Annotated in this window: 105 protein-coding genes, 1 tRNA gene, 2 pseudogenes and 1 other annotated feature (1 of these 109 running past the window's edge); of the genes and pseudogenes, 82 read left to right on the top strand and 26 right to left on the bottom strand. The window is 34.2% G+C overall.

The genetic code is table 11. From position 1 onward, the window contains the following. Nucleotides 1-504 precede the first annotated feature (504 nt). On the top strand, nt 505-1,266 hold the full coding sequence (locus G7082_RS07840; protein ID WP_166034558.1) for a sortase domain-containing protein: 762 nt from the start codon (nt 505-507) through the stop codon (nt 1,264-1,266). A 66-nt stretch (nt 1,267-1,332) separates the two neighbouring features. On the opposite strand, the gene G7082_RS07845 is transcribed toward G7082_RS07840, so the two are convergent. After that, a complete protein-coding gene (locus G7082_RS07845; RefSeq protein ID WP_166034559.1) occupies nt 1,333-1,668 on the bottom strand; it encodes a DUF1292 domain-containing protein in 336 nt (111 codons plus the stop codon). A gap of 103 nt (nt 1,669-1,771) precedes the next feature. Further along, complete coding sequence (gene rnhC, locus G7082_RS07850; RefSeq protein WP_166034560.1) at nt 1,772-2,689, bottom strand: ribonuclease HIII; 918 nt, start codon at nt 2,687-2,689, stop codon at nt 1,772-1,774. 176 nt (nt 2,690-2,865) lie between these two features. Here rnhC and G7082_RS07855 point away from each other — a divergent pair, with 176 nt between their 5' ends. From G7082_RS07855 to G7082_RS07920, 14 genes and pseudogenes are all read left to right on the top strand, one after another. Then, nucleotides 2,866-3,333, top strand: coding sequence for a cell division protein ZapA (locus G7082_RS07855; protein WP_166034561.1), 468 nt, complete (start codon nt 2,866-2,868; stop codon nt 3,331-3,333). A 22-nt stretch (nt 3,334-3,355) separates the two neighbouring features. Next, complete coding sequence (locus tag G7082_RS07860) at nt 3,356-3,904, top strand: CvpA family protein (protein WP_166034562.1); 549 nt, start codon at nt 3,356-3,358, stop codon at nt 3,902-3,904. A gap of 103 nt (nt 3,905-4,007) precedes the next feature. Then, nucleotides 4,008-6,377 carry an endonuclease MutS2 gene (locus tag G7082_RS07865; RefSeq protein ID WP_166034563.1) on the top strand — a complete coding sequence of 790 codons (2,370 nt, stop codon included), beginning with the start codon at nt 4,008-4,010 and terminating at the stop codon, nt 6,375-6,377. Between the two features lie 82 nt (nt 6,378-6,459). Continuing rightward, nucleotides 6,460-6,771, top strand: a complete 312-nt coding sequence (trxA, locus tag G7082_RS07870; protein WP_166034564.1) for a thioredoxin — start codon at nt 6,460-6,462, stop codon at nt 6,769-6,771. Between the two features lie 327 nt (nt 6,772-7,098). Further along, nucleotides 7,099-8,879: pseudogene (gene uvrC, locus G7082_RS07875) on the top strand (excinuclease ABC subunit UvrC). A 71-nt stretch (nt 8,880-8,950) separates the two neighbouring features. Next, nucleotides 8,951-9,247, top strand: a complete 297-nt coding sequence (locus G7082_RS07880; RefSeq protein ID WP_166034565.1) for a hypothetical protein — start codon at nt 8,951-8,953, stop codon at nt 9,245-9,247. A gap of 105 nt (nt 9,248-9,352) precedes the next feature. Further along, a complete protein-coding gene (locus tag G7082_RS07885; protein ID WP_166034566.1) occupies nt 9,353-10,558 on the top strand; it encodes an NAD(P)/FAD-dependent oxidoreductase in 1,206 nt (401 codons plus the stop codon). Nucleotides 10,559-10,840: 282 nt separating this feature from the next. Beyond that, on the top strand, nt 10,841-11,140 hold the full coding sequence (locus tag G7082_RS07890; RefSeq protein ID WP_166034567.1) for a DUF3899 domain-containing protein: 300 nt from the start codon (nt 10,841-10,843) through the stop codon (nt 11,138-11,140). A 161-nt stretch (nt 11,141-11,301) separates the two neighbouring features. Then, entirely contained in the window at nt 11,302-11,619 is a 318-nt protein-coding gene (locus tag G7082_RS07895; protein ID WP_166034568.1) for a PadR family transcriptional regulator, read from the top strand. Continuing rightward, nucleotides 11,619-12,302, top strand: a complete 684-nt coding sequence (locus G7082_RS07900) for a DUF2812 domain-containing protein (protein WP_166034569.1) — start codon at nt 11,619-11,621, stop codon at nt 12,300-12,302. The genes G7082_RS07895 and G7082_RS07900 overlap by 1 nt, the downstream gene beginning before the upstream one ends. 19 nt (nt 12,303-12,321) lie before the next feature. Next, nucleotides 12,322-13,224, top strand: a complete 903-nt coding sequence (locus tag G7082_RS07905; RefSeq protein WP_166034570.1) for an ABC transporter ATP-binding protein — start codon at nt 12,322-12,324, stop codon at nt 13,222-13,224. Continuing rightward, complete coding sequence (locus G7082_RS07910) at nt 13,217-14,461, top strand: ABC transporter permease (protein ID WP_166034571.1); 1,245 nt, start codon at nt 13,217-13,219, stop codon at nt 14,459-14,461. Before G7082_RS07905 ends, G7082_RS07910 begins: the two co-directional genes overlap by 8 nt. A gap of 351 nt (nt 14,462-14,812) precedes the next feature. Beyond that, nucleotides 14,813-15,307: a cadmium resistance transporter gene (locus tag G7082_RS07915; RefSeq protein WP_166034572.1), complete on the top strand. Its 495-nt coding sequence runs from the start codon at nt 14,813-14,815 to the stop codon at nt 15,305-15,307. A gap of 233 nt (nt 15,308-15,540) precedes the next feature. Next, nucleotides 15,541-16,317: a (S)-acetoin forming diacetyl reductase gene (locus tag G7082_RS07920; RefSeq protein WP_166034573.1), complete on the top strand. Its 777-nt coding sequence runs from the start codon at nt 15,541-15,543 to the stop codon at nt 16,315-16,317. A 225-nt stretch (nt 16,318-16,542) separates the two neighbouring features. Here G7082_RS07920 and rpsD read toward each other — a convergent pair whose 3' ends face one another. Then, a complete protein-coding gene (gene rpsD / locus G7082_RS07925; RefSeq protein ID WP_166034574.1) occupies nt 16,543-17,154 on the bottom strand; it encodes a 30S ribosomal protein S4 in 612 nt (203 codons plus the stop codon). Nucleotides 17,155-17,514: 360 nt separating this feature from the next. Between rpsD and G7082_RS07930 the strand changes: the two genes are divergently transcribed. From G7082_RS07930 to G7082_RS07965, 8 genes are all read left to right on the top strand, one after another. Beyond that, entirely contained in the window at nt 17,515-18,306 is a 792-nt protein-coding gene (locus tag G7082_RS07930) for a formate/nitrite transporter family protein (protein ID WP_166034575.1), read from the top strand. Nucleotides 18,307-19,053: 747 nt separating this feature from the next. Continuing rightward, nucleotides 19,054-19,899, top strand: coding sequence for a signal peptidase I (locus G7082_RS07935; protein WP_238842626.1), 846 nt, complete (start codon nt 19,054-19,056; stop codon nt 19,897-19,899). A gap of 56 nt (nt 19,900-19,955) precedes the next feature. After that, nucleotides 19,956-21,038, top strand: coding sequence for a BsaA family SipW-dependent biofilm matrix protein (locus G7082_RS07940; RefSeq protein WP_166034576.1), 1,083 nt, complete (start codon nt 19,956-19,958; stop codon nt 21,036-21,038). 115 nt (nt 21,039-21,153) lie between these two features. Continuing rightward, on the top strand, nt 21,154-21,870 hold the full coding sequence (locus G7082_RS07945) for an LPXTG cell wall anchor domain-containing protein (protein ID WP_166034577.1): 717 nt from the start codon (nt 21,154-21,156) through the stop codon (nt 21,868-21,870). Nucleotides 21,871-21,873: 3 nt separating this feature from the next. Beyond that, complete coding sequence (locus G7082_RS07950) at nt 21,874-22,743, top strand: BsaA family SipW-dependent biofilm matrix protein (protein ID WP_166034578.1); 870 nt, start codon at nt 21,874-21,876, stop codon at nt 22,741-22,743. A gap of 12 nt (nt 22,744-22,755) precedes the next feature. After that, nucleotides 22,756-23,412 (top strand): hypothetical protein, encoded by a 657-nt coding sequence (locus G7082_RS07955; RefSeq protein WP_166034579.1) that lies wholly within the window; start codon nt 22,756-22,758, stop codon nt 23,410-23,412. A gap of 1 nt (nt 23,413) precedes the next feature. After that, complete coding sequence (locus tag G7082_RS07960) at nt 23,414-29,653, top strand: InlB B-repeat-containing protein (protein ID WP_166034580.1); 6,240 nt, start codon at nt 23,414-23,416, stop codon at nt 29,651-29,653. Nucleotides 29,654-29,728: 75 nt separating this feature from the next. Beyond that, nucleotides 29,729-30,508 (top strand): HAD family hydrolase, encoded by a 780-nt coding sequence (locus G7082_RS07965; RefSeq protein ID WP_166034581.1) that lies wholly within the window; start codon nt 29,729-29,731, stop codon nt 30,506-30,508. A 27-nt stretch (nt 30,509-30,535) separates the two neighbouring features. On the opposite strand, the gene def is transcribed toward G7082_RS07965, so the two are convergent. Continuing rightward, a complete protein-coding gene (gene def, locus G7082_RS07970) occupies nt 30,536-31,099 on the bottom strand; it encodes a peptide deformylase (protein ID WP_166034582.1) in 564 nt (187 codons plus the stop codon). Nucleotides 31,100-31,350: 251 nt separating this feature from the next. Here def and rpsO point away from each other — a divergent pair, with 251 nt between their 5' ends. After that, a complete protein-coding gene (gene rpsO, locus G7082_RS07975) occupies nt 31,351-31,620 on the top strand; it encodes a 30S ribosomal protein S15 (RefSeq protein ID WP_166034583.1) in 270 nt (89 codons plus the stop codon). 171 nt (nt 31,621-31,791) lie between these two features. After that, nucleotides 31,792-33,924: a polyribonucleotide nucleotidyltransferase gene (gene pnp, locus G7082_RS07980; RefSeq protein WP_166034584.1), complete on the top strand. Its 2,133-nt coding sequence runs from the start codon at nt 31,792-31,794 to the stop codon at nt 33,922-33,924. A 292-nt stretch (nt 33,925-34,216) separates the two neighbouring features. On the opposite strand, the gene G7082_RS07985 is transcribed toward pnp, so the two are convergent. Then, nucleotides 34,217-34,789 (bottom strand): hypothetical protein, encoded by a 573-nt coding sequence (locus tag G7082_RS07985; RefSeq protein ID WP_166034585.1) that lies wholly within the window; start codon nt 34,787-34,789, stop codon nt 34,217-34,219. A 268-nt stretch (nt 34,790-35,057) separates the two neighbouring features. Here G7082_RS07985 and G7082_RS07990 point away from each other — a divergent pair, with 268 nt between their 5' ends. Together G7082_RS07990 and G7082_RS07995 are read left to right on the top strand one after the other, a co-directional pair. Then, complete coding sequence (locus tag G7082_RS07990) at nt 35,058-35,531, top strand: Rrf2 family transcriptional regulator (RefSeq protein WP_166034586.1); 474 nt, start codon at nt 35,058-35,060, stop codon at nt 35,529-35,531. A gap of 14 nt (nt 35,532-35,545) precedes the next feature. After that, on the top strand, nt 35,546-38,272 hold the full coding sequence (locus G7082_RS07995) for a YhgE/Pip domain-containing protein (protein ID WP_166034587.1): 2,727 nt from the start codon (nt 35,546-35,548) through the stop codon (nt 38,270-38,272). A gap of 34 nt (nt 38,273-38,306) precedes the next feature. On the opposite strand, the gene dhaS is transcribed toward G7082_RS07995, so the two are convergent. Next, nucleotides 38,307-38,831, bottom strand: a complete 525-nt coding sequence (dhaS, locus tag G7082_RS08000) for a dihydroxyacetone kinase transcriptional activator DhaS (protein WP_166034588.1) — start codon at nt 38,829-38,831, stop codon at nt 38,307-38,309. 169 nt (nt 38,832-39,000) lie between these two features. On the opposite strand from dhaS, the gene dhaK reads away from it, so the two are divergent. From dhaK to G7082_RS08020, 4 genes are read left to right on the top strand one after another with little or no spacing between them, the layout of a single operon-like run. Beyond that, the gene (dhaK, locus tag G7082_RS08005) at nt 39,001-39,987 is read left to right on the top strand and encodes a dihydroxyacetone kinase subunit DhaK (protein ID WP_166034589.1); all 987 of its coding nucleotides are present in this window, start codon (nt 39,001-39,003) and stop codon (nt 39,985-39,987) included. A 14-nt stretch (nt 39,988-40,001) separates the two neighbouring features. Further along, nucleotides 40,002-40,580 carry a dihydroxyacetone kinase subunit DhaL gene (dhaL, locus tag G7082_RS08010; protein ID WP_166034590.1) on the top strand — a complete coding sequence of 193 codons (579 nt, stop codon included), beginning with the start codon at nt 40,002-40,004 and terminating at the stop codon, nt 40,578-40,580. Nucleotides 40,581-40,582: 2 nt separating this feature from the next. Then, nucleotides 40,583-40,951 (top strand): dihydroxyacetone kinase phosphoryl donor subunit DhaM, encoded by a 369-nt coding sequence (dhaM, locus tag G7082_RS08015; RefSeq protein ID WP_166034591.1) that lies wholly within the window; start codon nt 40,583-40,585, stop codon nt 40,949-40,951. Between the two features lie 33 nt (nt 40,952-40,984). Beyond that, nucleotides 40,985-42,112 (top strand): glycerol dehydrogenase, encoded by a 1,128-nt coding sequence (locus G7082_RS08020; RefSeq protein ID WP_166034592.1) that lies wholly within the window; start codon nt 40,985-40,987, stop codon nt 42,110-42,112. Nucleotides 42,113-42,182: 70 nt separating this feature from the next. On the opposite strand, the pseudogene G7082_RS15225 reads toward G7082_RS08020, so the two are convergent. Beyond that, nucleotides 42,183-42,281: pseudogene (locus tag G7082_RS15225) on the bottom strand (DUF3788 family protein); the annotation flags it as partial. Nucleotides 42,282-42,367: 86 nt separating this feature from the next. Between G7082_RS15225 and dhaQ the strand changes: the two are divergent. Then, the gene (dhaQ, locus tag G7082_RS08025; RefSeq protein WP_166034593.1) at nt 42,368-43,357 is read left to right on the top strand and encodes a DhaKLM operon coactivator DhaQ; all 990 of its coding nucleotides are present in this window, start codon (nt 42,368-42,370) and stop codon (nt 43,355-43,357) included. Nucleotides 43,358-43,580: 223 nt separating this feature from the next. Continuing rightward, entirely contained in the window at nt 43,581-46,685 is a 3,105-nt protein-coding gene (locus G7082_RS08030; protein ID WP_166034594.1) for a bifunctional metallophosphatase/5'-nucleotidase, read from the top strand. 58 nt (nt 46,686-46,743) lie between these two features. On the opposite strand, the gene G7082_RS08035 is transcribed toward G7082_RS08030, so the two are convergent. Then, on the bottom strand, nt 46,744-47,538 hold the full coding sequence (locus G7082_RS08035; protein ID WP_166034595.1) for a hypothetical protein: 795 nt from the start codon (nt 47,536-47,538) through the stop codon (nt 46,744-46,746). 162 nt (nt 47,539-47,700) lie between these two features. On the opposite strand from G7082_RS08035, the gene G7082_RS08040 reads away from it, so the two are divergent. From G7082_RS08040 to G7082_RS08050, 3 genes are read left to right on the top strand one after another with little or no spacing between them, the layout of a single operon-like run. After that, nucleotides 47,701-47,892, top strand: coding sequence for a helix-turn-helix transcriptional regulator (locus G7082_RS08040; RefSeq protein ID WP_166034596.1), 192 nt, complete (start codon nt 47,701-47,703; stop codon nt 47,890-47,892). Beyond that, complete coding sequence (locus G7082_RS08045) at nt 47,892-48,380, top strand: DUF3278 domain-containing protein (RefSeq protein WP_166034597.1); 489 nt, start codon at nt 47,892-47,894, stop codon at nt 48,378-48,380. Before G7082_RS08040 ends, G7082_RS08045 begins: the two co-directional genes overlap by 1 nt. 16 nt (nt 48,381-48,396) lie before the next feature. Then, complete coding sequence (locus tag G7082_RS08050) at nt 48,397-48,909, top strand: DUF3278 domain-containing protein (protein ID WP_166034598.1); 513 nt, start codon at nt 48,397-48,399, stop codon at nt 48,907-48,909. 20 nt (nt 48,910-48,929) lie between these two features. Here the strand turns inward: G7082_RS08050 and G7082_RS08055 are convergent, their stop codons facing one another. Next, nucleotides 48,930-49,574: a pentapeptide repeat-containing protein gene (locus G7082_RS08055; RefSeq protein WP_166034599.1), complete on the bottom strand. Its 645-nt coding sequence runs from the start codon at nt 49,572-49,574 to the stop codon at nt 48,930-48,932. 116 nt (nt 49,575-49,690) lie between these two features. Further along, nucleotides 49,691-49,833 (top strand) — a sequence feature (ribosomal protein L20 leader region). A gap of 22 nt (nt 49,834-49,855) precedes the next feature. Between G7082_RS08055 and infC the strand changes: the two genes are divergently transcribed. The 12 genes from infC to nrdG all read left to right on the top strand — a co-directional run bounded on the left by infC (nt 49,856) and on the right by nrdG (nt 59,959). Beyond that, on the top strand, nt 49,856-50,377 hold the full coding sequence (gene infC / locus G7082_RS08060; RefSeq protein ID WP_166034600.1) for a translation initiation factor IF-3: 522 nt from the start codon (nt 49,856-49,858) through the stop codon (nt 50,375-50,377). A 24-nt stretch (nt 50,378-50,401) separates the two neighbouring features. Then, a complete protein-coding gene (rpmI, locus tag G7082_RS08065; protein WP_086951715.1) occupies nt 50,402-50,602 on the top strand; it encodes a 50S ribosomal protein L35 in 201 nt (66 codons plus the stop codon). A 63-nt stretch (nt 50,603-50,665) separates the two neighbouring features. Beyond that, a complete protein-coding gene (gene rplT / locus G7082_RS08070; RefSeq protein ID WP_086951716.1) occupies nt 50,666-51,025 on the top strand; it encodes a 50S ribosomal protein L20 in 360 nt (119 codons plus the stop codon). A gap of 177 nt (nt 51,026-51,202) precedes the next feature. Next, nucleotides 51,203-51,595 carry a tautomerase family protein gene (locus G7082_RS08075; RefSeq protein WP_166034601.1) on the top strand — a complete coding sequence of 131 codons (393 nt, stop codon included), beginning with the start codon at nt 51,203-51,205 and terminating at the stop codon, nt 51,593-51,595. Nucleotides 51,596-51,708: 113 nt separating this feature from the next. Then, the gene (locus G7082_RS08080; protein ID WP_166034602.1) at nt 51,709-52,626 is read left to right on the top strand and encodes an AEC family transporter; all 918 of its coding nucleotides are present in this window, start codon (nt 51,709-51,711) and stop codon (nt 52,624-52,626) included. 125 nt (nt 52,627-52,751) lie between these two features. Then, entirely contained in the window at nt 52,752-53,192 is a 441-nt protein-coding gene (locus tag G7082_RS08085) for a hypothetical protein (protein ID WP_166034603.1), read from the top strand. A 229-nt stretch (nt 53,193-53,421) separates the two neighbouring features. After that, nucleotides 53,422-54,453, top strand: a complete 1,032-nt coding sequence (locus tag G7082_RS08090) for a lipoate--protein ligase (RefSeq protein ID WP_238842627.1) — start codon at nt 53,422-53,424, stop codon at nt 54,451-54,453. Next, nucleotides 54,446-55,168 (top strand): ATP-binding cassette domain-containing protein, encoded by a 723-nt coding sequence (locus tag G7082_RS08095; RefSeq protein WP_166034605.1) that lies wholly within the window; start codon nt 54,446-54,448, stop codon nt 55,166-55,168. The genes G7082_RS08090 and G7082_RS08095 overlap by 8 nt, the downstream gene beginning before the upstream one ends. After that, complete coding sequence (locus tag G7082_RS08100; RefSeq protein WP_420825030.1) at nt 55,156-55,836, top strand: methionine ABC transporter permease; 681 nt, start codon at nt 55,156-55,158, stop codon at nt 55,834-55,836. Before G7082_RS08095 ends, G7082_RS08100 begins: the two co-directional genes overlap by 13 nt. Then, nucleotides 55,833-56,669: a MetQ/NlpA family ABC transporter substrate-binding protein gene (locus G7082_RS08105; RefSeq protein ID WP_166034607.1), complete on the top strand. Its 837-nt coding sequence runs from the start codon at nt 55,833-55,835 to the stop codon at nt 56,667-56,669. Before G7082_RS08100 ends, G7082_RS08105 begins: the two co-directional genes overlap by 4 nt. 325 nt (nt 56,670-56,994) lie before the next feature. Next, complete coding sequence (gene nrdD, locus G7082_RS08110) at nt 56,995-59,178, top strand: anaerobic ribonucleoside-triphosphate reductase (RefSeq protein ID WP_166034608.1); 2,184 nt, start codon at nt 56,995-56,997, stop codon at nt 59,176-59,178. A gap of 199 nt (nt 59,179-59,377) precedes the next feature. Beyond that, nucleotides 59,378-59,959, top strand: a complete 582-nt coding sequence (gene nrdG, locus G7082_RS08115; RefSeq protein WP_166034609.1) for an anaerobic ribonucleoside-triphosphate reductase activating protein — start codon at nt 59,378-59,380, stop codon at nt 59,957-59,959. A 47-nt stretch (nt 59,960-60,006) separates the two neighbouring features. Here the strand turns inward: nrdG and G7082_RS08120 are convergent, their stop codons facing one another. Then, complete coding sequence (locus G7082_RS08120; RefSeq protein ID WP_166034610.1) at nt 60,007-60,780, bottom strand: hypothetical protein; 774 nt, start codon at nt 60,778-60,780, stop codon at nt 60,007-60,009. Nucleotides 60,781-60,908: 128 nt separating this feature from the next. Between G7082_RS08120 and G7082_RS08125 the strand changes: the two genes are divergently transcribed. Beyond that, nucleotides 60,909-61,235 carry a DMT family transporter gene (locus G7082_RS08125; protein WP_166034611.1) on the top strand — a complete coding sequence of 109 codons (327 nt, stop codon included), beginning with the start codon at nt 60,909-60,911 and terminating at the stop codon, nt 61,233-61,235. A gap of 223 nt (nt 61,236-61,458) precedes the next feature. On the opposite strand, the gene G7082_RS08130 is transcribed toward G7082_RS08125, so the two are convergent. Beyond that, nucleotides 61,459-62,346, bottom strand: coding sequence for a sensor histidine kinase (locus G7082_RS08130; protein ID WP_238842628.1), 888 nt, complete (start codon nt 62,344-62,346; stop codon nt 61,459-61,461). Between the two features lie 159 nt (nt 62,347-62,505). Further along, nucleotides 62,506-63,180 (bottom strand): response regulator transcription factor, encoded by a 675-nt coding sequence (locus tag G7082_RS08135; protein WP_166034613.1) that lies wholly within the window; start codon nt 63,178-63,180, stop codon nt 62,506-62,508. Nucleotides 63,181-63,406: 226 nt separating this feature from the next. Between G7082_RS08135 and G7082_RS08140 the strand changes: the two genes are divergently transcribed. From G7082_RS08140 to G7082_RS08150, 3 genes are all read left to right on the top strand, one after another. Further along, nucleotides 63,407-63,913 (top strand): hypothetical protein, encoded by a 507-nt coding sequence (locus G7082_RS08140; RefSeq protein WP_166034614.1) that lies wholly within the window; start codon nt 63,407-63,409, stop codon nt 63,911-63,913. A gap of 576 nt (nt 63,914-64,489) precedes the next feature. Beyond that, the gene (locus tag G7082_RS08145) at nt 64,490-65,257 is read left to right on the top strand and encodes an ABC transporter ATP-binding protein (protein ID WP_166034615.1); all 768 of its coding nucleotides are present in this window, start codon (nt 64,490-64,492) and stop codon (nt 65,255-65,257) included. Further along, complete coding sequence (locus tag G7082_RS08150) at nt 65,244-67,310, top strand: ABC transporter permease (RefSeq protein WP_166034616.1); 2,067 nt, start codon at nt 65,244-65,246, stop codon at nt 67,308-67,310. The genes G7082_RS08145 and G7082_RS08150 overlap by 14 nt, the downstream gene beginning before the upstream one ends. Nucleotides 67,311-67,419: 109 nt before the next feature. Here the strand turns inward: G7082_RS08150 and G7082_RS08155 are convergent, their stop codons facing one another. Beyond that, entirely contained in the window at nt 67,420-68,292 is an 873-nt protein-coding gene (locus G7082_RS08155; protein WP_166034617.1) for a LysR family transcriptional regulator, read from the bottom strand. A gap of 142 nt (nt 68,293-68,434) precedes the next feature. On the opposite strand from G7082_RS08155, the gene G7082_RS08160 reads away from it, so the two are divergent. From G7082_RS08160 to G7082_RS08170, 3 genes are all read left to right on the top strand, one after another. Continuing rightward, nucleotides 68,435-69,106 carry an NAD(P)H-dependent oxidoreductase gene (locus G7082_RS08160; protein WP_166034618.1) on the top strand — a complete coding sequence of 224 codons (672 nt, stop codon included), beginning with the start codon at nt 68,435-68,437 and terminating at the stop codon, nt 69,104-69,106. A gap of 182 nt (nt 69,107-69,288) precedes the next feature. Beyond that, a complete protein-coding gene (locus tag G7082_RS08165; protein ID WP_166034619.1) occupies nt 69,289-71,862 on the top strand; it encodes a YfhO family protein in 2,574 nt (857 codons plus the stop codon). Between the two features lie 41 nt (nt 71,863-71,903). Continuing rightward, on the top strand, nt 71,904-72,989 hold the full coding sequence (locus G7082_RS08170) for a M42 family metallopeptidase (protein ID WP_166034620.1): 1,086 nt from the start codon (nt 71,904-71,906) through the stop codon (nt 72,987-72,989). Between the two features lie 323 nt (nt 72,990-73,312). Here G7082_RS08170 and G7082_RS08175 read toward each other — a convergent pair whose 3' ends face one another. The 6 genes from G7082_RS08175 to G7082_RS08200 all read right to left on the bottom strand — a co-directional run bounded on the left by G7082_RS08175 (nt 73,313) and on the right by G7082_RS08200 (nt 78,470). Beyond that, entirely contained in the window at nt 73,313-74,299 is a 987-nt protein-coding gene (locus G7082_RS08175; protein ID WP_166034621.1) for an ABC transporter ATP-binding protein, read from the bottom strand. Further along, nucleotides 74,280-75,071, bottom strand: a complete 792-nt coding sequence (locus G7082_RS08180; protein WP_166034622.1) for an ABC transporter permease — start codon at nt 75,069-75,071, stop codon at nt 74,280-74,282. Before G7082_RS08180 ends, G7082_RS08175 begins: the two co-directional genes overlap by 20 nt. A gap of 3 nt (nt 75,072-75,074) precedes the next feature. Then, nucleotides 75,075-75,878: an ABC transporter permease gene (locus G7082_RS08185; protein WP_166034623.1), complete on the bottom strand. Its 804-nt coding sequence runs from the start codon at nt 75,876-75,878 to the stop codon at nt 75,075-75,077. A 155-nt stretch (nt 75,879-76,033) separates the two neighbouring features. Then, nucleotides 76,034-76,630 carry a TetR/AcrR family transcriptional regulator gene (locus tag G7082_RS08190; RefSeq protein WP_166034624.1) on the bottom strand — a complete coding sequence of 199 codons (597 nt, stop codon included), beginning with the start codon at nt 76,628-76,630 and terminating at the stop codon, nt 76,034-76,036. A gap of 78 nt (nt 76,631-76,708) precedes the next feature. Next, nucleotides 76,709-77,389 carry an ABC transporter ATP-binding protein gene (locus tag G7082_RS08195; RefSeq protein WP_166034625.1) on the bottom strand — a complete coding sequence of 227 codons (681 nt, stop codon included), beginning with the start codon at nt 77,387-77,389 and terminating at the stop codon, nt 76,709-76,711. 4 nt (nt 77,390-77,393) lie between these two features. Continuing rightward, complete coding sequence (locus G7082_RS08200) at nt 77,394-78,470, bottom strand: ABC transporter permease (RefSeq protein ID WP_166034626.1); 1,077 nt, start codon at nt 78,468-78,470, stop codon at nt 77,394-77,396. Nucleotides 78,471-78,739: 269 nt separating this feature from the next. Here G7082_RS08200 and G7082_RS08205 point away from each other — a divergent pair, with 269 nt between their 5' ends. Next, entirely contained in the window at nt 78,740-79,477 is a 738-nt protein-coding gene (locus G7082_RS08205; protein ID WP_166034627.1) for an MBL fold metallo-hydrolase, read from the top strand. 11 nt (nt 79,478-79,488) lie between these two features. Further along, nucleotides 79,489-80,496 carry a lipoate--protein ligase gene (locus G7082_RS08210; protein ID WP_166034628.1) on the top strand — a complete coding sequence of 336 codons (1,008 nt, stop codon included), beginning with the start codon at nt 79,489-79,491 and terminating at the stop codon, nt 80,494-80,496. 302 nt (nt 80,497-80,798) lie between these two features. Here the strand turns inward: G7082_RS08210 and G7082_RS08215 are convergent, their stop codons facing one another. Together G7082_RS08215 and trpS are read right to left on the bottom strand one after the other, a co-directional pair. Next, nucleotides 80,799-81,368 (bottom strand): ATP-dependent Clp protease proteolytic subunit, encoded by a 570-nt coding sequence (locus G7082_RS08215; RefSeq protein WP_166034629.1) that lies wholly within the window; start codon nt 81,366-81,368, stop codon nt 80,799-80,801. A 64-nt stretch (nt 81,369-81,432) separates the two neighbouring features. After that, a complete protein-coding gene (gene trpS, locus G7082_RS08220; protein ID WP_166034630.1) occupies nt 81,433-82,446 on the bottom strand; it encodes a tryptophan--tRNA ligase in 1,014 nt (337 codons plus the stop codon). Nucleotides 82,447-82,805: 359 nt separating this feature from the next. Between trpS and spxA the strand changes: the two genes are divergently transcribed. The 3 genes from spxA to G7082_RS08235 all read left to right on the top strand — a co-directional run bounded on the left by spxA (nt 82,806) and on the right by G7082_RS08235 (nt 84,677). Beyond that, the gene (gene spxA, locus G7082_RS08225) at nt 82,806-83,204 is read left to right on the top strand and encodes a transcriptional regulator SpxA (RefSeq protein ID WP_086951745.1); all 399 of its coding nucleotides are present in this window, start codon (nt 82,806-82,808) and stop codon (nt 83,202-83,204) included. Nucleotides 83,205-83,399: 195 nt separating this feature from the next. Then, complete coding sequence (locus G7082_RS08230) at nt 83,400-84,080, top strand: adaptor protein MecA (RefSeq protein ID WP_166034631.1); 681 nt, start codon at nt 83,400-83,402, stop codon at nt 84,078-84,080. An 81-nt stretch (nt 84,081-84,161) separates the two neighbouring features. Further along, on the top strand, nt 84,162-84,677 hold the full coding sequence (locus G7082_RS08235; protein WP_166034632.1) for a GtrA family protein: 516 nt from the start codon (nt 84,162-84,164) through the stop codon (nt 84,675-84,677). Nucleotides 84,678-84,994: 317 nt separating this feature from the next. Here the strand turns inward: G7082_RS08235 and nrdF are convergent, their stop codons facing one another. Genes nrdF through nrdH form a run of 4 tightly spaced genes read right to left on the bottom strand, consistent with a single transcriptional unit; the run spans nt 84,995 to nt 88,736 of the window. Next, complete coding sequence (gene nrdF / locus G7082_RS08240) at nt 84,995-85,957, bottom strand: class 1b ribonucleoside-diphosphate reductase subunit beta (RefSeq protein WP_166034633.1); 963 nt, start codon at nt 85,955-85,957, stop codon at nt 84,995-84,997. 14 nt (nt 85,958-85,971) lie between these two features. Further along, nucleotides 85,972-88,134: a class 1b ribonucleoside-diphosphate reductase subunit alpha gene (gene nrdE, locus G7082_RS08245; RefSeq protein WP_166034634.1), complete on the bottom strand. Its 2,163-nt coding sequence runs from the start codon at nt 88,132-88,134 to the stop codon at nt 85,972-85,974. Beyond that, complete coding sequence (nrdI, locus tag G7082_RS08250; protein WP_166034635.1) at nt 88,115-88,501, bottom strand: class Ib ribonucleoside-diphosphate reductase assembly flavoprotein NrdI; 387 nt, start codon at nt 88,499-88,501, stop codon at nt 88,115-88,117. The genes nrdE and nrdI overlap by 20 nt, the downstream gene beginning before the upstream one ends. A 1-nt stretch (nt 88,502) precedes the next feature. Beyond that, on the bottom strand, nt 88,503-88,736 hold the full coding sequence (gene nrdH / locus G7082_RS08255; protein ID WP_086951751.1) for a glutaredoxin-like protein NrdH: 234 nt from the start codon (nt 88,734-88,736) through the stop codon (nt 88,503-88,505). A gap of 349 nt (nt 88,737-89,085) precedes the next feature. Here nrdH and G7082_RS08260 point away from each other — a divergent pair, with 349 nt between their 5' ends. The 16 genes from G7082_RS08260 to G7082_RS08335 all read left to right on the top strand — a co-directional run bounded on the left by G7082_RS08260 (nt 89,086) and on the right by G7082_RS08335 (nt 105,750). Continuing rightward, nucleotides 89,086-89,562, top strand: a complete 477-nt coding sequence (locus G7082_RS08260; protein WP_166034636.1) for a FeoA family protein — start codon at nt 89,086-89,088, stop codon at nt 89,560-89,562. Between the two features lie 2 nt (nt 89,563-89,564). Then, on the top strand, nt 89,565-91,712 hold the full coding sequence (gene feoB, locus G7082_RS08265; RefSeq protein ID WP_166036047.1) for a ferrous iron transport protein B: 2,148 nt from the start codon (nt 89,565-89,567) through the stop codon (nt 91,710-91,712). Between the two features lie 9 nt (nt 91,713-91,721). After that, nucleotides 91,722-91,847 carry a FeoB-associated Cys-rich membrane protein gene (locus G7082_RS08270; protein WP_166034637.1) on the top strand — a complete coding sequence of 42 codons (126 nt, stop codon included), beginning with the start codon at nt 91,722-91,724 and terminating at the stop codon, nt 91,845-91,847. Between the two features lie 399 nt (nt 91,848-92,246). Beyond that, nucleotides 92,247-92,786 (top strand): hypothetical protein, encoded by a 540-nt coding sequence (locus G7082_RS08275; protein WP_166034638.1) that lies wholly within the window; start codon nt 92,247-92,249, stop codon nt 92,784-92,786. A gap of 95 nt (nt 92,787-92,881) precedes the next feature. After that, nucleotides 92,882-92,954: transfer RNA gene (locus G7082_RS08280), tRNA-Lys, on the top strand. A 166-nt stretch (nt 92,955-93,120) separates the two neighbouring features. Beyond that, a complete protein-coding gene (locus G7082_RS08285; protein WP_166034639.1) occupies nt 93,121-93,723 on the top strand; it encodes a hypothetical protein in 603 nt (200 codons plus the stop codon). After that, nucleotides 93,695-94,135, top strand: a complete 441-nt coding sequence (locus G7082_RS08290) for a hypothetical protein (protein WP_166034640.1) — start codon at nt 93,695-93,697, stop codon at nt 94,133-94,135. Before G7082_RS08285 ends, G7082_RS08290 begins: the two co-directional genes overlap by 29 nt. Nucleotides 94,136-94,143: 8 nt before the next feature. Beyond that, nucleotides 94,144-94,410 carry a hypothetical protein gene (locus G7082_RS08295; RefSeq protein WP_166034641.1) on the top strand — a complete coding sequence of 89 codons (267 nt, stop codon included), beginning with the start codon at nt 94,144-94,146 and terminating at the stop codon, nt 94,408-94,410. A 147-nt stretch (nt 94,411-94,557) separates the two neighbouring features. Next, complete coding sequence (locus tag G7082_RS08300; protein ID WP_166034642.1) at nt 94,558-94,818, top strand: AbrB/MazE/SpoVT family DNA-binding domain-containing protein; 261 nt, start codon at nt 94,558-94,560, stop codon at nt 94,816-94,818. Between the two features lie 101 nt (nt 94,819-94,919). Further along, nucleotides 94,920-95,273, top strand: a complete 354-nt coding sequence (locus G7082_RS08305; RefSeq protein ID WP_166034643.1) for a type II toxin-antitoxin system PemK/MazF family toxin — start codon at nt 94,920-94,922, stop codon at nt 95,271-95,273. Between the two features lie 267 nt (nt 95,274-95,540). Next, the gene (locus G7082_RS15120; protein ID WP_166034644.1) at nt 95,541-99,803 is read left to right on the top strand and encodes a bacterial Ig-like domain-containing protein; all 4,263 of its coding nucleotides are present in this window, start codon (nt 95,541-95,543) and stop codon (nt 99,801-99,803) included. A gap of 428 nt (nt 99,804-100,231) precedes the next feature. Further along, nucleotides 100,232-100,936 carry a response regulator YycF gene (gene yycF / locus G7082_RS08315; protein ID WP_166034645.1) on the top strand — a complete coding sequence of 235 codons (705 nt, stop codon included), beginning with the start codon at nt 100,232-100,234 and terminating at the stop codon, nt 100,934-100,936. Between the two features lie 13 nt (nt 100,937-100,949). Next, complete coding sequence (gene walK / locus G7082_RS08320; RefSeq protein ID WP_166034646.1) at nt 100,950-102,776, top strand: cell wall metabolism sensor histidine kinase WalK; 1,827 nt, start codon at nt 100,950-100,952, stop codon at nt 102,774-102,776. Then, a complete protein-coding gene (locus G7082_RS08325) occupies nt 102,776-104,059 on the top strand; it encodes a YycH family regulatory protein (RefSeq protein ID WP_166034647.1) in 1,284 nt (427 codons plus the stop codon). The genes walK and G7082_RS08325 overlap by 1 nt, the downstream gene beginning before the upstream one ends. After that, a complete protein-coding gene (locus tag G7082_RS08330; RefSeq protein WP_166034648.1) occupies nt 104,059-104,883 on the top strand; it encodes a two-component system regulatory protein YycI in 825 nt (274 codons plus the stop codon). The genes G7082_RS08325 and G7082_RS08330 overlap by 1 nt, the downstream gene beginning before the upstream one ends. A 63-nt stretch (nt 104,884-104,946) precedes the next feature. Continuing rightward, on the top strand, nt 104,947-105,750 hold the full coding sequence (locus G7082_RS08335) for an MBL fold metallo-hydrolase (protein WP_166034649.1): 804 nt from the start codon (nt 104,947-104,949) through the stop codon (nt 105,748-105,750). A 420-nt stretch (nt 105,751-106,170) separates the two neighbouring features. On the opposite strand, the gene G7082_RS08340 is transcribed toward G7082_RS08335, so the two are convergent. Next, nucleotides 106,171-107,538 carry a S1C family serine protease gene (locus G7082_RS08340; RefSeq protein ID WP_166034650.1) on the bottom strand — a complete coding sequence of 456 codons (1,368 nt, stop codon included), beginning with the start codon at nt 107,536-107,538 and terminating at the stop codon, nt 106,171-106,173. A gap of 320 nt (nt 107,539-107,858) precedes the next feature. On the opposite strand from G7082_RS08340, the gene rlmH reads away from it, so the two are divergent. The 6 genes from rlmH to G7082_RS08370 form a co-directional block, all read left to right on the top strand. Further along, nucleotides 107,859-108,338 carry a 23S rRNA (pseudouridine(1915)-N(3))-methyltransferase RlmH gene (gene rlmH, locus G7082_RS08345; RefSeq protein ID WP_166034651.1) on the top strand — a complete coding sequence of 160 codons (480 nt, stop codon included), beginning with the start codon at nt 107,859-107,861 and terminating at the stop codon, nt 108,336-108,338. Nucleotides 108,339-108,368: 30 nt separating this feature from the next. Further along, nucleotides 108,369-109,394, top strand: a complete 1,026-nt coding sequence (locus G7082_RS08350) for a hypothetical protein (RefSeq protein ID WP_166034652.1) — start codon at nt 108,369-108,371, stop codon at nt 109,392-109,394. Then, entirely contained in the window at nt 109,366-109,545 is a 180-nt protein-coding gene (locus G7082_RS08355) for a hypothetical protein (protein ID WP_166034653.1), read from the top strand. The genes G7082_RS08350 and G7082_RS08355 overlap by 29 nt, the downstream gene beginning before the upstream one ends. A 604-nt stretch (nt 109,546-110,149) precedes the next feature. Next, nucleotides 110,150-111,427: a group II intron reverse transcriptase/maturase gene (gene ltrA, locus G7082_RS08360; protein WP_166033354.1), complete on the top strand. Its 1,278-nt coding sequence runs from the start codon at nt 110,150-110,152 to the stop codon at nt 111,425-111,427. Nucleotides 111,428-111,879: 452 nt separating this feature from the next. Then, a complete protein-coding gene (locus G7082_RS08365; RefSeq protein WP_166034654.1) occupies nt 111,880-115,137 on the top strand; it encodes a helicase-related protein in 3,258 nt (1,085 codons plus the stop codon). A 100-nt stretch (nt 115,138-115,237) separates the two neighbouring features. Next, nucleotides 115,238-115,343 carry the 5' portion of a DUF4391 domain-containing protein gene (locus G7082_RS08370; protein ID WP_238842630.1) on the top strand. It continues 518 nt past the right edge of the window, so 106 of the gene's 624 nt are visible here — the first part of the coding sequence; its start codon is at nt 115,238-115,240; its stop codon lies off the right edge, out of view.

Genomic DNA, 115,343 nt, shown 5'->3' on the forward strand with positions numbered 1-115,343 from the left:
TTATTCTGTCTATTACTATGATTTCATTAGAGCTGAATAAAAAAATTCAAATAATTGAGCAAAAAATTATCTTAGTTTCGTAAAACGAAGTATATTTGAAATTCTGAAGGGAAGGAGTGAAAGAAAAAGGTAATGAAGATTTCAGTATTTATTGAAGGGAGTGTTGGTAGGCTGTTTATTATTGGGTAAGATAACAATTATATTTTTGAGTTGATGGTATAGTCACTTTTGTTTTTGAGTTTGTAGGAAGCAACACGTCAAATAGAAACTAAATGTCAAAGTCAAATGTCCTTAGAAGAGAATACTAAAGGAAATTAGGATTTATGTGGTTGATATTAAGATGAAAATTAGAATAAAAAGTCTATTACCAAAAGAAACGATACTTAAGAAAACAAAAAAATCAACTAACATCTTAATTAGTAGATCAGAGTATTCTTTATGTGAGACGCTTTTTTTAGCTTTAAAAATGTGTCGAAAAATAAAAAATATGAGGAGTAGATTGTTATGTTTTTAAAAAAAATTAAATGGGTTATGATTCCTCTGTCGTTGTTTGTCGCAGTAAGAGAAGGTTATCACAGTTACGTAGAAGTCAAAGACGTAGAAGATAAAATCGTTATGAAAGAAGATGCGCCAGAAGCAGAAATTTTACTGGTAGATCAAGAGCCAACACAAAGTAGCGAAAAAATTCATTTAGAACCTTTAGAGGAAACAACAGACGTAATAGAAGAGGAAACAAGCAATTCATCAGAAGTTTTTGAAGAGGAAGTTCCTAATTCAGATAGACAAACAACAGCTACAAATAATGAAGAAAAAAAGATAGAGATAGAAGATAAAGTAGAAAAAATAAAGCAGCTAATGCCTATGACGATGTATATAGAAAATCAAGCGATAACTTACCAAAACGGGGGAACCACTTATGGTCAATCAATTATAGATGTCGATCGTAATATGGTTTCGACATGGGGTGGTGCTGCCGTTCAAAGTGGAGATGATGGCTTATCAACTCACTTTATCGGGCATAATCCAGGTGTTTTTTCGATTCTTTTTTCAGTAACAATCGGGGCAGAAATTGTAGTAACGGATGCATCAGGTCGACCCACAAGCTATACTGTAACAATGAGTTGGGAAGTTGATAATAGTGCGATTAACCTTAGAACGGGTGAAGACATGTGGGACATCATCACAGGATCTAGTAATGGGGAAGCTATCGTATTACAAACGTGCATTGATGATTATTCTAATTTAATCTTATTTGCCGTGAAGTAATGCTTAAGTAAAAAGTTCAAAAAACGAGTGTATGATAATTGAAAAGTCATACACTCGTTTTATTTATTATTTATCTAATTCTTCTGCTTCAAATGTATTGAAAACTTCTTCAATCATTTCCCATTCAGCTTCAGTTTCGATTTCAGTTAAACGGCCTTCGCTATCGCCATCTTTTTGTTCGTAAGCATAAGCTAATAATTCAACTTCTTCATTTTCAGGAGTGCTTGCGTCATATAGTAACACGTAATCTTTACCATATTCTTCTTGTCCGTCGATTGTTAAATGAATACGGAATAAAACTTCATTTCCCTCATCATCAATTAAAGTAATTAAATCTTCTGCATCATGAATATGATCATGGTCATGGTTACAATTTTCATCGTGTACATGTTTATCTGTCATTTTTCATTCCTCGTTTCTTCAGTTTGAATTCACTTCACATTATACCTAAAAAAAAGTAAAAAGGCTATCAAATAGCAAATTTATGAGAGTTCTCTTTTACTCGCTATCTAAAAGCGATTTTTTTAGCTTTTTCTGTATTAGCAAAATGAAGTTTGGCGTAATCATTGAGTAAAGAGATACCGCCTTTTTTCAAGATTTTGGCTGCCGCTTGATCTGATTTAACCCCAGCGCCAGATGGCACAAGAAAACCTAGTTCTTTACTTGCTTTATCTAGTTCATCTAAAAAGGTTGCTCGGCAGATAATTGACGCGGCAGCAACCGATAAATGATATTGCTCCCCTTTTGTTTTGAAATAAAGATTATTTGTGACAGGATTAGGCTCTCTCTTCAAGTAATTACGGTAACTTTTTTCAGTTGTAAATTGATCAATCAAAATGCCTTGAGGTTTCTCAGGGGCGATATCTTGTAAAAGTAAATGTAATGCTTGATTATGTAAAGCGACTTTCATTCGGTTGACGTTGTAGTCAGGTTGAATGGCATTGTATTTATTCGGTGTCACAATCAATTGACGGAAAGGCACAACATGGACCAAATCCTTTGCAATTTTTCTAATCATTGGGTCGGTTAGCATTTTTGAATCTTTCACCCCAAGTTCTTTTAAAAGGGGCAGGGTTTCAGTTTTGGCATAGGTGGCACAGACAACAACAGGACCTAAGTAGCTTCCGTTTCCTACTTCGTCACTTCCGACGACTGACCAATTAGCAAAATCTGTAGGTAAATCACTGGTTGTCACACTACTTGGTTTCTTTTGAGTGGCAACGCCTTCCCAATTACTTGATTCATGTTCAGCAGTGACTCCTTGAAAGAGAACTTTTCCTGATTGATAGGCTGTAATAGTAACTTTAGGCAATTTAGCAGAAAAGATAGCGTAAGGTGGTGTTTTGATTAATTTATCTTGGTAAGTTGCTTTCATTTTTTTGATTGTTTCTAAGCTTGCTTTTATAGTGACTGATTGACTCATAATAGTTACCATCCATTCTTGTTGATTTCATGAATAAGTATAACAACAATCAAGAAATAAAGAAATGATGAATAAACTTAAAAGAAAGGCTTGATAAAATTGTCATTTGCAGGAAAATTCTATATAATTAGGCTATGATAAGATAGGTGGTTCCTATAAATTGAGGAGGATAAGTTGTGACGCAAGATGAAAAGAAAAGATATAAGGCTAAAATTGCAGGAGATGCGTATACCATCATTGGCAATGAAAGTCACTACCACATGGATATAGTTAATGACTTAGCGAATGAACAACTCGAGCTTATCATGGGACACTCCCCAAGCTTAACTAGAGAACAAGCTGCGATACTTTTAGCTATTAATACATTATCTGTCCAAGTGAAGCAACAAGAAGTGATTATTGATCAACGAAACGAAATCAATAATTTAGAACAAGAAGTATACAAAGTAATGGAATTAGAAGAACGACTTGATAAAATTGCCGAGCGTGAAAAAGAAGCGAGGCAAGCTGTGATTAATGAAAACAGAAAACTAACAGAAGATGAGATGATGAATCACATAGAAGTTCAAAAAGTTCTCAATCAACAAGTTAAAGAAAAAATTCAACGCAACAATCACCAAAAAAAAGGTGAAGAAGTAAAATAATCAATGAGTAAGGTTTGAAATTATGTTAACAATTTTAATTATATTTTTTTTAGCAACAAGTTTTTATGCCGGCTTTCGTCGTGGTTTTCTGTTACAAATTGTTTATGGACTTGGTTATACAGTCTCATTCATTGTAGCTAGAAACATGTACAAAGGACTAGGTAAAAAATTAGAACTTTTAGTGCCTTATCCTGCCCCAACAGCTAAAACAAAATTAGTCCTATTTGATAAGAGTTTGGTGTTTGATTTAGATAAGGCTTTCTACGCGGGATTTGCTTTTGTTTTGATTCTATTTATTGGTTGGTTACTGACGCGTTTTATTGGGATGATAGCGTATCGTTTAACCTTTATCCCTGTGATCAAGCAAGGCAACGAACTAGCAGGCGCGTTACTAAACACATTACTGACTTTAATAGGCTTAACAATCTTTTTAACATTACTAGCCATGGTGCCGGTTGATTTTATTCAAAACTTGTTTAAGAAAAGCTCCCTAGCTCGTATGTTAGTCGAATCAACACCCATTGTTTCTAATTGGTTAAAAGATTGGTGGATTACGAAGATTATTCTATAAAGAGATAAATTTAAATGGTCACTTTAGAAGACTCGAACAATCTAAAACTAGGTTGTTCGTTTTTTTCTTATGGAAGTAAGTGACGAAATATAAGGAGTACAAAATGAATAAAAAAATAATACAAACCTTAGAGTTTGATAAAGTGAAACAAATGTTAACTCAGCATATTGTGACTAAGTTAGGTGAGGAACACATTTTACAATTAACACCCCTTAATGATTTTGAGAAAATAGAAGAACATTTAACGGAAACAAGTGATGCTTTTAACATATTAAGATTACGAGGTGGCATTCCGATTCCTGTGTTAGAAAACATAAAACCACACATGAAACGAATTGAGATTGGTGCGACTTTAAACGGTCTTGAACTGGCACAAGTGGGGCGTGTTCTTAGAACTGTCACAGAACTTCAACGCTTTTTTGAAGATTTAAGAGAGATTGAGATTGAGTTAGAACGCTTGTATGAGTGGAACGACAAGATGATTGCTTTACCAGAAATCTCAAAAGAAATCAGAATAGCTATTGATGAAGATGGTCGCGTGACAGATGAAGCCTCTCCTGAGTTAAAAGGGATTCGTCAAAGTATTAAACGCAGCGAACAAGGTGTGAAAGAACAACTTGATAGTATCTTGCGCGGCGGTAGTAGTAAATATTTAAGTGATAACATTGTGACCATGAGAAATGATCGTTACGTGATTCCTGTTAAAAGTGAATACCGAGGTCAATTTGGTGGTGTGGTTCATGATCAAAGTGCCTCAGGTCAAACCGTTTTTGTGGAACCTAGACAAGTTGTTGAGTTGAACAATAAATTAAGACAACATCAAATTGCAGAACGCCAAGAAATTGAACGTATTTTAGCTGTTCTTTCCAATGAACTAGATCCATACCGTCAAGAAATCTTACAAAATGCGTTTGTTTTAGGAAAACTTGATTTTATTAATGCCAAGGCTTTATTTGGAAAAAGTATCAAAGGAATTGTTCCAGAATTAAGTCAGGAGAAGGAAGTCTCGTTAAAACAAGCCAGACATCCCTTAATTTCTTCTGAAAAAGTAGTAGCTAATGACATTATCATTGGGAAAGACTACCAAGCAATCGTCATTACGGGACCTAACACGGGTGGTAAAACGATTACCCTAAAAACTCTAGGACTACTTCAATTAATGGGGCAAGCTGGATTACCAATTCCAGCTCATGAAGACAGTACAATTGGTGTCTTTTCAGAAGTGTATGCAGATATCGGTGATGAACAATCTATCGAACAAAATCTAAGTACCTTCTCATCTCACATGACCAACATTGTGGATATCTTAAAACATTTAGATGAAAACAGCTTGGTTCTCTTTGATGAGTTAGGTGCCGGAACAGACCCACAAGAAGGAGCGGCTTTAGCGATTTCGATTTTAGATCAAGTGGGTCAAACGGGATCATACGTTATGGCAACCACCCATTATCCTGAGTTAAAAGTTTACGGTTATAACCGTTCAGGAACGATTAATGCCAGTATGGAATTTGATGTGGACACACTTAGCCCAACGTATCGATTATTAATCGGGATTCCTGGACGAAGTAATGCCTTTGAAATTTCGAAGCGTTTAGGTTTATCTAGTTTAATTATTGATCAAGCCAAACAAATTATTGACGGTGAGAGCCAAGATTTAAATGAGATGATTTCTGATTTAGAAAATCAACGTAAGATGACCGAAACGGAGTATTTAGAAATGCGCCGTCATGTGGATGAGTCTGAACATTTACATCATGACTTAAAAGAAGCTTATGAATCATTCTTTGAAGAGCGTGAAAAAGAATTAAATAAAGCTAAAGTCAAAGCCAATGAAATTGTTGAAGAAGCTGAGAAAAAGGCTGAAGGTTTAATTCAAGATATCAGACAAATGCAACTTAGAAGTCATTCTTCAAGTAATGTGAAAGAACACGAATTTATTGATGTGAAATCACAATTGTCAGGCTTGAAACATGACGAAGAACATTTAACTAAAAATAAAGTCTTAAAAAAAGCCAAAGAGAAGAAAATTTTCAAAGTAGGCGATGATGTCTTAGTTGAAACGTTTGGTCAAAGAGGAACATTGATCAGTAAGACAGGCAACAAAGAGTGGCAAGTTCAATTAGGCATCTTGAAGATGAAAATTTCTGAAGATAATATGACCCTTTTAGCTCCTGAAAAAGAACCGGTGATGCGCATGACCATAAAAAGTGATGGCGGTGGCAGTCGTAGTTCAGTGAAAACACAACTTGATTTACGTGGAAAACGTTATGAAGAAGCAATGGCAGAAGTCGATCAATACATCGATGCCGCATTGATGGCTGGTTATCCTCAAGTAACGATTGTTCATGGTCGCGGAACAGGTGCCATTAAAAATGGAGTCCAAGAGTATTTAAGAAGTCATTCACGTGTGAAAGCATTCGAATATGCGCCGGCTAATCAAGGTGGCGACGGGGCAACAATTGTTAGTTTTTAATCACAAGCAAATAATTAGCGGTCAATTACCCCCTTTGGTATAATTTGGGTGTATTCAAGTAGAGAAGGAGAGTGTCGTAAATATGTTATTACCAATTACAGATCAAGAATTTACAGAAGAAACAGCTGAAGGTTTAGTTATGGCTCAGTTTTGGGCACCTTGGTGTGGACCATGTCGTATGCAAAGTCCAATTCTAGAACAAGTTTCAGAAAATTATGTGGACCAAATTAAATTTGTTAAAATCAACGTGGATGAAAATCCAGAAACAAGCCAAAAATACGGTATCATGAGCATTCCAAACATGATTCTTTTAAAAGACGGCGAATTAGTTGAAAACATCGTTGGTTTACATCAAAAAGAACAATTAAAAATGATTTTAGATAAACATTTGTAAAAACAGAGTGATGAAAAAGGCGCTTAGCTCCAAGCAACTGGAGGAAATAAAAAATAATTCACGGTTTTGGAATTAATTTTTATTTTTGAAGTTGCCGCAGGAGCTGCCTTTTGAATCCAGACTAACCAGAGTGATGAAAAAGGCGTTTAGCTCCAAGCAATTGGAGGAAAATAAAAATAATTCATGGGTTTGGAATTAATTTTAATTTTTGAAGTGGCCATTTTCATCACTCTTATAAAGCATTCACAGTTTAAGTAACTGTTGAATGCTTTTTTTTTATGCTCTTGGTATACTAGTAAGTGGTAAAATTAGTTAGGAGTGACGGCAGTGAACGAACAAATAAAAAATAAATTAGCTCTTTTACCAGATCAGCCTGGGTGCTATTTGATGAAAGATAAAAATAAAACGATTATTTATGTAGGAAAAGCTAAAATCTTAAAAAATCGTGTCCGTTCTTACTTTACAGGAAGTCACGATACGAAAACAGTACGCTTGGTTAGTGAAATTGTGGATTTTGAGTACATTGTGACAGAATCCAATACAGAAGCACTCCTCCTTGAAATTAATTTAATTCAAAAAAATATGCCTAAATACAATATTATGTTAAAGGATGATAAATCGTATCCCTTTATCAAAATTACGAATGAAAAAGCACCACGATTACTGATTACGAGGAAAGTTCTGAAAGACAATGCCAATTACTTTGGACCTTATCCAGATGTGCGAGCGGCTAATGAAACTAAAAAAATGCTGGATCGAATGTATCCGTTAAGAAAATGTAAAAATCTACCCAATGAAGTGTGTCTGTATTATCATATGGGGCAATGTTTAGGACCTTGTGTGAATGAAGTTGTGGAAGAGCAGTATAAACAAATGGTAGAAGAAATTAAGCATTTTTTAAATGGTGGTGGCTATGTCGCTGTTCAAAAAGAGTTAGAAGAAAAAATGGAAACTGCCGCTCTTAACATGGAATTTGAGCGAGCAGCTGAGTTTAGGGATCAAATTAATGCGATTCAAGCGATTATGACCAAACAAAAAATGACTAATGCCGATTTTATCGACCGAGATGTTTTTGGATATGCCGTGGATAAGGGCTGGATGGTGGTTCAAGTTTTCTTTGTCAGACAAGGTAAATTAATTGAGCGCCGTGTCTTTGATTTTCCATTCTACAATGAAGCGGAAGAAGATTTCTTAACATTCATTGGTCAATTTTATCAAGAAAATCAGCATTTTATTCCGAAAGAGATTCTGATTCCAAAAGACATTTCAAAAGAAGATGTAGCAGCAATCGTTGATACAAAAGTCTTTCAACCTGTCCGAGGAGAAAAGAAAAAATTAGTGGAGTTGGCGAGTAAAAATGCCAAAATTTATTTAAGCGAGCAGTTCAGTTTGATTGAGCGAAAAGAAGAGCGAACAGTAGGGGCTACTGAGAAATTAAGTGATGCTATGGGAATTCCTTCAGCAGGACGAATCGAAGCTTTTGATAACTCGAACATCATGGGAACTGATCCCGTTTCTGCCATGGTTGTATATGTGGACGGAAAACCTTCTAAAAAAGATTACCGAAAATTCAAAATAAAGACGGTAAAAGGACCTGATGATTATGCTTCAATGAAGGAAGTTATTTACAGACGCTATTCACGCGTTTTAAAAGAAGATTTACCTTTACCAGATTTAATTCTGATAGATGGGGGAAAGGACAAGTTCACGCAGCCCAAGAAGTGTTAGATAATCAGTTAGGGCTAGACATTCCGATTGCAGGTCTGGCAAAAAACGACAAGCATAAAACCAGTGAGTTATTATTTGGACCAGAGTTAGACGTGATTCCTTTAAAACGGAATTCACCAGAGTTTTTCTTATTACAGCGAATTCAAGATGAAGTCCACAGATTTGCGATTACGTTCCACAGAACCACAAGAAGTAAAAATAGCTTTGCTTCTAAACTAGATGGTATCGAAGGCTTGGGTCCAAAACGTAAAAAAGAACTCTTAAAGGCGTTTAAATCAGTTAAGAATATTCAAGAAGCCAGTGTAGATGACATCATCGCTAAAGGCATACCAAAAAATGTGGCGAAGAATATCGTGGCGCATTTCAAAGAATCGAAATAATAGAAAGTTTTTTCAAAAAATGGTACAATTAAAAAGCTTTTTTTATACTTTAATACTAAAGGAGAAATATCGTGTCATTAATAATTAATATTTCATCAATCGTTATTATTTTTATCTCAATGTTTTACTATTACCGAAAAATTGTGGTTTATAAAAACAACAGCTTAGGTCAAAAAGTTCTATCAAATACGAGTCAATTAACAATGAGTGCCTACCTTTTAGGGTTAGCAGTGATTTTAATTGAGTTAAATGCATTTGGCTTATCACGCAGTAAATTTGTGGATCACTTGTTAATGTATGGAGCCTTTGTCAGTCTTGTAAATAGTTTAAGTTTATGGTATTTTTCACGAACTTTAAAAGAAGATTAGTCTGTACCAAAGCAAAAAAATAACTGTCATAGTCTCAATCAATTGACATTTATGTAGAAAAATCCTATAGTTGGATAGAAGTAAACCTTGGAGGGATTTGTAGAAATGAGTAAACCTAAAATAGTTGTACTAGGAGCCGGTTATGCGGGCCTAAAAACAGTCAAACAATTACAAAAGAAAAACATCAACGCTGAGATCATCTTAGTGAATAAAAATGACTATCATTATGAGTCAACACAATTACATGAAGTAGCTGCCGGAACAGAACCAGCGAGCAAAATTTCATTTGCCATCACTAGCGTGTTAGACAGCAATAAAGTAACTTTTATTCAAGACACAGTAACTTTAATCAAAAAAGACGAAAAGAAAGTTATTCTTGAAAAACAAGGTGAAATAACTTATGACTACTTAGTTATCGCATTAGGCTTTGAATCAGAAACATTTGGTATTCCAGGTGTTAACGAATTCTCAAAACCATTAGTTAATATTGTGACAGCTGAAGCATGTCGCAAATATTTAGATGATAACTTAGCAAACTACGCTAAGTCAAAAGACGAAGCCGACTTATCAATCGTTGTATGTGGTGCAGGTTTTACTAGTATCGAGTATTTAGGTGAAATTACAAATCGCTTACCAAAGTTAGCAGACAAATTAAACTTTCCAAAAGATAAATTAAAAATTACGTGTATCGAAGCAATGCCAACATTATTACCAATGTTCTCAGAAAAATTAGGAACTTACGGAATCGATGTTCTTAAAAAACGTGGCGTTGAATTCAAAGTGGGTACACCCATTAAAGAATTAAAAGAAAACACGGTTTGTTATGAAGAAAACGGTGAATTAAAAGAAGTTAAAGCTAACACAATCATCTGGACAACAGGGGTTAAAGGTAGCTCAATCGTTGGTGAATCAGGATTTGCTGAACGTCGTGGACGTGTAATGGTAGAACCAGATTTAACAGTAGCAGATTATCCAGAAATCTTTATGATTGGTGACGTTAGTGCGGTGATGGATACAGAATCAAACCGTCCATTCCCAACAACAGCTCAAATCGCTTTAAAACAAGGTGAATCAGTAGCTGATAACTTAGCAGCTAAAGTTAACAACCAAGCAACAACACCATTTACATTCAAACCATTAGGAACGGTTGCCTCAATTGGTAACAACGTTGGTATTGGTAATGTCATGGGTAAAGAAGTTAAAGGTTATATCGGATCTATCATGAAGAAAAATGTTATTAATAAATCATTACTTGCAGTAGGAAATACTAAGACGTTACTTAAAAAAGGTCGTTTTGATTACTACCGTTAAGCTATCAAGAGGAGAACATGAGTCAATCATGTTCTTCTTTTTTTTGTATAAATAAGAGGGTCGTTATTTACTTATTATAAAAAACCATCGAATAAAATAACGAATAAGTCTCTCTATTCTTGTTATATAAAAAGAACGATTGTTACACTGCTTATTTTTAAAGTTATTAGTTAAAAAAGTTTGATTTTGTGCTATAATTATTTAACAAGAATTTTTATAGGACAATCAAAAACAAATTTAGATTGACTAAGAACAATGATGAATAGGAAAAGTGAGTAGAGTATGGTTAATTTACAGTTAGTGTCATTAATAATTTTGATAATTGGACTTATTCTTTTAAGTGTGTCTCTAGTTTTCTTTACACTACACCTTCTAAAAAAAAGACAAATTGAAAACGTAAAAGCGGTAGAGGTTAGAAATAAAGAAGAACGACATAAGCAGAGAAAAGAATTAAAAGCATTGACAAAGAGCAGTAAGAAACTTTTGATGATAGGATTATTATGTTTAGTCCTCTCAGTGAGTGCAGGTGGTGGAGTAGCTTATTTATCCCACTATGAATCAAGTATAGCAGCCGCAAAATAAGAGTTTAAGACTATTTTTTTACGAAATGTAAAAAATAGTCTTTTTATTTTATTCAAAAGAGATTGACTTTCTAAATAAATTTGATATTATATCATTAAGTGATATATCACTTAACGATATATCATTAAGTGATACAAAAATGGTTTGTGGGAGGGAAAGCTATGGATGAACCATTAACAGACTCAAACTATTTAATTTTACTGGCTTTACTAGAACCAAAACACGGTTATGCCATTATGAAAGAAATATCTGAGATTACAGAAGAACGAGTTAGCATTGGACCGGCGAGTATGTACACCATTCTAAAAAAGTTAGTCAAGAGTGAGTATATTACCTTGGAACAAGATGATGACCGAAAAAAGATTTATTTGATTACTGAGTTAGGTATTAAGAAGTTAGAAGAAGAAGTTGAGAGACGGAAGTTGTTTTACCAAGCAGGAGAAAGACTACTACTAGAGAAAGCGAGGGAAGAGTTATGATGTTAGGTAAGAAAAAGTATCTCTATTCTAAAGGATTAGCCTTCTACGCTGAATTAGAAAGTCAACGTTTAGAACAAGAGTTAGCGGATGGTTGGTTAATTGAGAGTATTAGTTTTTTTGGCTTTTATCGTTTGAAGAAAGTTGAAAAAGAAGAAGCGCATATGGTGATTGATTTTTATTCGGGGAAAAAGAAAGAATTAGATGACTATTTGGAACTGTATCAAGCTTCTGGTTGGAGTGAAGTGACTAGTTACCGGAATCGGTATTTTATCTTTAAAGCACCCGTTGATACAGAGAGTGTCTATACAGATGAGGAAAGTTTAGCGACCAGAATTAGGAAAGAAAGTATTTGGTTTCTGAAAAATTCGATGATTGTGACGCTGTTTGGGATTCTTTGGCTGTATGTAGTAAGAAATCAAGAATTGGGTATTAAAGTAGAACAACATAGTTTTTCATATGGTTTTTTACATGGTATCGGGATAGCATTTTTATTTTTCCCGCTGATTACAATTTTGCTAATGCTTTACTACAAAGTGATGTATTTAAAAAGAAGTAGCTACTTCAAGCAACCAGAGAATTATGCCAAGAAACAGCGCTTTGTTAGAGATATTTTTGTAACAATGATTTTGGGTGCCATATTTGGTGGTGTTTTAGGTTTTTTATTTGGGATAAACGGATTATAGATTGACGAGGAGGATTTGTATGTTAAAAGTTGAAGGTTTAACAAAAACATTTGGAGAGATGACAGCACTTGATGATGTCACATTTGAAATTCCAGATGGAAAAATATTAGGGTTAATTGGGCAAAATGGAGCTGGAAAATCAACAACTTTCCGCTTAATTTTAAACTTTTTAGATCAAGATAAGGGAACGATCACTTGGGATGGTCAGCCGATTAAAGAGGAAGATTATAACATTATCGGCTACTTACCAGAGGAGCGAGGACTTTATCCAAAATCAACGATTGAAGATCAGCTGGTCTACTTTGGTCGCTTGCGTGGTAAAACTAAAAAGGAAATTGTGCCATTGATTGATCATTGGATGGATAAATTTGAAGTCAAAGGTAAAAAGACTGATAAAGTAAAAACCTTATCAAAAGGGAATCAACAAAAAGTTCAGTTGATCGCGACATTGATTCATGAACCTAAATTGGTCATTTTAGATGAGCCTTTTAGTGGTTTGGACCCAGTGAATGCGGAACTGTTAAAACAAGGTATTATTGAGTTAAAAGCGAAAGGATCATGTGTTATTTTCTCAAGTCATAACATGGAAAATGTGGAACAAATCTGTGATCATTTGGTCATGCTTCGCAATGGTCAAATGGTGCTGGACGGCGTGGTGCAAGATATCCGTGAGCAGTTCGGTAGAACCCATCTTGAAATCGAAACAGCTTTAACGAAAGAAAACTTATTAGAGATACCGGGTGTTGTTGAGGTGACTGAAAAACGTCATAATATGTATTCGATTCATTTAACAGAACCAGAAGTTGGTAAAGTTATCTTTGAAGAAGCCATGAAATTAACAGATTACTTACCAATCTTCAATCAACAGCCACCAACCTTGGAGGAAATATTTAAATTAAAAGTAGGTGAAAAAGATGAATAAGTTTTGGGTTGTTGCCTTAGAAACGTATAAGAAACATGTGAAGTCAGTTAGTTTTATTATGATGATTATTGCGCCTTTATTTTTCATGGGAATATTCGCAGGTACTACTTACATGGGTCAAAAATTTAATCATTCAAAAGAAGTCGCAATTGTCAGTGAAGTAGAAGGTTTAGGGAAAACTTTTACTGAGCAAACAAAAGAAGAGTTTGATATTAATAAAAAAATAACCACAGAAGATGCAGCAAAAAAAGCATTAGAAAAAGAAGAAATTGATGGTTACATTGTTATTCATGAGAATCAAGAAAAATTAGAAGGTCAATATGTTGGAGTGAAATCACTTGGTACAGATAACTTACAGGTGATTCAGCAAAGTTTAAACCAAATACAATTAGGAATGAATGCGGATAAATTGTCCTTATCTCAAGAAGAAGTTGGTAAAATATTATCACCAGCAATATTCACTGAGAAACAAGTAAAAGTGTCGGATGGTAAAATTGAAGAAAATAAAGATAATAAAATAGTAATGATGATAGTTGGAATGATTGTTGTCTTTATGATGTATTTTATTGTGATGCTCTATTCAACGATAACAGCTCAAGAGGTTGCTTCAGAAAAAGGAACACGAATCATGGAAGTGATTCTATCAAGCACTACAGCATCTAAACATTTTTATGGTAAAATTACAGGAATTTCTTTAGTGATTTTAACTCAAGTTGGTGTTTATCTTCTATCAGGAATTATTGGTTTTATGTTTGTTAAAGATATGGATGTTGTTAAATCTTTCTTTGAGGAAGTTCCGGCAGGAGATTTATTGAGAGGGTTACTAGGTTACAACTTACTTTATTTGTTATTTGGTGTGTTGATCTACACTATCTTAGCAGCCTTTTTAGGATCTTTAGTTAATAAAGTTGAAGACTCAGCTAAAGCAGTAGCACCACTAACTTACTTAATCATGATTGGATTTATTGGTAGCTTTTCTGTAGGAATGGCAAATCCACAAAGTATTATTGTTAAAGTGATGTCATTTATCCCGTTTCTTTCTTCATTTGGTATGCCAGTTAGGATTGCCAACAATGATGTGACAACGATGGAGGTTATGATTTCTCTAGGATTACTTGTGATTAGTATCGTTGTCTTATTGAAATTATCAGCTAAAGCCTATAAATCAACTGTGTTAATCTACAGTGATAAGAGTATGATGAATGTCTTTAAGGATGCAATGAAGTTAACGAAATAGGTAGTGAAAAAGCGTTAGAACGGGGGATGTTCTAACGCTTCTTTTATTTTTTTCTAATTATCACCTGTCATAGGATTAAGGCTGAAATTCGCCTTTACGTGGACGGTAGGAGTCGAACCTACACCTTACATATAGGAAAAAACTTTCAGCTATACAAGTATAACACCAAGTTCATCCACTGATTTATTATATAACTACTATAATTCAAAGAGTTTAAGAAAAGTTAAAGTAAGTATGAAGAAATCGGTAACAATTTAGGTTAAAATAAGAAGGAAAACAAAAAGTAGGTGACCTAAAATTTTAACGAACATCATAACCTTTACCGCAACGAATATAGATGATTTACTTATTTTGACATTATTCTTTGGTCAAAACGCTCACTTCGGAAATCGAACGAACATTGTCGTTGGGCAGTTTTTAGGAATGGGATTTTTAGTGGGTATCAGTGTATTTCTATCCCTAACACTTCAAAAATTTGAGCAATTTAATCTGAATTATCTTGGTATTGTTCCGATAATTCTAGGGATAAAACTATTAATGGAAAAAGAAAAACAAGAAGAGGTAGTCAGTGAAAGTGATAACAGTTTGATCATTCAAATTTTCCTAATAACCATTATGAATGGTATGGACAACATTGGTGCTTATACGCCATTATTTAGTACTTTTACTTTAGCTGAGTTAATTCAGTGTGTGTTGACGTTTTTTGTGATGACAGCTTTATGGTGCGGGCTAGGAATTGTGATTACTAGGATTACCTGGGTGAAAGAGAAAATCGAGGGAGTTCCTAAATGGTTCTTGCCCCTTGTATTAATGTACGTTGGACTGGGAATACTTTTTGATTGGTAAACTAAATAAGCAATAAAAATACATGATTGTGTTTTTATTGCTTATTTTTATTTGCCTATGTCATCAATAAAACTAAAAACCTCTAATTTATCAGTAATTCCATTGTTCTATTATAAAAAACACTATTTATAAAATAGGTAGCAATAGTAACACAAATAGTTATCTTAGATATGCTGTGGAGATACAAGAGTATAATAAAAAGTGTTATAAAATTAATTAATGGAGATGGTAAAATGTCAAACGAACAAGTAGCATTTGTCACAGGTGGCGCACAAGGGATTGGAGCAGCAATCGCTAGAAGATTAGCTAAAGATGGTTTTGCAGTCGGTGTTGCTGATTTGAATTATGATTTAGCCAGTGAAGTAGCGAAAGAAATCAACGCAGATCAAGGAAAAGCGTATGCTGTAAAAGTGGACGTTAGTGATCGCGACGATGTATTCAAAGCAGTGACTGAAGTAGCAGATCATTTTGGTGGCTTTGATGTCATTATTAACAACGCTGGCTTAGGCCCAACGACACCAATTGAAACAATCACGCCTGAAATGTTTGATAAAGTTTATCATATTAATGTAGGTGGCGTTATTTGGGGAACGCAAGCAGCGATTGAGCAATTTGAAAAATTCGGACATGGTGGAAAAATTATCAATGCCACTTCTCAAGCAGGGGTTGTTGGTAATCCAAACCTTTCTTTATATTCTAGTACAAAATTTGCAGTACGTGGCTTAACTCAAGTAACAGCCAGAGATTTAGCTGAAAGAGGAATTACGGTGAATGCATTTGCTCCTGGTATCGTTAAAACACCAATGATGATGGATATTGCTCATAATGTAGGTAAAAATGCAGGCAAAGATGATGAATGGGGCATGGAACAATTTGCTAAAGACATCGCCATGAAACGTTTATCAGAACCAGAAGAAGTGGCATCAGCAGTCGCCTTCCTAGCAGGACCAGATTCAAATTATATGACAGGCCAAACCCTAATCGTAGATGGCGGCATCCAATTTCAATAAAAGGGTAGTTCTAAATGCGCCTAGCTCCGAGCGACTGGAAGAAACCTATACAAATAGAAGAGAGGAGAATGACGGATTGTTGTCATTCTCCTCTTTAATTATGAGCAAACGGTGTCACGGAAGTAGCTTCGGCGGAAATAAGCTGAACACTTCCATGACAACCTCTTAATTTCCCCCAAAATAAAAAACCAAAACTTGAAATAAGTTTTGGTTTTTTTGAATATCTTATAGTAATTTGTTGTAGAATTCTACTACGAATGCTTCGTCGATATCTTGTGATAACTCTTCACGTTCTGGTAAACGAGTTAAGCTACCTGATAAAGTTTCAGCGTCAAAGCTTACGAATGCTGGGCGTCCTAATGTAGACTCAACAGCTTCTTTGATGAAAGTAACATCTTTAGATTTTTCGCGAACTGAGATTACTTGTCCTGGTTGTACGCGGTATGATGGAATATCAACGCGTTTACCATCAACAGTAATGTGACCGTGGTTTACAAACTGACGTGCTTGACGACGAGTTGTTGCTAAACCTAAACGGAATACTACGTTGTCTAAACGTTGCTCAAGTAAGATCATGAAGTTAACACCGTGTTTACCTTCAGTGATGTTACCAGCTGCTACGAATAAATTACGGAATTGACGTTCTGTTAAGCCGTAAGTAAGACGTAATTTTTGCTTTTCAGCTAATTGTAAGCCGTACTCAGATTTGTTTTTTCTTTGGTTAGGTCCGTGTTGACCTGGTGCATAAGGACGACGAGCTAATTCTTTACCAGTTCCTGATAATGAAATGCCTAAGCGTCTAGAGATTTTCCAACTTGGTCCAGTATAACGTGACATGAATAATTCCTCCAATAAATTTCTTTAGTTTTGGAGTAAAATAATTTCTTAAAAATATTAACATCCGCTTAGTTTATTTTTCAATCTTCACCCTTGCAGCCGTGGCTACGCAATTGAACCTATGAATAGGCAAACAAACTAATAACGAGCTGCTTATTTTTTAGCTGCATTATTTTACACAAAATCTATTATACACTGTTTTAGTCGTTTGCGTCAATCGAAAAACGAGATTATTTCAACTAGCAAATTTTTGACGTATTTTTTTTCATTTTTTAATATAATATTAGTGATATTTGTGATAAATTATTCATTGTACTTATTTTAAAATTATTAGGAAAAGTGAGAGAGGATTTTAAGAAAATGGCGCATAGTTCAGAGTTAATGGCAAAAATCGATGCTTCAATCGAGAAAAAGAATGAACTCATCGATAAAAAATTCAGTAAATACGCAGTAAGATCAATTTTAGCAACATTGTATTTGGCGTTAGGTTCAGCAATTGCCTTAGGATTAGGGCTTAAATTTGATGGTTCAGTTGGAAAAATGTTATACGCCTTCACATTTGGTTTAGGTTTAGCATTAATCATCTTTTTAAACGCAGAACTAGGAACGTCAAATATGATGTACATGACTGTCGCAACCTACCGAAAGAAATTAAAACCATCAAAAGCATTTAAAATTTTAATGGTATGTGTATTGTTCAATTTAATCGGTGCAATCGTGGTAGCTTATCTATTATCTGTCACAGGATTTTTTAAAGGATTACCCGCAGATAACTTCCTAACACATATAGTAGAAGGAAAGTTCCAAAAAGGAATCCCACAAACAGTGGTGGAAGGAATGTTTGCTAACATTATTGTTAACTTAGCGATTCTTATGTCAATGAAGGCAAAAGATGATGCAGCAAGATTTATGTCGATTTTATGTGTCATTTTTATTTTCACGTTTTTAGGATTTGAGCATGTGATCGCCAACTTTATTTATTTCCCATTAGCATTCTTCTCATCAGGAGGAGCAGTTGTGGGTATGACAGTTGGCGCCCTAGCAACAAACATCATCTTCACATTTATCGGAAACTTTATCGGTGGTGGGTTAGTTATTGGTTTAACTTACGCTTGGTTGAATAATGATGAGTCGTTGAAGTATTTGGATTAGAGATAATAATTAAATAGTAGAAAAAAGCATCGTTCAATTTGAATGATGCTTTTTTTGCACTAAAAAATAACGAAAAGAATTATTTTATAAAGAAGTGTAGCTTAATTGAGAAAACATTAATAAATAACTGTTGTCTGTTACTGGTTTAATAGGAAAAGAACATAAACTAACTGAGAATCACGGATATTGTATATACCTTTAGCTGTTTTTTATTTGTGCTATTTCACTAAATGTAAAAAATATAAGTCTTTTTGTAAAATATACCAAGCATGTTATCGTTCTAAAAATATTAAATCGTATAATTAGAGTGTTTTAATTCTGTATAAGCGATATTAAGTAAGTTAAACCGTACAATAAACGTTCTATTAGTATGTTAAATAAACAAAAATATAGAAAAAAATAAATAATTATGTTAGTATTTAAATATACAAAAAACTTTTTTATATAAATTTAAACGATATTTTTAAGTGTTCGATTACAAAATCAAAGTATTTAGTTTTATGTCTTTAAGTTTTTAAAACGTGTTTTTGTAAAGAGTTAAGTGTTTTTTTATTATTTAGTTTTATTTTAATTAGTTTTATCTCATTTTTCTCTTATTTAAAATTATTTGTTTTTTTAACATATGATTTATATTGTTTAATTTATCATCTTTTAATAATCGTTTTTTATGTTATTATAATAATTGTATGTGAATGTAATAACTGTTAAATGTATATTTTATTAAAAGTGTAAAAGGGGACAGTGAATGTGAAGAAGAAAAAAGAATCTAATAAGAAGAAAAAGCACGACACTCGAGATAAACGACATAAAGGTAATGATAAAAAAACAGGCCCAAGTAAAAAGAGTAAAAGAATAGCGGCGTTTCTTAATTTAATATTTTATTTAGTTATGCTGAGTATTTTTATCGGTGCTGGTTTAATGGCGATTATGCAAAAACAGGACAAGTCGCTAAATGGTTACCGAATGTTTGGGGTTTTAACCGATTCAATGGTTTCTCCTGGAAACAAGATTAAAGAAGGCGGTTTCAGATCAGGAGATATTATCATTATTAAAGAGGTAAAGGCCAAAGATTTGAAAAAAGGTGATGTTATTACGTATCGTCCTTCAACAAATCCAGATAATAAAAATAATAACTACTTAACGCATAGGGTTGTAAAAGTCCAAAATGATTACAAAGGTCGTGAAGGATATTATTTTACAACACGTGGTGACGCGAATAAGACGGATGATATGCCGATGAGTGAAAAAGCGTTAGTAGGTAAAGTGGTTGGTAGAATTCCTAAAGTTGGAGGTATTCTAGCTTTTATAAAAGAGAATTTTGTGCTATCACTTATTTTTATTCTATCAGTGGTTGGATTCTTTTGGGTAATTAGAATGTATATTTTAGCAAGTGATGACGATGAGGAAGAAGAAAAAAAACCTCGTAAAGAAGTGAAAGAAGTTTCAAAGAAAAAGTCATCAAAATCATCTAAATCTAAGAAATCTAGTAAACATTCAAAGGAAAAAACTCACAGTAGTAAGAGCAGCAAGTCGAAGAGTCACTCACACAAATCTAAGAGTGGTAAATCGAAAAAGAGCAAGACTAAAAAGTAGGTATTTACTCATTTTATGAGTTGATATAAAAATAATATAAATTGGAGGAATTATTCATGAAAAGCAAAAACAAGAAAAAATGGCTAGCAACTGCAGCAGCCTTAGCCGCTGTAGCTGCAATGGCGGGTACATTTGCCTGGTTCCAAAGTAAAGACGAAGTAAAGAATGAGTTCGAAGGTTCGATTGCTGGTAACGACATCGAGATTGTCGAAGATTTCGAAAAACCAACTACTTGGGAACCTAATGTAGAAACGAAAAAAGATGTAGCGGTTAAAAATAGTGGGAAATATAATGCGTTCATTCGTGTTAATTTGGCAGAAGAAATCACTAAATTGAAATCAGAAAATCTTGATGGTAAATATACATCCAACGGTGCTGATATTGCTGCTGCTGACTATGTTATGCCATTAAGCATGAAAAAAGCAGATATTGAATCTAAGTATCCTACTGTTAGTACGTTAGAAGGTACAGCACCAAAAATTACTATTAAAGGTAAAGAGTACACTCTTGTTGTAAGAGAAAAATCAGAAACAGTTGATAAAGGTACTAGATATCAATATCTTTCTTATTGGGATAATGGTACAGAAGGCGAAGAATTATACGCTAGAACAGGCGGATTTGTTCGTAAAAATGATAAATTAACGCCAAAAAATACGCCACAAGTGAAATACATTAAGATTGAATACCAAGCACCAGTTAAAAAAGATTGGACAAACCCAGTTTATACACCAGTTACAGCTGGAACACCTGGTGGACCAATCAAAGGTGACGGTTCTGCAAGCATTGTTCTTAAAGGTGCTGCAGATGATAAAATTGAAATTAAATTTGTTAACGTGTCTGAAAAACCAGTAACAGGTAAATGGAACTACAACCTTAAAGATGGAAGTTTCTACTATATTGGCGTTGTTCCTGCACAAGAACAAACAGCTCAACTTATTGAATCTGTAAAATTATCAGGTGCTGCTGGAAATGAATATAGTAAAGTTAAATACAATTTAGATGTTAAAGCTAAAGGTATTCAAGCTCACGCAGAAGCGGTTGATTCAGCAGATTGGTTGGGTGAAAAAGGACCAAATAATATTAATGGCGATATCTCAAAAGCTCTTAAAGAATTGCCAGAAACTAATAAAACTAAATAATCATTAATGTTAATGCTACAAAAAATTTAATCAAATGAGAACACGAGCCGGTTGATAAGATGATTAGTCATCATTCTATTGACCGGCTATTCTCAAAAAGGTGGGAAGTAAGCTAATGAAAAGAAAATTTCTATTACTTCTGATACTTTTACCTAGTTTATTATTATTTGTTCAACCAATGAAAACTGTTGCTCAGGACTTACCCCCAGGAATGGTGGTAGGGGATGAGAAAGGGATCAAAGCGAGCAAAGATGGCGAGTATTTTGTTAAGGTAGATAATGCGATGCCAGGTATGTCTTGGCACAAAAATATTTCTCTGCTAAATATGGAAAAAGATGTCCCATATCACTTAACAATGCTCATCTCTCCACCCAAGGTATCTGGGAGTTTAGATTTGTCAAAAGCCATCCAGATGAAATTAACCTATGAAGGCAAAGTTGTCTATGAAGGGCCAGCTTCTGGATTAAGTGAAAAAAACAATCTTCAATCTAAACCACTAGATTTGGGAACTTTTAAAGCAGGAGACAGTCGTTCTTTAGAAGTTGATTATTCTCTTTCGGGAGAGTACACCAATAAAGATTTTGAAACTAAAAATAAAATGGAGAACGTTTGGACCTTTTATGCGGTCAAAACAAAAGAGCCTGTTGTTCCCAAGAAAGATAAAGATTCGAAAATATCAATCAAATCTATCGGAAGACTTCCAATGACAGGTGAAACTGTCAAACAAATGATGATTATCTTCTGTATGGGAATGTTGATTGTGTTAATCTTCCTGTTAATTTGGAAAAAGAAACATAAAGATCGTGCCAATATAAGCAAAGGAGGGGAGTAACGTATGAGTTCTAAATCTCGAAAAAGAAAGAAAAAGAAGTTGATGCGAAAAATCAAAAAGATTCAAAAGCATCATCGGAAAATTTCTTTAGTTGTCACGTTACTCGCTATCATTAGCTTCTTTTCATTTGTCGGTACGTTTGCATGGTTCACTTCTGAGGATGACGTCTCCAATAAATTTGAAGGTGGAAAGTTAGCCGCAGAAATTACAGAAGTCTTTATCCCAAACAATGAATGGGAACCGGGAGAAAAAACAACCAAAGAAGTTAAAATTGCTAATACGGGAACTGTTCCAGCGTTTGTCAGAGTTTCTTTATACGAGTTCATCCTTAATTTTAAAGTGGACGTGACAGACCAAACAGGAAACGGTAACTTAGCAACAGCGAGTGAAGCAAAAAAACCAGGAGTCGATCGTGACGATACAGGCACATGGCAACCTGCCGCTGACGGAGATGGCACGTTTAAGCAAGGAAACAAGTTTTACATTGCTGACAAATCGTGGGTTTCTGATCCAGAAGCAAGAACAGGCATGTATGAGTATCAGAAAGAAAGAAAGACGGCACCACAAAAATTTATCTCGTTGAACTTTCCAGATCATATAAAAACAGCAGTTGATCCAAACGCAACAGGCGATTATTGGTTGTATTCAAATGGTTATTTTTATTATTCAAGACCATTAAAACCAGGTGAAAAAAGTAATGAAGTGTTATCTTCACTTACTTTATCAGATGCAATTCCTAATAAATACAAAGGTTCATTATACAAATTGAAAGTCTATATGGACGCTCATGATGCAACCGAACCTATTTTTAGCGAATGGCGCTTGAACCAAAACGATCCAGCCTATCAATTATTAAAACCACAACTAAAATAGGAGGTGCGGTAAGTGAAACGCAAGATTCGAAAATTTAAGAAATTAAAATTAAGTAAAAAAATAATTCTTACCGCGTCTGCTTTAGTTATGACCGTTGTAATGATTATGGGAATGAAAGCAGTTTATGCTGCGATGAAAGATAGCGACAAGGAAACAAATGATTTTCAAATTGCTAATTTAAGAGGTGACATCACAGAAAAATTCACACCACCGACTAAAGATAATCCAATTGAACCTGGACAAAAATATCAAAAAGAAGTGAAAGTGAAAAATTCTGAAAATGCACCATTCTTTGTAAGGGTATTGGTTGTACCAGAAATTGAAGACTCTGATGGAACCTTGTTACCAAGCGAGATTGGTAAAGAGGTTCTTGTTGACGTTCATCCAGATTGGGTATTAGGAGAAGATGGTTTCTACTATTATATGAAGAAAGTTCCAGCTGGAAAAGAAACGACTGAATTATTTAAGACAGTGACTTTAGATGAAAAATTAGCATCTAATAAAGATTATTCTTATAAAGATGCTAAGATGACGATTTCTCTGAAAAGTGAAACAGTCATATCAGCCGGAGATAACTACCGAAAAGCATGGTGGTTAGGTAAAGTACCAACAGAGAAGAATTTGAAAACAGTAGATGCAGAGTTACAGAAGATAAAGGGGGGGAAGTAAAGTGAAAAAGAATAATTTAATGAAAAGGTTGCTTGCTTTCACCGCCTTTATTTTGACTTTAGTGAGTATGACTTTTGGTATGAGTGGGAAAGTATTTGCGGAAGACGAACCTTCTAATTTGCCACCAAATGATAAGACGTTAGAATTATTTGATTGGGGTAAGAATTGGCAAAAGAATGGGTCAATTACATATAAAGCGACGCACAATCCATATAAAAAAAGAGTAGATGATAACCTAAGAAAACCTATGGAATTTTGGGGTGAGTATGAAGTTAGTGGGGAGCCAGGTGATACATATTCTTCATATACTTTAGGTACTTATCAACCCACCACTGTGAGAAAAAAGGGTACATCTGAAAAAGCAAATTGGTTTAATTTTCCTAGTTATGGTGAGTGGACTATCTCAGATTCTAAAAGATGGCAAAATCTACCTGTGGAGGCTTCAGGATATACAGAAAAAAAAGATTCTGGCTTTTTTGTTAATACATACACAGCGAAATACAATTTACCAGTAGTAACTTATGAAGCTGAGGGATGGCCAGCTCCTGATAAGTCAGCTAACGGGGCTGGTATTTCCAATATACCAGCGATAAAACCTGGCGAAAATTTTAATGATAAATCTGTCAGGTACGAGTTTAATGAGGGACAAAAAGGACCGGCAAAGGCCAAGTGGTACATGACTGGGGAGTACGATAACAGTAAAGTCATATTTCCAGATGATGGAGAAGCTTTTCGGCAAGGTGTTAATCATATTATACTGGTTCCTCAACTCATTAAAGTAACTTATCGAGATGTAGATACGTTAGAAGAGGTTAAGGGCCTGTCTCCCCAGGTTTTAGGTAAAAAGGGATCTTGGAAAGATGTAGTAAATGTTACTGGTTTAGATGCAACAGTTCCTGGTTATCACAATTTAGGATTTCAAGAGGTTTCTGGTGCAGTTATAAATAGTAGTTATGTTCGTCAAAATAAAGATGGTGTTTGGTCTACAGGTAAACAAAGTAAGGTTGGTACTTTAGAGAAAGGTAGTTCTAAAAAAGTTGTTCAGGACTATGAACAAAAAGGGATTGTTGTTTGGTTAGAAAAAGAAAAAGCCAACGCAGTTACTTCTAAAAAAGTGTCTAAATCTGAAGTGCCAATGGAAGTATTCACAAAAGAAGGCGAAAAAGAAAACAACGATCACAGAAAAGTTGATTATTCGGTTCGTGTAACTAATAGAAGTAACCCTAATGAGGTAGTTTCAACCTTAGATGATTTTACTTTAGTGGATGAACTTCCTGAAGGGGTATCCTTAGTAGAGCCTTTTAAAATGGAACACATCGTCACAACAACAAGACGAGATGAAGTTCCAGAAAAAAGTAAATCTGGTGGTAAAAGACCTTATTATGAACTTAGTAAGAAAACTGGTAGCGATGGTAAGGTGAGACAAGTTATTACTATCTATGGATCACGGATTCAAGTTGGACAGTATGATGAGTTTTATTATACAGCTCAGGTTGATCAAGGTAAGCACGATGAAGTGAAAACTAATACGGCAACTGTGACAGCGCCTAATACTAATAAGTCTACAGTAAAGGCTTCTTTTAAAATTTCAGATAAACCAAAACTATCGACAGTTAAAAGAGTGAAAAACTTATCGACTGCTGGAAGTGATTATGCTGAAAAAGTAGCAGGTAAGAAGCAAGATAAGTTACAGTACCGTGTGCAAATTGCGAATACTCAATATGGGACACCTCCTGCTACAGGAATCTTAAATGAAGCTAAACTTGTAGATAAAATTCCAGAAGGGTTATCAGCTCCTACTAATATCCAAGAGTATATTAACGGAGGTAAGCGAAATATTCCTGAAAAGAGTAGGGCGACAGCTTCAGACAAAGTGTATTATGAATGGAATTCCAACACACGTGAATTAACAATAGTTGAAAAATCACCGTTAAAAGTTGGGCTTGCTCATTGGATTTATTATGATACAACTATTGAGACTTATAGTAGTAGCAAGGTTAACAAAGCAGTTGCCACTAGTCCGGGAATCGATCCAAGTGAGGGTAAAGCAACTGTGACGATGTTTGCTGACTCTAATCCTTATATTGAAAAACATGCTTTTAAATGGAAGGAAGACGGGACTAGAGGAAACAAAATTAAAGAAATTGGTGTAGGAGAGTCGTTTAGTTATTTCCTTTATTTTGCTAATGAGAAAACAAGTCCTGAGAAGCCTGGGACAGATTTGATGAGGGATATTGTCGTAAAAGATATCTTACCAGAAGGACTGGAAGCACCTAAAAATGTTCTCTTTGATTCAGGTAAAAAAGATAATCCAGATGCAGTTATTCCGCTAAAAACAAGTGATGACCAAAAAGGTAAATATTACGAATGGGATGAAAAGACTAGAGAATTAAAAGTAACTTTAGGCTCTGCCTATGGTATAGCTCCTAATGGTTCAGCTTGGTCTATTACTTTCGATACAAAATCAATTGCTAATAAACCAGGTGATGTTCTAGTTAATAAAGCTGAACTTTATTCTGATAGTGAAAAAGTACCAAAAGCAACTTATGACGTGAAAGTTGGTAAAGATGTCAAAGTAACCTTCCACACAGGTGATGATGTTATCACACGGACTATGCCTAATCCAAATCCACAGTACCCTGGATATGGAAATAAGGCGAAAAGACCAAAACAAAATCCGCTTGGCTATAAATATCATCAATATAGTATAGACAGTGGAAAAGGTAAGTATGATGCTAATGATCCTAAACAAGGTGATGCGAATAGGGAGCTTGACGGTAGGTATCCTGATAATAAATTTGTAGACTGGTACTTGGATAAAGAATTTAAGATTCCTTATAATTTTGATACTCCAGTAACAAAAGATGTTGATTTATACGCTAAATGGATACCTAATCCAATACCTGGGATGTTGAAAAAAGCTTTCAATAGAAATACATTAGAAAGTGAAAATGATCAAGGTCCATATAAATCTCCAGGGAATCAACTTACTGAAGTGAATGTGGGGGACAAGTTTTCATATATGGCGATTGCTCGTAATGGAGATCCTACTAGGGAAAATATAAGTATTCGAGATTGGAGAGATATATTACCAGAGGAAGTTGCATTACCAACAAAAGTTGAATTGTTTACAGTTGATAGCAAGAAAGAGCCTAGTGATAGATTACCGACCGCTATTCCTGGTACAGTGAAAGTCTATGAGATTTTCGAAAAATCAAAAGTAGCTTCAACTGAACGTGATGAGTACTATGAAATTGTGACAGGTGAGAATGGTAAGAGAGAAATTTACTTTAGAAACTTGAAATCAAATGAAATTATAGGGAAAGAATTGCGTGGCTTTATTTTGGAAACGAAGTTAGAAAAACGACCACCTCTCAATAATAAAAAGTATATAGTTAGAAATTCTGCTTCTTTTATAACTGATAGATCATACGGTTACATACCTCTTGAAGATGGTAGTTTTAAAGGATCTCTATTAACGCTGTATGCCCATTCAGAGGTTGATGTTCCATGGAAAGTCGAATTCGAACCTAATGGCGGAAAACCTAAACCTAAGGATCAGTTTGTTAGAAATGAAAAATTAGCAACTGAACCAAAAGATGACCAAGTTCCGAAAAAATCTGGTCATTCATTTGAAGGTTGGTATGAAGACAAAGAATTAACGAAGAAATATAATTTTGGAACTCCTGTTACAAAAGACATGATTCTTTATGCTAAATGGAATAAAGACCCAGATGTTAAAGTAACCTTCCATACAGGTGATGATGTCATCAAACGGACTAAACCTGACCCAAATCCGCAGTATCCTGGATATGGGAATAAGGCGACTAGACCAAAACAAGAACCGCTTGGTAAAGAGTACCACAATAACTATAAAGGTAATAATCCTAAACCTTACTATGATGCAGATAACAAAGACGAAGGTAAGGATGATCGATCAACAGATGTTAGGATTCCAGATAATGTCTTTGTTGATTGGTACATAGACAAAGAGTTTACTCAAAAGTATGATTTCAATACACCGGTAACAGAGGATATTGATTTATACGCCAAATGGAAACCTAATCCAGGTTCTGGTCACTTTAAAAAGGCATTTGACCGAAGCACACTAGATACTATGCAGGACAAAGGACCTTATAAAGCACCAGGGAATCAATTGACAGATATTCGTGTGGGTGATAATTTCTCTTATATGGCAATTGCCAGAAATCGTGACCCAGAACCAAAAAGAGATGATTTGATTCGTGAAGAATTGGAAGATTACTTACCATCTGAAGTAGCGCTTCCGTCAAAAGTTGAACTATTTACAGTAGATGGTGAGTTGTTGCCAGGTTCTGGAACCCAAACAGCTGTCCTTGGTACGATGAAACGTCATGAAATATTTGAAAAATCTAAAGTTAATTCACCGGACACAGATGAATATTATGAGATTGAGACACATACAGATGGTACAAGAATTATTCACTTTAAAAACTTGAAAGAAAAAGAAATTAAAGGAAATAATTTTGCAGGCTTTATCATGGATACAAAACTAGAAAGACGTCCATTAATTAATAATCAAAAAGAATACACGTTTACCAATATGGCACAGTATATTCAGGCTAATCAAAAAAGTTATGTACCTAATAAAGATGGAACTTTTGGAGAATCTGTATACAGAATGTTAGCTTTTGCAACTGTCCATGTTCCGTGGAAAGTCGAATTCGAACCTAACGGAGGTGCACCTAAGCCTAAGGATCAGTTTGTTAGAAATGAAAAACTATCGACTGAACCAACTGGTAATGACGTTCCTAAAAAGGCAGGTTATGTCTTTGAAGGTTGGTATGAAGACAAAGCATTAACGAAGAAATTTGATTTCAAAACACCGATTACTAGAGACTGGATACTCTATGCGAAGTGGCGGAAAGATATTGAACCTACAATAGATAAGAGTGTTAATAAACCAGAATTTTATGTTGGTGAAACAGCATCTTACGAAATAAAAATGCGTAATACAACGAATTATGATTTAGAAGATGCCTATTTAAAAGATATTTTAGCTGAAGGAATGGAAAAACCTAAAAACATTAAGTTGGACGGAAAAGAAGTTCCAGAAGGTAAAAATAATGCGACGAGTGATGGCGAGTATTACACTTGGACTCAATCTGAAAGAAAATTAGAAGTGTACTACAAACTACTAGCAGCTAATAAGCAAAAAACACTAACATATGATTCTAAAATATTAGAAGGTAAAGAGGGCGAAATCAAAATAAATAATGTCGAATTGACAGGATCCAATACAGAATTTGTAGCTAAAAGTAAAGCTGAATTTAAAATTTTAGCTAACAAAGGAATTCTTCATGTGAAACAAGAAGTTATTGGTAAACACGAAGATGTAGTGGTTCCAACGACAGGTTATATGAGTTTTGATAATGTGAAACCAAATAATCCTTCTGATAAGAAAAATCAATTGTCGGCGTTAGTGCCTTCTTATGAAGCAGACACAAACAAACCATATAAAGATATCAAACTAAAATGGTTTGAAGGTTACACAGGTTACCAAACCACTGCTAAAATTCCAGAGTTTTATGAATACGATGGCTATCAATTAACAACGGATAATGGCAACCATGCTTCTAAAAACAAAAAGAATGAAGCTATTTCACTTATTGATATGGCAAAAGGCAAAGAGTATTGGTTGACTGTTTATGTGAAACCTAAAGTTGGCGAAGATGGACCACCATTTTATAATTGGGATTATAAGACCAATGATTTTGGTAAAGTTTATATTCAAAAACCGAAAAATGTGCGTTTCAAGTTTTATTATTTAGACTCATCTAAGAATAGAAAAACGGTCAATTTGGTTAATTTTGAAACATACGCTGAGGGTATTTTACCAAAATACTTCGATAATTTATCAGACTATTACTACAAAATGACAATCCCAGGAGCAATTGAAAATAAAAAGTATTCATCTAGTGGAGAAATGAAAGATATTGTTGTTGAGGGTGACGCTGTAGATATGACTAAATTACCGATGGAACTACCAATTAAAATTTATTATACTGATAAAAATGGTAAGGAAATCGAATCTGTGAGTGATTTTGGTGGAAATGGAATAAATAACCCTAAAGTGGCTGATGGAACAAGTGGTTTTGGAGACATCAAATTGTTAGACAAAGAAATTAAAGATGATCCTAACGCTGATGAAATAGTCGTAAGCTATCGTTACACTTATACAACGTATATTAACGATTTTTAATAAGAGATTTAGCCAGGAGATTTATTTTCCTGGCTTTTTTGTTATACTGAATCTAATAACTCTAGGAGGATTCACATGAATAAAAAATTAATCGCCTTTGATATCGACGGAACCCTAATTAATGACGAACACGCTATCTTACCAGAAACACTTGCAGCAATAACTCAACTTCAAAATGAAGGACATATGGTGATGTGTGCCACTGGACGCAGCTTACCCCTAGCAGAAGAGGTTTTGAATGAATCTGGAATAGAACACGCTGTATTGAGTAACGGAGCTGTGGCCTTCTCTAAGGGGGAGCAAATCTATAGTAATCCTTTAAACCGTGAAGCCATGCTTAAGTTAGTTAAAGTAAGTGCTGAGCGCAAGATTGATTTAGTGTTTAACGGTTTAAAAGAAACGAAATTAAATAATCCTAACTATAACCCTGAAACTAAAATTGCCATGGAAAGTTTTGGGCAAGCTTTACCAGAGATTGACGAAACATTCCACGAAAGAGCAGAAGTTTATCAAATTGTCGCTTTACTTGATGAGAGTAAAATGGATGCTTATGTAGGGAAATTCCCAGAATTTCGTTTTGTGCGTTGGCATGAGCATGGAATCGATGTTTTACCACACAATGGCTCAAAAGCAGAAACACTGAAATTTGTGGCAGATAAGTTTGGCTTTGCCCAAGCAGATATAATGGCTTTTGGCGATGGGAATAACGACATGGAGATGCTAGCGTATGCTGGTGTGGGTGTGGCCATGGGAAATGGTAAGGAAGATTTAAAAGCAGTCAGTGATTTTGTGACCCTTTCAAATAATGAAGGTGGTATTGTTCACGCGCTGAAAGAATATAATTTAATCCAATAAAAAAAACGATTCCTAAGAATCGTTTTTTTATTGGATTAATAACACATCGTCAGCTGCGTAATTTGGATTTTCTGGGTTGATATGATCGTAAAACATAATACCGTTTAAGTGATCAAGCTCATGTTGAATCACAATCGCTGGATAATCTTTTAGGCGTAATTTATGTTTTTCTCCATCTTGATCCATATAAGAAATCGTAATTTTAGCATTTCTTACCACAAGACCAGGAACATGACGATCGACTGATAGACAACCTTCACCTTCTTCAATTGCAGCTTGTTGTACCGAATGGCTTAACACTTTCGGGTTGTACATGACAGTGCTTAAAAAAGGCTCGCCACCTTCTTCTTCCATATTAGGTATTTCAATCGCTGTGATTCTCTTAGAAATATTAAGTTGGGGAGCCGCTAAACCGACACCACCACGAAGTTGGTATTTTTCAGCCAACTCAGGGTCTTGACTATTCTTTAAGAATTCGCTCATTTTAATGCCTAATTCTCTATCTTCTTCAGATAAAGGAAATGAAACCTCATCTGCTACTTTACGAAGTGTTGGATGGCCTTCACGAATAATATCGTTCATTGTAATCATTTGTGTGACACTTCCTTTCTATATAATTTATTCTATCATAAGCTTACTCAAATCATTGTAATATTTGTTTCCTTAAAAAGAAAGACTAATATGGAGAAAAATTGCAAAAAAGCACAAGAATTTCTTGCTTTTAGTGTAAAAATCGGGTAAAGTACCATTGTGTGATGTTAAACGTCACAACCTATTTCTAGGTTATTCGAATCACCAACGAATTACTCAGTTGTAGGAAAAAAATATAAGAGGTGAAAGAAATGGCAATTACAAAAGAACGCAAGAATGAAATCATCAACGAATACGCACGTCATGAAGGAGATACTGGTTCTCCAGAAGTACAAATCGCAGTTTTAACAGCTGAGATCAACGCTTTAAATGAGCATGCTCAACTTCATAAAAAAGATCACCATTCATACCGTGGATTAATGAAAAAAATTGGACACCGTCGTAACTTATTAGCTTACTTACGTAACAACGATGTTCAAAGCTACCGCGAATTAATCCAAAAATTAGGTTTACGTCGTTAATTTTTAAAGAATTTAGAAAAAGTGAGGTCTGGTTTGGATCTCGCTTTTCTTTTAAAAAAGAAGAGCACGGTGAAGGTGAAACTACTATGCAAATGTGAGGATTTGTAGTCAACAATTTTGACATTTGTTTAGTAGAACTTATCATCAGTGCGATATAAGGAGATTATTAAAATGTTGAATTCTGAAAAAAGAGTATTCGAAACAACTTGGGGCGGACGTACGTTATCTGTTGAACTAGGACAATTAGCCAAACAAGCAAATGGTTCAGTTTTAGTAAGATACGGAGACACAGTGGTGTTATCTGCGGCAGTAGCTTCCAAAAAAGCAAAAGATGTGGATTTCTTCCCATTAACAGTTAACTACGATGAAAAAATGTATGCAGTTGGTAAAATTCCTGGAGGATTCATTAAACGTGAAGCTCGTCCTAGTGAAACAGCAACCTTAACAGCTCGTTTAATCGATCGTCCAATTCGCCCAATGTTTGCGGAAGGTTTCAGAAATGAAGTTCAAATTACTAACGTTGTCATGAGTGTGGAACAAGATTGTAACCCTCAAATGGCTGCTATGTTAGGTTCATCATTAGCATTATGTGTTTCAGATATTCCTTTCAATGGCCCAATTGCTGGTGTTGAAGTAGGTCGTGTGAACGGTGAGTATGTGATTAACCCAACAGTTGAGCAAATGGCAGTTTCAGATATCGAATTAACAGTCGCTGGAACAAAAGATGCCATCAACATGGTGGAAAGTGGCGCGAAAGAAGTATCTGAAGAAGATATGTTAGGTGCTCTTTTATTCGGTCATGCTGAAATCAAACGTTTAGTAGAATTCCAAGAAGAAATTGCTAAAGAAATTGGCAAAGCTAAAATGGAAATCACTTTGTTACAAATTGATGCAGATTTAGAAAAAGAAATTAATGATGCTTTCCAAACTCGTATGGTTGAAGCGATTCAAACAGAAGAGAAATTAGCTCGTGAAGACAACATTGACGCATTAAAAGAAGAAGTTACAGCTTTATATGAAGAAAAATTTGCTGAAGATGCAGAGTCAGCTAAAGTAATGAAAGAAGTTCGTCAAATCTTAGAAGACATGGAAAAAAATGAAGTCCGCCGTTTAATCACTATCGAAAAAGTCCGTCCTGATGGTCGTAAAATTGATGAGATTAGACCACTTGCTTCTGAAACGGGTATTTTACCACGTGTTCATGGTTCTGGACTGTTCACTCGTGGACAAACACAAGCTTTAACAACATGTACCTTAGCACCTCTTGGAGAACATCAAATTATTGACGGCTTAGGTGTGGAAGATAGTAAAAGATTTATCCATCACTATAACTTCCCACAATTTTCAGTTGGTTCAACTGGACCATCACGTGGACCAGGTCGTCGTGAAATTGGACATGGTGCTTTAGGCGAGAGAGCCTTAGCTCAAGTTATTCCAAGTGAAGAAGAATTCCCATACATGATTCGTTTAGTTTCTGAAGTCTTAGAATCAAACGGTTCATCATCACAAGCAAGTATTTGTGGTGGAACATTAGCACTTATGCACGCTGGTGTGCCAATCAAATCACCAGTAGCAGGTATTGCCATGGGACTTGTTATGGATGACGATAACTACACTGTTTTAACAGATATCCAAGGCTTAGAAGATCACTTAGGAGACATGGACTTTAAAGTGGCTGGTACAAAAGATGGTATCACAGCCCTACAAATGGACATTAAAATCCAAGGAATCACTGAACAAATCCTAAAAGAAGCTTTAGCACAAGCGAAAAAAGCTCGTATGGAAATCTTAGCTAACTTAACAGCAACAATTGCTGAACCAAGTAAAGAGTTAAGCAAATACGCACCTAAGATTGAAATGATCCAAATTAAAGCAGATAAAATCAAAACAGTTATCGGTAAAGGTGGGGAAACCATCAACAAAATTATCGATGAAACTGAAGTTAAAATTGATATTGATCAAGAAGGTAATGTCAGCATTGCTCATTCAGATCAAGACAAGATTAACCGCGCCATTGAAATTATCAGAGAATTAGTTAGAGAAGTTGAACTTGGCGAAGTTTACTTAGCTAAAGTTGTTCGTATCGAAAAATTCGGTGCCTTCGTTAACTTATTCGGAAATAAAGATGCTTTAGTGCATATCTCACAATTAGCTCACGAGAGAGTTAATAAAGTAGAAGACGTTCTTAAGATGAATGACGAAATTTTAGTTAAAATCACTGAAATCGACAAACAAGGTCGTGTCAACGCATCAAGAAAAGCAATGATCGAAAAACCAAAAGAAGAAAAAACAGAAGAGAAATAAGCGTGGTAAAAACGGCGTTTAGCTCCAAGCAACTGGAGAAAATCAAAAATAATCCGCTTTTTGGATTAATTTTGATTTTTGAAGTTGTCGTAGGAGCTGCCGTTTGAACCCGGACTAAAGCGTGAATAAAAAATCGTTTTGCTCAGAGTAACTGGAAGAAAACTCAAACAATCCGCTCTTTGGATTGATTGAGTTTTCTGAAGTTACCGAAGGAGCAGATTTTTTATTCCGGACTAAGGCGTGGTGAAAAAGACGTTTAGCTCCGAGTAACAAAAAAGAAAGTTAAAGCATATCATCGCTTTAACTTTCTTTTTTGTTTGGATTTTTTTGTTTTATAGAAATAAAGGTCGGAACCAGATGAATACGTACTAAAAATAAACCAAAGAAGAATAATAAGCCAATTAAACTCTTGAGTGAAAAGAAACGTAACGGAAACTAAAATAATCATCAATAGAACGGCTTCAGATAAAAATAAAATGAGATTGGAAGCGTTTGGTAGTTTGGTTCTGATCCAATTAAAAAGTCTGTCATTTTGCGGTTTGTTCTTTCTTCCGTAAGCAATAATAAGAGTGAATAGTCCAGAAAAGAAGAGTGAGAAAATGCCTGTTAATAAGTAACTAGTCCAATCTACCATTGAAGCAGGATCGCTAAAGCTCATCGACACAAACCAAGTCAGAAATAATATAAGAAAAATGCTCCAGTTAGGAAAATTTGATTTGTACTCAAAAAAACTAACAAATAAAATTGGTAAGAAAATCTGTAAATCTCCTAAAATATTAAACTCAGGATTAGTAAAAAATTGAAACAAAATCACTATAAGCAATAGAATTGAAAAAAACAAACCATCACAATATTCTTTTTTCATGAGAAACCTCCTTTTAGATGTGTTCATAAAGTTGTTGTTTTGTGTAAAAATAAACTTTACATTCAATCTATACCAAAAACTTCTGTTTTCAAACAAAGTATATATAATAAAAGTATATCATGTGTTTTATAGCAATACCAATTTGACGGAAAATCTTTTTTCAAACTTCTGTTTTTAAACAAGTCATTTTTTCAAGTTAAATCAATTGCTTTGTGGATAAAAAAAGTCTATAATAGCTATTTGAAGTAGAGAAAGGAATGAAACTTTCATGAAACTAACAAATGCAACTGAACAAGCATTAGCAATCATGGCCATCTTAGCAACACAAGATGAAGATGTTCCGGCTTCTTCCCAAGCAATTTATCAAAAGCTATCGGTTTCTCAGTCTTATGTCAAAAAATTATTAAGAAAATTAGTCGTTTCTAAATTGATAGAAGGCGTTTCAGGAAACAACGGTGGTTTTTATATAGAAAGAGACTTGAACGAGATTTCTTTATTAGATATTGTTGAAGCGATTGAAGGCCCTCTTCATTCATTTCCACATATTGGTGTTTTAGAGCGAGCGTTCTTTGATTTTAATGAGATTGCTCAAAACGGAAATGAAAAAATCACCCAAGTTTTTACGCAGGCAGATAGTGCTTGGAATGAAGAGCTGAGACAAGTTACAATTCAAGCAGTACTAACAGATGTTTTCGAACATTATGGAGAAATTCCTAGAAAAGATTGGAATCAAAACGTGTAAGGTGGGATAAAATAATGAAAAGAAGAATAAAGAATGTATTAGAGTTATATCGTTTAGATTGGACAAGAATCTATAAGAACAAGTTAACCTTTGTATTAATCATTGCGTTAATGTTTATCCCGTCACTGTATGCGTGGTTTAATATTGCCGCACTGTGGGATCCGTATTCAAATACGAGCGACATCAAAATAGCAATTTATTCAGATGATAAAACTGCTGAAGTTATGGGAGAAAAAGTCAATATTGGTGACAAAATTGTGGATAACCTAAAAGATAACAAAAATATGGGTTGGCAATTTGTGAAATCCAAAGAAGAGTTAGATAAAGGTGTGGAAAGTGGTAAGTATTATGCAGGAATTTATTTACCTAAGAATTTTTCCGAAAACTTAGTCAGTTTTGTCAGCGGGGATATTAAGCACCCTGAAATTGATTACAGTGTGAACCAAAAGATTAATGCCATTGCGCCTAAGATCTCAGATAAAGGTGCTGGAACCATTAAAGATACGATTTCCGATGAATTTGTTACAACGGTGAGTAAAACCTTAATGGAGATTTTAAATGAAATTGGTTTTGACTTAGATAGTAATCTTCCTTCTATTAGAAAGATGACGACGAAGATTTTAGAAATTGACGACCACTTAGATGAGATTGATGGTTACGCTCAAGAAGTTGTCGATTTAAATAAAAAAATGCCTGAATTAAAAGGTAAATTAAATCAAGCCAACGAATTTGTTGGGTTGATTCCAGAATTTAATGAAATGACCAAAAAAGTTATTACATTAAATGAAAAAATGCCAGAGATTGAAAAATATGGTGGCATGGTGTATCAAGCTCAAGATAAAATTCCCCAAATAAAAGACGCTGGTCGTCAAATTAATCAAGTCGATCAAGATTTTGATCAAGTGGTTCAAATGATGGATGATGCGATTAATGAAGCCAAAAAAGGCTTAGGAATTATTTCAGACGCTCAAAAAGTTCTACCAGAAGTAGGCGAGCTTGCTAAAACAGCAAACACAATGATTCCTGAAGTTAAAAATAGTTTAACGAAAGTTCAAGAGGCGCTACCTAATATCGCAAGTGGTGTGAATTCAGGGATTACCATTGTTCAAGTCGTATCTAGTGAGACAATCGTGATTACAGATGGTTTAATAAAAATCATTGGCGATAACGAACTCTCAGCAAATGAAAAAGCACAGTTAAAAGCAGATTTAGAGTCTTTATCTAGCCGCTTAGGTGGACAAAGCGAAATGATTCAAGGCATTATCGAGTTACTTCAAAACCTACAAGGATTAACAGGTTCTAATAACTTAGATGGTGTAATTGCTAAGTTACAATCAGCTAAAACAGCAGTAGATGGCGCTAAAAACAGAGTGGACAATGTGATTGCTAATTTCGATACTTTAGCAGAAAGTCCAGCACAATTAAAACAAGCCTTAAATGATATTAGAAATGAAGCAGTGAATATTAATAATATTGTAAGTAGTATTGATGTGAACGCGATTCAAGCTGATGTGAATGCTTTAATCAAAGACGCGCAAGATGTTTTAACTAAAGCGGGTAACATTACCAATTCAGTGATTTCAGATGACTTAATTAATCGTTTAGATGGCTTAATGACAAGTACATCAAAAACAATTACGCAAGCGATTGGTTTCCTAGAATCTTATCAAAAAGAATTACCAGCGATTAAAGAAGAAATCCATGCAGCAAATGAACTCTTAAATGGTAATATGGATCTAATTGTTGGAGGAATCAATGACGGGGCAGCTTTCTTTAAAAATGATTTCCCTGTTCTTAAAAATAAATTAAATAAAGCATCAGACTTCATCCAGAAAGATTTACCTGGTATTGAATCAGATGTCCAAAAAACCATGAAGATGGTGAATGAAAAAGCACCGAAATTAGAAAGTGCTTTGGCTTCAGGTGTTGATTTGATTAACAACGACTGGCCGAAAATTAAAGACAGCATTGGTAAAGCAAGTAAACTAATTCGTGAAGGTCAAAAAGATGTGAACCTTGAAGAAGTGATTAAGTATCTTAAAAACGACGCGAATAAAGAAAGTAGCTTTATCTCAAGTCCAGTGAAACTAAAACAAACAGATGTGTATCCTGTTCCTAATTACGGATCAGCAAGTACACCATTCTATACAGCTCTTTGTTTATGGGTCGGTGCCGTTCTGTTTTCAAGTATTGCTTCTACTAAATTCCATTTAGATGAAGAACAAAAGAAAAAATATACAAAACGTGAGCAATTCTTAGGTCGAATGATGACTTACTTAACCGTTGGTTTATTCCAAGCATTCATCGTAGTGTTAGGAAATCAGTGGTTACTAGGTGCGTATACAAAACATCCAGTTTGGAACATGTTGTTTGCCTTACTCATTGATTTTGCTTTCATGATGATGGTCTATGTGCTCGTCGCCTTGTTTGATAATCTCGGTAAAGGGATTGCGATTATCATCTTGGTGCTTTCCATTTCAGCTGGTGGGGGTAACTTCCCAATTGAGATGTCAGGACCGTTCTTTAGAGCGATACATCCTTATATTCCATTTACTCATGCGGTGAATCTACTCCGTGAATCAGTGGGTGGTATCTACTGGCCATCTGCAGCCAAAGCTATTTCGATATTAGTGGGAGTAACAATCGGCTTCTTTATCGCAGGTTACCTACTTTATCCAAAAGCAGATCGTTTATTTAGAAAAGTGAATGAGAACTTAGCTAAAGGACGGATATTACATTAAAAAAATGAGTTGAACGCCATAAATGGTGTTCAACTCATTTTTTTTCGCCTTCTAAAAGGGATAATATCATCTTATTAAGAGAAACAGCAAGTTCAGCTTCATCTTGAATACAGTCTGTCATCAGCCATTCTTTAATATAACCTGATACACCAAAGGAAAGAAATTTAATTGTATCAGTTGGCGTATGTTCTTCAATATTGTTTAAGATTAATTCGATTTGACTAACAAAGTAAGCTTCAAAATGAATTGGTTCTGAGAGCAATAAGATTTTTTGATAAAACAATTTATTTTTCTTTAGATAAGCTAAAAGGCGTAGGATGATTTTCTGCCAATGCTCGTATTGTAAAAGATGTTCAGTGACTTCTTTGATATCTTGTTGATAGCACCATTCTAAAAGCTCGTATTTATCTAAAAAATGGTCATAAAAAGTCTGCCTACGGTAATCAGCATGACTCATAATCTCTTTAATCGAAATTTTTTGAAAGTCTTTAGTCTTCATTAAATCTTTAAAAGAATAGGCAATGACTTTTTTGGTGATTAACGACCCATTTGATACCATACATTCACATCCTTTTACTATTCCTACATAGAATAACAAGGAAAATGATAAATGACAAACAAAAAAATAAAGCGGACACATTTTAAAATCTGTCCATTACATAGAAAGGGGTTTCATCTTATACTATAAATATAGATGAGAACGTTACCAAAGAAAGGAAGAACCAATAATGAAAAAAATAATTAACCAACCAGAAGAGATTTTAAATCAAATGCTTGAAGGCTTAACTTATGCGTATAGTGATTTAGTTGAACGCGTTAATGAAACCGATGTCATTGTGAAAAAAGATAAAGAAGCAGGTAAAGTTGGTTTAGTCAGTGGTGGTGGTAGTGGACACGAACCTTCTCATGCAGGATTTGTTGGTCGCGGGATGTTAAGTGCAGCTGTTTGTGGTGAAGTCTTCACTTCTCCAACTCCTGATCAAGTGCTTGAAGGAATTAAAGCAGCAGATACTGGTAGTGGCGTTTTATTAATCATTAAAAATTACTCTGGTGACGTGATGAACTTTGAAATGGCAAAAGACATGGCTGAGATGGAAGATATTGAAGTTGAAACAATTATCGTAGATGATGATATTGCTGTTGAAGATAGCACGTATACAGCTGGTCGTCGCGGTGTTGCTGGAACAGTTTTGGTTCACAAAATTTTAGGTGCTTACGCTGAACAAGGTAAATCATTAGCAGAAATCAAAGAAATTGCCGATAAATTAGTCCCAAACATTAAAACAATTGGTTTAGCTTTAACAGGCGCAACAGTTCCAGCTGTTGGAAAACCTGGCTTTGTTTTAGAAGATGATGAAATTGAATATGGTGTGGGAATTCACGGCGAACCTGGTTATCGTAAAGAAAAATTACAACCTTCAAAAGGCTTAGCTAAAGAATTAGTCGCTAAATTAAAAGCTGAATTCAACTGGAATACAGGCGACAAATTCGGTGTCTTAGTAAATGGCTTAGGTAGCACCCCATTAATGGAACAATTTGTTTTCATCAATGATGTGAAAGAGTTGTTAGCTGAAGAAGGCTTAACCATTGAATTCAAAAAAGTGGGCGACTTAATGACAGCGATTGATATGTCAGGTCTTTCATTAACAATGATTAAATTAGAAGACGAATGGACAGAGCAATTAAACTTCCCAGTTACAACGATTGCTTGGTAAGAGGAGGAAATATAATGACAAACGAACAATTAAAACAGTGGTTACAACTGTTTACAGATAAAGTGGTTGAAAACAAACAATATTTAAGTGATTTAGATACGCCAATTGGTGACGGAGATCACGGAGCAAACATGGCTCGTGGAACAACTGAGATGATGAAAGCTATCGAAGAAAAAAATCCAGAGACAGTCACAGATACATTGAAATTATCAGCCATGACTTTAATTAGTAAAGTCGGCGGGGCATCAGGTCCACTATATGGTTCTGCTTTTATGGGTATGACAAAAGCTTCAATGAAAACTGAAGATTTGGTAGAGATTTTAGAAGCTGGTTTAGCTGATATCCAAAAACGTGGTAAAGCCGAAATTGGTGAAAAAACAATGGTAGATACGTGGGCACCAACAATTGAAGGGCTAAAAAATAATGAATTAACAATTGAAAAAGTTCAAAGCTTTTCAGAAGCAACGAAAGATATTAAAGCATCAAAAGGTCGCGCTTCTTACTTAGGTGAGCGTTCACTTGGTCATATTGATCCAGGTTCAATGTCTAGTGCTTACCTATTTGAAACAATGATTAAAGCAGGGGTGAAATAATAATGACTTTAGGAATAGTAATGGTTTCCCACGTATCTGATGTAGTCATCGGAGTGAAACGTCTGATTAATGAAGTAGCAAAAGATGTTTCAGTAACAGTTGCTGGTGGAACGGAAGATAACGGCGTTGGAACAAGTTTTGAAAAAATCCTCGCAGCCTTTGAAGAAAATGAGGCAGATCAAATCATGGCATTTTACGATTTAGGTAGTGCCAAAATGAATCTAGAAATGGCAATGGAGATGACAGATAAGGAAGTGATGTTATACGATACAGCCCTTTTAGAAAGCAGTTATACTGCCGCCGCATTAATCCAAGCCGGAGCTGATTTATCAGCTATTGAAGAACAATTATCCCCATTAAAAATCAAATAAAAATAGATTAAAGAAACTAGGAGAGTGTCAGTCATGAGAAAAGCATTTATTTGTCCAACTAAATACGTACAAGGTGAAGATGAAATTTTAAACTTAGGTTATTTTGTTAAAACATTTGGTAAATCAGCTCTTTTAATTGCTCACCAAGATGATATTAACCGTGTGCAAAAACAATTAGATGAAACAGCTGAAAAATTTGGTATTGAAATTGTCGCAAGTCACTTTAACGGTGAATGTTCTCGCCAAGAAGTAGCAAGACTTCAAGCAGTAGCTAAAGAAAAACAAACAGACTGCGTGATTGGTCTTGGTGGTGGTAAAGCCATCGATACATCTAAATGTGTGGCAGAAGGTGAAGCTTTAATCATCGTACCGACAATTGCTGCAACAGATGCACCAACATCACATTCAGCGGTTCTTTACACTGAAGACGGAGAGTTTGACGATTATGCTTACTTCAAACAAAGCCCAAGCGTGGTTATGGTTGATACAAAAATCATTGCCAATGCCCCAACTCGTTTCTTAGTAGCTGGTATGGGAGATGCGTTATCAACATTATTTGAAGCTCGCGCTACATCTCGTTCTTTCTCAAATGTTAATGCAGGTCTTCCGAATGGCTATCAAACAAAAGAAACATTGCCAGCTAAAAATACTATTGCAGCTTATACATTAGCAAAAGTTTGTTATGAAACATTACTAGAAAATGGTTATAATGCTAAGATCGCTTGTGATAACAATGTGGTAACACCAGCGTTAGAAAACATTGTTGAAACAAACATTTTACTATCAGGTTTAGGATTTGAAAGTAGTGGTTTAGCAGCGATCCATGCCATTCATGACGGATTAACAGCTTTAGAAGGAACTCACCATTATTTCCACGGTGAAAAAGTAGCCTTCAGTGTGATTTGCCAATTAGTCTTAGAAAATGCATCGGTTGAAGAATTACATGAAGTTTTAGATTTCAGTTTATCAATTGGTTTACCAGTTTGTTTAGCTGATATCGGTGTAGAATCTATTACCTTTGAAGAAGCAATGGAAGTTGCTGAAAAGGCATGTATTCCTGAAGAATCAATTCACTCAATGCCATTCCCAATCGTTGTGGAAGAAGTGGCTCAAGCAATTATTGCCGCAGACAAAATTGGTCGCGACTATAAAAATAAATAAAGACTTGTTTAGGGGGCGAGGGACTGTGACATAAGTAAGTCACAGTCCCTCTTTTACAAACAAAACGGTGTCACAGAAGTAGCTTCTGCGGAAATAAGCCGAAAATCACAAAAATTTGAAAAGCAATTTTCGTGATTTCCTTCTTATTTCTTGAAGCTGAACACTTCTGTCACAACCTCTGCTCCTTTTTTAATCTATTGAAATTGGTTGGTTTATGTTACACTAAATAAAGTTTAATGTGGAGGCAGAGGAGTTATGACTCAAATAATTAATAAACCAAAAGATACTGTTTCTCAGGTGCTTAACGGTGTGGCATTTATCCATCAAGAGAAATTAGTGAGAATAAAAGACACAGGAATTATCAAAAAAAAATCAATTGAAACAGAACAAGTTGCTTTAATTAGTGGTGGAGGTAGTGGTCATGAGCCAGCTCACTTTGGTTATGTGGGAGATGGTATGCTAAGTGCCAGTGTTAGTGGCCCGATATTTATACCACCAAAGACTAGTGATATTTTAGCAGCCATTAAAGAAGTAGCTGGCGCGCAAGGTGTTTTGTTGATTATTAAAAATTTTGAAGCAGATGTTACTAATTTTTTAGAGGCTGAGAAACTTGCTAAAAAAGAAGGATTACTAGTGGACCATGTGATTGTGAATGACGATTGTTCCATTGAAGAAGGTAGTTACAAAAAGCGTCGTCGCGGGGTTGCTGGAACTATTTTTGTGCATAAAATTTTAGGTGCGGCAGCTAGAGAAGGTATGTCCTTAGAAGAGTTGAAAAAATTAGGGGAAGCTGTTATTTTAGCAACTAACACACTGGGAGTTGCCTTAGCTAGTGGGAAAGAAATGGGCAGTGAAGAGCCTGTTTTTGTGTTAGAAAAAGGACAGATTTCTTACGGAATAGGGATTCACGGGGAATCTGGCTACCGAGAAGAGCCCTTCTATTCATCAGAATATTTGGCTAACGAATTGATTAATAAATTGTTGATTCAATATGATCACAATCATACCAACCAATTTGCAGTCATGGTCAATGGATTAGGTGCAACGACGATTATGGAACAATATATCTTTGCGAATGACGTGAAACGTTTATTGCAACTAGAAGATATCGAGGTTGTGTTTCAAAAAAGTGGTAACTTTATGACTTCAACTAATATGGCAGGTATATCACTTACTTTTTTAGAAATAAAAGAAGAAGCTTGGTTGAAATATTTGGAGAAAGAAACAGATGCGTTTGCGTGGTAAATAAAAGTACTTTTTACTAGTAATTATAGTGAAAAGTACTTTTTTTAATTTGTTTATAAAATAACTGTCAAAGAAGTTTAGTTATTTACTATTCAGTATTTTTTTAGCGAAGAATCATTTAGATAAAATATGTTTTTTTAATCTAAAATCAGCTTGAATAGTTTTAAGTTTAAGGGTAAAATGATAACGATTACACTATTTATTAATAAGGAGGAGAAATAGATTGAAGAGTAAAAGTTCATTATTTATTGCACTATCATTATTATGTCCGCTAACACTATCAGCAACACATGCAATTGCTGAAGAGGCAGCCACAAGTAGTTCAAGTAACGGGGTACAAATAACAGAGGCAACAAAAGAAAGCAAAGAATCAGAGAAAAAAGAAGCTGGTGACAAGAAGAATATTCCTGTTCAAATGTTAGGTGTTAATGATTTCCATGGTGCTTTAAATACAACAGGAACAGCTTATCTAGAAAACGGTAAATTTACAAATGTTGGTAAAGCATCAGTTTTAGCTGCTTATTTAGATCAAGCGCAAAACGATTTTAAAACAAAAACTGAGTCAACTTATACAGAACGTGTTCAAGCAGGGGATTTAGTTGGGGCAAGTCCTGCCAATTCAGCTCTTTTAAGAGATGAACCAACAATGCGTGTCTTTAATGAAATGAATTTTACCATTGGGACATTAGGAAATCATGAATTTGATAAAGGCTTAGGTGAATATGTCCGTATTCTTAAAGGTGAACAACCAACAAGAGAAGCAATGGGAAGTATTAGCGATGATTTATGGCAAGCTATTAATGGTTATCCAAGAGAAAAAAGTACACAACAAATAGCAATTGCTAATATTACTAATAAAACTGCTGGACCACAAGGTGAAGTAGGCGGAAAACCTTACGACTTACCACCGTATATTGTTAAAACATATGGTGAAGGAACTGAAGCAGTAAAAGTTGGTTATATTGGTGTAGTAACCAAAGAATTTCCTAACTTAGTTTTAGCAGAGCACACAAAAGATTTCAATGTGATTGACGAAGGTGAAGCTGTTGCTAAATATACAAAAGAATTACGTGAAGAGCAAGGCGTTAACGCTGTTGTAGTAGTCTCACACGTTGCAGCAACAAGTAAAGATGACATCGTTCAAGGTGAAGTTGTAGACATGATGAAAACTGTTGACCAATTAGATCCTGAGAATGGAGTAGACGTTGTTTTTGCAGGTCATAATCACCAATATACTAATGGTTTGATTAAACGCGAAGGTAAAAAAGATGTCCGTGTGGTTCAAAGTACATCTCAAGGAAAAGCGTATATTGATTTACAAGGCGAATTAGATCCAACAACTAAAGGTTTTAAAGAAACACCAAAAGCAGAAATTATTCCAACTGATGGCAGTAAAATTACACCAGATGGAAAAGTACAAGAAATTGTAGATGAAGCTTCAGAAATTATTAAACCAGTGACGAATGCTTCGATTGCTAAAGCTGATTTGAATAAAGTCTCTGTAGTAGATGGTAAACCGATGATTACTCGTAATACAAATGAGCATGATGAGTCTGAATTAGGTAACTTGATTACAGATGGTCAATTGTACATGGCAAACAACTCTGATTTAAAAGATGCTAAGGGTAACCCGGTTAAGGCTGACTTTGCAATGACTAACTCAGGTGGTATCCGTGCTGATTTATTATTAGATAAAGAAGGCAATATTACATGGGGAGCTGCTCAAACAGTTCAACCATTTGGTAATATCCTACAAGTTGTAGATATGACAGGTAAAGATATTAAAGAAGCTTTAAACCAACAATATAACAATGGTAAAACAGGTTATACGTTACAAGTTTCAGGTTTAAAATATGACTATAGTGGAACAGCTAAAACTGGCGACGGCTCATTTAAAGTTGAAAATGTAAGATCTGATATTGATGGAATGTTATTATCTGATGAAAAACACTATAATGTAATCATCAATGATTTCTTATTTGGTGGTGGAGATGGATTCAAAGCTTTTACTAATGGTGAATTAGTGACAGCTATGGATACTGACACAAATACATTTGTTAATTATTTTGAAGCTAAAACAGCTAAAAAAGAATTAATTGAAGCACCAAAAGTAGATCGTAAATCAAAATATGTGATGTCTGCAGATGAGCTTAAAGAAGTAACTAAAGTTAACCCAATTAAAAAAGGTGATACTGTTATTACAGGTGTTTCAGCACCAGATGCTTTCGTAGCATTTGGGAAAGTTGACAATACTATTATAGGTCGAGGGCAAGCGGATAAAGATGGTAAATTTGAAGTTCAGTTAACTGAAAAGGTTAGTGAAAAGACTGTTAATTTCCATGTGGCTTTAGGTCAAACAAGACTAGAAGGGCCTATCTTTGTAGAACTCCCACAAGGTCCATATATCGAGTATGGAAAATACGTTAAAGTTGTGAAGAAAAACTATAGTTTATGGTCAAACTTTGATTGGCAAGAAAGAAATAAATCTAATAATGTTTTAAACGAAGTATTTACTGCACGTGGTAAATACAACCATGAAAATGGGGCAACTTACTTATCACTTTATGATAACAAAGGTAAATGGCAAGGATATATCAATGAAAATGCAACTGAACTTGTTAAAGATCCACAAGGACCATATGTTAGAGATGGTCGCTATGTAACAATTAACCGTACAGGTTATAGCACATGGTCAAACTTTGATTGGCAAGAAAGAAATACAACTGACAAATTAGTTGGTCAAACATATCAAGCAAAAGGTCATTACAAACATGCTAATGGTGCGACATACTTATCATTATATGATGGTAATGGAAAATGGCATGGTTATGTAAATAAAAATGCTGTGAAATTTGCGGATGGCCCTCAAGGTGCGTATATTACTGACGGAAGTTATGTAACAATTTCTAAAGATAACTACGATGTATGGTCAAACTTCAATTGGAAGAGACGCAATACAAGTAAAAAATTAATGAATCAAACGTTCCAAGCAAAAGGTCGTTACCAACATATTAATGGAGCAACTTATTATTCACTATATAACAATAAAGGTGAGTGGCAAGGATACATCAATGCTAATGCAGTTAAAGTTGGAGACGGAGCACAAGGCGCTTATATTAACTATGGCAAAAAAGTAACAATTGCTAAAAAAGGCTATAGTACATGGGCGAACTTTGGTTGGAAAGAAATGAATAGAACTGATAAAATGATGGGCGAAACATTCACGGCTCGTGGACAATACAACCATTACAATGGTTCAACTTATTATTCTTTATTTGATGCAGATGGCAAATGGCATGGTTATGTCAATAAAAACGCTGTAAAATAAAACACTAAAAAACTTCATGAACAAAAATCGTTTTAGATTTTTGTTTCATGAAGTTTTTTTATTCCGCAACCGTCCACGCGTTTAACGTCTTACCTTCATCATCAATCATCTCAAGCCAACTATTGGTTCCTGCAAAATAAAGGAAAAGCCCCACCTCATTCACGCTTTTCAAAATAATATCCTCAGTTGTCGTGAAATTTTCAAATTGATCTTTATGATCTGTTCTTATTTTATCCCCCATTTTAGCAGAAAAGCCAACAGAACCGTCTTTATTAAGGGGTGCTTCTTTCATCATGGTAGCCCCTTTTTTTATGAGCATTTGATTTCGTTTAATCCACATGACACATGCTTTACTGCCTCTTGTATCAATATAAAATTCTTTCTCACTGACTTCCTTGGTCCATTTATGGCGTGCTTTCCCAGGTTTTCCTTTCTTTGTTTCTTCTTTTTTAAATGAGTAACCCATACTATCAAGAATAAGCAGAGTATTCGTTTTTAGTTCATTGAGTTGATTTGTGATATTTTCGGGAACAGTGATTTCCTCAGAATCGACTAATAATACACCTGTTTCAAGAGCGTGATTCACAAGCAATCGTTCCATATAAATTAAATCAGTATCCACATCAAAATTAAGTTCAACGAATTGAGTGAATATTGGTTGATCAAGGCTGGTGATTTTTTGAACTGTTCCGATAAATTGTAGCTTTCTTTCATTAAATACTAGATAGATAGCTTTGTCGCTGAGTTTTTTTGGTAAGGATTTAGTTTGTTTTATTTGGATTTCTAGTGAATGATCAATCGAGCGGATGCTTGTTTTCTTTTTTGAAAAGATGACTTCTGTCTTTAATGTCATGCGGGTTACCTCCAAAGGTTGATTTCTTTTATTATAATCTGAAAATTAAACATCTGGCTAGAGAGATGCTTAGAATAAAAAGTGTCATATATAATTGACATCTAGTTGAAATAGGCGTACGCTTGTTATGTAATATATATATGACATTTTAAAGAGGACATCATGAATAGAATAAAGAAATTTCGAACAGAGAAAAAAATATCACAGTTAGAATTAGCGAAGCGAGTAGGCGTGGCAAGGCAGACGATTAACTTAATCGAGAATGGAAAATACAATCCATCCCTGGACTTATGCATTAAGCTAGCCAAAGAATTAGAGTCAGATTTAAATAGTTTATTTTGGGAGGAGTCATAATGGAGAAGGAAAAATTAGGGGTTCGTTTGATTAAAAGAGTTTATGGTATAAATGGCGTTTTAGATGAATATAAACGATCTGAAATAAACCGAATTGGTAATAATGCCTTTATGTTTTTATGGGGCTATTTTCTAATAGCGAACATGATTGCGATGATTGCTGTCTTAAATTTTAATCCTGAGATTGTCTTGTGGGTTTTACTTGGTACAAGTTTTTTAGTCATTATCGCCATTGGTTTATATATTATGTACGAGGCTGAATGTGCTGAGTTAACTAGTATTGAGGTGGAAGAAAAAGATGTCACTACAATCAAAAAGAAAATGAAGAAAAATGCTATTTTAGGAAGTTTATTTTTTTCAGGTGTCCAGTTAATCGGAAAAAATTTTTCGATGAAGTCGACGATTATCTGTTTAGCCGTTGGATTCCTTTTTGGAGGGATGATTTATGCTATTGGTGTGGCGAATATAAAAAAAGTTAAGGACGATTAGGTTTGGAGGAGGAATAATGAAGGAAGAAAAAATGATTACCCGATTAATCAAGCATATTTACGGGATTACCGGTGTAATAGATGAATACAAACGATCTGAAATCAACCGAATTGGTAATAATGCCTTTATGTTTACGTGGTTAGTGTCCTTTATTTCAATGATGGTGTGTTTAGTACTTGCAATGTACATTGATCCAGCAATAATTTTTTGGGGTTATTTGAGTATTAATATGTTAAATATTTTTATCACGATGTGCTATATCGGTTATCAAGTCGATTATTTAGGGTTAGGTAATTATGATAAAGAGGAGATAGATTATAGAAGAGAGAAGAAAGCTTTGCTTCGTAGAATGATTCTATCAGGTGTCTTTTTTACAACTTATATGTTTGTGATGAGTCCAGAAGAGCTTTCAATGAAACGCTTAGCAAGTAGTTTGATTAGCGGCATTATTTTTGTGTCAGGCATATCAATAGCTAGTTTGTACCAACTAAAAAGATCTCGAAGATCAAAAATAAACCGACATGGCTGATAGCGATGTCGGTTTATTTATTATCTAGGCTCATCTAAAACAAGTCCTAAAGTTAGTCCAACTGTGATGGCTTGTTCGTAATTAACGATAAAGCCTCTAATTAGATCAGGAGACAAGGTAATGGTTTCAAATAGGCACGAAGATAGATTTAATTTATTCAGGATAGTATTAATCCAAGTTGATTTATTTAAATGACATTGACTCATTTCTAAATGCTGCCATTTAACGTCATTAAACTCAGAATAATCAAGTTGGCATTCAGAAAAATAAACACGTTTTAATTGAGTAAAATTAAAGGATGCATAGGGAATATTGCAATCAAGAAACTGACAGTTTTGGAGCAGACTCTCTGCAAAGTTAGCCCCAGTTAGTTTGCAATTTTTAAAAATACAGCGATGGAAAGAAGCACCAATCCATTCGATGTTTGAAAAATCACAGGATTCAAACACACAATCAACGGATTCAAATCGTTCAAAAAAACTGTTAGAAAAATCAACTTTGTAAAAATGACTTTTTTCAAACACAAGACTTGCGTGAGAACTATGGGACAGCGTAACTTCTCTGATTAGATTTTGTTGAATCATTAACTCATCTTCTAGGTATTCAGGTAGTATCTCTTCTAAATGTTGACTTAGTCTAGGTTGTTCCAATTTAAACTCGGGCATGAGGTCACTCCTAACTTATTTATCTCTTACTAGGAGCATAGCACAAATACTTTTGAAAATATATAAAGAAAAATGTTGACAACTTTCATAGTGATGAGATATACTAATGAAGTTGAGAAATTAAGAAGAAGCACCCGCTTCTCGCCTGAGTGATATTTATGACTGGGCTAGATAGTCAAATTTTCCTTATTTTGGTAAGGTCGATTTATTAGGTGCGGGACTTTTAAGATGTTAAAAGGACTCGTTTTTTTTCGTCTTTTCTCTAAAAATTATGGAGGTGAATGACCATAGCAAAAGATATTATGGTAAACGACGGCATTCGTGCAAAAGAAGTACGTTTAATCTCGGCAGACGGCGAACAGTTAGGTGTTAAAAGTAAAGTTGAAGCATTGAGAATTGCTGAGAGTGCAAACTTAGACTTAGTTTTAGTAGCACCCACTGCAAAACCACCCGTTGCAAAAGTAATGGATCACGGTAAATTCCGTTTTGAGCAACAGAAAAAAGAACGTGAAGCCCGTAAAAAACAAAAAGTAATCAATGTTAAAGAAGTACGTTTAAGTCCAACAATCGACGTGAATGATTTTAATACAAAACTTCGTAACGCTCGTAAATTCCTTGAAAAAGGTGATAAAGTGAAAGCTTCTATCCGTTTCAAAGGTCGCGCGATTACTCATAAAGAAATTGGTCAGAACGTCTTGAACCGTTTAGCTGATGAAACTGCTGACATTGCGACAGTAGAGCAAAAAGCAAAAATGGATGGTAGAAGTATGTTTCTAGTACTTGCACCAAAAGCAGATAAGTAACAAGAATTTGAGGAGGAAAACAAAATGCCAAAAATGAAAACTCACCGCGGACTAGCTAAACGTGTTAAACGTACAGGTGGTGGCGGATTAAAAAGATATCGCGCGTTTACAAGTCACCGTTTCCACGGTAAAACTAAAAAACAACGTCGTCAATTACGTCGTCCAAGAATGGTATCAAAAGGCGATTACAAACGTATCCGTCAAATGTTGACAGGAATGAGATAAGTTTTTTAGTTTTTGATAATGACTAAAAAATCACAAATTTAAGAACCCCAAGGAGGAATTATCATGGCACGTGTAAAAGGTGGAACAGTAACTCGCCAACGTCGTAAAAAAGTGCTTAAGTTAGCTAAAGGCTACTATGGCTCAAAACACACATTATTCAAAACAGCAAAAGAACAAGTGATGAAATCTCACACTTATGCTTTTAGAGATCGTAAACAAACTAAACGTAACTTCCGTAAATTATGGATTGCTCGTATCAACGCTGGCGCTCGTATGAACGGTTTAAGCTACAGCAAAATGATGCACGGCTTAAAATTAGCTGAAATCGACATCAACCGTAAAATGTTATCTGAATTAGCTATCCATGATGCAGAAGCTTTCACAGCTCTTGCTGAAACAGCTAAAACAGAATTAGCTAAATAATTTAATTATTGAACACTTCTCTTTTTGAGAAGTGTTTTTTTTTTTTTTTTTTGAAAAGTTGCTCAATATACTCATTTTTAGAATGAATCAATCATTTGACAAAAGGTAGTTAGAAATATATGATATAAACATACTCATAAAATAACCGAAAGTTAACCAAAAAGAAAGAGGGAAAGTATGCCTTTATTTAAAATTGATGTATTAGATCATTATACAGAAGAAAAACTATCAAAGTTATTAGGAATTATTCATAAGAATGCAGTAAGTTCTTTTCAAATACCAGAAGGAGATCGGTTTCAAATCGTAACCCGTCATAAGTCAGACGAAATGATTTTAGAAGACACAGGTTTAGGGTTTACACGAACGAAAGACATGATTGCCATTCAAATATTTAGCCGAAAAAGAGAAAAACAGATGAAATTAAAATTTTATCAGCAAGTGGTAGAAGAATTAAATGTTGAACTGGATATAAACAAAAAAGATGTTTTAATCTCTTTCTTTGAAAACCAAGATGAAGACTGGTCATTTGCAGATGGAGAAGCTCAATTTGTGACAGGAAAATTGTCGTAAGAGGTTGTGATTTTCGACTTATTTCTTCGTCTTTTATACGAGTATTTTAAAACTTTTTAGGTTTAGAAGATTCGTCTTATTTATTAGTAGTAAAAGAAAGTTGAGAATGGGTTATGTTTACATTGATTTTGGAACAAAATGTGATGTTGTTTATTTATTTGGCTATTGGTTATTTTTTAGCAAAAATCGGCAAAATAAGCGAACAGGGGTTAAAAGAGGCGGGCTTTTTTCTTTCTAATTTTGCTTTAACGTGCGCTATTTTTAATAGCTTCCAAACACCTTACACAGATGAAAAGTTTAAACTAATTAAAGATTCTTTACTCGTGGCACTTATTTTAATTATTTTTTTAATTATTCTTAGTTTCATTTTAGCGAAGTTATTTAAAATAAATCCTGAAAATAAAGAGACTTGGCGGGCTTGTTGTATTTTTTCGAATATACTATTTATAGGGATTCCTATTGTCGATTCCTTATATGGTGAGATTGGTTTAATTGTTTTGGTTTCATTTAATACTATTTTTAATTTATTTTTATTTAGTGTGGGAGAGTCTATTTTTTCTGGGACGTTGATTGTGTCCTTCAAAAAAGTAATGAAGACACCTGCAATTTTAAGTATGATTCTAGGTATGTTATTCTTTCTTTTAGATATCAAGTTACCGATATTTATAGGAACACCTGTTAAAACAATTGCAGCGTTCACAGCGCCTCTTGCGATGATTGTTAATGGAGCGATGTTTTACGGTACCTCATTTAAGAAACTAATTAAAAATAAAGATATCCTGTTATTCTGTCTCGTTCGTTTAGTATGCATTCCTATTTTAGCCATGCTGATTTTCAAACCATTCGTCTCAAATGAGATGGTCTTTGCTTTATTAGTTTTAGTAGCAGCTATGCCATCAGGTTCATTAAATTCAGTCTTTGCTCAGATGTATCAAGGAAAAGGTCAGTTAGCTTCTAACTATATAATTATATCAACTTTAATTAGTCTTATTACTGTTCCTTTGATGATTACATTAAGTCAGTTGATCTAGTATGAGTGTAAAAAATACATTTTGAAATGTGTTTTTTACACTTTTTTTATGATTTAATCAATTTCAAAATCGTGTTATACTTAAGGAAGAAAAAGTAGCTTCAACAAAAAAAGGAGGGGATTAAAATGAACACATGCCCAGAATGTTACAGTGAGAAGAGTCGAATTACGCCAATGTATAAACCTTATGAATGTTTAAGTGAACACACTCAGTATGTTTGTGGAACTTGCCATCGGTGTATTTGTATTGAAAAAGATCAAACGAGAGGGCTGTATCGTTGGAATTTCCCTTTCAAATCCTTAGAAGATGCTAAACTTTATTTTAGAACGGCTGAATTTGTTTTAAAAGAGCCATGTGCTATTTATGAACTAAAGCCTGATAAAAATCGAAGTACTTTTAAAATATTTCGAAATAAACTTGAACTAACTAATTATTTAAAGCGTAATAAAACAATAAAGTGCAATAAAACACCTGTTTTTAAAACAGATAAATATTGTGAATATCCAAAGACTGAAGTCAGAAGATTAACGATGGATGAAGTTAATTTTTATATGAGTGGTCGTTAGAAATAAACCTGGTGTGGGTTTATTTTTTTTGCTTACAAGTACAAAATTGTATTTATTTTAACGCCTTTTATAAAGTGAGAAAGCTTGCAAAATAAAGCTTTTAATAGTTAATTTAGATTTTATTAGATAGGAAAAATAAAAATAAAATGCTGAAAAAGCTTAAAAATTTGAAACTCCAAGTAGAAATAGTTAGACTCTAATCGTTGAGCTTGAAAGGAGTTGTTAGAGGATGTTTTTTCACAGAATGAAGAGTCAGGATATTCGGGTGAATTTAGCAACAGAAGATTATTTGATGAAAAATTACGAAACGGAAGAACCGATTCTTTTAATGTATATCCAAAACCCATGTATTATTGTTGGAAAACATCAAAATATTTATGAGGAAGTTGCATTAGGTAACGTTGAGGAAGATGGGGTTGTCTTAACGAGACGTTTATCTGGTGGTGGGGCAGTTTATGATGATTTAGGTAATGTTAGTTTTAGTTTTGTGATGAAAAAAGGAAGAACAGCATTTGGTGATTATGTGACCATTACGGAACCGATTGTCAAAGCACTAAAAGAAATGGGTGTTGAGGACATTTCAATTAATGGTCGGAATGATTTGTTTATAAAGGATAAGAAAATATCAGGTAATGCGATGTATTCAAAAGGTGAAAAGATGTTTTCCCATGGCACTTTACTTTATGATGTTGATTTAGAAAAAATAAAAAGATATCTGACGCCTTCAAAAGAAAAATTGAAAACCAATCATATTCAATCTGTTGAAGCCAGGGTGACTAACATAAAGTCACATTTAAGTAAAAAATATCAACAAATGACAACGGAAGAATTCAGGGATGAGTTGATCATGAGGATATTCGGAGTGAGTTCATTAGAAGCGATTAAGGAAAAAGAAATTAAACTTTCTGATGAGGATGCGATAAACATTCAAAAAAGAGTAGCTGATATTTATGGAAATCAGGAGTTTGTCTACGGATCTCATCAAGAGTTTTCTCTTAAAAGAAGAGCTTACATTAAAAATGTTGGTTTAGTGATTGCCGAATTGGAGATTGAGGCAGGAAAAATCAAGGATCTATCTTTCTCAGGTGACTATTTTAGTCAAGAAGATCCTAATGAAATGATTGAAGCTTTAATAGGTAAACGCTTAATTTTTAATGAACTCATGAAAGAGCTTGAATTATTAGCTATCGGTAAATACTTTACCGGATTAAGTCGAAGAGATTTAGTAAGCTTACTACTTGGGGAATATTCCAATGATTGAGTTAGTAAATGTTTCTAAAAAATATCAAGAGATTGAAGTCTTAAAAGGAATCAATCTGAAGGTTGAAGAAAATGATATTGTGGGAATTGTTGGGGAAAGTGGTTCAGGAAAATCAACCTTACTTAGATTGATTCAGTTAATGGAAGAACCAACGTCAGGTGTTATTGTTTTAAATAATCATCTAGCAACTACGTGGAATAAGAGGGAAATATGTGAGCAGCAGAAAAAAATGAGTTTGCTCTTTCAGAATTTTAATTTACTAAGTAATTTGAAAGTGATTGATAATGTTCATCTTCCTCTTAAATTACAAGGAAAAAAAGAGTTAAAGAAAGCTGAAAAGTTGTTAGACTTTGTTGGTTTATCAGATAAAAAGAACATGTATCCTGCTCAATTAAGTGGGGGACAAAAACAACGTGTGGCTCTTGCTAGAGCATTAATAACAGATCCTGAAGTTTTACTCCTTGATGAAGCAACCAGTGCGTTAGATGAACAGACAACAAGGGAAATGGTTCTTCTGCTAGAGAGAGTTCATCGTGAATTCAAACCAACGATTATTTTTGTGAGTCATGATTTGAATGTGATTAAACACTGTTGTCATAAAGTCTTTATCATGGAGAAAGGATGTTTAGTAGATAATTTTGAAATTCAAAAAGAATCTTTTTTAACGGATGATGAAAGCTATCTAGACAAAGCAAGACGGGTATTACGCCCATGAATCAAGTCATCTATTATTTTCCAGAAATGATCAAAGCATTAAAAGAAACAGGAATGATGCTTGGAATTTCTTTATTTGTGGGGTTAGTAGGAGGAATGATGATGGGGCTGTGCTTGTTCTTATTCCGTCCAGAAGGCCGTAGCCCAAACAAATTAATCATGTTACTGTTTAATCTTTATGTCAATGTGATGAGATCCTTCCCATTTCTCTTATTAGTCGTCGCCATTATCCCCTTGACTAGGCTTGTTTTTGGAACAGCTTTTGGTCCAATCGCGGCGTCATTTCCACTGAGTTTTGTGGCGATTGCTATTTTTGCTCGTCTAGTGGAACAAGTCTTATTAGATATTCCTAAAGAAGTGGAAGAATTAGCCAGTTCTTTAGGTGTGAACAATGTTAAATTTGTGTACTACTTCTTACTGAAAGAAGCTAGAAGTGGCTTAGTTCTTAGTTTTACGTCCATGACTATTAGTTTAATGTCTTATTCAACCGTCATGGGCGTTGTTGGTGGCGGAGGAATTGGTGATTTTGCCATTCGTTTCGGTTATCAACGCTACGAATATGAAGTGATGTACACAACCATTGTTTTGATGATTTTAATTGTGGGTAGTATTCAAATAGTAGGAACCTATGTTAGTAAAAAATTAGATAAAAGGAAGTTAATCAAATGAAAAAATTAATCGTATCATTAAGTTTAGCAGGTTTAGTTTTAGGAATGGCAGCTTGTGGAAATAAAGCAGAGAAAAGTACAAAAGAATCAGCTAAAAAAGAGGCAACAGAAAAAGTTATTAAAGTTGCCTCACAAACAACGCCAATGACAGATGTGGTGGAAGTTGCTGCTAAGGAAGCAGAAAAAGATGGTTGGAAAGTTGAACTTGTTCAAGTAAATGATAATATTCAATACAATGAATTACTAAAAAATAAAGAAGTGGATGCAAACTTTGCCCAACATGAACCATACATGAAAAAATTCAATCAAGAGAAAAAAGCGGATTTAGTAGCCATCCAAAAAATCTACAATGCTAAAGTTGGTTTCTATTCGAAAGATTATAAAAAGATTGAAGACATTCCAAATGGTGCCAAAGTAGCCATTCCAAATGATGTCTCTAACGAAGGTCGTGCATTAGCCATTTTAGCAGAACAAGGTTTAATCACACTTAAAGAGGGCGTTGGCTTTGAAGGAACATTGAAAGATGTTGAAAAGAATGATAAAAATTTAGAATTTGTATCTATTGATTTATTAAATCTAGCAGAAGCTTATAATGAGAAAGACGTTGCCTTAGTTTATAACTACCCAACATACATTGCAAAAGTTGGTTTAAAACCAGCAGATGCTTTATTTTTAGAAAAAACAGTAGATGAAAGATTTGCGATTTCACTAGTTGCAAGAGAAGATAACAAAGATTCAGAAAGTATTAAAGAACTTAAAAAAGTAATGACCAGTGATGCTGTTAAGAATTTCTTAGAAAAAGAACATAGTGCTACCCTAGTTCCAGCATTCTAAGCCACTTATAACCAAATGAAAAGTTGACCTTAGTGTCAGCTTTTTTTATTTGGTTATAAGTGAAAAAAGTTCATTTAATTCATGTAGTATTATTTTCAATAGAATTAATAATCATTATAAAAAAATAAAGTGAAAAAAGTATTTTTCAATTAACCTGATATTTAACAAAAAATATTAAATGAAAATAATAAAAGAAAGCGTTTAGGTATCACTATATATAGTTGTCAATAGTTTTATTAAAAATATTTAACACTATATCTAGTTGAAAAGTTAAAAAAACTGAGCTATTATATACTAGAGATTGAAATAAAGGGGATAGGTATCAATGATTGAAATCAATGAGAAATCACTGTCTGATAGTTCTGTATTGAACAATATTCAAGTGATAAAAAGAGATGGACGTTGCGTATTATTTAATGAAACTAAAATCACAAATGCGTTGTTAAAGGCAGAAGAAAAAATCAATGGATCCGTTGAAGCTCATTCTGAGGCGCGTATTAAAGAATTAGTTGATTTAGTTATCGAAGAAATTGATCAACGTTTTAATAATAATGTTAAAATTTATGAAATCCAAAATATTGTAGAACATATTTTATTAGATAATTGTGAATATGATTTAGCAAAAGAATATATAAACTACCGAACAAGTCGTGATTTTGAAAGAAGTCGTGCCACAGATATTAACTTTACCATCGGAAAACTATTAAACAAAGACAGTCAACTGGTTAACGAAAATGCGAATAAAGATAGTGATGTTTTTAATACACAACGTGATTTAACTGCTGGGATTGTTGGTAAATCAATTGGTTTAAAATTATTACCACCTCATGTAGCCAATGCCCATCAAAAAGGGGATATTCACTACCATGATTTAGATTACCACCCATATTCACCTATGACTAACTGTTGTTTGATTGATTTTAAAGGCATGCTGAATAATGGTTTTAAGATTGGAAATGCTGAAGTAGAGGCACCAAAATCAATTCAAACTGCTACCGCTCAAATTTCGCAAATCATCGCCAACGTAGCATCTAGTCAATATGGTGGTTGTTCAGCAGACCGCATTGATGAGTTTTTAGCCCCATTTGCTGAAAAAAATTATAACAAGCATTTGGAAGACGCTAAAAATTGGATTGAAGACGAGAAGCGTCATGATGAATATGCCAAATCAAAAACACAAAAAGATATTTATGATGCTATGCAAAGCTTAGAATATGAAATCAATACATTGTTCACATCAAATGGTCAAACACCTTTTACATCATTAGGATTTGGTTTAGGAACAAATTGGTTTGAACGTGAAATCCAACGTGCTATTTTCCAAAATCGAATTAAAGGTCTGGGAGAAGAACACCGCACGGCTATTTTCCCTAAACTGATTTTTACAGTCAGAGACGGAGTTAACCGCATTCCATCTGATCCTAATTATGATATTAAAGAATTAGCTTTAGAGTGTGCCACAAAGAGAATGTATCCTGACATTTTGAACTATGACAAAATCGTTGAATTAACAGGGAGTTTCAAAGTACCAATGGGATGTCGTTCTTTCTTACAAGGTTGGAAAGATGAGGACGGAACAGAGGTTAACGCAGGTCGTATGAACTTGGGTGTCGTGACCCTTAATTTACCAAGAATTGCTTTAGAAGCAGCTGGCAATAAAGAAAAATTTTGGGTACTTTTAGAAGAAAGATTAAGTACGATTAAAGATGCGTTAGTCTTTAGAATTAATCGTTGTAAAGAAGCCACACCAGCGAATGCACCGATTCTTTATATGCATGGTGCTTTTGGTAAAAAACTTCAAAAAACCGACTCAGTGGACGAATTATTCAAAAATAAACGTTCCACAGTTTCTATGGGCTATATCGGTTTGTATGAAGTTGCCGCAAGTTTTTATGGTGGCGCATGGGAAACGAACCCTGAAGCTAAAGAATTTACGATAGATATCTTACGGTCACTAAAAGAGCATTCTGATAACTGGGGAGACGAATTTGGCTATCACTTTAGCGTGTATTCAACGCCAAGTGAAAGCTTAACTGATCGTTTTTGCCGTTTAGATCGTGAAAAATTTGGTGAAATTGAAGATATTACAGATAAAGATTATTATACAAATAGTTTCCATTACGATGTTAGAAAAAATCCTACACCTTTTGAAAAATTAGACTTTGAGAAAGATTATCCTGAATATTGCTCGGGTGGCTTTATTCATTATTGTGAGTACCCAGTCCTTCAACAAAATCGCAAAGCATTAGAAGCTGTATGGGATTATGCTTATGATAAAGTGGGCTATCTTGGAACAAATACTCCGATTGATCATTGTTATGAATGTGATTTTGAAGGAGATTTTAATCCAACAGAGAGAGGTTTCCAGTGTCCACAATGTGGCAATACTGACCCTAAAACCTGTGACGTTGTGAAGAGAACATGTGGCTACTTAGGTAATCCACAAGCTCGTCCAATGGTTCATGGTCGTCATAAAGAAATTTCATCACGTGTGAAACATATGAAATAAATAGTTACAGGGTGGGTCAAAAGTCGTTTTGCTCCGAGCAACTGGAGGGAAAATCGAACAATCGCTCTTTTTGATTGATCGATTTTCGTGAAGTTGCCGTGGGAGCAGACTTTTTACCCCTAACTATTAAAGATTATTCGTATAACAAAAAAGGAGACTGACATTTGAGTCAGCCTCTTTATTTTTAGGAGATGTCAAAATGAAAAATCCAAAACCAAAAGAGTGGACAGCGGATAAATGGAGTAAAGGTTATATTGCAGATTATAAACCCTTCATGTTTGTGGACGGGGAAGGTGTGAGATGTAGCGTTTATGTTAGCGGCTGTTTATTTGCCTGCGAAGGTTGTTTTAATAAAGCCATTCAAAATTTTAACTATGGTAAACCTTATACACAAGAGCTGGAAGACACGATACTAGCTGATTTAAGTCAAGATTATGTTCAAGGATTGACCCTTTTAGGTGGAGAACCTTTTTTAAATACACAAGTTTGTTTGTCACTAGTCAATCGTTTTAGAGAACAGTTTGGAAATACGAAGGATATTTGGTCTTGGTCTGGTTATACCTTTGAAGAGTTGTTGTTAGAGACAGAAGATAAGCTAGAGTTACTTTCAAAAATAGATGTTTTAGTTGATGGTAGATTCGAGTTAACGCGCCGAGATTTAAGTCTGCAATTTAGAGGGAGTAGCAATCAACGGATTATTGATGTAAAAAAATCGTTGCCTCAAAAAGAAGTCGTGATTTGGCAAAAATGTCTGGATGCTGAACGTTACTACGGAAAATAAGAAAAGGTCAAAAATTTCAAACGAAAGAAATTTTTGACCTTTTTAAGTTAGTTTTGTCTTCTAGCAGAAAAATAACGTTTGGAAGATAAAAAGAGAATAAAAACAATGACCACAGTAACGAGACTAATAGTTGTCCGTTTGCTACGATGAGAGCCTACCATATCAAGTGATTCTTGATTATGTTTGGTTTTATTATAGGAAAGGGCGCTGTGTTTTAGCGTTTTTTGTTCAATTTTATCGTTACTTAAAGTTAAGATGTATTCATCACTATAATTTCCTTCATCATCAAATGAAATTAATTTAATCGTTTCAGGAAGTTTATGAGGATTGTACTTACCTTTAAATGAGCCATTGTTATCTGTTGGACAAGCGTAAATTTTATTATCTGCTAGCATATAAACATTAGCAGAACGATTAGACGTTTTAAAATTCAGTTGATTGCTACGTGTGCTGTAAGAAATATCTTCGATTGAAATAGTTGCTTTTTCTTCCTCAATTAAATAAGGTAATTTTTCCTCATAGGTATCGCCAGAAGTAGTAGTAAAAATAAGTTCAGTTTTAAGAATGCCTGGCATCATTGTGTTGGCACGATGATTTTTTGAGAATGAAATGTCCTTAATTTTAAGGTCGTGTTCAGCTTCAATCGCTGCAGTGAAATCTTTGGCTTCTAAGCTTTTACCTCGTTTGGTTAAAGCGTAGATTTGTTCTGAGGTTTCTATTTCAGGTAATTGTTTCTTTTGTGTTGTTTCTGCATGAAGCATGGTGGGTAGTGCGAGTAAAGTAAAAAGACTAAATAAAATAACGTAGTTAATTTTTTTCATGGTCTCTCCTCCTAATAAACTTATTGTACAGCTAGAAAAACGGGAGTTCAAGGAGATAATGAAATCTCTGTGGAAACTCTTATAATATGGTAAAATAAGCTGAATTTATTTAGAAAGGAAATGAACGGATGAAAGGTTATTTATTTTTATTAGTGGCAATTTTAGGTGAAGTATTAGGAACTAATCTGTTAAAGACAACAGACGGATTTACTAAATTAATGCCTACAATATATACGATTATGGCTTATGTTATCTCTTTTTATTTTTTATCCCTATCATTTAAAACAATTCCGATTGCTGTGGCATATGCTATTTGGGGAGCGATTGGTATTATTTTGATTACCTTGTTTTCAGTGATTGTTTGGAAAGAACCATTGAATTTAATGACAGTGGTTGGACTAGTTTTAATTATTTCAGGAACAATCATTGTTAATATTTACGGGACGGGTCATTAATGAAATATAAGTGTTATGATTTTTTCACATAATTGAAAGATTAAAGACACATTAAATTCACATTTAAAAGTTATTATAAATGTATACCAACAAACAACCCTAACAAACTTTTTCATTTTATTTACTCCTCCAAAGTAAATAAACAACTCCTTTTTGAGGCTGACAAATGTCAGCCTCTTTTTTTGTATCCAGTTACTCAGAGCAAATCAATTTTTTATTCACCTTATATCATAAAATTTTCTTCCTTTTCTGCGTAATAACTTAGATGTGGAAAAAGTATTTGGAATGAGGTTCCTTTATCCACAAAGGATTCTACATAAAGATGGTGACCTAGTTTCTCGCTTAGTGATTTTGCTAAATAAAGACCTAAACCGGTTGATTTTGTTTCTTCATTACGACCATTGTTCCCAGTGAAGCCTTTATCAAAAATGCGCTGTAAATCCTCAGAAGGAATGCCGATTCCAGTGTCAGAAATAGCTAACCAAGTGCCACGCTCATTTTTTGAGAAGGTGAAGGTAATGGTTCCACCTGTTGGTGTATATTTAATCGCATTACTGATAATTTGATTAAGAATAAACTGTAGCCATTTTTCATCTGTTAAAACAGAATAATCGTCACCTTCCATGATTAAACGAATGTTCTTTTGAATAAAATAATCCGCTGAGTCTTTAGCAGTTGCTTGAATCATTTTCTTTAGTGAATAAGACTTAATTAAATAGTCCTTAGAAAAAGTATCCAATCTAGAATAATAAAGCACCTGTTCCACGTAATCATCCATTCGTTTTAAGTTTGTTCGAAGTTGATTAAATCGTTTTTCAGAAATATCATCTTCTAAACTTTCAGTGATTAAGTTCAGTGAAGCCAAAGGAACTTTTATCTCGTGAACCCAACTATCGATATAATCTTTTTGTTCTTCTGTTTGTTTTTTGAGGTCATTTAGTAACATGAAATGTTCACGCTGCATTTCATTAAAGTAGTCTTGATATAAGTTCTCTTCTAATGTATTTGCCCCGTCTAAAGTAGGGGTTTCAATGTAATCATTTGTATCAAGCTCAAGTTGTTGCCACCATTTTTTCTTTTTATTGTAATCAAAGATGAGGTAAATCATCATCAAAATGAGCCCAATCAAAAAGATATAAATAAGAGAGGATAAATTGAAATGGACTTCGGGCGTTAACCACAGAATAAAGCCAGTGATACCAATGAAACTAATCCAGAGTAAAACTAAACGAAATTGATCGTGTAAATAGTTAAAAAAAGTCATTTTTTATTAAGGGATCATATAACCTTGTCCAACTTTTGTTTCAATAAAATTGGCAATCCCAGCTCCTTCTATTTTTTTTCTTAAGCGGTTGATATTGACCGTTAACGTATTATCATCAACGAAACGTTCATCATCCCAAAGTGCACGAAGTAATTTTTCTCTGCTAACAATTTTACCGTTATTTTTCATTAAGATTAATAATAGTTGAAACTCATTTTTACTTAATTCCACGGTTTCTTCATGAATAATCATCGTGCTATTTTCCATGTTTAATTTTAAATGATTATGTTCTAAAGTAGAGCTATCAGATTTAGAATAATCATAGGTTCTTCTTAGTAAAGCGTTCACCTTAGCGACAAGAATATCCATGGAAAAAGGTTTGTTAACATAGTCATCGCCACCCATATTCATGGACATAATAGAATCCACATTAGTGTCTCGACTGGAAATGAAAATGATGGGATTTTTTGAAATTTCTCTAATTTTTTGGCACCAATAATAACCGTCAAAAACAGGTAAATTAATATCTAGTAAAACTAAATGGGGATCTTCTTCTTTAAAAATTTCTAAGACATTTTTAAAATTTGTGACCTCTATGGTTTCAAAGCCCCATTTCTGTAGAGATTCTGAAACGAGTTCCCTAACGGTTGTGTCATCTTCTACAATCATTATCTTCATCATCGATTTTCGTTCCTCCTTTATTCTTTCTTTCAATTATACATAAAAACGGGTAACAACGCATGAGTTAGATAAAAATCTTAATCTTACTATAGGAATGTTATTAATCAATTTAGTTATAAGTTATTTATATATAAAGTTATAAAAAAAGACAAAAAACTGACTGATTGTTGTATAATATAGGTATGTATAAGGAACGATGGAAAAAAGAGGGAAAGGTGTCGATGAGATGAAGAAAATTTTATGTATCATAGTAATTAGTGCTTTTTTAGTAACTGTTACAGGGTGTCAGTCACAAGAAGAATATAATGATTATCATGATTCGACGCGCCCCTTGAATTTAATGGATTCCTATAATTATGAAAATTTAGAAACTGAATGGTTTACTTCAAATAAAGTTTCTGCCAGCATCAAATTCTCAGGAATCGATACCTTGTGGGAACTGGATTGTCAGACGAATGATACTATCACCTTGAATTATCAATCAACTATGGATAACGGTGATTTTAAAGTGCTACTCATCACCTCAGAAGAAAAGATAGAACAGATTTTAGAAAATACAGAAAAAGGTGTTTTTGAATATAAAATACCAGCGGGAAAAAATTACATTCGAATTGTCGGTAGTCAAAGTGAAGGTCGTTTTTCTTTGGATTATAAGGTAGGAAAGCAAACTAAGATTGTTAGAAATGATATTATGGAAGATTATCCAGGATCATTGATTAAGAACTTTTTTTAATTGAAAAAATAAGCCAGGTACTGACAAAAATATTAGTATCTGGCTTATTTATATGAATTTTTTTTCTTCCAGTTGCTTGGAGCTAAACAATTTTTTATCCACTCTGGTGTAGTCTGGGATCAAAAGGCAGCTCCTACGGCAACTTCAAAAACAAAAATTAATTCGAAAAGCGTGAATTATTTTTTGTTTTCTCCAGTTGCTTGGAGCAAAGCGCCTTTTTCACCACTCTGGTGTAGTCCGGGTTCAAAAGGCAGCTCCTTCGGTAACTTCAAAACCTAGAATCAATCCGAAAAACGTGAATTGTTTCTAGTTTTCTCCAGTTACTCGGAGCTAAACGCCTTTTTCACCACTCTGGTGTAGTCTGGGATCAAAAGGCAGCTCCTACGACAACTTCAAAAACAAAAATTAATTCGAAAAGCGTGAATTATTTTTTATTTTCTCCAGTTGCTTGGAGCAAAGCGCCTTTTTCACCTTTTTTACGTATGACAAATATGTAAGGTGTTTTTTATATTTTTAGATGTTCTCGTGTTTAAATTATTGATAAGATAGGGATAGAAGATTAACGGGGGGATTTCTATGGAAAGAATTGTAGAAGTTGATTATTTATCAAAAATTTATGGGAAAAAAAGTAACCCAACAAAAGTGTTAGAAAATATTTCATTTAATGTAGAAAAAGGTGAGTTTGTAGGTATTATGGGTCCTAGTGGTGCGGGGAAAACGACTCTTCTAAACATGCTGTCAACAATCGATCAACCGACTGTTGGAAGTATTAAAATCGGTGGACAAGATATCACGCGCATGAAGGAACGAAAATTAAGTGATTTCAGAAGAAAAGAACTAGGTTTTATTTTTCAAGATTTTAATCTAATGAATTCGTTAACGGTGAAGGATAACATTCTATTGCCCCTAGCTTTAGACCGAGTTCCTGTGAGTGAAATGGAAGCTAGTTTAAAGCATGTGGCAAATATATTAGGAATTGAAAATCGTTTGAATTCTTATCCATCAGATATTTCGATTGGTCAAAAACAACGAGTGGCGGCTGCACGAGCGATCATCACGAATCCTAAATTAATATTAGCTGATGAACCCACAGGCTCTTTGGACTCTAAATCAGCGACTGAACTTCTGCATTATTTGTCTGAACTGAATGAAAAAGAGCGGGCAACGATTATTATGGTGACTCATGATGCGTTTACTGCAAGTTATTGTCACCGTATTTTATTTATTAAAGATGGGGCAATTTTCTCCGAAATAGTGCGACAAGGCAGTCGGAAAGAGTTTTTCCAAAAAGTGATTGATATGCAAGCTGCTATTGGAGGCGGTATTAGTCATGATGTTGTCTAAATTAGCTGTTAAAAATGTTAAAACCCAGTTTAGATATTATTTTATGTATTTCGTTAGTATGGTGTTTTCAGTTATGGTTTACTATAGCTTTGTTTCTATGAGTTATGACGAAGCTTTGCTTACAAGAGCATCAAACGATATGCGAATTGACGCAGGTCTCAGAGCTGGAAGTGTCATGATTATTCTATTTATTATCATTTTCATGTTTTCTGCCAATACTTTTTTTGTTAAACGGCGGAAGAGAGAAATTGGTTTGTATAATTTATTAGGCATGAGAAAAAGTCAGATAGGAACTCTTTTCTTTGTTGAAAACATGCTTTTAGGATTATTAGCTTTAGGGACTGGTATTTTTTTAGGGATTATTTTTTCTAAGTTGTTTGCCATGCTTCTTTTAAAAGCGATTCAAGTTCCTGTAACGAGTAATTTTATTTTTTCTCTGGAAGCAATTTTAAACACAGCAGTGGTATTTTTAACGATTTTAGGAATTGTTTCTGTTAGAACAGCTGCCACAGTTTATCGTTACAAGTTGATTGCTTTATTTAAAGCAGAGCAACAAAGTGAAGGCAATCATCAAGTCAGATGGTTTAATTGGTTATTTGGCGTATTGGGAGTGATTCTTCTACTCGTAGGTTATGGGTTAGCTAGGAATTTTTTAAATTTTATGATTTGGACAGAAAAAGAAGTCGGTTTAAAAGGATTTGCCATGTTGCTTTGTCCCATTGTAATTTTGATTATTTGTGTGATAGGAACCTATCTTTTCTTTGGTCATTTTTTAGGGATTATGCTGAATTTAACACAGAAAGCAAAAGGTCATTATTACCGGGATATTAATATGATTACAACGGGAAATTTATCCTTTCATTTGAAGAAAAATGCCATGACGTTTGCGACAATTGCGGTTCTTTCTGGAACGGCTTTAGCTGCGATTGGTGGTGCTGCTAGTGTTCAGTCCTTTTCAATCGGATTAGCAGATTCTTCTAATCCTACTTCTTATAGCGTAGATGAGCAAAATTACGCTGATCTCAAAGCCTTTTTAAAAAAAGAAGAGGCTAAAATATCAAGTGAAGAAAAAATTGAGTTTAAATATATGGGGGGACAGTTTGGTTATCACAACACCCTTGAAAGTGATAAGACACCAACTTTTTACAATGTTATTTCTTTGAGTAATTATGAAGCAATTCAAAATGTTATAAAAAATGTCCAACCTGTTACTATTGAAAAAGAAAAAGATGTGGCTCTTTTAATGGGTGGTAGCCAGATGTACATTGAAGAGGCAGTTGAATTTGATAAAACAGGTATTTTAGGTGATGCAGGTAAGGTAAATGTTGTGGATGTTAGGTCTGATTTTCTAGGTAATGCTAGAGATATGAGGTTACCCTATAATGTAGTGGTAGTAACTGACGAACTGTATAAAAAAATTGAGGCACCCTATACATACGCCTACCATATGATCAATGTTAAGGGGGCTGACACAAATGAAGCTCTAGCTAAGACGACATTAAGTGAATTTAAAGATCCGCTTGAAGAAAAACAAGCTTTTGTGGCCACGACAAAAGTTGATAATGGAAAAATGGTGGATACGTTTCAAACACTAAAAGCACCTCTGGAAAAAGAGCGTCCAGAGGGTTATAAAACTAAAAATAACATGAGTATCCGTTATCCGTATTATAGTAGTATCGTTAAAAACACAGGGCTTTTAATTTATGTGGCTGTTTTTCTAGGGATGGTCTTTATGATTGCCACAGGAAGTATTATTACATTAAAACAATTATCTGAGGCAGAAGAGGAAACGGATCGTTATGACATGTTAAGAAAATTAGGAACCCCTAGAGGCATGATTAAGAAGAGTATTTATAAACAAAATTTTATCGTCTTTTTTGCGCCTTTATTTATAAGTTTGCTTCATGCTTACTTTGCTTTACAGGTGTTGTTTGTTTTAATAGGCGTTCCAAAATTATTATTAACCTATATTTCAGTGGTATTCTTAATCGGGATTTACGTCTTTTTCTATTTTGCAACGTCGTCTTCTTATAATAAAATAGTTAACAGATAAATAAGAATAAGAGGTTGTGACAAAAGTAAGTCACAACCTCTTTTCAAACTAAACGGTGTCACAGAAGTAGCTTAATCGGAAATAAGCCGAACACTTCTGTCACAACCTCTTATACCCACTCACTAGATTGTTCCTTGATTAAATCAATCATACTCGTCATGGCTGGGGTTAACCATTTGTCTTTGTGATAGGCTAAAAAGGTTGAGATGGAATAGTCTTTTTCTTTGATCACAGTGCCACTAAATTTATCCTGTCCTAATTCCTCAGCTACACTAAAGTAAGGTAACATCGACATACCCAATCCACTAGCAACACACTGCTTGATAGCATCGATACTACCAAAGTCCACGCTATTATCAATAATGATTTCTTGTTCATCTAAGTAGTCTTTAAATAGCTGTTTGTAGGTACACGTTTTTTCAGTAAATAGAACTGTCTGTTTTTCTGGTAACTCAGATGATTGCAAGGGAGCGATTAAAACCATTGACTCCTCTTTGATAACTTCTTGAACGAGTTCTTTTTGAGACCAATCATTTCTTTTTAGAACAAGAACTAAATCAACTTTCCCTTGTTGTAATTCGTTGGGAATATTCTGATAATCAATAGAAGTAATCGATAAATTAACCTCAGGATATTTTTCCTTGTAGGCTAAAAGTAGATGAGAAAATCGGGGATGGCTAGTTAAAGCTTCTGATGCACCTATTGTTAATTGACCATTTGGGTAGGCAAATTCTTGGGAGATGCTTGTCATCTCAGTATAAATATCAAGAATACGTGAAGCGTATGTGTAAAATTGTTTACCAAATTGAGTGAGGTACATCTTTTTACCTAGTCTTTCAAATAGAGGCTGCTGGAATTCTTCTTCTAATGATTTAATATGACTGGTGATAGAAGATTGTGCGTAGCCTAAATGATCAGCAGCCTTTTTAAAGCCATCTAAATCAACAATTGTTTTAAATGTTTGTAAATGACGAATTTCCATAAGATAACTCCTTTAATTATAGTTCAAAAAAACTGAACGATTCATTCTGATATTTCAATTTTACTAAACTATCAGAATAATTTAAACTATATTTTATTCAAATGAATATAGTTATAACTAAATTAATAAAGGATGGATGATCATGACTCACGAACAAACGAAACAAGAAATATTGAAAGCTTATCATTTTAGACATGCAACAAAACAATTTGATGCAACAAAAAAAATATCAGAGGATGATTTTAATTTTATTTTAGAAACAGCCAGATTGTCCCCAAGCTCAATTGGTTATGAGCCATGGAAATTTTTAGTGGTTCAAGACATGAGTGTTAGAGAAAAAATCAAAGAAGTTAGTTTTGGGGGACAAGGTCAATTACCAACAGCCAGCCATTTAATCATTCTTTTAGCTAGAAAAGGGGCACGTGCGGAATCTGATTATGTTCAAAACTTACTAAAAAATGTTAAAAAGATTCCAGATGATGTTGCGGCAGGAATGACAACGGCTTATCACCGTTTTCAGGAAGAGGATATTACTGTTTACAATGATGAGCGCGCCTTATTTGATTGGGCGAGCAAGCAGACTTATATTGCTCTTGGAAATATGTTAAGTGCTTCAGCAATGATCGGGATTGACTCATGTCCTATGGAAGGGTTCAACCTTGAAGCGGTGAATCAAATCTTAGAAGCAGAAGGATTGATTGATACCAAAGAGTTTGGTGTATCAGTAATGGCAGCTTTCGGGTACCGTTCAGAAGAACCAAAATTTGAAAAATCAAGACAAGTTCAAGAAGAGGTTGTTCAGTGGGTAAAATAGAGTAGATTAAGAGTGTTAAATACTAATTAATTTTAGTGTTTAATGCTTTTTTTATTGAAGAAAATTCTACCTCGTTTTTCCCATGATATTCTCAGATAAAATTGCATTTTGAGTCGTTTATAGGTAAGCTTGAGAGTAGGTTATTATGAAAAATTGAATTTTTAGATAGATATGGTGAAAAAATGAATAAAAGAAAAAAAGTAACACCCTATGTTATAAGTTTTACGCTACCTTTACTGGTATTAGTTGTGGTTTGGACACTACTTGGTCTGGCGCCTTTTGGTAATTTGAATTTAATGGTGAGTGACTTAGGTTCCCAATATTTACCTTTCTTAAATGCCTTTAAACGCTTTTTTACAGAAGGAGGGGACAATCTGTACTCCTTTGCTAACGGCATTGGCGGACCAATGGAAGCAACGATTGCTTACTACTTAATGAGTCCCTTTAATTTTATCTCCTTACTCTTTCCTTATACGATGATGCCAATAGCGGTCCTTTTAATCATCACTTTAAAAATTTCGTGTATGGGTTTAACGATGTTTACTTATTTGGATAGACACTATAAGCAAACTAATTGGATGACACAGATTTTTTCTTTAGCCTATGCTTTTTGCGGGTTTGTGGTGGTTTATTTACTAAATTTTATGTGGTTAGACGTATTGATTTTGTTTCCACTACTAGTTTTAGGCATTGAACGATTATGGCACGAGAAGAAGTATGGTTTGTATTGCTTAACTTTATTCTTGTCAATTTTAACTAATTATTATTTAGGCTACATGGTGTGTATTTTTGCAGTGATGTACAGTGGGTTTATTTACTACTTAAAATTTGAACGAAAACCAGCTAGAAAAAATATTAAACTATTATGGAGTCGTTGGCGCTTATTCTTTGTTACGTCATTACTATCAGGATTAGCGACAGCTTTTATGTTAGTTCCTGCTATTTTAGGAATGCTTCAAACAGGAAAGTCTAGCTTCCATATTGAGGATTTTTTATTAAAACCAAGATTTGGTTTAGAAGTCTTTTCGCAAATGGGACTTGGAACAATTAATTACGACATTAGGTTAGATCACTTACCAATGGTTTACTCTGGGGTATTTGTCTGGCTTTTAGCCTTTTTATACTTTACTTTACCTATTGTGCCAAAAAGAAAGAAACGAGCAATGGCAGTCTTTTTACTCGCTATTTATGCAAGTTTTTACTTTGAAGTATTTAATACAATTTGGCACATGTTCCAAAGTCCAGCAGGCTTCCCTTACAGAAATGCTTTTATCTTTAGTTTTATGTTAATCAAATTAGCTTACGAAACCTATTTGTATGCTAGATTAACAGAAGACAAAGCTGTGGTTCAGAAACGTTTAGTTTTAGCAGGTGCCACGTTTACAGTTCTCTTAAGTGTGGGGCAGTTCTTTTTAAACTATCAAAGTAAAAGTGAATATGTATTATCTAATAGATACTTCTTTATTAACTTAATCATAGTCTGGTTGTTAGTTCTTATTTTAGGAATCAAAATAAAGAAACCAACAGTCATGTGGCGAATTGTCATGATTATCTGTGTGTCACTTGAACTAGGTGGTAATTTATACATATCCATGAAAGATATTCCTTTTGGTAATCAAGATCAGTACGCTAAGATGTACGAAGAGCAAGAACTCCTCATGAAAGAACTTAAGACTGGAAAAGATGAATTATTTAGAATTAATCAAAAAGTTGACCCTGATCAAATGGGCTACAATGAAATCAATAATGGCTACAATAATCCTATCCTTTTTGGTTATGCAGGTGTTTCAAGTTACACGTCCACACTGGATTCAGACGTTCAAAGTACTTTAACTGATTTAGGTCTGTATTCAAAAAATGAACGTCGCTTTTCATACGTTGATGAGTCTCAAGTGGCTAATATGTTGCTGAATGTTAACTACACAGTTCATCCAAAAGAATTAGCTCATAAGGATAAAGAGTTATTGGAAGAACAGAAAATTGCTAATATTTATAAAAATAAAGAAGCAATTGGTGGTGCTTTTCTAACATCTCTTGAACTAGGTAAAATAAAGCTAAAATCAGGCTTAGTGATTGATAACCAAGAAAGTATTTTACAAAGTATGTATCCATTAGAGCAGGAGAAATACTTTAAGACAATGACTGGGCAACATCTAACAAAAGAAGTTGATCGTTATGAGATGAAAGGTGAGACATCTGTAACAGGCGTGAACTATCTTTATCTACCAGAGGCGATTTGGGATAATGTGACTTATTTTGCGGTAAACGGAAAAGAAATTAAAACCGATGTTTTTATTATTACTAATCAGTTATTCAACTTAGGTTACTTTGAAAAAGGTGAAGAGATTAATCTGGAATTTAAATTAACGGACAAACTAGAAACCGATAAAATGACTTGGGTAAGTTTAGATCAAACACGTTTTGATCATTTAATTGCCGAGCAGAAGAAAGCAAGTGTCTCGTTAGTCAAAGAAGAGTTTGGTCGCTTGAGTGCTAGTGTGGATGCCAATAAAGAAGAATTATTGTATGTATCGATTCCTTATGATAAAAATTGGCAAATTAAAGTCGATGGTCAAAAGATTGAACCTAAAAAAATTGTCGGCGATTTTATCGGAATTGACCTAACAGAAGGCCACCATGACATAACCTTTAGTTATCGATCTAAATCATTTTTATTAGGTTTAATGATTAGTGCCGTAACGATAGTTATTTCAATCGTCTTCTTGTGGTTTGATTACAGAAAAAAAAGTAAATAAATGATATACTAGTGAATATAAAAAAATAGGGAGTGACGTTAATGTTAGAAAAAAATGAAGAATTATTTTTAAAAGAATTAACAGATGCTAAGGGAGTTCCGGGTAATGAGGAGCAAGTTCGTAATATTTTTAAAAAATACGCAGAACCTCATTCAGATAAAATTTTCTATGATGGATTAGGCGGAATTAACGCACGTCATATTGGAGATAAAGAAGGACCAAAAGTTTTAATTTCAGGACACATGGACGAAGTTGGCTTTATGGTAACTAAAATTACTGAAAAAGGTTTCCTAGAATTTCAAACTTTAGGTGGCTGGTGGGGTCAAGTGATGCTTGCCCAACAAGTAACGATTACAACGGGTTCAGGACAAGAAATTCACGGTGTGATTGGTTCAAAACCACCTCACGTTTTAAGTGCTGAAGCACGTAAAAAACCTTACGAAATTACAGATATGTTTATCGATATCGGTGCAACAAGTGAAGAAGAAGCAAGTGAGTGGGGCATTAAACCAGGCGATATGGTAACACCATACATTGAATACCAACGGTTAAATGGTTCAAAATACTTATTAGCTAAAGCTTGGGATAACCGTATTGGGACAGCTGTTTCATTAAAAGTTTTAGAAAATCTAGCTAAAGAAGGACATCCAAATATTCTTTTTGCAGGAAGTAATGTACAAGAAGAAGTTGGGTTACGTGGCGCAAGAACAAGCACTCATTTAGTTAATCCAGATATCGCTTTTGCACTTGATACTGGGACTGCGGGAGATACACCTGGAATGACACCTAAAGAAGCTGATTCAGTGTTAGGTAAAGGGCCTCAAATTATTATCTTTGATGCCTCAATGATTCCTCACAAGAAGTTACGTGACTTTGTAATTGGTATTGCGGAAGAATTAGAGATTCCATTCCAATACACAGTGATTACTGGTGGTGGAACAGATGCAGGTATGCAACATCTAACAAGAGATGGTATTCCATCACTTGCCATTACTGTTTCAACTCGTTACTTACACTCACATACATCAGTAATTCATGAAGATGATTACTTGAACACAGTGAAATTAGTCACTGAAGTTGTGAAGAGATTAGACGCAGATAAAGTTAAAGAATTAAGAGAGTATTAAAAAAGAGCGATTCCCTCCAGAAATTGGAAGGAATCGCTTTTTACTTTTTTTAGATGCTTGGAGCAAAATGCTTTTTTTCATCACTCTTTTGGAGTCTGGATTCAAAAGGCAGCTCCTGCGGCAACTTCAAAAATAAAAATCAATTCAAAAAGCACGAATTGTTTTTATTTTCTCCAGTTGCTTGGAGCTAAACGCCTTTTATCATCACTCTATGTAGTCCGAAATAAAAAATCTGCTCCTGCGGCAACTTCAAAAATAAAAATCAATTCAAAAAGCACGAATTGTTTTTTATTTTCTCCAGTTGCTTGGAGCAAAACGCTTTTTTATTTACTCTGTGTATAAATACTCCTTACCACGTCTTGGACGGTGGTTCTTGCGACGGCCATTTTGTTGATGCTGAATTGGCGGTATAATTCGCTTAGGATTTCTTTTTCATTTTGTTCTTCTTGATTAATCGTGATCGATAAAGTGATACCGTCTAGTGAGTGTTCTAAATGGTTTTTTTTAAGAAAAATTTTTAATTCATTTAGTTCCTCTAAGTCGATGTCAAATTGAATGGTAGCATTAGTTGAGAAGTTTTCTAACATGGCTTCTTTTGAATCGTCGTAAATAATTTGACCATCCTCAATAATAATAATTCTATCACATAGAGCTTCGATTTCACTTAAATCATGAGTGGTTAAAATAATTGTGACGTTCTCTTGTTGGTTAATCATTTTCAAGGTTTTTAAAATCTTATCCTTAATCATAATATCTAAACCAATCGTCGGTTCATCCAAATAAATCACTTTAGGCGAATGAATCAAGGCAATCGCAATATCCATTAGAACCCGCTGACCTAGAGATAGAGATCTGACTTGTTGAATCCAGAGTTTTTTAATGCCCATGTGTTCTTCTAACAGTTGTAGTTGTCTTTCAAATTCTTCGTCAGAAACATCGTAAATTTCTTTCAATAATTTAAAATTGTCTTCTACGGTTAAATCCCAGTTCATTTGAGTTCGTTGCCCAAAAACGACACTGATATTTTTGGCGTTCTCAATTCGGGATTCATAAGGAATAATGCCGTTGACTTCGCAACTTCCTGATGTCGGAGTTAAGATACCTGTCATCATTTTAATGGTGGTTGATTTACCAGCACCATTTGTTCCGATGAAACCAACAATTTCACCCGGATAGATATTAAAACTAGCATCTTGTACAGCATGTTTGGGTATTTTAGTTGACTTGAAGAAGCCTTCTTTTTTTCTTAAATAAAATGTTTTTGAGACGTGATTGACAGAAATCACTGGGTTAGTTTCCGGCACTTTCATAACTTCTCACTCCTTTTTTCCAAATAATTGAAGCTAATAATGTGAAAATAGTAGCCACACTAATAATTGTCACAGTGGTCATATTAAATAAAGTAGAACTAAAAATTAACTCAGATGGGATTGCTGCGACAACACCAAAGGGAATCAAATAAGTAAAAAATCCTCTGACGACAGGTGGATAAATTGATAGAGGGTATTTCGTTAAATCACTTAAACCATAAACAGAACGAAGAATATTCATGCTTTTCTTCATCCAAAAAGCTAAAGAGGCGCAGATGGTTTTAATTGAAGTGTAGATGATACAACCTGTAATTAAGTAAACGAAACTAAGAATCAGAGAAATCAAAGGATTTGGAAAATCAATTCCTGTAATGGCATAAAGCGTAATAACCACGCCCACAAAAATTTCACCTAAAGCATCAAATTGAACTCGCTCACAAATAACTTGAAAATAAGGACTAACGGGGCGAACCAAATAGCGATCCACTTCTCCTTTTACCACACTTTGCCTTGAGAAAATCCATAAGTAATCACTGTAGAGATGATCTAAACCACGTGGAATTTGAGAAAATCCGTAAACAAACAACACTTGATAAAAATTATAACCATTAACGGAAGGAATTCTGCCAAAGGTCACTTTTAAAAATAAAAGGGCGGAAACTTGAATGGCTAAAAAAGCGATAAATCCAATCACAAAATTAGCTGTGGACATTTTTAAAATTTTAAAAGAATTATTGAGGTAAACTTTATAAAGTTTTATGTATCGTTTCATTTTTTACCCTCCATTGATAGTGATTGTTTTAATGGCATGACGCCAAAAAACAACACAAAGTAAGATGAAGATGCCTAGCCAAATAACTTGAATGATAAGATTAGTCACGATTTCTTCTGGAGACAGTTTACCTAAGAAGACCATAGTCGGAAAATAAAGCATGTACTGAAAAGGCGTCTTTAAAAAGAAACCTCTAATAGATTCAGGTAACATTGCTAGAGGGAAAAGTGCCCCTGAAAGAAGACTAATGAATGTTCCTTTGAAAAGTAAAAATCCCCAAGAATAGTTTAAGTAAAAGGCTGAGTAACCAAAGAGTAAATTGACACAAAACATTAATCCAACACTAAGAGTGACGATGATTAAAAACAAACAAGCACGGGATAAAGCGATAGCTAGGCTTTCTTGTTGACTAAGATAGATAATCACACCGATGATTGAGGGCACACCAACGAGGACAATGCTAGTAGTTGAACGCGCAATTCCTTGGAAAAATAATTTAGTAATATAAGAAACAGGGCGAACCAGTTCATAAGCTAAATTCCCATCCTGAATATCACCAGCGATTTGAAAATCATTGTCTAGTACCATAAATTGTGTGGTGATCATGGAAATAATGGTATAAAGAATAATTTCTTGATAGTTTAAGCCTTCAATGACCCCGCTGTCTGTTGAAGAATAAACTAAGTTCCAAATAAATAAAACAGCAACGAGTTGAATAAATCCGTGAAGCAAATAAGCAATAAAATTAACGCGATATTTTGCTTCTGCTTTTAAGCAAAATCGGTAGTAAGCTAATCCTTTTTTCATATAACTCCTCCTTTAAAAAATGATAGCGTAATCATTATATTTTAAAAAGGGATATCGCACTATATGTTACCGTTAACAAAAGCTATCAAAATAGTCATTTATTAGTGTTTAGTACATTAAAAAAACAGACATTATAAAATGTCTGTTTTTGTTGATTATAAAACGCCTTGTGTGATCCATTTTGTTCTAAAACGATAATCTTTAACAAGTTCTTCTGTTGACCAGTCATTGGCAATATAGCCTGTTAATGAGTTCATCACAAGCTCCATGATGAAGAAGAGGAAGCTAACCGATTCGTCGTGAGAATCAATGTGAATGTGACTAGCAGTTAAAATATCAGTCCATTGAGTAATTAACGGATTGCCAGGTGTCATTGGGAATCGTTTATAAGCTGAGAGATCATTAGACTCTGAGAGAAGCCTCAGACTTTTCCAGTAATCACTCTCATGATCTAATTGACTACACCAAATGAGATATTTTTCAATGCCAATAAAAAATTGATTTTTATCTTCTTGGATGTAACGAATAATATCTTGATGAATGGCTACGGAATACTTGTTAATCGTGTAAGTATAAGCATCTTCTAAATCATCAAAATATTTATAAAAAGCACCCCTAGACATCTTCATGTTACTCACAATTTCTGATACTTTAACTTGGCTAATCGGTTGATTGAAAAAGACGTTCAGTAGAATATTATCGAGTGTTTGTTTTTTTTCATCTGATAAGTTTAAAAAAGTTTCGTGTGGCATAATCTTAAACTCCTTCTATGTTCATATGAATGATTTCACACTTATTTTAACATAGAAATCGAAGGAAAAGGGAAGCTTTTAAAAGTCTTTTACTTCCACAAGTTCTCCGTCACGCATTTCAAAGACGCGATCACTCCATTTAATCATGCGGTGATCATGAGTTACCATAACCGTTGCTTTTTGTTTTTCGTGAGCTTCTTTAACGAGTAGTTTCACTACGTCATAAGCATGTTCCGTATCAAGGCTGGCTGTTGGTTCATCCGCTAAAATCAAATGTGGGTCATTGAAAAGGGCACGTCCAATGGCAACACGTTGTCTTTCACCACCAGATAAGTCTTTAGGAAATTTATCTTTTAAATGCTCAATATCTAGTGATTTTAACAACTCACTAATTTTTTCATCTTGTTTTTTAGTTTTATTAACTTTATCAACTAAGTAAAATTGTTCTTTAATTGTTAAGAATGGAATTAAATTAGAAGCTTGTAAAATAAAACCAATTTCTTGAAATCTTAATTTAGAACGTTCTTTCTCTGATAAATTAGTAAAAGAAATATCATTGATACGGATATCTCCACTAGTAGGTTGTTGAAGTCCTCCTGAAATAGTTAAGAAGGTACTTTTTCCAGAGCCGGAAGGTCCAATAATACTAATAAATTCACCTTGTTTCACGTTAAAATTAATTTTTTTAAGGGCGTGAATTTCTTCTTTTCCTTGTGTAAATGTTTTAGTAATGTCTTTCATAACGAGCATGTCTTTCATCTTTCTAACCTCCAATAGCTTTCATCGGATCCACTTTAGTAACTGTTCCGATTGAGAAGAGACTTCCAATAATAGTAACAACGAGTAGCACCAGACTATAGATACTCCATAAATTAAGGGCGACACTAAATGGCATAGCTTCTGGTAAAATCAAACTTGTGCCATAAGCAAGACCAAAGCCAAGGGCAATTCCAAGTACACCAATGATAAATGACTGTTTAACAATTGAGTTAATAATGAATTTACTTGAAATACCTTGAGCTTTCATCACACCAAAGATACTTGTTTTTTGCAGTGTCATCACGTACATGAAAATACCAATGATGGCAGTTACAATAAAGAATAAGAAGTAAATCATTGAGTTAAGGGTTAAGTTTTGAGCTGAGTAACCAGGTAAACTTTCAATGAAATCTGTGGTTTTTAAGACATCTAATTTTGGTTTAGCATCTTTTATAACAGACGCATCAGTACTGTTAGTTACCACAGCATTTAATGGTAATCCGTCTGTTGAAGCTTTAAAATCTTTACCGTATTTCACGTGAGCAGCGTCATCTAATGAAGCGTAAATGACAGGAGTGACAGTGTAGAATGTTTCTGGTGAAATACCAACAATTTTCATTTTGATATTATCGCTACCAACTTCAATCTCATCTCCAACGCTATAACCTTTAGTTGCCAGATTTTTTGAGATAATGACTTCATTTTTATTTTTAAACATTGAGCCTTCTAATAACTCTGGCAAAAGAAAAGCATCGTTTTGTGTTCCGAATAAAGTGATGTTTGTTTTTTCTTTTTTACTTCCAATGGCACCATTATAAACAAGAATAGGTGCTTTTTTATCTGCAGTGACATCTTTTAGATTTTTTTCTGTTAATTGAGAGGCTGATAGATTTTTGTTGCTGTCTTCTGACAGAATAACCGTCTCGCTTTTCCAATCCACAATAACTTGTTTGAACTCTTGAGCTAGTCCATTGGCTAAACCTGATAGCATAAAGACAGCATAAGAAATTAAAACGATAATCCCGACAATGAGTGTGTATCTTAATTTTGAATAACTCATTTCTTTAAGTGCTAGAAACATATTCATTCTCCTTTGAATTTAAAATTATAGAGTGACGACTTGTCACTAAAAGAAGTATAAAACAAAAGTGACAAATTGTCACTAAAAAAGTATTGAAGATTTTATGAACTTATCTAAGCGGTTTCTAAAATAAAAACAAAATTGTTTTAAAAGTATTTAAAAGGGTGATAAATAAAGAAAAATGCTGATAAATAAGCTTTTTCTATTGTTAAAATCATTATTTACAAGTAAAGTATAGGTAGATAATTATCTGTGAAAGGAGTAGAGCCATGGAAGTAACAGTTTTAGGTTTTTGGGGTGGTTTTCCTCACAAAAACGAGGGAACAACTTCCTATCTCGTTGAATCAGATGGATTTACTTTGCTACTAGACGCAGGTAGTTCCACTTTGATCCAACTTGAAAAAATAATAGATCCATTGAAGTTAGATGCGGTAATTTTAACTCATTATCATCATGATCATATTGCTGATCTTGGCGTTCTACAATATTTACGCCAATTAAAGCCAGCTTCACCTGTGCCGGAATTATCAATTTATGGACATAGTGAAGATAAGTTTCATTTTGAAAGTTTAACAATGCCTACTATTTCTAAAGGTATTGCGTATGATCCTAAAGAAATACTTGAGATTGGGCCATTTCAAATAACATTTATCAAAACAGTTCATCCAGTTATTTGTTATGCTATGAGGATTGTTGAAAAAGAAACTGGCACAGTATTTGTCTTTACAGCAGACACAGGTTATTTTGAGGAACTAGAAATTTTTTGTGAAGGTGCTGATTTACTTATTACGGACACCTACTTTTTAGAAGGCATGGAGAATCATCATGCTCATTTAACAAGTAAAGAAACAGGTCTCTTGGCTAAAAAAGCTGGTGTTAAAAAATTAGTTTTAAGTCATTTAAGACAGGATATTGATTTAGAGCTTCTAAAAAAACAAACGGAAGATTACCATCAACAGAGTATTGAAACATATTTAGCTAAAACACAACTAAAATTAACAGTATAGGAGAATGCCACATGATTTTTGTATCAAATGAAGAAATTACAGACCCACGAATTAACTTAGCCATTGAAACTTATTTAGTTCAAGAAATGCCAATAGATGAGCCAATCCTTTTATTCTATATTAATGAGCCATCAATTATTATTGGACGTAACCAAAATACCATTGAGGAAATTAATACAGATTACGTTGAAAAACAAGGTATCCATGTGGTGCGCCGTTTAAGTGGTGGTGGTGCCGTTTATCATGATGCGGGTAACTTAAACTTTAGTTTTATCATGCCAGATGATGGAGAATCATTTAGAAACTTCGGCAAAGTCACACAACCAATTATTGATGCACTCCACGATATGGGGGTTGAAGGCGCTGAACTTAAAGGACGTAATGATTTAATTATCGACGGTAAAAAATTCTCAGGAAACGCAATGTATTCAACAAATGGTCGCATGTTTGCTCATGGGACGTTAATGTTTGATAGTGATGTTAATGAAGTTGTGAATGCTTTAAAAGTGAGAAAAGATAAAATCGAATCAAAAGGTATCAAATCAATCCGTTCACGTGTAACGAACATCAAACCATACTTAACAGATACACATCAAAACATGTCTACAGAAGACTTTAGACAAGAAATTCTACTTAAAATCTTTGAAACTGACAAAGTAGAAGATGTGAACGTCTATAAATTAACTGAAAAAGATTGGGAAAAAATCAATGCTATTTCTGATAAGTTATACCGTAACTGGGATTGGAACTACGGACGTTCACCTGAATTTGATTTAGTGAGAAGAGAACGTTTTGCCATTGGCTCTATTGAAGCAAAAATGAACGTCTCAGAAGGTGAGATTAAAGAAATTAAACTATTTGGTGATTTCTTTGGTTTAGGTGAAATTTCAGACGTTGAAGAGGCGCTAACAGGAATTAAATACGATAAAGAATCTATCCAAAAAGCCGTAGAAAACATCGATGTGAAAAAATACTTCGGAAATATTGAAACAGAAGATTTGAGTGGTCTATTATATTAGAGTGAATAAAAAGACTTTTTGCTCCAAGCAACTGGAGAAACTACAAAAAATCTGCTTTTTGGATTTATTGTAGTTTTGAAGTTGTCGCGGGAGCAGTCTTTTTATTCCAGACTACCATAGAGTGGTGAAAATGGCGTTTTTCTCCAAGCAACTGGAGTAAATACTAAACAATCCACGTTTTTGGGATTGATTAGTATTTGCGAAGTTGCCGTAGGAGCTGCTATTTGAACCAGGACTACCATAGAATAATGAAAAAAGCGTTTATCCGCCAACAATTGGTAGATAAACGCTTTTTGATTTAATTATTTTACTTGTTTTGATTTGTCGATAACTTTACCAACAATACCATATTTAGAAGCTTCATCAGCACTCATCCAGAAATTACGATCTGTATCTTCTGATACTTTTTCGTAAGTTTGACCTGTTGCTTTAGCGATTAAGCGATTGATTCTTTCACGCATCTTCACGATTTCTTTGGCTTCAATTTGGATTTCGGTACTTTGACCTTGAACACCGCCAGCTGGTTGATGGATCATAAAGCGAGTATTTGGTAGAGAGTAGCGATCTTTTTTATTAGCAGCTAAGAAAATAGTAATCCCAGCACTAGCTACCCAACCAGTTCCTACGATTTTAACTGCAGGTTTCACGAATTTAATCATATCGTGGATAGTGTCTCCAGCTTCAACGTGACCACCTTGGCTGTTAATAAAAATAGTGATTGGTTCTTCACTAATAGAAGCTAAAAGTAATAATTGAGTACTTACTTCTTTTGCTAAGTCTTGATTAATTTCACCATAAATTAAGATGGTTCTATTGTCGATCATTTTTTGTGTTAATAATGAATTTGTGTCTTGTTTTTTATTTTCTTCCATGGTTAAAAAACCTCCCATAATCTATAGTTACTAGTTTAACATATTTTCAATGAATAGTGAGTGATTAGCGTCTTGGTTTACGACCTAAACCGACAGCATTTTTCATTTTTTGAAGGGTTTTATTAGCCACTTTTTGAGCTGATAAGGCACCTTCATCTAAAATAGTATGTAATTCTTCAGAATTTAAAATAGCATGATATCTTTCGTGAATTGGTTCAATCCAAGTCACAACAGCCTCAGCTAAATCTGTTTTGAACTCAGCATAGCCACTATCTTTATATTTATCGGCTAATTCTTCAATCGTATAATCAGTGACAGCTGAATAAATAACTAAAAGATTAGAGATACCTGGTTTTTCTTCTGGATCATATTCGATAATACCGCTTGAGTCAGTCACAGCAGAACGGATTTTTTTAGTAATCACTTTAGGTTCGTCTAACATTGAGATAAAGCCTTTTGCGTTACTATCTGATTTACTCATTTTTTTAGTTGGTTCTTGAAGACTCATGATCCGACCGCCGCTATTTTTTTCAGGAATTTTAACTTCTGGTGTGGCTAAAATTTCTTGATTTTTACCAGCATATCGTGAATTAAAACGGGCGACAAAGTCACGAGTTAATTCTAAATGTTGTTTTTGATCCTCACCAACAGGTACTAGGTTCGTATTATAAAGAATAATATCGGCTACCATAAGTGGTGGGTAAGTTAAAAGACCGGCCGCTACTGATTCTTGTTTTTGAGATTTATCTTTAAATTGAGTCATACGCTCTAACTCACCTAAAGGCGTGTTACACTGAACAATCCAAGCTGCCTCAGAATGAGCTGGAACTTCTGATTGAATGAAGATAGCCGCTTGTTCTGGATCAATGCCTACAGCTAAGTATAGGGCTGCCAGTTGCAAGATTTGTTCTCTTAATTTAAGTCTGTCTTGGGGAACTGTGATTGCGTGTTGGTCAACAATACAAAAGTAACATTGATACTCTTTTTGTAAATCAACAAATTGCTTCATTGCTCCAATATAATTGCCAATTGTAGGAATACCACTTGGTTGGATTCCTGAAAAAATTGTTTCTTTCATTTATTTTCCACCTTCATTAAAATAGTCATAAACCTATTATACTAAAAAGTGTCGAGAAAGATAGAAATTCATCATTAAATAGGAAAAGAAATTTATTGGAATAAAAAAAGAGTGATACACAATATCAAACTGTACCAATTTTTTTATAATATGAATAATTTATGAATATGTTTAAAATTGTTTTAAGAAAAACAAAAAAAGCTGATATAACAAGGCTTTACAAAGAATTTACAAAGGGAACTTGTTAAATAAATATCATATTTTATCTAGTAATTTAAATGGTGTTATAGTATAATTATGTTATAGTGGGAGCAGTAAAAGAAACTGTTATCTCTAAACTTTGAAAGGGAGTGAATCGTATGTTGAAATTATATACTTCACCTAGCTGCACATCTTGTCGGAAAGCACGAGCATGGTTGCAAGAGCATCAAATTCCCTTCGTTGAAAGAAACATTTTTTCAGAACCCTTAATTCAAGATGAATTAAAAGAAATCTTGCGTATGACAGAAGATGGTACGGAAGAAATTATTTCTACTCGTTCTAAAGTGTTTCAAAAGTTGGATGTTGATTTGGATGAACTGTCACTTCCTGAATTATTAAAATTAGTACAAGAAAATCCAGGATTGTTACGTCGTCCGATTATGGTGGATGACAAACGCCTCCAAGTTGGCTTCAATGAAGACGAAATCCGTCGCTTTTTACCAAGAGAAGTTAGAGCTATTGAATTAAAACATGCTCAAATGATGGCCGGTATTTAAGAGTAAAATTTTCAGGCATTTAGAAATATTGATTTTCAGCATGTTGACCAGCTGTCAAACATGCTGTTTTTTCTTTTTATATCAAAGTTTTTACGTACTTTAAAAATAGAGGGAAAGTTGTCATCCCTTTACTTTTTTATATTTTTCGTTACAATAAAGCTAACAATAAAAATTAAAGAAATGAGGTGTAGCGGTATGGAGATGGAAAGAATTAATGAAAATACAATTCGAGTTTCGATAGATAATGATGATTTAGAAGAAAGAGGGATCACTTTTTTAGATTTATTAGGCAATCAAAAACAAATAGAGACTTTTTTCTATAGCATATTAGAGGAAGTTGATGTGGATGAACAATTTCAAGAAACCGATTCTGTGACATTCCAAGTGCTACCCAACCATGATGGTTTAGAATTATTCATTAGTAAAAACTTACCAATGAATGACGCCGATAAATTAGAAATGATGGAAGGTAATATGTTAAATGACGGCTTCACAGATTTCTTAAAAGAACATATGTCTAATTCTTCAACTGATTTATCAGAAGAGCTGGATGAAGAGATTGACATGCTAGATAATCCTGAAGGAAGTACCAGAGATGTTATTTTCCGGTTAGAGAATTTTGAAGCAATGGTTTCATTGGCTAAAGATATTAGACTACATAATGTTTTAACGTATTTGTATAAGTTTAAAGAGGATTATTTTTTCAGAATTTCATTTGTTATGTCTGAGAGTAATGAAGTTCAAATTAAAAATGATATCTCTAAATTATATGAGTATACACATATCACAAACATTACCACAGATATCCTTGAAGAATACGGGGATATCATCATGGATCGTAACGCACTAGAAGTAACAAGATGTTTTTTTAAATAAGTTAAATAAGCTATGTAACTAAAAAAAACAAGGGGCTGGCATTTAGTCAGCCTTTTATATTGCAAAAAGGAGGTGGAACATTTGATTAGAAGAAAAGAGTTTTTACTATACAGTATTGCTGGAACGATTGGAACGTTCATTTATTTCTTTGCTAGGTTTACGATGAAGAAATTTACTGACAGTGTGATGTTACCAGTTTTAGTGGGTCAAATGTGTGCCATTGTTTTTTCCTTTTTTGCTAACAAGTACTTTGTTTTTAAAGATAAGGGGACTGATTTTAAGAAGACTTGTCATCAGTTCTTTGAATTTTGCTTAGGACGTGGGTTTGTCATTTTACTAGATATTGGGATTGCTCATTTCTTTGTGGCGAAATATGGTCAATTTTGGATTAGAATGCTAAACTTAAGATCTATTAATTTTCAAAATGCTTTCTTTTCTAACCCAATGTTTTCAAGATTTATTGGAAATGAGTATTTACTTAATGAATTCATCTTTACAGTGATTTCTCAAGTCTTAGCAACGATTATTAATTATGTTGTATCTAAACGAATTGTTTTTAAAATCCAAAAGAGCCAAGAAGCAACTTTCGCTTCTTAGCTCTTTTTTTAGGTTCTAAAAAAAGGCACTTAACTCCAGTTGCTTGGAGCTAAGCGCCTTTTTCATCATTTTTTAGTTCAGATTCAAAAGGCAGCTCCTGCGGCAACTTCAAAAATAAAAATTAATTCTAAAAGCGTGAATTATTTTTTATTTCCTCCAGTTGCTTGGAGCTAGGCGCCTTTTTCATCATTTTTTAGTTCAGATTCAAAAGGCAGCTCCTGCGGCAACTTCAAAAATAAAAATTAATTCTAAAAGCGTGAATTATTTTTTATTTCCTCCAGTTGCTTGGAGCTAAGCGCCTTTTTCATCATGCTTTTTTACATTCCGATTAAATAATCATCATCGCTCATGGCTTCTACTGTTCCTAGTAAGTAGCCATTACCTACTTGTGAGAAGAAGTCGTGATTGCTTGTTCCTGTTGATAAGCCGTTCATAACGATTGGGTTCACGTCATTGGCAGTGTCTGGGAACAATGGGTCTAATCCTAAGTTCATAAGAGCTTTATTAGCGTTGTAGCGTAAGAAAGTTTTTACTTCTTCTGTCCAACCTAATTTATCATAAAGAAGCTCAGTGTATTTCTCTTCATTTTCATATAAAGTAAAGAGTAAATCATACATCCAATCTTTCATTTCTTCTTGCTCTTTCTCAGGTAATTCATTAAATCCTACTTGGAATTTATAACCAATGTAAGTTCCGTGAACAGACTCGTCACGAATAATTAATTTAATGATTTCAGCCACGTTAGCTAACTTATTATTACCTAAGTAGTAAAGTGGGGCATAGAAACCTGAATAGAAAAGGAAAGTTTCAGCATAAACACTGGCGACTTTCTTTTGAAGACCAGTTCCATTTAAGTAAATTTCATTAATAATCTCAGCTTTTTTCTGTAAATGTTCGTTAGTATTCGTCCATTCAAAAATTTCTTCGATTTCAGATTTTGTGTTGAGTGTACTAAAGATTGAAGAGTAACTTTTCGCATGAACTGATTCCATGAATTGGATGTTGTTTAAAACAGCTTCTTCATGAGGTGTTCTAACGTCAGGACGTAGTGCATCAATGGCACTCTCTGATTGAATCGTATCAAGTAAGGTAAGTCCACCGAATACAAGACCGATGTTTTCTTTTTGATCTTCTGACAAAGTACGCCAATCGTCTAAATCATTTGATAATGGGATACGTGTATCTAACCAAAATTGTTCTGTTAGCTTTTCCCAAGTTGATTTGTCAATAATATCTTCAACGGCGTTCCAATTTATCGCCTTGTAGTAACTATTAGTCACAGTGATTTCCTCCCTTAAATAACACAGCTTTCACATTGATTACTGCCGATTTCACCTGAATCATCAGTAAATGTTCGAACATAATAAATTGATTTAATACCTTGGTTAAAGGCGTAGTGACGTAAGATATTCAAGTCACGAGTTGTTTGTTTGTTCGTTTCAGTTTTCCACTCGTATAAACCTTCAGGCATTTCAGAACGCATGAAGAGTGTCATACTCATACCTTGATCTACATGTTTTTGAGCAGTCGCGTACACGTCAATTACTTTACGCATATCCATGTCATAAGCAGATGTGTAGTAAGGCATACTTTCATTGTTTAAATGAGGTGCTGGATAGTAAATCTTCCCAATTTTTTTCTCTTGACGTTCTTCAATTAAACGAGTAATTGGATGAATACTAGCACTTGTATCATTAATATATGAAATTGAGCCGTTTGGAGCAACTGCTAAACGGTTTTGATGATACAAGCCGTACTCTTTGATTGACTCTTTAAGAGTAGCCCAATCCTCAGCTGTAGGAACATCAATTGAACCAAATAATGCTTTAATTTTTTCTGATTTTGCTAAGACTGGTTCGTTGATATAAGTATCAAAGTAAGAGCCGTTGGCGTAATCAGATTTTTCAAAGTTATGGAACGATTCACCACGCTCTTTCGCAATATTATTACTTTCAACAAGTGTCCAGTAATTTAGTAACATAAAGTAAACATCAGTGAATTCCAATGATTCTTTTGAACCATATTCCATTTGATTTTTGGCAAAGTACGTATGTAGACCCATGGCACCTAAACCAATGGTATGGTTCAAACGGTTACCGTTTCTAATAGAAGGAACAACCGCAATATCAGAAGCATCCGTAATAAAAGTTAAGGCACGAGTCATGGCACGAACTGATTTACCAAAATCAGGGCTATCCATTAAGTTAACAATATTAGTTGAACCTAAGTTACATGAAATATCTGTTCCAAGCTCATCGTATCCTTGTTGATCGTTAATCATTGAGGGTTCTTGGACTTGTAGTATTTCAGAACACAAGTTACTCATGATGATTTTTCCGTAAACCGGATTAGCACGGTTGGCTGTATCAATGTTAATGATATAAGGATAACCAGATTCTTGTTGTAGCTTACTGATTTCATTTTCTAAGTAACGAGCGCTAATTTTTTGTTTACGAATCTTAGGATTTGCTACTAAGTTATCGTATTCTTTTGTGATATCTAAATAAGAGAAAGGCACACCGTATTCACGTTCCACACTATATGGACTGAATAAATACATGTCTTCATTGTTACGAGCTAATTCATAGAATTTATCAGGAACGACTAAACCTAAAGAAAGAGTCTTCACACGAATTTTTTCATCGGCATTTTCTTTTTTAGTTGAAAGGAACATTTCGATATCTGGATGGAAGACGTTTAAGTAAACCACACCAGCACCTTGACGTTGACCTAATTGATTACTATAGCTAAAGCTATCTTCAAATAATTTCATAACTGGAACCACACCACTAGCAGCGCCTTCGTAACCTTTAATTGGAGAGCCAGCTTCACGTAAATTAGAAAGTGTAATTCCAACCCCACCACCAATACGTGATAGTTGTAGAGCACTGTTAATTGAGCGTCCAATACTATTCATGTCATCAGTCACTTGAACTAGGAAACAAGAAACAAGTTCCCCACGACGCTTACGTCCTGCATTTAAAAATGAAGGAGTTGCTGGTTGATAACGTTGATAAATCATTTCCTCAGCTAAGCTAAGAGCTAATTCTTCATTACCATCAGCAAAATATAAGGCATTAAATGCTACGCGGTCTTCATAGCGCTCTAAATAAGCAGTCCCGTCGTTTGTTTTTAAGGCATATTGAGAGTAAAACTTATAAGCAGCCATGAATGACTTAAAGGTAAAGTTTTGCTCATCTAAGTAAGTGTATAAAGACTCGATAAACTCAATCGAATATTTACCGATAAATTCAGATTCTAAATAATCCTCTTCAATAAGAAAGTTTAATTTGTCTTCAACAGAAGCAAATTGTTTCGTGTGAGGTTCCACATTTTCGTTAAAGAAAGCAGTTAAAGCTTCTTTATCTTTGTATAAAGGAATTTGATCATCTACAGGACGATTAATTTGATTATTTAATTTAAAATAAGTTACATCTTCAAGATTTTTTAGACTCAAGGTTATCCACTACTTTCTTAAAATTTTTAACATCTTCTAGTGTACCATTAAATTCAAAACTGAAAAGCAAAGGGACTTGATAATCTCTTGCAATATCTTTAGCAGTGAAAATAAAAAGGTCAGCAAAGTTACGATTTCCTCCACCGACAACGCCTAGCATATTTTTTTGATTTGTTTTGTACTCAATAAAATCGTTCACTACTTCTGTGACTTCAGCGTCGTAAGTAGGAACGATCAGGATATACTCTTCATTGATTTCATGAAAAGGATTGTTAGGGTTAATTTCATGTGCGTGGTTTGCGGGGAGTTCGAGTTTGTTGATGAATCGTCTTGTTTGCCCGGTTAAAGAAAAAAAGACTAGTTTCATACTAAACAGCCAACGTTCTTAATTGATCAGGACGGAAGCCAACGATAGTAACTCTTTCATCTGCAGTTGTAATCACAGGAACGCTTCTGAAACCTTGCTCTTTTAATGAATCAATATATTGTGGTTCTGTATCAATATTGATTTCTTCAAAGTTAAGGTTTTTATCAGCTAAAAATTTCTTAGTCATCTTGCATTGTGGACAGTTATCTTTTGTATATAAAGTTATTGTATTCATTTAAATCACTCCATTTGGTCTTTAATTTCTATAAATATTAGTATAGCTTTTTATAAAAAAAAGTCAATGGAAAAACACAAGATATAGTGCTTGATTTAAATGTAAGCACAATCTTTAGTGATTAATTGTTTCACAAAAGGATATTATCAAGCTTTCATTTCTTTTTCAATGAAAAATTTTTTATAAAAAATCATAGTAATTTGTTTTTGAACAAAAGAAAGTGTACCAAGATTAATGTGTATAAATTCACATTAAATGATTGACATGTTATCAGTAGGGAATTACAATAAATAATAATGAGAATCGTTATCAAGTGTAGGTGCGTGTGAATAAAGAAGGAGCGCTATGAATGAAAAATTTAATGTCTTGTGAGACGAATAAAATTTATCGTTTTGAAGAATTTAAAGGTGAAAAAGAATATGAGCGTCATTTGATTAATTTAGGGTTAATTAAGGGATCTGATCTATATGTAGTGTCTAAAGAAAAAGGGCAGCCCGTGATTGTTGTTTTTAAAGAAGCAAGAATTGGTTTAGATGAAATCATAGCTAAAGACATTTATATAGTAGAAAAAGAAGATCATGGCTTAAAAAGTTTACAGTCTTTGGATCAAATGGCAGTTAATGCTTCAGGAAAAGTGTCAAAGATTTTAGGAACGGGTGTTTTGAAACGTCATTTAATGGATATGGGATTAACCAAAGGGACCGAAATTAAGATTACTAAATTAGCACCTTTAGGAGATCCTATTGAAATAAAGGTTAGAAACTATGAATTAACACTCCGTAAAAAAGAAGCTGAGATGATTTTAATAGAAAGTGAGCTTGACTAATGATGACTAAACGACAGATTGCTTTAGTTGGAAATCCGAATAGTGGTAAGACTAGTTTGTTTAACGAATTAACAGGAACCAATCAATCAGTTGGTAATTGGCCTGGTGTAACAGTTGAAAGAAAAAGCGGCAATTTAAAAGAAAATCATCAGATTGAACTGCAAGATTTACCTGGTATTTATTCTTTGTCTCCTTATTCGCCAGAAGAAGGCGTGGCTAGGGATTATTTACTGGAAGAACATCCTCACCGTTTACTAAACATTGTGGATGGAACGAATTTAGAAAGAAACCTCTATCTGAGTACTCAACTTTTAGAACTGGGGATTCCGATGGCGATTGCAATTAATATGATGGATGTGGTGGTTAAAGAAGGAACAATTATTAATTGCGAGAAGTTAGCATATGGTTTAGGCGTCCCCGTTCTTCCTATTAGTGTGGTGAAAAAAAGCGGGTTAGATAAAATCAAAGAACAGCTACAACTAGAAAACAATCTAGGTGAGAAAGAAATAGCCTATCCGATTTATGATGACCGATTAGAAGTCGCTTTAAATGAAATTGAAGGCTTGATTAAAGCTTATGTCCCTAAACATCAATTGCGCTGGTTTACGATTAAACTTTTTGAGCGGGATGTGAAAGTAGTAGAGAAGATGACACTTTCAAAAGATATTCAAGCCGAAATCGAAGAAATCATTCAAATCACGGAAAAAATTATGGATGAAGACGGTGAAAGTATCATCATTAATGAACGGTATGATTTTATTAGCCAGTTAGTTGCTTTAAGTATTGTGAAGGAAAAGGACTTCAAACTAACGGTGAGTGATAAAATCGACCGAGTGGTGACTAATAAATGGTTGGCACTCCCAATTTTTGCAGTCATTATGTGGGCTGTTTACTATTTATCGATTCAAACAGTTGGAACCATGGGGACCGATTGGATCAACGATGTCTTATTTGGCGAATGGATTCCAAGTCAAGTAACGCATTATTTAGAAGTTTGGCAAATTGCCCCTTGGTTACAGTCGCTTATTTTAGATGGGATTATTGCGGGAGTCGGGGCAGTCTTAGGTTTCTTACCTCAATTAATGGTTCTGTTCTTGTGTCTGTCTTTATTAGAAGACTGTGGTTATATGGCACGAATTGCGTTTGTCATGGACCGTTTATTTAGAAAGTTTGGTCTTTCTGGAAAATCATTTATACCTATGTTAATCGCCACAGGTTGTGGGGTTCCAGGTGTCATGGCAAGTCGAACGATTGAAAATGAAAAAGATCGCCGCATGACGATTATGACAACGACGTTTATGCCTTGTTCAGCTAAGTTGCCAATTATCGGTTTAATCGCTGGTGCATTTTTCCCGACAAGTAGTTGGGTAGCGCCATCTGCTTACTTTATAGGCATTGGCACCATTGTTTTATCAGGAATCTTACTTAAGAAAACTAGCTTGTTTAGTGGCAAAGCAGCCCCCTTTATTATGGAGATGCCAGCGTATCATATGCCTCGGTTTCAAAATAGCTTTAGACAAATGATCGATCGTTCATCATCTTTTGTTAAAAAAGCAGGGACGATTATTTTTGCTAGTTCTGTGATTATTTGGTTTTTAAACACCTTTAATTTTAGTTTTCAAATGGTGGAGACAGAAGATAGTATTTTAGCATCAATGGGACGCACAGTGGCAATTATTTTTGCTCCTCTTGGCTGGGGAAATTGGCAAACCACCGTGGCAACCATCACTGGTTTGATTGCCAAAGAAAATGTAGTGGGAACGTTCGGAATTTTATATGGTCATCAAGAGTTGGCTTCTGAAGTGGGAAGAGAATATTGGCCCCTTTTTAGAGAAAGTTTAACACCGATTGCAGGTTTTTCATTCTTAGTCTTTAACTTGCTCTGTGCCCCTTGTTTTGCGGCTATAGGAGCAATTAGACGAGAGATGAATGATTGGAAGTGGACAACGCTAGCGATTGGCTATCAGTGTTTTGTAGCTTATATTGTGAGTTTTATTATCTATCAATTAGGCAGTTTTATGTTTGAAGGAAAGGCATTTGGTTTAGGGCAAAGTATTGCTTTAGGACTCGTGCTAGTTATTGTCTTTTTCTTAATCAAAAAACCAGTCAAAAAACAAGAAATCGTCGCCAAAGGAATTGAAATTTTATAGGAGGTCATTATGGGAACGTATCTATTAGCAGGTATCATTTTTTTAGGTGTCGGGATGGTTATTTATAAATATGGCATTAAGAAAGAAAAGTCATGTGACTGTTCTTCCGTTGATTGTCCAGTGAAAAAGAAATAGAGTGACAAAATTGTTCGTCTAGCCTAAGTTAGAAGGCAGGCTAGGTGAAGAGTAAAATAAAAAGATAAAATGTCAGACGTTGGGAAGAAAAAAAGAGGACATTTCACAAAAATATTTTTGAGAATTAGAATAGAACAGAGCGTTTCACACCGGATGAGAGAATTCATTTAGTGTGGAACGCTTTTAATTTTAAAAAAGAGGGAAACTGAACAGAGATTAAAATTGTCGTTTTAAAGGACGAAACTTTGGAAAAAGAAGCCTTTATTCTGTCATATACTTTATCCATAAAGAAAAGCCGAAAACATATAGACACTTCAAGCATATTAAGGTATATTAAGTGAACAGAAAACAAATAAGGTACTTTATATATAATTGGGGAAAAGAGAGGGATTGGGAAATATGATGGAAGAAAGATATGATCAAAACGAAGTAGAGGAACTATTTAGTGGTGTGATGAGTGAAGTTGAAATGGCAGAGATTTCATTTGAAAAGAGTTTATATTTCAAACAACTGTCTTATAGTGAGCAAAAAGCATCAAGAGATATCATTTATTATCTAGGAGAATTCATGTTTGATTATCATTTAGAATCACTTTCAACATGGAGTAAAGTAGCGCTTGAAGATGTTTTAATTTCAGTATTCCCAACAAAAATTGTGGCTAATCGTGATTTTTTTAAGAGAGTAGAACCAGTTCTTGTTAAGTTCTTTGAATTCTTGTGTTACTCCGAGAAACAAACCAAAGCTTTAGAACTTATAGAGCGAATTCAGATTGTTTCGGAGTTAATGCTAAATGAAGTGGAAATTGTCTTAAAAAATAGCAATGAAGTAAAAGTAATGGATTTAGGAGTTGAGATGGGCTTAGATATGTCTGACTTAAGTGAGCTAGATCGACTATATAAATTCGTGGATTTATTCGAAACGTCAAAAAAAAAAGAGTAAATTCAGACAATATCATCAACTTATTTGCGTATCGTAAAATTAAATAATGAAAGTTATTGAAATCACAAAATACTAGTGCTATACTAACCTAGTCAGGGCTGTTAGCTCAGTTGGTAGAGCAACGGACTCTTAATCCGTGGGTCGCGGGTTCAAGCCCCTCACAGCCCATAAGACAAAATGTTGATATATAAGCCTTTTTAGAGGGTTTACATATCAACGTTTTTTTGTTTTGTGGCAGAAAACGTGGCAGAGATTTACTTTTGTTGAGACAGTGGCTAAAAGAAGGCAAAATAACAAAACCTCAATATAATAAACTTAGGAAAGGAAAATAGATATGTTAGAATTAAAATTGATTAATAAAGAAAATCCATATAGTGACGAACCATCAGCTCCATTTGATTTGTGGGCGGAGTTTACTTTGAAGTATGAAGATAAGATATTACTTAGTACTCAATGGGATATGGTAGGCTTTATTGAGTGGTTTATAGAAAAAAAAGAATACTTGGCAACCGAAGTATTTCCATTTAAGTTTACAAATTCAATTGCTGAATCTAGAGATTTATTATTTGATAAAATTGATGATTTTTCGGATGAACAAGAACAGGAGCAATTTGAATATGAGGACTATTTATCCGATTACTTTGTTAATCATTATTTTCATTTAAGAGGAACTGACACACAGTCGTTTTATATTGGTTTGATACCTAACTTGAATGGAGAAATATCATGTTCTGTGGAAGATAAATATGAACGCTACGAGTTTAATATGGATAGTTTTATTTCTGAGGTAGATGAAGAAATAAAAAAATTCTTAAAAACATGTGATATAAGTAATGAAACTAAGTTATTTTTCAAAGGATCCTTATCTTACTATTATAAATACGTAGGTTCAGTGGGGGAGAAAACAAATGAAGAGTCGATTAAAAGAATTAATTAATAAAAAAGTCATTAAAAGTAGTTCGGGAGGTGGAGCTGGTTCAATACTAGTTATTGAATTAGAAAATAGTTCGTACTTTTTTATTTGGTGTGCTTGGCGTATTGAATGTGAAGATGTTGTTATCGTCACATCATTTGATACTATTGAGCCTACAGAATTTACAAATAGTTTAAATGGCTATATCGGTGAAAAAGTACCTTTACTTGTAGGGAACAGAGTGTTAGATATTACTCTGACCCCTCAATATGATTTGAGAATATCCTTTGAAAATAATTATGTGTTGCACGTATTTTGCGATATTGGTTTTTCTAGAGAGGACTACAATATTAATTGGGAGTTAAATATTCCACATGAAAATATATCAATAGAAATAAATAATCATTTTGAAGAACAACATGGGCAGTATAACTGAGGTTAAAAATGATGGTGATTTTTTATTATGTATTTAAACATAAAAAGACTAATACCAGAATTGGTATCTATAGTGAGGGTGATTTACGTGAATCTATAGAAGATGCTTTGCAAACTTTCAAAACATTAGATTCTAGTATAGGAAATATTTATATATTGGTATTAGCATGTAGGACTTATGATGGAACGGTAGATAGAATTAATGAGATGGGTAACGTACAAACTTTATACTTTATAGGAAAATCAAAAACTAATGATAACAAAAATATCGAATGACACTAAATGAAATTGATGCTGAATCTAAAATGAAATACTTAGATATTTTTGTATATACGAAAGATATACAAAAAATTGACATAAAGATATACAACGGATATACTTAAAGGGTAAAATAATAATTCATAAAAAAGAGGAGGAATCCTAATGGAATTAGTAAAATTAAGTAGATGGGGAAATAGTAACGCCGTCAGAATTCCAAAGAATATTTTAAATAAGTTAGAAATTAATACAGATTCTAGTGAAGTAGAATTTGAATTAGAATTAAATTCAAATAATCAAATAGTTTTAACTCAAAAGGAAGAGGATAAAAACTATCTAGCGACATTGTTTAAAAATTATGAAGTATCAGAATCTGATAAGGTAGAATTAGATTGGGGCGAACCTAAAGGTGTTGAATTATTTTAAAATTTTCTGAGAGATATATTTTTACGCTAAGTTTTGATCGTGTTTCGCACAGATAATTTGGCATTTTATAAAAATAAACTCTTTTAGGAGGAATTTAAAATATGAATCAAAATGTTAGAAGTAACAAAGAGTTTTCACGTGGGGATATTTTTATGATGAATCCAAATCCTACGAAAGGACATGAACAAGGAAATTATCGCCCTTTTATTGTATTATCTGAAGAGCTTCAAAAATTTTCTCCCCATATGTTGCAAGTAGCTCCAATTACTAGTCAACGTAAAGGGTACCCACTTCATGTTGAACTTCAGACGTTAAACCATAATGTAGGTGGCTTAGTATTAACGGAACATACTAGAACAATTGATGTTATGGCATACTCTGTGAGTTTTAAAGTGATAGATGAGGCTACAACAGAGTGTATATTAGAATGTAAAAAGATAATTGATAGTTTTTAATAAGAAAAAGTTGGTATGCAAGTGTTAGAAAAATGCTTGTATATCAACTTTTTTTTAATTACTTTACTTATTTATCTCGAATAACTCAGCAAGCTTTATTTGAGACAACCATGCATCATCAGTTTATGAGTGTAGTTCTACCAATTTATTAAACTGACTAATCTTAATCTAAATTATTTTTTTACTAAATAAGTCTTAAGTTTTGATAACAAACGTCCGAATGTAATTATGAAGAATTAATTTAGGAAGAAAAGAGGACGTGTTTTAATGAAGACAAGAAAAATAATGGTTTGTCTGAGTGTTGCGACGTTATTTATTTCCCCAGGGGTTGCCATGGCGGAAGGGTTGGTTAAAGAACCAGTTAAAAAAACAGAACAATCTGAAGAGAATAGTTTAAATACAGTAGAAACAAACAGTACAGAAGAGGTCATCACTAATCCAAATGTAAAAGTAGATCCAGTTGTACCAGAAACAACAGTGAATGAAGTCTCACCAATTTCACCCGTGACAAATGAATCAATCAATCTACCATCAAAAGAAAATATCACTCAAATGATGAAAGAAGAAAAAGGAACTTATGGAACGAGTGCTTGGAAGTTAGATAAAAATGGGGTTCTACATATTTACTCAGGTGAATTACCGGAAACAATGAGTGCAAGTCCATGGATTACTTTACGCTCAAATATTAACAAAGTTAGTTTAGAAGGTTCTATTTCTGTATCAGAAAATTCAAAGCAAGCTTTTTTAGAGTTGTTTCAAGGGTTGCGTGTGGATAAGTTAGACCGATTAAAAGTGAAAAATGATTTACCAGTGCCAACAACTGCGTTAACGGATGACTCCAATGGACAAATCAATCAAGCTAAGAAATCAAAAAAGAATCATTCAAATAAAGCGCAAAAAGTAACAGCAGATGTTAGTTCAAAAAAAGAAGGAAAAAATAAAGTAGCTTCTAAAGTACCTCATTTATCAAACAGAGAAGCATCAGCTGAAATAGTAGCTAATAGTAGAGAACAGGAAGAAGTCACAGTTTCAGCACCAAGAGCAGTCGAAGGTATTGAAGTTCAAGAAACCACGACAGTTATTAAACAAGGTGAAGAATGGGATCCAAGAGCTAATATTATTTCAGCATATTACCCAAAAGACCCAATAGACCCAATAGACCCAAGTAATCCAACTGAAACTGAATTGGAAGATGTAACTTCTAAAGTTTTAATTACCGATCAAAACGGAAAAGAAATAACTAAAACAAAGTGGGAAGAACCAGGAGATTTTGTAATAACTTATTCTTATAAAGATATAAAAGAAGAGGTAGTATTAACTGTCCGTGCTCGTACAGTGGATATAAATGTATTAACGAAAGCACCAATTAAACCAGGAAATGAATGGACACCGGGTGATAATCTTGGAGATTGTCCTAACGAAGATGGTGAAAATGTTTCAGATCAAGTTAGAGTTAAAGAAGTATTTTATGAAGATGATATCTATGTAGATACTGTAAATACAAGTGTGCCAGGAGTTTATACCGTTGTGTATGAGTATTCTGATGAATACATAACTGTCGAAAAAAGTACAAAAGTAACAGTTGATTTTTATGAAGTAAAATTAAGTTCAATTTCAACCCCAGAGAAGGAACCTTTAAAATTCGGTAGTGAGTGGGATCCCGCTGATAACTTTGGCGATGGAACAGATAAAATGGGGAAAGACATTGATTTTTATGAAGATGGCGTAACTTATACGATTTCTTACAATCAAAAGAAAGTGGATACTGTTGATACAACAAAACCGGGTGTTTATAACGTTACTTATGCTCATCAAGGGAAAAAATCACCTGTTGCTAAAGTGATTGTTGATGTTCGTCGTGTGGAGCTAGTTGTTGTCGATTCTCAAATTGGTATGGGTGAAGACTGGGATCCGATTGATAATATTGTTTCTTGTACAGATAAAGAAGGCGTTTACGTTAATCCAAAAAATGTTAAATCCACAGGAACTGTTGATACGACCAAACCAGGAGTTTATCCGGTTAAATATACATATGATGGTGTGAGTCAAACAGCTAAAGTAACAGTTACAGAGCAGTTAGATGGTAATTGGGGAACTAGTACATGGTATGTTCGTGATAAGGTATTACATATTGGAGCAAAAGGTAAACATCAAGCCTTTCCAAATGCCACAGGAACAAGTCCTTGGGCGGTTCATAATAAACGAATTAGTAAGGTTGTCTTTGATGGGCAAGTAGCTGCTAATGAAAGTTTGAAAGGTTTATTCAGTGGATTAGATAATGTTGTTTCTATTGAAGGCTTGGAGTATTTAGATACAACCAACACAACGGATATGAGTTCAATGTTTAATGGCTGTCGTAGTTTAACAACTCTTAATAATTTTTCATACCTTTACACTGGTAAAGTTACGAATATGAACTCAATGTTTAATGGAACAAGTAGTTTAAAAGAAATTGATTTATCAAATTTCCATACAGAAGAAGTAACGGATATGGGTTCAATGTTTAGTGGAAATACTAACCTAGCATCACTTGATTTATCAGAGTTTGATACAAGTAAAGTGAATCGTAGTGTAGGAATGTTTTCTAACACCAACTTAGCAACAGTTGATTTTGGAAAAAGCTTCAAAGTTAAAGAAGATCCTAAACTAGGTAAACCAGCAAGACAACAAGGTGGCATTGATTATTGGATTTCAGCAACAGCACCTAAAGCTGGGGCAAATGAGCCAATTTACACAGTAAAAGAGATGAATAGTGGTTTAATTGCTGGAACGAAAAAAGATAAGTTCCAAGGAGCTTTAGAACCTGTAATTAATGCTCATGATATCGAACTTTATTCTGGAGAAAAATGGGATAAAAAGGATAATTTTGATAATGCGACAGATTATCGCGGTAATAAATTAGCTTTAACTAGTTTGAAATTTGAAGGTAAAGTAGATACTAAAGTACCGGGAGAATATCCTATTAGTTACTCATATGGTGATGCTCAAAAAGAGGCAGCTGTGACTAAAGAAGTGACAGTAACGGTTAAAGAAAACCAAGCAGCCTTAGTTGTGATGGATTCTGATTTGATTGTTGGAGATGCGTGGAAAGCAGAAGATAACATCAATCTTGAAAAGAGTGTGGATAAAGAAGGAAATGCTCTTCAAACCATGGACAATGTAAAGGTTGAAGGAACGGTTAACACGAATAAAGCTGGAACGTATACGATTAAATATAGTCACCCAGATTTAGTGAAAACTGAAACTGTAAAAGTTGTTGTTAAGGCAGATCAAACAGCTATTAACATTCATAATTCTGACTTATATGTAGGCTCTAAGTGGAAAGCAGAAGATAATTTTGATAGCGCTGTGGATCGAAAAGGTAATAAAGTACCTTTTGAAGAAGTAGAAGTTAAAGGCGATGACAAAGTAGATACAAATAAAGTTGGCGAATATAAAGTCAGCTATACATATGAAGATAAAACAGATGTCGCTGTCATCAAAGTAAAAGAAAAAGAAAATAAAACAGCCCTTCATGTGCATGATTCAACTTTAATTATTGGAGAAGCTAATCCTTGGAAACCGATTGATAATTTTGACGGTTGTTCTGATAAAGATGGTAACCGAGTGAGCTTTGATGATGTGACTGTTATTGGAAAAGTGAATGTAAAAGAAGCTGACGTTTATGAAGTGACGTATAGTTACGGTGATGTGAGTGAAATTGTTCGTGTTACAGTGAAAGAAAAAGAATACCCAATTGAAATTAATGTGCATGATTCTACCGTTTTTGTGGGAAGTAATTGGGAAGCAGAACAAAACTTTGATAGCTGTTACGATCTCCATGGAGTAGAAGTCGAGTACGATCAAATGAGAGTTAATAGTAAAGTTGATATCGAAACTCCAGGCGTCTATAAAGTGAAATATTCTTATGGAGGTACTTCAAAAGAAGCATCCGTAACAGTAGCTGAACGGATTGATAAATCAGAAATTAATGTCCATGATTCTAAGATAAATATCGGGGATGATTGGTATCCTAAACAAAACTTCGACAGTGCTATTGATAAAGATGGTAAAAAAGTAAGCTTTGATAAAATGACTGTGGAAGGTACTGTGGATACTGAGAAAAAAGGTACTTATGAAGTGAAGTATAGTTATGAAAATGAGACGAATGCAGCTTATATAAGTGTAGGTGCCAAAGATCCGGTGACAGATCCAAAAGACCCAGATAAAGACCCAGATAAAGACCCGAATAAAGATCCAAATAAGGATCCAAAAAAGGATGAAGACAAAGATCCGAAAGACAATAAGAAGCCGGATGATACTAGTAATTCTAATGCAAAAAATAATAATGGAAATACTAACAATCCGAATGGAAATAACGGAACTACTAATCCAGGAACAGGTGGAGCTGCAGATCAAAATCAAACACCTCTTGAAAAATTAGCTTCTGGATTACCACAAACAGGTGAATTGAAAAACTATTCATTTGGTATTTTAGGTGGATTAATTTCAAGTGTGACAGGCTATCTGTTCTATAAAAAAAGAAAATAAATAAAAAAGAAGACACAAAAAAAGTAGAAACTTTCGTTTCTACTTTTTTTGCTTCGGTACAAGTAAGGTTTTGTAAGGGAAGGGGAAAACAAAACTTGTACCTCAATTATTAGCCGAATAAATTAAATAAATTAATTTATACCCTTAGCTTAATGCATAACTTGGCTGACTGACAACAAAAAAAGGCATATATTTGAAAGAAGTAATCATTAGCACTTGAAAAGATTGTTACAACAAGGTTACTGAATTGTCGTTTTTTGCGTATCAATACGCATAAAATGATATTTAAAGGGATAAAAATACAGAACAGTCGTTTTTTGAAGGATAAAAATAGGTAAAGAAATAAATATTTTAGATAGAAAGGAAAATGTTGTATAATGAATGGTGATACAAGTAAGAAGAATTTCTTAATTCAAGGAGGTCCAACATTGAAAAAAATATTAGTAGTAGACGATGAAAAGCCAATTTCAGATATTGTTAAATTTAATTTAAGTAAAGAAGGTTACGAAGTTTTTACAGCCTTTGACGGAGAAGAAGCCGTTGAGATGGTAAGTGAGGTTGAGCCAGATTTAATCTTACTTGATTTAATGCTACCTAAAAAAGATGGTTTAGAAGTTTGTCGTGAGGTTCGTAAAAATTATGACACACCGATCATTATGGTAACTGCCAAAGATTCAGAAATAGATAAAGTCTTAGGTTTGGAGCTTGGTGCAGATGATTATGTGACGAAACCATTTTCTAATCGTGAATTAGTTGCCCGTGTGAAAGCGAACTTACGTCGTCATGGCAATACAGCGACAAAAGTGGAAGAAGAAAACAACAATGAGTTAAACATAGGAGCCTTAACGATTCATCCAGATGCTTATATTGTTTCTAAGCGCGGTGAGACGATTGAATTAACACATCGTGAATTTGAGTTATTACATTATTTGGCTAAACACATTGGTCAAGTGATGACACGTGAGCATTTACTTCAAACAGTTTGGGGTTATGATTATTTTGGAGATGTGCGAACAGTGGATGTGACAGTGAGACGTTTACGTGAAAAAATTGAAGACAATCCAAGTCATCCAACATGGTTAGTGACACGTCGTGGTGTGGGTTATTACTTACGAAACCCAGAACAAGATTAGGAGTTTTGTCTAAATGAAACAGCAAAAATTACGCTTTTTTTCTTCGGTTCACTTTAAAATAGCTTTGGTCTTTGTCTTACTTTTGATGATTTCCATTCAAATTATTGGAGCTATTTTTATTCGTGAGTTAGAATCTTCAACGATTCAAACCTTCGAGGAAAATATTACGTCACAAGTCGATTCTTTAGCGACTAATTTAAGTAACGATTTAACGAAACATCAAGAAAATCCGAAAGAGAATAATCTGAAACGAACGCTTGTTGAATTTGCTAAAAGTGATATTTTAGAAGCGCGTTTAGTGGATGATAAAGGGATTGTCATTGCGACAAGTGACCCTAATCTTCAAGGTGATGTGGGTAAAAAGAATGATTATGAATCTTTTAATTCTTTCACACAAAAGAAAGAAGAGCGAAAAGACCCGGTAACTGGTGATCGTGTGTACGTGAATATTCAGCAAGTGTATTCACCCACAGGTAACGCAGTCATCGGTTTTCTTTATGTGAAAAGTGATATTGAAAGTAAGTACCGTCAAGTCAGCGATATTGCTTTAATTTTCTTCTACGCTTCGATGATTGCTTTGGTATTTTCATTGCTCATTGCTCTTTTGGTTGCTAGAACGATTACTAAACCAATTGGTGAGATGAAGCAACAAGCAGTACGGATTGCTAATGGTGATTATTCCAGACAAGTTGAGGTTTACGGGAAAGATGAGTTGGGACAATTGGGTGAGACCTTTAATGAATTGTCCGCTCGGATTGAGGAAGCACAAGAAACTATGGATGCTGAGCGGAGACGATTAGACAGCGTTCTATCTCATATGACCGATGGGGTTATTGGGACAGATCGTCGAGGTAATATTATCCTAATTAATGAAACAGCTTTGACTTTACTACAAGTTCAAATGCAAGATGTTTTAGGTGAGTCCATATTGTCTTTACTTGATATTGAAGATGACTATACATTTAGAGCTTTATTAGAAGAACAAGAAGAGATTTTGATTGATTTCTCTGAAAAAATTGACGAAGCCATGATGCTTAGAGCTGAATTTTCTATGATTCGTCGTGAGTCTGGATTTATTAGTGGATTAGTGTGTGTGCTCCATGATGTTACCGAGAAAGAAAAAGACGAAGAAGAACGTCGTCAGTTTGTATCGAATGTTTCTCATGAATTAAGAACACCCTTAACAAGTATGAGAAGTTACATTGAAGCACTCAATGATGGCGCGTGGCAAGACCCGGAAGTAGCGCCAGCTTTCTTAAAAGTGACGCAAGAAGAAACCAATCGTATGATTCGTATGATTAATGATTTACTTCAATTGTCACGAATGGATGCTAATAAAATTGAGTTAAAACTAGAATTAGTTAACTTAAATGAACTGTTTAATTATGTTATTGATCGTTTTGATATGTTGATTAAAGACAGTGATAAAAATTACGAGATTAAACGAGAATTTACGAAACGATCAATTTGGGTTGAAATTGATACGGACCGCATGATTCAAGTATTTGATAATATTTTGAATAATGCTATGAAATATTCGCCTTCTGGTGGAACGATTACCTGTCGTTTACTAGAAACACATAAAAACGTGATTTTGAGTATTTCTGATGAAGGCTTAGGGATTCCAAAGCAAAATCTTGGAAAAGTCTTTGATCGATTTTACCGAGTGGATAAAGCAAGGTCTCGTGCAATGGGTGGCTCTGGTTTAGGGCTGGCTATTTCGAAGGAATCTGTTAAAGCACATGGGGGAAGTATTTGGGTTGAAAGTGAGGAAGATAGAGGATCAACATTCTTTATTTCTTTACCATATGAACCATACGAGGAGGATCTTTGGGAATAATGAATCAATTAATCGAACGCGTTATTAAGACAAGCTTAATTATGATGATTTTACTTAGTTTATTCCTATCGTGGAAAATATGGACCAAACCTGCCAATCGTTCAGTTTCTGAAAAAGAAAACAATTCAGAATTAGTTCAAATGAAAAAAATGTCAGAAGTCTATGTTCCGACTAAGCTTTTTTATCATAAGAGTAAAAACGAGTTTTTAACATCAAGTAAGGAAAATACCTTACTTGATATTCACAACAAGCTGATTAAGTTTGAAATGAAAAATAGTAAAATAATGGATGAAAAAAGTATTAAAGAGATGCTTTTTTCTGACAATAGTTTTAATTTACTGTATCCAAATGAATTACCCTTGTCTGTTTATAAAGACATTTACCGTTTAGAATTTGATGTGGCAAAAGAGTACGAAGATTTTAGATTCAATCGGTTGATTTATTCTTTTGACAAAGAAGAACTTTTTCTTGTGAATGCCAAATTAACGACAGGAATTAAATTTAGTACTAAAGGAGACAGTAATTCAATCAAAGAATTGGTTGAAAATGAGAAGAAAAATAATTACTCACCGGTTAAATTATCAGAAGAAAACATTGCTGGAATTTATTATTTAACAGATGATGTAAAACTTAAAACATATAGTTACATGGTGGCGACCCAGTCTTTCACGACTTTCTCAAAAGCCTTTTTCGAGCAGTCTAATGATCTGTATTCAAATGATACAGAAAATGTTAATTTATCTAATGGTGAGGGAGAATCTTTAACGATTCAATCTGAAACAGGTGAAGTGACGTATGTTGGAAAACTCAATTCAACGAGTGCTGGAACGAATACCTTGTATCAAGATACCTTCCAATATGTGGAAAACTTAGGAAACTCTCTTGGAACGCTACGTTACTTTGACGACAAAGAAGGCAATATTACGTATCGAAATTATGTGGACGGTTTTCCAGTGTTTGGTAGTGATATTAAGGGTCGTTTGGAGATCATGGTTCAAAATAAGCGTGTATTAGTCCGGACGAATCAAGAAGCAATTCAAATTCCAATCCCTTCTGATGAGACAGTGACATTAATGTCTACGGATAAATTAATGAATAAACTTGTTGAAAATGGGGTTGATATTTCATTGGTTGAGGATGCTCAAATTGGCTATGAATGGCAGACAAATCAAGAAACAAAACAAGCCGTTGATTTAGTTCCAACGTGGTATGTGAAATATAAAAATGTTTGGTATTCGGATGAAAAACTAATCAAGGATATCGTAAAAGGAGGCGCTGAATAATGGATTTTAAGCGTGTTGAAGGCATATTTTTAGCGGTCTTCCTCTTTTTAAATATGTTTTTATTTTATGTGTATCAAGAAGGAAAACCTAAACAAGATACGAATTCTTCAAGAAGTATTTCAGAAAATATTGAAGAACGGTTGAAGTCTGACGAAATCAGTTTACCTCATGCGTTATCGACTAAAAATAGACAGGCGTATTATTTGTCTGCTGAGGAAAGCGAGCTTGTTGTTGAAGCTAAGGAGACTCTGAAGAATCAAGATTGGCAAGTAAATAATGCTAAATTATTTAGTCAATTACTTAGACGAAATGATTTGGATATTTCTGATGGGGATGAAGTTAAAAAAGTTAAGCAATTCATGGCTCAAAAGCAAAATGTCATTAAGGGCGATGACTACGTGATGAATGCTCATGAAAGTAGTTCCAACAAAAAGTACGTCTTTTCTCAAGTTTGGGAGGATATTCCTTTCTATGATGAAACGTCTCAGGTGACTGTCTACTTATCTAAAAATGATGGCAATCGTTTAATGATCGATAGTTATGATCAAACTTATTTGAATAATATCGAGCCGTTAAGGGACCAACAAGGAATTATTTCTGAAAGAGAAGCGATTATTAGTTTGTATACTAACAACAGTTTACAACCAGGCAGTAAAATTAAGTGGATTGATTTGGGCTATACTCGGACCTTTACGATTCGCGGGAAAAATGTTTATGTGCCAGCGTGGTTTGTTGCTGTAGAGACGAATAAAAATGCGGTGAAAGTTGAGCGAGTAGATGCTTTTTCTGGGTCAATTATTTCGGCGAATGTTTCTGAGAGATGAAAAATCAGCTGAAATGTTATATACTTATCAGCAGTAAATTGTACGTAGGAAGGAAGAGCTTTTGTGGAAAATAATGGATTCAAGGTGAGTGTTCTTGCAAGTGGTAGTTCTGGAAATTCACTGTATGTTGAAACAGGACAAAAGCGAATACTTGTTGATGCAGGATTAAGTGGTAAAAAAATCACTGGATTACTGGAGCAAATTGGGAGAAAACCTGATGATTTAGATGCTATTCTAGTAACTCATGAACATCGCGATCATATCCACGGTGTGGGTGTGTTGGCTCGTAAATACAAGCTAGATGTGTATGCTAATGAAAAAACATGGCAAGCCATGGAACCTTTAATCGGTGATGTGAGCTTTGAGCAGAAAAATATTTTTAATATGGGCCAAGTCATGACATTAGGTGATATCGATATTGAAAGTTTTGGTGTGTCACATGATGCGGCAGATCCTCAATTCTATCAGTTTCATAAAGACAATAAATCATTTGTAGTCCTAACCGATACAGGTTATTGTAGTGACCGGGTGCGTGGCATTATTAAAAATGCAGACGGTTATTTGATGGAAAGTAATCATGATTTAGCCATGCTTCGAATGGGGAAATACCCCTGGAGTACGAAGCAACGTATTTTAAGTGATAAAGGGCATTTGTCTAATGAAGACGGAGCTTCTGTAGCGCTTGACGTGATTGGTGATAAAACAAAACGCATTTATCTAGGACATTTAAGTAAAGAGAATAATCTCAAAGAAATTGCTCATATGACAATGACAGATACCTTGATTAAAAATGATGTGGATACATTCAAACAAGTGAAAGTCTTGGATACAGATCCAGAAAAAGCATGTTCATTGTTTGCGATTTAGATCAGAGTGATGAAAAAGGCGTCTAGCTCCAAGCAACTGGAGTGAATACTAAACAATCCACGTTTTTCGGATTGCTTAGTATTTGCGAAGTTGTCGTAGGAGCTGCCTTTTGAATCCAGACTAGATCAGAGTGGTGAAAAAATCGTTTTGCTCCAAGCAACTGGAGGAACTACAAAAAAATCCGCTTTTTGGATTTATTTGTAGTTTTGAAGTTGTCGCGGGAGCAGTCTTTTTATTCCGGACTACATCAGAGTGAGTAAAAAAGCAGATTCCAATTTCAAGGAATCTGCTTTTTTTGGCTTCTAAACGGCATAAAAAAAGCAAGTTCTACGGAGATAAACCGAAAATCACAAAAATTTGAGAAGCAATTTTCATGATTTCCTTTTTATCTCTTGAAGTTGAGCGCTTTTTTTATAGCCTCTATTGTTGATAACTGCTATTTTCTAATGTTTTTTCTTTTTTCTGTTGTTGTTCTAATAATTTACTAGAGTCTTGGTCTAGTTTTACTTTTGTAGATTCTTTTTTACCATTGCGGTAGTAAGTGATTTCCATATCATCACCAATTTTTTTGTTGTAGAGTTTAGATTGTAACTCAGCACGGTTAGCAATGTCTTTGCCATCTAATTGTGTAATGACATCATATTTTTTCAATCCGCCTTTTTCAGCAGGAGTCCCTTTTTCCACAGAACCGACAACGACACCATTAGTTATTTCATCGCCTTTAATTTTTAGAACACTTTCTCGTTCTTCAGCACTGATTCTATTTAGGTCAATCATTGAAACGCCTAACATTGGACGAGCAACTGGTTTTCCTGTTTCTAATTGGTTGATGATTTTCACGACATCGTTACTTGGAATCGCAAAGCCCATACCTTCTGCAGAAACGCCTGAAGCTGCTTGTGCAATCTTACTTGAGTTGATCCCAATAACTTGTCCACTTGAGTTAACTAAAGCCCCACCAGAGTTACCTGGGTTAATAGCGGCATCTGTTTGAATGGCGTTACTACTAATAACGGAACCATCTTCAGCTTGGTTTGTAATCATACGGTCTTTAGCAGATACAATCCCTTGAGAAACTGAGTTAGAGAATGATGACCCCAGTGGAGATCCCATTGCAAGGGCAGCTTCTCCAACTTGAACCTCGTTTGAATCAGCAAATTCAGCAACATTTGTTACGTCTTTTGATGAAATTTCAAGAACAGCTAAGTCACTATAAACGTCTGTTCCAACGACTTTTGCTTCGGCTTTTTTACCGTTACTAAAGGTGATATTAACAGCGTCAGAGCCTGTGACCACGTGATTGTTAGTAACGATGTATGCTTTGTCCCCGTCTTTACGGTAAATAACGCCACTACCTTCACTTGCTTCAGCTAGTTTGCCATCATCTTTACTTCCTTCAGAAGGTCCAAATATTCTTTCTAAATCAGAAAGTTCAGATTGTTGTTTTTTCATGGTTGTGACAGAAACAACCGCATTATCCATTTTTTTAACCGCACCTGTCACATCATTATTAACAGTTGATTTAGTGTTTTGTACTTTGGTTTTACCTGTATCGTTCACTTCTTCTTTTGATAAGGTGTGTGAAGTTGAAGTGTTGGCATTATTATCTTTATTAATAACAGTGTATCCTCCGACAACAAGTAGGCCACCTAAAGCACCTGCTAGTAGGGAAACACCGATTTGTTTGAAGTAAGCATTGTTCTTTTTAGGCTTAGGATGTTTTAAGACCTTTTCTTGATTTGTATCTTTTCTTGTCTCTTTAGTTTCTGGGGTTACGTCTTTTCTCATTATGTTCGGTGTAAAAACACCTTTCCTCCTTTTGGGTTCTCGTATATAAACATTATATTTTGTTTGATGTAATAAGTCTAACCTTCAATTTTGAATAAAAAGTGAAGAACTTGGGATCAATTTCAATTTTTTTAAGAAAAAGAATGAATTTATTCGGAAAAAATGAGAAAATAAAGAACGAAATGTAAAAGTTTTTCCACATGACTTACCCACATGGATGGGGATAAGAGAGTGAATAACTTTATTTACAGCTGTTTATCTGTGCGTAACTCTGTGGATAAGTGTGGATAACTTTTAAATAGAAGCAAAGGACGAATTAAATGAAAATAAAAATAATCGCTGTTGGTAAATTAAAAGAGAAATATTTAAAACAAGGCATCGCAGAATACCAAAAAAGACTAGGAAAATACTGTAAATTCGAAATAATCGAAGTCCCTGACGAAAAAGCCCCAGAAAATCTAAGTGACACAGAGATACTACAAGTTAAAGAGAAGGAAGGACAAAAAATCCTATCGAAAATTTCGGATGGTGACTACTTATTTGCGCTAGCGATTCAAGGAAAAGAAATCACTTCAGAAGGTTTTGCAGAGCAGATTGATTATTTGAGTACAAGAGGAACCAGTTCTTTTGCTTTTGTAATTGGTGGGTCATTGGGATTGTCTGATGAAGTGATGAAGAGAAGTGACGCGCAGATATCATTTGGGAGATTGACGTATCCTCACCAATTGATGCGACTGATTTTGACGGAGCAAGTTTATCGATGTTTTAGGATAATAAAGGGAGAACCTTATCATAAATGATGAGGTTATTTAGATTAGGAGGAAAGTATTGTGAATGAATTTGATATAATAATACCAAATGAATCAGAGTTAGTAATCGATGTAACAGATAACGGGCTATATGATTATAATTTTGAAGCTTTTTCGTTAAGCGGTTTGCAAGAAGTAGCTAATGCTCAAGTAAATAGTAAGATATTGAATAAGTTTACTAATATGATTGTGGGAAATACCTCAACATTAGGAGAATTAAAAAATCTATTGGATAGTCAAGAAGCTGACTATGTAGCAGATTTGTCTAAAGTAGCAAAAGAAAAATTGGCTAGTGGTGAGTGGAAATTAGGCGTAAGAGCTAAAACAGGAGAAACATATGCAATAATTAAAGATGCGGCAACTGGAAGAAGCCAAAGTTTTGTAACTTTAAAAGAAAAGGTAACGACTGATCTAGGTATGCTACCGCAGTTAGCAGCAGTTCAATATCAATTGAAAGAAATATCAGAACAGATACAAACACTAACTCAAGCAGTTACTAGAGTGGAACAAGGTCAATATGATGACAGGTATGCAGGATTCATTAGTTCTAGACAAATGGTGTTAGAAGGAATGTCCGTATCCGATGAAACGATTAGGAAAAACTTATTGTCTTCAGCAATAAACTTGAATAATGAAACGATTGGAAAATTAATGTTTTCAATTCATAGAAATTCATTAGAACTAATCGACGATAAGACAAAAACAAAAGATATAATTAGGTTAGAAAAACATTTAACAGAATCATTAAGTTATCTAAATGCATCGGTTCAACTGAACGTAGTAGCATATACAACATTAGGTGAAGCGAAAGCAATATCAACAAGCCTTAGAAATTATAAGGCATTTGTTGATCAAACCTTATTAAGTGATAAGACCAAAGACAATCGTTCTATTGCATGGTTAATTGATAATCATCGAAAAGAAGATGATGGACAATTTTTAGAGATATCACAAAAAGTATCAGAAAAAATAGAATCATTAATCATAAATAAACCGATAGAGATTGGAGAAGAAGGAAATGAACGGATCGAAGAAGAAAGTTTGTAAGTATCCTAAATGTCAAAAAGAGATACCAGGAGAAAAAGGTGTTTTCTGTAGCCATCATAAAAAATCAGTAAAAGAGAAAAGCGAAGCTGCCATAACTATATTAGGAGCTACTGGGGCTTTTTTATTGACTGTTATTAAGAAAAAGGATTAAAAGTTAAAAGAAGAAAGCTATTCGGGGTCGATTTCTGTATTTTGAACAAAATAATTAAATGAAATTAAAGAGAGAAAACATTAGAAAAGTGATGGTTTTTCTCTTTTTTGTTCGCCCAGCATGGGCGAACTCTAACGGGTGAAAGTCCCTAACACGACCTAATAGTGGTAAGTGTATAGCCGAAAGCAAGGGTGTCCATGGTGACGTGGAATCTGAAGGAAGCTCTAGGTAAAACTCTGGTCTGACGAATAGAAATCACATAGGAGGCTACATACGAGGATAAAACTGCAAAAGAAGTTAAAGTCCGATAACTATTGAAATAATCGTATGGAGTATATGTGGCAGATAGATGGAGTGAAAGAGTTCGCACCTTAACTGGGGAGGTCTCATCATCTTATCCCAAAATCTTATGGCAACATAAGGCTGAGATATGAGAAGTCAGCAGAAGCCGTAGTAGTGAAGACGGTTAGTGAAAGTTAACTAGAGCGAAGGGCTGAACAATTTTAATGTTATCAAAAATTAATCACTGGAAGAGGAAATAGACTACTGACGAAAAGTTTTAAAGTAGATACCGACTTTACAGAATTGAAAGGAAATAACAACTATGTACACAGAAACAGTTTTAGAACAAATCGTGGATAGAAAGAATCTGAATCAAGCATTTAAGCAAGTCAGACGAAATAAAGGTGCCGAAGGTGTGGATGGTATGACTATTGAAGAAACGGCGAGTTATATAACGTCTAATAGAAAAGAAATAGTCACCCAAATCAGAAACAGAAAGTATAAACCATCCCCCGTTTTAAGAGTAGAAATACCGAAGCCAACTGGTGGTGTCCGACTTTTAGGTATACCAACAGTAAAAGATCGTGTGATACAGCAAGCTATATCTCAAGTGATTTCCCCCAAGTTTGATAAGGAGTTCAGTCCATATAGCTATGGATTTAGGCCTAACAAACAAGCTGAAATGGCCATCCAACAATCGTTGGATTACTTTAACGAAGGCTATGAATGGGTTGTAGATATTGATTTGGAGAGATTCTTTGATACTGTGAATCATGATAGATTAATGAATTTAATCTCACGAGTGATAAAAGATGGTGATGTCATTTCTCTGATTAGAAAATTTTTAGTTAGTGGTGTACAAGTCAACGGACAAGTTAAGCCAACGGATATAGGTACACCACAGGGCGGTAATTTATCTCCTCTACTAAGTAATATTATGTTAAATGAATTGGATAAAGAACTTGAAGCAAGACAGCTTCATTTTGTCAGATATGCAGATGACTGTTTAATTATGGTGAAAAGTGAAATGTCAGCGAGAAGAGTCATGCGCTCAGTAACAAAATTTATCGAAGAGAAATTAGGACTAATTGTGAACGTCACAAAATCCAAAATAATTAAAGCTGGAGACTCAGAGTTGAAGTATTTAGGTTTTTCTTTTTATAAAGGAAAGGATGGCTATCAAGCTAGACCACATCAAGCATCAGTTGAAAGCTTTAAGTTTAAATTAAAAAGGCTGACACGTAAAAATTGGAGTGTCAGTATCGAGGATAAAATTAAACGATTGAATCAAGTGATATTAGGTTGGATTAACTATTTTAAGATTGGAAAAATGAAGAAAAATCTATCGAAGATAGAATCTCATCTACGTTTCCGAGTGAGAATGTGTTTATGGAAACAATGGAAAACCGCTCAAAATAGAAGAAAGAATTTAATAAAACTAGGTATGGATAAATATACTGCTTATAAATACAGTCATACAAGTAAAGGCGTAGTGAGGATAGCTTATTCATGGGTCATGACTACCACGATGACAAATAAGAGAGTAGCCGAATTAGGACTAATCTCTTGTGTAGAACATTATAGTAAAGTACATAGTTAATTTAAAATTGAACCGCCGTATACGGATCAGTACGTACGGTGGTGTGAGAGGACGAATAATCAAACATGGTTATTCTCCTACTCGATGTGTTTAAAGGAGTGCTTAAAATAGTGCTCTAATCGTTTTGAAAGTAATGGCTAACATAACGGCCCTCTAGATATAAATAATCGCTAGAGGGCGTGTTATGTAGGTGCGTATCATAAAAGAATTAGTATGAAAGTCTATAAGAAAAATATAGTAAAGTGAAAGGTGTAAAACCACTAACTAGTTTTCAAATTGATTATTACATACTTTTGTAAAATATATTTTTTTCATGATATACTATAATTATTATAAATTTTAGTAAGCTATAGAGGGATATGTGATAAAGCAATATTTATAAAGTTATTGACATTAAAATTACTACAGGATAAAAAGCTAATTATAAGCTTTGAAAATCTTAGGAGATACTCATGAAAATAAAGTTGATAGATAATAAGGGGGATAATACCCTAGAAAAATTAATAAGTGATAAAGTAACAAAACATTCAAAAATCAGTATTCAAACAGCTGCCTTTTCAATTTTTGCATTCCACTCATTACAAAAGGAAATTAAGCGTTCAAAAGAATTACGTTTGGTTCTGACCAAAACTTTCTTGGAAAAAGAAGAAACTAGTTTTTTGAAGCGTTATGAAATTGCGCAAAACGAAGAAAACATTTCTGGAAATAAATATGAAATCAAGCTCAAAAACAAGATGAACACCGCTTTTATTGCTCGCGAAACAGCGCGGCTAATCGAGGAGAAGGTTAAGGTTCATCAGCTTGGACCAAACCAAAGTGCTTTAGATGCATTATTGATTGAGAACAATGACAATGAATCTAGCTTAGTTGTTCCAGCAATGTTTAAGTTTACTTCAGATGGTCTTGGAATTACAGAGTCAAATAGTGTTTCATCAATGACAGCAATTGAAGGAGCTGATCCTAACTATTTCAAAGGAATTAAAGCTGACTTTGATAATGTTTGGAACGATCCTAAAAAATCAAGGGAAATTACTAATAAGGTTCTTGAGAAGGTAAGAACAATCTATCAGGAAAATTCACCAGAATGGATTTATTTTATATCACTGTACCATATTTTCCATGACAAACTAAGTGAACTAGATGAACAAGATATAGCTCCAGACGGATCAGGATTTAAAGACTCAATCATTTGGAATAAACTCTACCAATTCCAAAAAGATGGTGTGATGGGATTGATACGTAAACTAGAAAAATATAATGGTGCAATCCTTGCTGATTCAGTTGGGTTAGGTAAGACATTCTCGGCATTAGCAGTTATTAAGTATTTTGAACTACAACGTAAACGAGTACTGGTTCTCGCGCCCAAACGTCTACGAGATAACTGGACTCTTTATACTCGTCCAGATGTACGGAATGTTTTAATGGATGATTACTTTCATTATACGGTTTTAAATCATACTGACCTTAGTCGTTATAAAGGTGAGAGTGACGGTATTAATTTGAATACTCTATTATGGTCTGATTTCGATTTGGTTGTCATAGATGAATCACACAATTTCCGTAATAATGATACAAGTGTTAATCGCGAAACTAAAACACGTTATCAACGGCTGATGGAAGACGTCATTCAGAAAGGTCGGAAAACAAAAGTATTGATGCTTTCAGCTACACCAATTAATAATCGAATGAATGATTTGAAAAATCAGATTGGTTTTATTACAGAAGGTAAAACAGATGGCTTGTCTAAACATGGTGTTGAGGATATTGATACAACTTTACGTTTAGCACAACAAGCATTTAATCAGTGGATGGAACTTAAAGAAAATGAACGAACTACTCAGAACTTCCTTGATAGAGTGAATCCAGATTATTTTAAATTACTAGATATGCTGACAATTGCACGTAGCCGGAAACACATTGAAAAATACTATGATACTACTTCACTGGGAGAATTTCCTGAACGATTAAGTCCAATTACCAAGAAATCTGATATTGATGCATCAGGAAAATTCCCTGACCTGCAAACTGTATATGACTCAATTGGTTACTTAAATATGGCAATGTATCAGCCTTTACAATATGTGCTTCCTAATAAACGTAGATATTATGAGGAACTGTATGATACGAAGGTGAAAGAAGGTAAATCTTCGTTTAGACAATTAGATCGTGAAAAAGCCTTATCTAAGCTAATTCGTGCGAACCTGTTTAAGCGATTAGAAAGTTCAATTTATTCTTTTGGTTTGACAATTGATCGAATGGTTACTGGAATCAAAAGCATACTTGACCGTATTAGTGAACAACAATCCGGCCATATAGAGAAGCCAAGTATTACGGATATTGACGATGAGGATCTGGAAAGTACCTTTGATGAACAAGCGGTGGGAACGAAAACCAAGATATTAATTGGTGACATGGACTTACTGAAATGGAAACAATCATTAAATGAAGATTTGAAAATATTGAAGGAATTACAGGAAGCTACACATCAGGTTACACCTGAAAAAGATGCTAAGCTGATGGACTTAATGAAGGTTCTAAAAAATAAGTATGAGAATCAAGTCAATAGCAATAACAAGAAAGTTATTATATTCACAGCTTATGCAGACACAGCTAATTATCTATATGAGAATTTAGTTGATAAAGTGAAACGAGTGTATAGTCTGAATTCTGCTTTGGTTACTGGAGGTTCAACGTCTAACAAAACAAACATGAAGGATGTAGCAGTTAGTGATATGAATGATATATTGACTAACTTTTCACCACTTTCAAAGGGACGAGACCAGATTAATCCGAATGCCGTAGAAGAAATTGATTTATTGATTGCTACAGATACCATTTCCGAAGGTCAAAATTTGCAGGATGCAGATTATTTAATCAATTATGATATTCATTGGAATCCAGTTCGGGTTATTCAACGTTTCGGGCGTATTGATCGTATCGGTTCTCGCAATAAACAAATTCAGTTGGTAAATTTCTGGCCAAATGTTGATTTGGATACTTATCTGAACTTGGAACAGCGCGTCAAAGGACGAATGGTTATGTTAAACACAGCAGCGACTGGTGAGGATGACTTGTTGAATATTAATTCCAACAAAGAAATGAATGACTTAAAGTATCGTAAGAAACAATTAGAGCAATTACAAAAACAAGTTATTGATTTAGAAGAAGTGAATGGTGCAATTTCTATCACAGATATGACATTTAATGATTTTAAAGCAGATTTGCAGAATGCTTTGAAGGAACATGAGAAGTTGTTGAATGAGGCACCACTTGGTATGTACGCTATCACTGATAATACTAATTTTCCTGAAGCTGAACCAGGTGTTATATTAACGTTAAAACAGCAAACTAATGACTTAAGGCAAGAAAATAGTATCTTACCTTATATTGTTATTTATATGCGCATGGATGGAACAGTTAAAATTAATTACATGTATTCCAAACAAGTATTAGATTTCTTTAAAAAATTAACAGTTGGAAAAAAGACTGTTAATCAACCTCTTGTAGATGAATTCTATGCGGAAACGAATGGAGGGAAATATATGAGTACTTATTCTGAAATCTTGAGTAAGGCGATTGAAGCGATTCGTGGTAAACAAGATGAAGTAGGAATGGGCTCATTATTCTCACCTGGGGGTACTAGTATACAAACTGAACTGTTGGACGATTTGGATGATGTTGAGTTAATTTCATTTTTGATTATTAGGTAGGTGAGCTAATTTGGACACGAATGACATAATAAAATGGTGGGGTTTTCCAAGTGCTACGATAATCAATCGTAATTTGCCAAAAAAACAAATATATTCTCATATGAAAAATACTAAGGATAAACAATTTTTACAAAATTTTGTTCAAAGTATCTATTTGTTGGCTAGTCTCAAAACTGAAAATACACGTATTGAAGTGTATGAAGATG

The organism is Vagococcus hydrophili, assembly GCF_011304195.1.
GTDB classification, from domain to species: Bacteria; Bacillota; Bacilli; order Lactobacillales; family Vagococcaceae; genus Vagococcus; species Vagococcus hydrophili.

Excerpts from the sequence above, each read along its gene's own strand:
- G7082_RS07840 (WP_166034558.1), top strand. The coding sequence starts at position 505 with ATGTTTTTAAAAAAAATTAAATGGGTTATGATTCCTCTGTCGTTGTTT.
- G7082_RS07845 (WP_166034559.1), bottom strand. The coding sequence starts at position 1,668 with ATGACAGATAAACATGTACACGATGAAAATTGTAACCATGACCATGAT.
- rnhC (WP_166034560.1), bottom strand. The coding sequence starts at position 2,689 with ATGAGTCAATCAGTCACTATAAAAGCAAGCTTAGAAACAATCAAAAAA.
- G7082_RS07860 (WP_166034562.1), top strand. The coding sequence starts at position 3,356 with ATGTTAACAATTTTAATTATATTTTTTTTAGCAACAAGTTTTTATGCC.
- G7082_RS07865 (WP_166034563.1), top strand. The coding sequence starts at position 4,008 with ATGAATAAAAAAATAATACAAACCTTAGAGTTTGATAAAGTGAAACAA.
- trxA (WP_166034564.1), top strand. The coding sequence starts at position 6,460 with ATGTTATTACCAATTACAGATCAAGAATTTACAGAAGAAACAGCTGAA.
- G7082_RS07885 (WP_166034566.1), top strand. The coding sequence starts at position 9,353 with ATGAGTAAACCTAAAATAGTTGTACTAGGAGCCGGTTATGCGGGCCTA.
- G7082_RS07890 (WP_166034567.1), top strand. The coding sequence starts at position 10,841 with ATGGTTAATTTACAGTTAGTGTCATTAATAATTTTGATAATTGGACTT.
- G7082_RS07895 (WP_166034568.1), top strand. The coding sequence starts at position 11,302 with ATGGATGAACCATTAACAGACTCAAACTATTTAATTTTACTGGCTTTA.
- G7082_RS07900 (WP_166034569.1), top strand. The coding sequence starts at position 11,619 with ATGTTAGGTAAGAAAAAGTATCTCTATTCTAAAGGATTAGCCTTCTAC.
- G7082_RS07905 (WP_166034570.1), top strand. The coding sequence starts at position 12,322 with ATGTTAAAAGTTGAAGGTTTAACAAAAACATTTGGAGAGATGACAGCA.
- G7082_RS07910 (WP_166034571.1), top strand. The coding sequence starts at position 13,217 with ATGAATAAGTTTTGGGTTGTTGCCTTAGAAACGTATAAGAAACATGTG.
- G7082_RS07920 (WP_166034573.1), top strand. The coding sequence starts at position 15,541 with ATGTCAAACGAACAAGTAGCATTTGTCACAGGTGGCGCACAAGGGATT.
- rpsD (WP_166034574.1), bottom strand. The coding sequence starts at position 17,154 with ATGTCACGTTATACTGGACCAAGTTGGAAAATCTCTAGACGCTTAGGC.
- G7082_RS07930 (WP_166034575.1), top strand. The coding sequence starts at position 17,515 with ATGGCGCATAGTTCAGAGTTAATGGCAAAAATCGATGCTTCAATCGAG.
- G7082_RS07940 (WP_166034576.1), top strand. The coding sequence starts at position 19,956 with ATGAAAAGCAAAAACAAGAAAAAATGGCTAGCAACTGCAGCAGCCTTA.
- G7082_RS07945 (WP_166034577.1), top strand. The coding sequence starts at position 21,154 with ATGAAAAGAAAATTTCTATTACTTCTGATACTTTTACCTAGTTTATTA.
- G7082_RS07950 (WP_166034578.1), top strand. The coding sequence starts at position 21,874 with ATGAGTTCTAAATCTCGAAAAAGAAAGAAAAAGAAGTTGATGCGAAAA.
- G7082_RS07965 (WP_166034581.1), top strand. The coding sequence starts at position 29,729 with ATGAATAAAAAATTAATCGCCTTTGATATCGACGGAACCCTAATTAAT.
- def (WP_166034582.1), bottom strand. The coding sequence starts at position 31,099 with ATGATTACAATGAACGATATTATTCGTGAAGGCCATCCAACACTTCGT.
- rpsO (WP_166034583.1), top strand. The coding sequence starts at position 31,351 with ATGGCAATTACAAAAGAACGCAAGAATGAAATCATCAACGAATACGCA.
- pnp (WP_166034584.1), top strand. The coding sequence starts at position 31,792 with ATGTTGAATTCTGAAAAAAGAGTATTCGAAACAACTTGGGGCGGACGT.
- G7082_RS07985 (WP_166034585.1), bottom strand. The coding sequence starts at position 34,789 with ATGAAAAAAGAATATTGTGATGGTTTGTTTTTTTCAATTCTATTGCTT.
- G7082_RS07990 (WP_166034586.1), top strand. The coding sequence starts at position 35,058 with ATGAAACTAACAAATGCAACTGAACAAGCATTAGCAATCATGGCCATC.
- G7082_RS07995 (WP_166034587.1), top strand. The coding sequence starts at position 35,546 with ATGAAAAGAAGAATAAAGAATGTATTAGAGTTATATCGTTTAGATTGG.
- dhaS (WP_166034588.1), bottom strand. The coding sequence starts at position 38,831 with ATGGTATCAAATGGGTCGTTAATCACCAAAAAAGTCATTGCCTATTCT.
- dhaK (WP_166034589.1), top strand. The coding sequence starts at position 39,001 with ATGAAAAAAATAATTAACCAACCAGAAGAGATTTTAAATCAAATGCTT.
- dhaL (WP_166034590.1), top strand. The coding sequence starts at position 40,002 with ATGACAAACGAACAATTAAAACAGTGGTTACAACTGTTTACAGATAAA.
- dhaM (WP_166034591.1), top strand. The coding sequence starts at position 40,583 with ATGACTTTAGGAATAGTAATGGTTTCCCACGTATCTGATGTAGTCATC.
- G7082_RS08020 (WP_166034592.1), top strand. The coding sequence starts at position 40,985 with ATGAGAAAAGCATTTATTTGTCCAACTAAATACGTACAAGGTGAAGAT.
- dhaQ (WP_166034593.1), top strand. The coding sequence starts at position 42,368 with ATGACTCAAATAATTAATAAACCAAAAGATACTGTTTCTCAGGTGCTT.
- G7082_RS08035 (WP_166034595.1), bottom strand. The coding sequence starts at position 47,538 with ATGACATTAAAGACAGAAGTCATCTTTTCAAAAAAGAAAACAAGCATC.
- G7082_RS08040 (WP_166034596.1), top strand. The coding sequence starts at position 47,701 with ATGAATAGAATAAAGAAATTTCGAACAGAGAAAAAAATATCACAGTTA.
- G7082_RS08045 (WP_166034597.1), top strand. The coding sequence starts at position 47,892 with ATGGAGAAGGAAAAATTAGGGGTTCGTTTGATTAAAAGAGTTTATGGT.
- G7082_RS08050 (WP_166034598.1), top strand. The coding sequence starts at position 48,397 with ATGAAGGAAGAAAAAATGATTACCCGATTAATCAAGCATATTTACGGG.
- G7082_RS08055 (WP_166034599.1), bottom strand. The coding sequence starts at position 49,574 with ATGCCCGAGTTTAAATTGGAACAACCTAGACTAAGTCAACATTTAGAA.
- infC (WP_166034600.1), top strand. The coding sequence starts at position 49,856 with ATGACCATAGCAAAAGATATTATGGTAAACGACGGCATTCGTGCAAAA.
- rpmI (WP_086951715.1), top strand. The coding sequence starts at position 50,402 with ATGCCAAAAATGAAAACTCACCGCGGACTAGCTAAACGTGTTAAACGT.
- rplT (WP_086951716.1), top strand. The coding sequence starts at position 50,666 with ATGGCACGTGTAAAAGGTGGAACAGTAACTCGCCAACGTCGTAAAAAA.
- G7082_RS08075 (WP_166034601.1), top strand. The coding sequence starts at position 51,203 with ATGCCTTTATTTAAAATTGATGTATTAGATCATTATACAGAAGAAAAA.
- G7082_RS08080 (WP_166034602.1), top strand. The coding sequence starts at position 51,709 with ATGTTTACATTGATTTTGGAACAAAATGTGATGTTGTTTATTTATTTG.
- G7082_RS08085 (WP_166034603.1), top strand. The coding sequence starts at position 52,752 with ATGAACACATGCCCAGAATGTTACAGTGAGAAGAGTCGAATTACGCCA.
- G7082_RS08090 (WP_238842627.1), top strand. The coding sequence starts at position 53,422 with ATGTTTTTTCACAGAATGAAGAGTCAGGATATTCGGGTGAATTTAGCA.
- G7082_RS08095 (WP_166034605.1), top strand. The coding sequence starts at position 54,446 with ATGATTGAGTTAGTAAATGTTTCTAAAAAATATCAAGAGATTGAAGTC.
- G7082_RS08105 (WP_166034607.1), top strand. The coding sequence starts at position 55,833 with ATGAAAAAATTAATCGTATCATTAAGTTTAGCAGGTTTAGTTTTAGGA.
- nrdD (WP_166034608.1), top strand. The coding sequence starts at position 56,995 with ATGATTGAAATCAATGAGAAATCACTGTCTGATAGTTCTGTATTGAAC.
- nrdG (WP_166034609.1), top strand. The coding sequence starts at position 59,378 with ATGAAAAATCCAAAACCAAAAGAGTGGACAGCGGATAAATGGAGTAAA.
- G7082_RS08120 (WP_166034610.1), bottom strand. The coding sequence starts at position 60,780 with ATGAAAAAAATTAACTACGTTATTTTATTTAGTCTTTTTACTTTACTC.
- G7082_RS08125 (WP_166034611.1), top strand. The coding sequence starts at position 60,909 with ATGAAAGGTTATTTATTTTTATTAGTGGCAATTTTAGGTGAAGTATTA.
- G7082_RS08130 (WP_238842628.1), bottom strand. The coding sequence starts at position 62,346 with ATGATGATTTACCTCATCTTTGATTACAATAAAAAGAAAAAATGGTGG.
- G7082_RS08135 (WP_166034613.1), bottom strand. The coding sequence starts at position 63,180 with ATGATGAAGATAATGATTGTAGAAGATGACACAACCGTTAGGGAACTC.
- G7082_RS08140 (WP_166034614.1), top strand. The coding sequence starts at position 63,407 with ATGAAGAAAATTTTATGTATCATAGTAATTAGTGCTTTTTTAGTAACT.
- G7082_RS08145 (WP_166034615.1), top strand. The coding sequence starts at position 64,490 with ATGGAAAGAATTGTAGAAGTTGATTATTTATCAAAAATTTATGGGAAA.
- G7082_RS08150 (WP_166034616.1), top strand. The coding sequence starts at position 65,244 with ATGATGTTGTCTAAATTAGCTGTTAAAAATGTTAAAACCCAGTTTAGA.
- G7082_RS08155 (WP_166034617.1), bottom strand. The coding sequence starts at position 68,292 with ATGGAAATTCGTCATTTACAAACATTTAAAACAATTGTTGATTTAGAT.
- G7082_RS08160 (WP_166034618.1), top strand. The coding sequence starts at position 68,435 with ATGACTCACGAACAAACGAAACAAGAAATATTGAAAGCTTATCATTTT.
- G7082_RS08165 (WP_166034619.1), top strand. The coding sequence starts at position 69,289 with ATGAATAAAAGAAAAAAAGTAACACCCTATGTTATAAGTTTTACGCTA.
- G7082_RS08170 (WP_166034620.1), top strand. The coding sequence starts at position 71,904 with ATGTTAGAAAAAAATGAAGAATTATTTTTAAAAGAATTAACAGATGCT.
- G7082_RS08175 (WP_166034621.1), bottom strand. The coding sequence starts at position 74,299 with ATGAAAGTGCCGGAAACTAACCCAGTGATTTCTGTCAATCACGTCTCA.
- G7082_RS08180 (WP_166034622.1), bottom strand. The coding sequence starts at position 75,071 with ATGAAACGATACATAAAACTTTATAAAGTTTACCTCAATAATTCTTTT.
- G7082_RS08185 (WP_166034623.1), bottom strand. The coding sequence starts at position 75,878 with ATGAAAAAAGGATTAGCTTACTACCGATTTTGCTTAAAAGCAGAAGCA.
- G7082_RS08190 (WP_166034624.1), bottom strand. The coding sequence starts at position 76,630 with ATGCCACACGAAACTTTTTTAAACTTATCAGATGAAAAAAAACAAACA.
- G7082_RS08195 (WP_166034625.1), bottom strand. The coding sequence starts at position 77,389 with ATGAAAGACATGCTCGTTATGAAAGACATTACTAAAACATTTACACAA.
- G7082_RS08200 (WP_166034626.1), bottom strand. The coding sequence starts at position 78,470 with ATGTTTCTAGCACTTAAAGAAATGAGTTATTCAAAATTAAGATACACA.
- G7082_RS08205 (WP_166034627.1), top strand. The coding sequence starts at position 78,740 with ATGGAAGTAACAGTTTTAGGTTTTTGGGGTGGTTTTCCTCACAAAAAC.
- G7082_RS08210 (WP_166034628.1), top strand. The coding sequence starts at position 79,489 with ATGATTTTTGTATCAAATGAAGAAATTACAGACCCACGAATTAACTTA.
- G7082_RS08215 (WP_166034629.1), bottom strand. The coding sequence starts at position 81,368 with ATGGAAGAAAATAAAAAACAAGACACAAATTCATTATTAACACAAAAA.
- trpS (WP_166034630.1), bottom strand. The coding sequence starts at position 82,446 with ATGAAAGAAACAATTTTTTCAGGAATCCAACCAAGTGGTATTCCTACA.
- spxA (WP_086951745.1), top strand. The coding sequence starts at position 82,806 with ATGTTGAAATTATATACTTCACCTAGCTGCACATCTTGTCGGAAAGCA.
- G7082_RS08230 (WP_166034631.1), top strand. The coding sequence starts at position 83,400 with ATGGAGATGGAAAGAATTAATGAAAATACAATTCGAGTTTCGATAGAT.
- nrdI (WP_166034635.1), bottom strand. The coding sequence starts at position 88,501 with ATGAAACTAGTCTTTTTTTCTTTAACCGGGCAAACAAGACGATTCATC.
- nrdH (WP_086951751.1), bottom strand. The coding sequence starts at position 88,736 with ATGAATACAATAACTTTATATACAAAAGATAACTGTCCACAATGCAAG.
- G7082_RS08260 (WP_166034636.1), top strand. The coding sequence starts at position 89,086 with ATGAAAAATTTAATGTCTTGTGAGACGAATAAAATTTATCGTTTTGAA.
- feoB (WP_166036047.1), top strand. The coding sequence starts at position 89,565 with ATGACTAAACGACAGATTGCTTTAGTTGGAAATCCGAATAGTGGTAAG.
- G7082_RS08270 (WP_166034637.1), top strand. The coding sequence starts at position 91,722 with ATGGGAACGTATCTATTAGCAGGTATCATTTTTTTAGGTGTCGGGATG.
- G7082_RS08275 (WP_166034638.1), top strand. The coding sequence starts at position 92,247 with ATGATGGAAGAAAGATATGATCAAAACGAAGTAGAGGAACTATTTAGT.
- G7082_RS08285 (WP_166034639.1), top strand. The coding sequence starts at position 93,121 with ATGTTAGAATTAAAATTGATTAATAAAGAAAATCCATATAGTGACGAA.
- G7082_RS08290 (WP_166034640.1), top strand. The coding sequence starts at position 93,695 with ATGAAGAGTCGATTAAAAGAATTAATTAATAAAAAAGTCATTAAAAGT.
- G7082_RS08295 (WP_166034641.1), top strand. The coding sequence starts at position 94,144 with ATGATGGTGATTTTTTATTATGTATTTAAACATAAAAAGACTAATACC.
- G7082_RS08300 (WP_166034642.1), top strand. The coding sequence starts at position 94,558 with ATGGAATTAGTAAAATTAAGTAGATGGGGAAATAGTAACGCCGTCAGA.
- G7082_RS08305 (WP_166034643.1), top strand. The coding sequence starts at position 94,920 with ATGAATCAAAATGTTAGAAGTAACAAAGAGTTTTCACGTGGGGATATT.
- G7082_RS15120 (WP_166034644.1), top strand. The coding sequence starts at position 95,541 with ATGAAGACAAGAAAAATAATGGTTTGTCTGAGTGTTGCGACGTTATTT.
- walK (WP_166034646.1), top strand. The coding sequence starts at position 100,950 with ATGAAACAGCAAAAATTACGCTTTTTTTCTTCGGTTCACTTTAAAATA.
- G7082_RS08325 (WP_166034647.1), top strand. The coding sequence starts at position 102,776 with ATGAATCAATTAATCGAACGCGTTATTAAGACAAGCTTAATTATGATG.
- G7082_RS08330 (WP_166034648.1), top strand. The coding sequence starts at position 104,059 with ATGGATTTTAAGCGTGTTGAAGGCATATTTTTAGCGGTCTTCCTCTTT.
- G7082_RS08340 (WP_166034650.1), bottom strand. The coding sequence starts at position 107,538 with ATGAGAAAAGACGTAACCCCAGAAACTAAAGAGACAAGAAAAGATACA.
- rlmH (WP_166034651.1), top strand. The coding sequence starts at position 107,859 with ATGAAAATAAAAATAATCGCTGTTGGTAAATTAAAAGAGAAATATTTA.
- G7082_RS08355 (WP_166034653.1), top strand. The coding sequence starts at position 109,366 with ATGAACGGATCGAAGAAGAAAGTTTGTAAGTATCCTAAATGTCAAAAA.
- ltrA (WP_166033354.1), top strand. The coding sequence starts at position 110,150 with ATGTACACAGAAACAGTTTTAGAACAAATCGTGGATAGAAAGAATCTG.
- G7082_RS08365 (WP_166034654.1), top strand. The coding sequence starts at position 111,880 with ATGAAAATAAAGTTGATAGATAATAAGGGGGATAATACCCTAGAAAAA.